108 protein-coding genes, 3 rRNA genes, 8 pseudogenes and 1 riboswitch (2 of these 120 only partly in view) are annotated in these 115343 nt (G+C 39.7%); of the genes and pseudogenes, 77 read left to right on the plus strand and 42 right to left on the minus strand.

All coding sequences use genetic code 11. From position 1 onward, the window contains the following. Positions 1–242: the final stretch of a succinyl-CoA:acetate CoA-transferase ScpC gene (locus tag ABIE66_RS02590; protein WP_370013766.1), read on the plus strand. The gene continues 1285 nt to the left of window position 1, outside the view; the window shows 242 of its 1527 coding nt (coding positions 1286–1527); its start codon lies off the left edge, out of view; it ends in the stop codon at positions 240–242. Positions 243–651: 409 nt separating this feature from the next. After that, a complete protein-coding gene (locus tag ABIE66_RS02595; protein WP_289323569.1) occupies positions 652–1758 on the plus strand; it encodes an AI-2E family transporter in 1107 nt (368 codons plus the stop codon). A gap of 69 nt (positions 1759–1827) precedes the next feature. Here the strand turns inward: ABIE66_RS02595 and ABIE66_RS02600 are convergent, their stop codons facing one another. The 5 genes from ABIE66_RS02600 to ABIE66_RS02620 form a co-directional block, all read right to left on the minus strand. Then, complete coding sequence (locus ABIE66_RS02600) at positions 1828–3246, minus strand: NAD-dependent succinate-semialdehyde dehydrogenase (protein WP_370013767.1); 1419 nt, start codon at positions 3244–3246, stop codon at positions 1828–1830. 203 nt (positions 3247–3449) lie between these two features. After that, on the minus strand, positions 3450–4718 hold the full coding sequence (locus ABIE66_RS02605; protein WP_370013768.1) for a dicarboxylate/amino acid:cation symporter: 1269 nt from the start codon (positions 4716–4718) through the stop codon (positions 3450–3452). 230 nt (positions 4719–4948) lie between these two features. Beyond that, complete coding sequence (locus ABIE66_RS02610) at positions 4949–5869, minus strand: ketopantoate reductase family protein (RefSeq protein ID WP_370013769.1); 921 nt, start codon at positions 5867–5869, stop codon at positions 4949–4951. Between the two features lie 151 nt (positions 5870–6020). Further along, positions 6021–6578, minus strand: a complete 558-nt coding sequence (locus tag ABIE66_RS02615; RefSeq protein ID WP_289323572.1) for a 3D domain-containing protein — start codon at positions 6576–6578, stop codon at positions 6021–6023. A 398-nt stretch (positions 6579–6976) separates the two neighbouring features. Then, positions 6977–8041 (minus strand): M20 family metallopeptidase, encoded by a 1065-nt coding sequence (locus tag ABIE66_RS02620; RefSeq protein WP_370013770.1) that lies wholly within the window; start codon positions 8039–8041, stop codon positions 6977–6979. A 163-nt stretch (positions 8042–8204) separates the two neighbouring features. Here ABIE66_RS02620 and ABIE66_RS02625 point away from each other — a divergent pair, with 163 nt between their 5' ends. Continuing rightward, on the plus strand, positions 8205–8711 hold the full coding sequence (locus ABIE66_RS02625) for a YflT domain-containing protein (protein WP_370013771.1): 507 nt from the start codon (positions 8205–8207) through the stop codon (positions 8709–8711). Between the two features lie 49 nt (positions 8712–8760). Here the strand turns inward: ABIE66_RS02625 and ABIE66_RS02630 are convergent, their stop codons facing one another. The 3 genes from ABIE66_RS02630 to ABIE66_RS02640 form a co-directional block, all read right to left on the minus strand. Beyond that, positions 8761–10752, minus strand: a complete 1992-nt coding sequence (locus tag ABIE66_RS02630) for a methyl-accepting chemotaxis protein (RefSeq protein ID WP_370013772.1) — start codon at positions 10750–10752, stop codon at positions 8761–8763. Between the two features lie 196 nt (positions 10753–10948). After that, on the minus strand, positions 10949–12418 hold the full coding sequence (locus ABIE66_RS02635; protein WP_370013773.1) for a PH domain-containing protein: 1470 nt from the start codon (positions 12416–12418) through the stop codon (positions 10949–10951). Between the two features lie 2 nt (positions 12419–12420). Further along, positions 12421–12915 carry a PH domain-containing protein gene (locus tag ABIE66_RS02640; RefSeq protein ID WP_289318119.1) on the minus strand — a complete coding sequence of 165 codons (495 nt, stop codon included), beginning with the start codon at positions 12913–12915 and terminating at the stop codon, positions 12421–12423. 314 nt (positions 12916–13229) lie between these two features. Here ABIE66_RS02640 and dacB point away from each other — a divergent pair, with 314 nt between their 5' ends. After that, positions 13230–14651, plus strand: a complete 1422-nt coding sequence (gene dacB, locus ABIE66_RS02645; RefSeq protein WP_483313982.1) for a D-alanyl-D-alanine carboxypeptidase/D-alanyl-D-alanine endopeptidase — start codon at positions 13230–13232, stop codon at positions 14649–14651. Here dacB and ABIE66_RS02650 read toward each other — a convergent pair. Next, positions 14631–15344 (minus strand): HAD hydrolase-like protein, encoded by a 714-nt coding sequence (locus ABIE66_RS02650; protein ID WP_370013775.1) that lies wholly within the window; start codon positions 15342–15344, stop codon positions 14631–14633. The two genes, dacB and ABIE66_RS02650, sit on opposite strands and share 21 nt — an antisense overlap. 63 nt (positions 15345–15407) lie before the next feature. On the opposite strand from ABIE66_RS02650, the gene ABIE66_RS02655 reads away from it, so the two are divergent. Both ABIE66_RS02655 and bluB read left to right on the plus strand, forming a co-directional pair. Continuing rightward, positions 15408–15587, plus strand: coding sequence for a hypothetical protein (locus ABIE66_RS02655; protein WP_289323579.1), 180 nt, complete (start codon positions 15408–15410; stop codon positions 15585–15587). Between the two features lie 519 nt (positions 15588–16106). Then, positions 16107–16748, plus strand: a complete 642-nt coding sequence (gene bluB / locus ABIE66_RS02660) for a 5,6-dimethylbenzimidazole synthase (RefSeq protein WP_370013776.1) — start codon at positions 16107–16109, stop codon at positions 16746–16748. 279 nt (positions 16749–17027) lie between these two features. On the opposite strand, the gene rpoN is transcribed toward bluB, so the two are convergent. Next, on the minus strand, positions 17028–18392 hold the full coding sequence (gene rpoN / locus ABIE66_RS02665; RefSeq protein WP_289323581.1) for an RNA polymerase factor sigma-54: 1365 nt from the start codon (positions 18390–18392) through the stop codon (positions 17028–17030). A 387-nt stretch (positions 18393–18779) separates the two neighbouring features. Between rpoN and ABIE66_RS02670 the strand changes: the two genes are divergently transcribed. From ABIE66_RS02670 to ABIE66_RS02680, 3 genes are all read left to right on the plus strand, one after another. Further along, positions 18780–20105 (plus strand): aminotransferase family protein, encoded by a 1326-nt coding sequence (locus tag ABIE66_RS02670; RefSeq protein ID WP_289333573.1) that lies wholly within the window; start codon positions 18780–18782, stop codon positions 20103–20105. A gap of 18 nt (positions 20106–20123) precedes the next feature. Then, positions 20124–21557, plus strand: coding sequence for an aldehyde dehydrogenase family protein (locus ABIE66_RS02675; protein ID WP_370016967.1), 1434 nt, complete (start codon positions 20124–20126; stop codon positions 21555–21557). A 249-nt stretch (positions 21558–21806) separates the two neighbouring features. Further along, positions 21807–23327 (plus strand): aldehyde dehydrogenase family protein, encoded by a 1521-nt coding sequence (locus tag ABIE66_RS02680; RefSeq protein WP_289323584.1) that lies wholly within the window; start codon positions 21807–21809, stop codon positions 23325–23327. Positions 23328–23527: 200 nt separating this feature from the next. Here the strand turns inward: ABIE66_RS02680 and ABIE66_RS02685 are convergent, their stop codons facing one another. Next, positions 23528–25588: a molybdopterin oxidoreductase family protein gene (locus ABIE66_RS02685; protein ID WP_370013777.1), complete on the minus strand. Its 2061-nt coding sequence runs from the start codon at positions 25586–25588 to the stop codon at positions 23528–23530. A gap of 157 nt (positions 25589–25745) precedes the next feature. Between ABIE66_RS02685 and putP the strand changes: the two genes are divergently transcribed. The 3 genes from putP to ABIE66_RS02700 all read left to right on the plus strand — a co-directional run bounded on the left by putP (position 25746) and on the right by ABIE66_RS02700 (position 29823). Further along, entirely contained in the window at positions 25746–27215 is a 1470-nt protein-coding gene (gene putP / locus ABIE66_RS02690) for a sodium/proline symporter PutP (RefSeq protein ID WP_289318109.1), read from the plus strand. Positions 27216–27391: 176 nt separating this feature from the next. Beyond that, on the plus strand, positions 27392–28639 hold the full coding sequence (locus tag ABIE66_RS02695) for an ATP-binding protein (RefSeq protein ID WP_370013779.1): 1248 nt from the start codon (positions 27392–27394) through the stop codon (positions 28637–28639). Positions 28640–28686: 47 nt separating this feature from the next. Continuing rightward, positions 28687–29823, plus strand: a complete 1137-nt coding sequence (locus ABIE66_RS02700) for a DEAD/DEAH box helicase (RefSeq protein ID WP_289323587.1) — start codon at positions 28687–28689, stop codon at positions 29821–29823. A gap of 250 nt (positions 29824–30073) precedes the next feature. Here the strand turns inward: ABIE66_RS02700 and ABIE66_RS02705 are convergent, their stop codons facing one another. Beyond that, positions 30074–30262 (minus strand): hypothetical protein, encoded by a 189-nt coding sequence (locus tag ABIE66_RS02705; protein WP_370013780.1) that lies wholly within the window; start codon positions 30260–30262, stop codon positions 30074–30076. Between the two features lie 304 nt (positions 30263–30566). Between ABIE66_RS02705 and megL the strand changes: the two genes are divergently transcribed. Continuing rightward, on the plus strand, positions 30567–31742 hold the full coding sequence (gene megL, locus ABIE66_RS02710) for a methionine gamma-lyase (RefSeq protein ID WP_370013781.1): 1176 nt from the start codon (positions 30567–30569) through the stop codon (positions 31740–31742). Positions 31743–31759: 17 nt separating this feature from the next. Here megL and ABIE66_RS02715 read toward each other — a convergent pair whose 3' ends face one another. Further along, the gene (locus ABIE66_RS02715) at positions 31760–32488 is read right to left on the minus strand and encodes a TspO/MBR family protein (RefSeq protein ID WP_370013782.1); all 729 of its coding nucleotides are present in this window, start codon (positions 32486–32488) and stop codon (positions 31760–31762) included. An 824-nt stretch (positions 32489–33312) separates the two neighbouring features. Between ABIE66_RS02715 and ABIE66_RS02720 the strand changes: the two genes are divergently transcribed. The 6 genes and pseudogenes from ABIE66_RS02720 (at position 33313) to ABIE66_RS02745 (ending at position 38247) form a co-directional block, all read left to right on the plus strand. Continuing rightward, positions 33313–33477 carry a hypothetical protein gene (locus ABIE66_RS02720; protein ID WP_370013783.1) on the plus strand — a complete coding sequence of 55 codons (165 nt, stop codon included), beginning with the start codon at positions 33313–33315 and terminating at the stop codon, positions 33475–33477. Positions 33478–33704: 227 nt separating this feature from the next. Beyond that, the gene (locus ABIE66_RS02725; protein WP_370013784.1) at positions 33705–33878 is read left to right on the plus strand and encodes a hypothetical protein; all 174 of its coding nucleotides are present in this window, start codon (positions 33705–33707) and stop codon (positions 33876–33878) included. Positions 33879–34414: 536 nt separating this feature from the next. Next, positions 34415–34545: riboswitch (FMN riboswitch) on the plus strand. Positions 34546–34691: 146 nt separating this feature from the next. Next, positions 34692–35330, plus strand: a complete 639-nt coding sequence (gene ribE, locus ABIE66_RS02730; protein ID WP_370013785.1) for a riboflavin synthase — start codon at positions 34692–34694, stop codon at positions 35328–35330. Between the two features lie 18 nt (positions 35331–35348). Continuing rightward, positions 35349–35987: pseudogene (gene ribB / locus ABIE66_RS02735) on the plus strand (3,4-dihydroxy-2-butanone-4-phosphate synthase); the annotation flags it as partial. A 72-nt stretch (positions 35988–36059) separates the two neighbouring features. Continuing rightward, a complete protein-coding gene (gene ribH, locus ABIE66_RS02740) occupies positions 36060–36530 on the plus strand; it encodes a 6,7-dimethyl-8-ribityllumazine synthase (RefSeq protein WP_056522523.1) in 471 nt (156 codons plus the stop codon). 550 nt (positions 36531–37080) lie between these two features. Further along, positions 37081–38247, plus strand: a complete 1167-nt coding sequence (locus ABIE66_RS02745; protein WP_289323593.1) for a DHH family phosphoesterase — start codon at positions 37081–37083, stop codon at positions 38245–38247. A gap of 71 nt (positions 38248–38318) precedes the next feature. Here the strand turns inward: ABIE66_RS02745 and ABIE66_RS02750 are convergent, their stop codons facing one another. The 7 genes from ABIE66_RS02750 to ABIE66_RS02780 all read right to left on the minus strand — a co-directional run bounded on the left by ABIE66_RS02750 (position 38319) and on the right by ABIE66_RS02780 (position 43922). Next, positions 38319–39185, minus strand: a complete 867-nt coding sequence (locus tag ABIE66_RS02750; RefSeq protein WP_289323594.1) for a YihY/virulence factor BrkB family protein — start codon at positions 39183–39185, stop codon at positions 38319–38321. 121 nt (positions 39186–39306) lie between these two features. Further along, positions 39307–39747, minus strand: coding sequence for a hypothetical protein (locus ABIE66_RS02755; RefSeq protein WP_370013786.1), 441 nt, complete (start codon positions 39745–39747; stop codon positions 39307–39309). Between the two features lie 118 nt (positions 39748–39865). After that, the gene (locus ABIE66_RS02760; protein ID WP_289318095.1) at positions 39866–41092 is read right to left on the minus strand and encodes a cation:proton antiporter; all 1227 of its coding nucleotides are present in this window, start codon (positions 41090–41092) and stop codon (positions 39866–39868) included. Between the two features lie 6 nt (positions 41093–41098). Continuing rightward, the gene (locus ABIE66_RS02765; protein WP_101224892.1) at positions 41099–41596 is read right to left on the minus strand and encodes a cation:proton antiporter regulatory subunit; all 498 of its coding nucleotides are present in this window, start codon (positions 41594–41596) and stop codon (positions 41099–41101) included. A gap of 52 nt (positions 41597–41648) precedes the next feature. Next, complete coding sequence (locus tag ABIE66_RS02770) at positions 41649–42212, minus strand: tyrosine-type recombinase/integrase (RefSeq protein WP_289323596.1); 564 nt, start codon at positions 42210–42212, stop codon at positions 41649–41651. Between the two features lie 275 nt (positions 42213–42487). Further along, positions 42488–43495 carry a rod-share determining protein MreBH gene (gene mreBH / locus ABIE66_RS02775; RefSeq protein WP_289323597.1) on the minus strand — a complete coding sequence of 336 codons (1008 nt, stop codon included), beginning with the start codon at positions 43493–43495 and terminating at the stop codon, positions 42488–42490. 127 nt (positions 43496–43622) lie between these two features. After that, entirely contained in the window at positions 43623–43922 is a 300-nt protein-coding gene (locus ABIE66_RS02780) for a hypothetical protein (RefSeq protein WP_370013787.1), read from the minus strand. Positions 43923–44050: 128 nt separating this feature from the next. On the opposite strand from ABIE66_RS02780, the gene ABIE66_RS02785 reads away from it, so the two are divergent. Further along, a complete protein-coding gene (locus ABIE66_RS02785; protein ID WP_289323599.1) occupies positions 44051–45181 on the plus strand; it encodes an AbrB family transcriptional regulator in 1131 nt (376 codons plus the stop codon). On the opposite strand, the gene ABIE66_RS02790 is transcribed toward ABIE66_RS02785, so the two are convergent. The 3 genes from ABIE66_RS02790 to ABIE66_RS02800 are packed head-to-tail and all read right to left on the minus strand — an operon-like array spanning position 45126 to position 46203. Continuing rightward, positions 45126–45374 (minus strand): hypothetical protein, encoded by a 249-nt coding sequence (locus tag ABIE66_RS02790; RefSeq protein ID WP_370013788.1) that lies wholly within the window; start codon positions 45372–45374, stop codon positions 45126–45128. The genes ABIE66_RS02785 and ABIE66_RS02790 overlap by 56 nt on opposite strands. Beyond that, entirely contained in the window at positions 45371–45877 is a 507-nt protein-coding gene (locus ABIE66_RS02795) for a hypothetical protein (protein WP_370013789.1), read from the minus strand. The genes ABIE66_RS02790 and ABIE66_RS02795 overlap by 4 nt, the downstream gene beginning before the upstream one ends. Beyond that, the gene (locus ABIE66_RS02800; protein WP_370013790.1) at positions 45874–46203 is read right to left on the minus strand and encodes a hypothetical protein; all 330 of its coding nucleotides are present in this window, start codon (positions 46201–46203) and stop codon (positions 45874–45876) included. Before ABIE66_RS02800 ends, ABIE66_RS02795 begins: the two co-directional genes overlap by 4 nt. A gap of 204 nt (positions 46204–46407) precedes the next feature. Here ABIE66_RS02800 and motA point away from each other — a divergent pair, with 204 nt between their 5' ends. From motA to map, 5 genes are all read left to right on the plus strand, one after another. After that, positions 46408–47199: a flagellar motor stator protein MotA gene (gene motA / locus ABIE66_RS02805; RefSeq protein WP_289318088.1), complete on the plus strand. Its 792-nt coding sequence runs from the start codon at positions 46408–46410 to the stop codon at positions 47197–47199. Next, a complete protein-coding gene (gene motB, locus ABIE66_RS02810) occupies positions 47192–47947 on the plus strand; it encodes a flagellar motor protein MotB (protein ID WP_289323604.1) in 756 nt (251 codons plus the stop codon). The genes motA and motB overlap by 8 nt, the downstream gene beginning before the upstream one ends. Before the next feature lie 44 nt (positions 47948–47991). After that, positions 47992–48267, plus strand: coding sequence for a late competence development ComFB family protein (locus ABIE66_RS02815; protein WP_370013791.1), 276 nt, complete (start codon positions 47992–47994; stop codon positions 48265–48267). A gap of 201 nt (positions 48268–48468) precedes the next feature. Next, positions 48469–48984 carry a type 1 glutamine amidotransferase domain-containing protein gene (locus ABIE66_RS02820; RefSeq protein WP_370013792.1) on the plus strand — a complete coding sequence of 172 codons (516 nt, stop codon included), beginning with the start codon at positions 48469–48471 and terminating at the stop codon, positions 48982–48984. Between the two features lie 116 nt (positions 48985–49100). Further along, positions 49101–49847, plus strand: a complete 747-nt coding sequence (gene map / locus ABIE66_RS02825; protein WP_370013793.1) for a type I methionyl aminopeptidase — start codon at positions 49101–49103, stop codon at positions 49845–49847. 39 nt (positions 49848–49886) lie between these two features. On the opposite strand, the gene ABIE66_RS02830 is transcribed toward map, so the two are convergent. From ABIE66_RS02830 to ABIE66_RS02845, 4 genes are all read right to left on the minus strand, one after another. Then, positions 49887–50129, minus strand: coding sequence for a DUF2164 domain-containing protein (locus ABIE66_RS02830; RefSeq protein WP_370013794.1), 243 nt, complete (start codon positions 50127–50129; stop codon positions 49887–49889). Positions 50130–50140: 11 nt separating this feature from the next. Next, positions 50141–50656, minus strand: a complete 516-nt coding sequence (gene mobB / locus ABIE66_RS02835; protein WP_289318082.1) for a molybdopterin-guanine dinucleotide biosynthesis protein B — start codon at positions 50654–50656, stop codon at positions 50141–50143. Beyond that, on the minus strand, positions 50644–51909 hold the full coding sequence (locus ABIE66_RS02840; RefSeq protein ID WP_289323609.1) for a molybdopterin molybdotransferase MoeA: 1266 nt from the start codon (positions 51907–51909) through the stop codon (positions 50644–50646). Before ABIE66_RS02840 ends, mobB begins: the two co-directional genes overlap by 13 nt. A gap of 102 nt (positions 51910–52011) precedes the next feature. After that, positions 52012–52236 (minus strand): DUF1128 domain-containing protein, encoded by a 225-nt coding sequence (locus ABIE66_RS02845; protein ID WP_289323610.1) that lies wholly within the window; start codon positions 52234–52236, stop codon positions 52012–52014. A gap of 231 nt (positions 52237–52467) precedes the next feature. Here ABIE66_RS02845 and ABIE66_RS02850 point away from each other — a divergent pair, with 231 nt between their 5' ends. After that, on the plus strand, positions 52468–52866 hold the full coding sequence (locus ABIE66_RS02850) for a YtxH domain-containing protein (protein ID WP_289323611.1): 399 nt from the start codon (positions 52468–52470) through the stop codon (positions 52864–52866). A 16-nt stretch (positions 52867–52882) separates the two neighbouring features. Then, entirely contained in the window at positions 52883–53722 is an 840-nt protein-coding gene (locus ABIE66_RS02855) for a YihY/virulence factor BrkB family protein (RefSeq protein ID WP_289323612.1), read from the plus strand. Between the two features lie 234 nt (positions 53723–53956). Here ABIE66_RS02855 and ABIE66_RS02860 read toward each other — a convergent pair whose 3' ends face one another. Both ABIE66_RS02860 and ABIE66_RS02865 read right to left on the minus strand, forming a co-directional pair. Then, complete coding sequence (locus ABIE66_RS02860; protein ID WP_370013795.1) at positions 53957–55879, minus strand: heavy metal translocating P-type ATPase; 1923 nt, start codon at positions 55877–55879, stop codon at positions 53957–53959. A gap of 323 nt (positions 55880–56202) precedes the next feature. Next, on the minus strand, positions 56203–57369 hold the full coding sequence (locus ABIE66_RS02865) for an MFS transporter (protein WP_370013796.1): 1167 nt from the start codon (positions 57367–57369) through the stop codon (positions 56203–56205). Between the two features lie 188 nt (positions 57370–57557). Between ABIE66_RS02865 and cax the strand changes: the two genes are divergently transcribed. Further along, positions 57558–58616 (plus strand): calcium/proton exchanger, encoded by a 1059-nt coding sequence (cax, locus tag ABIE66_RS02870; RefSeq protein ID WP_289327218.1) that lies wholly within the window; start codon positions 57558–57560, stop codon positions 58614–58616. 464 nt (positions 58617–59080) lie between these two features. Further along, positions 59081–59893, plus strand: a complete 813-nt coding sequence (locus ABIE66_RS02875) for a YfkD famly protein (RefSeq protein WP_370013797.1) — start codon at positions 59081–59083, stop codon at positions 59891–59893. 35 nt (positions 59894–59928) lie between these two features. Here the strand turns inward: ABIE66_RS02875 and yfkAB are convergent, their stop codons facing one another. Continuing rightward, positions 59929–61050: a radical SAM/CxCxxxxC motif protein YfkAB gene (gene yfkAB / locus ABIE66_RS02880; protein WP_370016968.1), complete on the minus strand. Its 1122-nt coding sequence runs from the start codon at positions 61048–61050 to the stop codon at positions 59929–59931. Between the two features lie 156 nt (positions 61051–61206). On the opposite strand from yfkAB, the gene ABIE66_RS02885 reads away from it, so the two are divergent. Together ABIE66_RS02885 and ABIE66_RS02890 are read left to right on the plus strand one after the other, a co-directional pair. Continuing rightward, the gene (locus ABIE66_RS02885; RefSeq protein ID WP_089362622.1) at positions 61207–61392 is read left to right on the plus strand and encodes an SE1561 family protein; all 186 of its coding nucleotides are present in this window, start codon (positions 61207–61209) and stop codon (positions 61390–61392) included. Positions 61393–61710: 318 nt separating this feature from the next. Next, positions 61711–63279, plus strand: coding sequence for a fumarate hydratase (locus tag ABIE66_RS02890; RefSeq protein ID WP_289318073.1), 1569 nt, complete (start codon positions 61711–61713; stop codon positions 63277–63279). 48 nt (positions 63280–63327) lie between these two features. On the opposite strand, the gene ABIE66_RS02895 is transcribed toward ABIE66_RS02890, so the two are convergent. Next, positions 63328–63465: a hypothetical protein gene (locus tag ABIE66_RS02895; protein WP_370013798.1), complete on the minus strand. Its 138-nt coding sequence runs from the start codon at positions 63463–63465 to the stop codon at positions 63328–63330. 111 nt (positions 63466–63576) lie between these two features. On the opposite strand from ABIE66_RS02895, the gene ABIE66_RS02900 reads away from it, so the two are divergent. The 5 genes from ABIE66_RS02900 to ABIE66_RS02920 all read left to right on the plus strand — a co-directional run bounded on the left by ABIE66_RS02900 (position 63577) and on the right by ABIE66_RS02920 (position 67745). After that, complete coding sequence (locus ABIE66_RS02900; protein WP_053533703.1) at positions 63577–63762, plus strand: hypothetical protein; 186 nt, start codon at positions 63577–63579, stop codon at positions 63760–63762. A 169-nt stretch (positions 63763–63931) separates the two neighbouring features. Continuing rightward, positions 63932–64717 (plus strand): delta-lactam-biosynthetic de-N-acetylase, encoded by a 786-nt coding sequence (gene pdaA / locus ABIE66_RS02905; RefSeq protein WP_370013799.1) that lies wholly within the window; start codon positions 63932–63934, stop codon positions 64715–64717. Between the two features lie 122 nt (positions 64718–64839). After that, the gene (locus tag ABIE66_RS02910; protein ID WP_370013800.1) at positions 64840–65724 is read left to right on the plus strand and encodes a DNA-3-methyladenine glycosylase family protein; all 885 of its coding nucleotides are present in this window, start codon (positions 64840–64842) and stop codon (positions 65722–65724) included. After that, positions 65721–67106, plus strand: coding sequence for a 23S rRNA (uracil(1939)-C(5))-methyltransferase RlmD (gene rlmD / locus ABIE66_RS02915; protein ID WP_289323621.1), 1386 nt, complete (start codon positions 65721–65723; stop codon positions 67104–67106). Before ABIE66_RS02910 ends, rlmD begins: the two co-directional genes overlap by 4 nt. 117 nt (positions 67107–67223) lie before the next feature. Beyond that, positions 67224–67745 (plus strand): YehS family protein, encoded by a 522-nt coding sequence (locus ABIE66_RS02920; protein WP_289323622.1) that lies wholly within the window; start codon positions 67224–67226, stop codon positions 67743–67745. A 926-nt stretch (positions 67746–68671) separates the two neighbouring features. On the opposite strand, the gene ABIE66_RS02925 is transcribed toward ABIE66_RS02920, so the two are convergent. Then, positions 68672–68803: a hypothetical protein gene (locus tag ABIE66_RS02925; protein WP_289323623.1), complete on the minus strand. Its 132-nt coding sequence runs from the start codon at positions 68801–68803 to the stop codon at positions 68672–68674. 378 nt (positions 68804–69181) lie between these two features. Between ABIE66_RS02925 and ABIE66_RS02930 the strand changes: the two genes are divergently transcribed. From ABIE66_RS02930 to ABIE66_RS02945, 4 genes are all read left to right on the plus strand, one after another. After that, positions 69182–70372 (plus strand): glycine C-acetyltransferase, encoded by a 1191-nt coding sequence (locus ABIE66_RS02930; protein ID WP_289318066.1) that lies wholly within the window; start codon positions 69182–69184, stop codon positions 70370–70372. 41 nt (positions 70373–70413) lie between these two features. Next, complete coding sequence (locus ABIE66_RS02935) at positions 70414–71373, plus strand: L-threonine 3-dehydrogenase (RefSeq protein ID WP_289333542.1); 960 nt, start codon at positions 70414–70416, stop codon at positions 71371–71373. 388 nt (positions 71374–71761) lie between these two features. After that, entirely contained in the window at positions 71762–73165 is a 1404-nt protein-coding gene (locus tag ABIE66_RS02940) for an amino acid permease (protein ID WP_370013801.1), read from the plus strand. Positions 73166–73505: 340 nt separating this feature from the next. After that, positions 73506–74414, plus strand: coding sequence for a PhzF family isomerase (locus ABIE66_RS02945; RefSeq protein ID WP_370013802.1), 909 nt, complete (start codon positions 73506–73508; stop codon positions 74412–74414). Positions 74415–74491: 77 nt separating this feature from the next. Here ABIE66_RS02945 and ABIE66_RS02950 read toward each other — a convergent pair whose 3' ends face one another. From ABIE66_RS02950 to ABIE66_RS02960, 3 genes are all read right to left on the minus strand, one after another. Continuing rightward, positions 74492–75208: a vanadium-dependent haloperoxidase gene (locus tag ABIE66_RS02950; protein WP_370013803.1), complete on the minus strand. Its 717-nt coding sequence runs from the start codon at positions 75206–75208 to the stop codon at positions 74492–74494. Positions 75209–75575: 367 nt separating this feature from the next. Then, positions 75576–76808: an IS110 family RNA-guided transposase gene (locus tag ABIE66_RS02955; protein ID WP_370013804.1), complete on the minus strand. Its 1233-nt coding sequence runs from the start codon at positions 76806–76808 to the stop codon at positions 75576–75578. A 435-nt stretch (positions 76809–77243) separates the two neighbouring features. Next, positions 77244–78632, minus strand: coding sequence for an aminotransferase-like domain-containing protein (locus ABIE66_RS02960; RefSeq protein WP_289323629.1), 1389 nt, complete (start codon positions 78630–78632; stop codon positions 77244–77246). 263 nt (positions 78633–78895) lie between these two features. On the opposite strand from ABIE66_RS02960, the pseudogene azlC reads away from it, so the two are divergent. The 7 genes and pseudogenes from azlC (at position 78896) to ABIE66_RS02995 (ending at position 83508) form a co-directional block, all read left to right on the plus strand. Then, positions 78896–79610, plus strand: a pseudogene (gene azlC / locus ABIE66_RS02965) (azaleucine resistance protein AzlC). Next, positions 79607–79939, plus strand: coding sequence for a branched-chain amino acid transporter permease (locus ABIE66_RS02970; RefSeq protein ID WP_289323631.1), 333 nt, complete (start codon positions 79607–79609; stop codon positions 79937–79939). Before azlC ends, ABIE66_RS02970 begins: the two are co-directional and overlap by 4 nt. 94 nt (positions 79940–80033) lie before the next feature. Then, complete coding sequence (locus ABIE66_RS02975; RefSeq protein WP_289323632.1) at positions 80034–80489, plus strand: PaaI family thioesterase; 456 nt, start codon at positions 80034–80036, stop codon at positions 80487–80489. Between the two features lie 145 nt (positions 80490–80634). Then, positions 80635–81123 carry a GNAT family N-acetyltransferase gene (locus ABIE66_RS02980; protein ID WP_370013805.1) on the plus strand — a complete coding sequence of 163 codons (489 nt, stop codon included), beginning with the start codon at positions 80635–80637 and terminating at the stop codon, positions 81121–81123. Then, positions 81096–81233, plus strand: coding sequence for a hypothetical protein (locus ABIE66_RS02985; RefSeq protein WP_370013806.1), 138 nt, complete (start codon positions 81096–81098; stop codon positions 81231–81233). Before ABIE66_RS02980 ends, ABIE66_RS02985 begins: the two co-directional genes overlap by 28 nt. Before the next feature lie 88 nt (positions 81234–81321). Continuing rightward, a pseudogene (locus ABIE66_RS02990) lies at positions 81322–82595 on the plus strand (IS110 family RNA-guided transposase). A gap of 505 nt (positions 82596–83100) precedes the next feature. Next, on the plus strand, positions 83101–83508 hold the full coding sequence (locus tag ABIE66_RS02995; RefSeq protein ID WP_289323634.1) for a YbaN family protein: 408 nt from the start codon (positions 83101–83103) through the stop codon (positions 83506–83508). A 97-nt stretch (positions 83509–83605) separates the two neighbouring features. Here the strand turns inward: ABIE66_RS02995 and ABIE66_RS03000 are convergent, their stop codons facing one another. Further along, positions 83606–84250 carry a YczE/YyaS/YitT family protein gene (locus ABIE66_RS03000; RefSeq protein ID WP_370013807.1) on the minus strand — a complete coding sequence of 215 codons (645 nt, stop codon included), beginning with the start codon at positions 84248–84250 and terminating at the stop codon, positions 83606–83608. Between the two features lie 116 nt (positions 84251–84366). On the opposite strand from ABIE66_RS03000, the gene ABIE66_RS03005 reads away from it, so the two are divergent. From ABIE66_RS03005 to ABIE66_RS03060, 12 genes are all read left to right on the plus strand, one after another. Continuing rightward, positions 84367–84819, plus strand: coding sequence for a MarR family winged helix-turn-helix transcriptional regulator (locus tag ABIE66_RS03005; protein ID WP_370013808.1), 453 nt, complete (start codon positions 84367–84369; stop codon positions 84817–84819). A gap of 25 nt (positions 84820–84844) precedes the next feature. After that, on the plus strand, positions 84845–85363 hold the full coding sequence (gene paiA, locus ABIE66_RS03010) for a spermidine/spermine N(1)-acetyltransferase (protein WP_370013809.1): 519 nt from the start codon (positions 84845–84847) through the stop codon (positions 85361–85363). Between the two features lie 23 nt (positions 85364–85386). After that, positions 85387–86010, plus strand: a complete 624-nt coding sequence (locus tag ABIE66_RS03015; RefSeq protein ID WP_370013810.1) for an FMN-binding negative transcriptional regulator — start codon at positions 85387–85389, stop codon at positions 86008–86010. 311 nt (positions 86011–86321) lie between these two features. Next, a complete protein-coding gene (locus ABIE66_RS03020) occupies positions 86322–86765 on the plus strand; it encodes a MarR family winged helix-turn-helix transcriptional regulator (RefSeq protein WP_289323640.1) in 444 nt (147 codons plus the stop codon). A gap of 1 nt (position 86766) precedes the next feature. Next, positions 86767–87843, plus strand: coding sequence for a threonine aldolase family protein (locus ABIE66_RS03025; RefSeq protein ID WP_370013811.1), 1077 nt, complete (start codon positions 86767–86769; stop codon positions 87841–87843). Next, the gene (locus ABIE66_RS03030; RefSeq protein ID WP_370013812.1) at positions 87812–88003 is read left to right on the plus strand and encodes an alanine--tRNA ligase-related protein; all 192 of its coding nucleotides are present in this window, start codon (positions 87812–87814) and stop codon (positions 88001–88003) included. The genes ABIE66_RS03025 and ABIE66_RS03030 overlap by 32 nt, the downstream gene beginning before the upstream one ends. A 92-nt stretch (positions 88004–88095) precedes the next feature. Next, positions 88096–88530 carry an alanyl-tRNA editing protein gene (locus ABIE66_RS03035; RefSeq protein ID WP_370013813.1) on the plus strand — a complete coding sequence of 145 codons (435 nt, stop codon included), beginning with the start codon at positions 88096–88098 and terminating at the stop codon, positions 88528–88530. Between the two features lie 324 nt (positions 88531–88854). Next, positions 88855–89148, plus strand: coding sequence for an RNA polymerase alpha subunit C-terminal domain-containing protein (locus ABIE66_RS03040; RefSeq protein ID WP_289318047.1), 294 nt, complete (start codon positions 88855–88857; stop codon positions 89146–89148). A gap of 163 nt (positions 89149–89311) precedes the next feature. After that, positions 89312–90232 (plus strand): type I pantothenate kinase, encoded by a 921-nt coding sequence (coaA, locus tag ABIE66_RS03045; RefSeq protein ID WP_289333527.1) that lies wholly within the window; start codon positions 89312–89314, stop codon positions 90230–90232. Positions 90233–90562: 330 nt separating this feature from the next. Further along, a complete protein-coding gene (locus ABIE66_RS03050) occupies positions 90563–91360 on the plus strand; it encodes a fumarylacetoacetate hydrolase family protein (RefSeq protein ID WP_289323645.1) in 798 nt (265 codons plus the stop codon). A 581-nt stretch (positions 91361–91941) separates the two neighbouring features. Next, positions 91942–92568, plus strand: coding sequence for a GyrI-like domain-containing protein (locus ABIE66_RS03055; protein ID WP_370013814.1), 627 nt, complete (start codon positions 91942–91944; stop codon positions 92566–92568). Between the two features lie 216 nt (positions 92569–92784). Further along, on the plus strand, positions 92785–93246 hold the full coding sequence (locus tag ABIE66_RS03060) for a GNAT family N-acetyltransferase (RefSeq protein ID WP_289323647.1): 462 nt from the start codon (positions 92785–92787) through the stop codon (positions 93244–93246). Between the two features lie 113 nt (positions 93247–93359). Here the strand turns inward: ABIE66_RS03060 and ABIE66_RS03065 are convergent, their stop codons facing one another. Beyond that, complete coding sequence (locus ABIE66_RS03065) at positions 93360–93611, minus strand: hypothetical protein (RefSeq protein WP_370013815.1); 252 nt, start codon at positions 93609–93611, stop codon at positions 93360–93362. Between ABIE66_RS03065 and ABIE66_RS03070 the strand changes: the two genes are divergently transcribed. The 7 genes and pseudogenes from ABIE66_RS03070 (at position 93612) to ABIE66_RS03100 (ending at position 100450) form a co-directional block, all read left to right on the plus strand. Continuing rightward, positions 93612–94118, plus strand: a complete 507-nt coding sequence (locus tag ABIE66_RS03070) for a hypothetical protein (protein ID WP_370013816.1) — start codon at positions 93612–93614, stop codon at positions 94116–94118. A gap of 400 nt (positions 94119–94518) precedes the next feature. Continuing rightward, the gene (locus ABIE66_RS03075) at positions 94519–94905 is read left to right on the plus strand and encodes a DUF192 domain-containing protein (RefSeq protein WP_289323651.1); all 387 of its coding nucleotides are present in this window, start codon (positions 94519–94521) and stop codon (positions 94903–94905) included. Between the two features lie 343 nt (positions 94906–95248). Next, positions 95249–95752, plus strand: a complete 504-nt coding sequence (locus ABIE66_RS03080) for an RNA polymerase sigma factor (protein ID WP_370013817.1) — start codon at positions 95249–95251, stop codon at positions 95750–95752. Next, positions 95742–96734 carry an anti sigma factor C-terminal domain-containing protein gene (locus ABIE66_RS03085; RefSeq protein ID WP_370013818.1) on the plus strand — a complete coding sequence of 331 codons (993 nt, stop codon included), beginning with the start codon at positions 95742–95744 and terminating at the stop codon, positions 96732–96734. The genes ABIE66_RS03080 and ABIE66_RS03085 overlap by 11 nt, the downstream gene beginning before the upstream one ends. A gap of 278 nt (positions 96735–97012) precedes the next feature. Next, positions 97013–97706: pseudogene (locus tag ABIE66_RS03090) on the plus strand (LbetaH domain-containing protein). Positions 97707–98406: 700 nt separating this feature from the next. Continuing rightward, positions 98407–99912 carry a malate:quinone oxidoreductase gene (locus tag ABIE66_RS03095; protein WP_289323654.1) on the plus strand — a complete coding sequence of 502 codons (1506 nt, stop codon included), beginning with the start codon at positions 98407–98409 and terminating at the stop codon, positions 99910–99912. A gap of 328 nt (positions 99913–100240) precedes the next feature. Continuing rightward, positions 100241–100450: a hypothetical protein gene (locus ABIE66_RS03100; RefSeq protein WP_289323655.1), complete on the plus strand. Its 210-nt coding sequence runs from the start codon at positions 100241–100243 to the stop codon at positions 100448–100450. Positions 100451–100970: 520 nt separating this feature from the next. Here the strand turns inward: ABIE66_RS03100 and ABIE66_RS03105 are convergent. Continuing rightward, positions 100971–101099 (minus strand): hypothetical protein, encoded by a 129-nt coding sequence (locus ABIE66_RS03105; RefSeq protein ID WP_255264169.1) that lies wholly within the window; start codon positions 101097–101099, stop codon positions 100971–100973. Between the two features lie 2274 nt (positions 101100–103373). On the opposite strand from ABIE66_RS03105, the gene ABIE66_RS03110 reads away from it, so the two are divergent. The 4 genes from ABIE66_RS03110 (at position 103374) to ABIE66_RS03125 (ending at position 109225) form a co-directional block, all read left to right on the plus strand. Beyond that, positions 103374–104924, plus strand: a 16S ribosomal RNA gene (locus ABIE66_RS03110). A gap of 175 nt (positions 104925–105099) precedes the next feature. Next, a 23S ribosomal RNA gene (locus ABIE66_RS03115) occupies positions 105100–108032 on the plus strand. A gap of 64 nt (positions 108033–108096) precedes the next feature. After that, positions 108097–108212: ribosomal RNA gene (gene rrf, locus ABIE66_RS03120) — 5S ribosomal RNA — on the plus strand. Together the 16S, 23S and 5S rRNA genes form the textbook arrangement of a ribosomal RNA operon. Before the next feature lie 161 nt (positions 108213–108373). Next, entirely contained in the window at positions 108374–109225 is an 852-nt protein-coding gene (locus ABIE66_RS03125) for a tyrosine-type recombinase/integrase (RefSeq protein ID WP_370013819.1), read from the plus strand. Positions 109226–109376: 151 nt separating this feature from the next. Here ABIE66_RS03125 and ABIE66_RS03130 read toward each other — a convergent pair. Continuing rightward, positions 109377–109795 (minus strand): annotated as a pseudogene (locus tag ABIE66_RS03130) (manganese catalase family protein); the annotation flags it as partial. Positions 109796–109966: 171 nt separating this feature from the next. Next, positions 109967–110170 (minus strand): hypothetical protein, encoded by a 204-nt coding sequence (locus tag ABIE66_RS03135; protein WP_370013820.1) that lies wholly within the window; start codon positions 110168–110170, stop codon positions 109967–109969. A gap of 114 nt (positions 110171–110284) precedes the next feature. On the opposite strand from ABIE66_RS03135, the gene ABIE66_RS03140 reads away from it, so the two are divergent. The 3 genes and pseudogenes from ABIE66_RS03140 (at position 110285) to ABIE66_RS03150 (ending at position 111996) form a co-directional block, all read left to right on the plus strand. After that, a complete protein-coding gene (locus ABIE66_RS03140) occupies positions 110285–110434 on the plus strand; it encodes a hypothetical protein (RefSeq protein ID WP_370013821.1) in 150 nt (49 codons plus the stop codon). A 352-nt stretch (positions 110435–110786) separates the two neighbouring features. Further along, positions 110787–111074, plus strand: a complete 288-nt coding sequence (locus ABIE66_RS03145; RefSeq protein WP_106028281.1) for a hypothetical protein — start codon at positions 110787–110789, stop codon at positions 111072–111074. Between the two features lie 215 nt (positions 111075–111289). Next, positions 111290–111996: pseudogene (locus tag ABIE66_RS03150) on the plus strand (tyrosine-type recombinase/integrase). 124 nt (positions 111997–112120) lie between these two features. On the opposite strand, the pseudogene ABIE66_RS03155 reads toward ABIE66_RS03150, so the two are convergent. Together ABIE66_RS03155 and ABIE66_RS03160 are read right to left on the minus strand one after the other, a co-directional pair. Next, positions 112121–112279: pseudogene (locus tag ABIE66_RS03155) on the minus strand (tyrosine-type recombinase/integrase); the annotation flags it as partial. Further along, positions 112275–112769: pseudogene (locus ABIE66_RS03160) on the minus strand (IS110 family RNA-guided transposase); the annotation flags it as partial. The pseudogenes ABIE66_RS03160 and ABIE66_RS03155, both read right to left, overlap by 5 nt. Positions 112770–113158: 389 nt before the next feature. On the opposite strand from ABIE66_RS03160, the gene ABIE66_RS03165 reads away from it, so the two are divergent. From ABIE66_RS03165 to ABIE66_RS03180, 4 genes are all read left to right on the plus strand, one after another. Continuing rightward, positions 113159–113545 carry a DoxX family membrane protein gene (locus ABIE66_RS03165; RefSeq protein WP_370013822.1) on the plus strand — a complete coding sequence of 129 codons (387 nt, stop codon included), beginning with the start codon at positions 113159–113161 and terminating at the stop codon, positions 113543–113545. Between the two features lie 258 nt (positions 113546–113803). Beyond that, positions 113804–113998 carry a CDGSH iron-sulfur domain-containing protein gene (locus ABIE66_RS03170; protein ID WP_081109037.1) on the plus strand — a complete coding sequence of 65 codons (195 nt, stop codon included), beginning with the start codon at positions 113804–113806 and terminating at the stop codon, positions 113996–113998. Positions 113999–114259: 261 nt separating this feature from the next. Further along, on the plus strand, positions 114260–114802 hold the full coding sequence (locus ABIE66_RS03175) for a ribonuclease FAU-1 family protein (protein ID WP_370013823.1): 543 nt from the start codon (positions 114260–114262) through the stop codon (positions 114800–114802). 202 nt (positions 114803–115004) lie between these two features. After that, on the plus strand, positions 115005–115343 hold the 5' portion of the coding sequence (locus ABIE66_RS03180) for a DUF2199 domain-containing protein (RefSeq protein ID WP_370013824.1). It continues 186 nt past the right edge of the window; the window shows 339 of its 525 coding nt (coding positions 1–339); it begins with the start codon at positions 115005–115007; the stop codon falls past the right edge of the window.

The following is a 115343-nucleotide window of genomic DNA, read 5'->3' on the forward strand; positions in this document are numbered from 1 at the left end:
TAGTGACAGAGCAAGGGATCGCTGATTTACGTGGTTTGGCACCAAAAGAGCGCGTAGAGCTAATCATCGAAAACTGTGCACATCCTGACTACCGTCCACAGCTTCGTGCATATTTCACTGAAGCTGTCGCGCAAACTGGAGGACATCAAACTCCACATATTCTTGAAAAAGCATTCTCATGGCATACAAACCTGGCTAAAAACGGTACGATGCTTGAAACAGTGCTTCAAGATCAAAAATAAGAGCCAAAACCCCGCCCTTCAGCGGGGTTTTTTTATTTGTGTTCGCCTTGCACTATGCCCCTTTTGATGTCTGGGTGGAAACTAATGAAACTTTCGTCACTCGAATGGAATATTGAAAGGGAAGTGGATTATTCTTCTAAGTAATTTGTATGATGTTTCCAATTTGTTCTTTTTCCTTCAACACATAACTGATTTAAAGTGTAAAATGAAGCTTAACCATCAAAAAGATAGGGAACTGTATCATTAGGGTTTTTTCTATTGTTTTTGTATATAATTATTCATTCAAGTTATAGAAATATGGTAAACTGCTAACAATGAAAGATTATTATACATAGGATTTTTCGTATTTAAGATGTTGTTTCCTTAGAAATGGGGAGTTAAATAGAATGGTTATAGTGGAGGAGATAATTTGTTCAAGACAAAACTGCATTTTTGGACGTTAGAGTTATTACTATTGTCTTTACTTTTTTATGTTGGTACAAAGATTTCTTTTCTTTTTGAACCAATAGTTATTTTTACATCTACATTGTTCTTTCCGATCTTGATTTCAGGTTTTCTCTACTTTTTGTTCAACCCCACTGTTGATTTCCTGGTAAAAAGAAAAGTGCCAAGGGGATTGGCGATATTACTGCTTTATGTGTTTTTCCTGGGATTGATTAGTTTGTTGGTCGGTCTGGTAGGCCCGTCACTTTCAAAACAGGTTACGGATTTACTCAATAACCTCCCTGATTATTTCAATCAAGTAAGGAAGTTCATTGAAGATTCAGCTGAGTCAAAATGGTTTTTGTGGACCATGGAACAAGATTATGTTTCCTTGAAAGAAGTGGGAGACTCGCTTCAGAAATATTTGACTGATTTACCTAGTAATATAACGAACAGTTTATCTTCTGTTTTCAGCGTAGTGACGAATATTACATTAGTGGTCGTAACGGTTCCTTTCATCCTATTCTATATGTTGAAGGATGGGGATAAGCTACCGAGCGCCATCATGAAATTCGTACCGGTTCGCTATAGAAAACCAGCTTTGACAGTACTTCAGGAAACTGGTGGGACGCTTACTACATACATACAAGGACAGATGCTTGTTTGTATGTTTGTCGGGATTGGAACGTTCATCGGATATCTAATCATTGGTTTGCCTTACGCGTTCTTATTTGCCCTGATTGGTGCTGTGACCAATATCATTCCATATGTAGGCCCGTTTATCGGAGCGGCTCCTGCGGTCATTGTGGCATTGATTCATTCACCGACCGAAGCTCTATTGGTCATTCTTGTTGTAACGGTCATCCAGCAACTTGATGGTAATTTCATTTCACCGTTAGTCATCGGGAAAAAATTGAACACGCATCCGCTTACCATCATCATCCTATTGCTCGTCGCGGGAAACATTGCCGGTATCATCGGGATGATTTTGGCCGTTCCAACTTATTCCGTTGTTAAAACGATTGTTTTGAATATCGTAAAATTCATCAGGATCCGGAAAGAGGAAAAGCTTGAAGAAGATATATTGGAATGAAAAAACGGGCCCGACTCATTTGAGTCGGGCCCGTTTTCTTAAGTTATGGAACGAAAGCAAATAAATAGATTACAAACCTAAGGAAATATATTTTACTTCCAGGAATTCTTCGATGCCTTGGTGTCCGCCTTCACGGCCAAGCCCGCTTTGCTTGAATCCGCCAAATGGAGCTTGTGGCACGGAAGGAAGCCCGTCGTTCAAGCCTACAATACCGAATTCAAGTGCCTCAGTGAATTTGATGCCTTTGGTGATATTTTCAGTGAAGACGTAAGCTGCCAAACCAAAGATGGAGTCATTTGCCCTTTTGATTGCCTCTTCATCAGTCTTAAATGAGGCAATGGGAGCTAGTGGACCAAATGTTTCTTCCTTCATGCAGAGCATGCTGTCGTCAATGTTGGACAGTACGGTTGGTTCAAGAAAAAGGCCGCCGAGCGATTTTCCGCCAGCTTCGAGCTTAGCTCCGCTGCTAATTGCTTCATCAATTTGTTTTTGAACTTTATCCACTGCATCTTGATCTATAAGCGGACCGATATCGACGCCATCTTCCATTCCGTTTCCTACTTTTAGTTCTTTGACCTTGGCTACGAGCTTTTCGATAAAGGCTTCTTGAATGGCTTCGTGGACATATATGCGATTTGAACAGACGCATGTTTGTCCAGCGTTACGGAATTTTGAACTGATGATGCCATCAACCGCTTTATTAAGGTCGGCATCTTCAAGAACGATTGCGGGTGCGTGACCTCCGAGTTCAAGAGAAATTTTCTTAACCGTGTCAGCTGAGCCCCTCATTAGGGTTTTACCGACTTCTGTAGAACCGGTGAACGTCAATTTACGGACCCTTGTATCCTGAAGCCAAGTTTCACCGATTTCTGATGACTTTCCTGTCACAACATTGATGACTCCTTTCGGAATGCCAGCTTCTTCCGCTAATTCAGCCATTTTTAACGCTGTTATGGGAGTCAGGTTTGCAGGTTTAATGACGACTGTACAGCCGACGGCAAGGGCTGGTGCCACTTTTCTAGTAATCATGGCTGCTGGAAAGTTCCAAGGCGTAATGACAGCTACAACTCCGACAGGCTGTTTAGTCACGAAAAGCCGCTTATTGGACACGGAAGCGGGAATCGTTTCTCCGTACACCCGTTTTCCTTCTTCGGCAAACCAAGATAAAAAGCCATTTGCATATGTCATTTCACCAAGAGCCTCTTTAAAGGGCTTGCCTTGTTCTTCAGTCATGATTTTGGCTAGTTCTTCTTTATTATCATCAATCAATCGATGCCATTTCCAAATTAGTTCAGCACGTTCGTAGACTGAGAGTGCTGCCCAATCCGTGAAGGCCTCATAAGCAGCATCTGCTGCCTTTGCTGCTTCAGTTGCACCGCCTTTAGGAACGGTTGCAACTATTTCATCCGTTGCCGGGTTTTTCACTTCAATTTTATCCAATCCATAATCCGACCACTCACCGTTAATAAATAATCCGTAATCTTTCATGATAAAACCTCCTAATTTGGTTAAATCCATCAAACTACTAAACTTTATACTTTTACCTGTTACATAAAAGTATAAACACTTTTCGGTGATTCTGAAATTTATTTGACTGGCTATTTTTTGAAACCCGGAGATTCATTGAAAGATGAGGAGGGAAAAAATAAAAAAAGAGGTGCAAGTTGCACACCTCTTCATTTAAGGTTCGATTATTTTTCCGATGAGACGGCCACTTCACCCATATCACCCGAGATGGCTTGATTTGGATTGAATTCACCTTCGGATTTAGAAATGACCACTGTAGCAACACTGTTACCAATTAGATTAGTGATTGCACGTGCTTCAGACATGAAGCGGTCTACTCCCAGCAGTAGTGCCATTCCTTCAACTGGAATCATTGGGAAGGCAGCTAATGTGGCAGCAAGTGTAATGAAACCGGACCCCGTCACACCGGCAGCGCCTTTGGATGTTAACATCAAGATCCCCAGAAGGGTCAATTCCTGCCAGATGCTTAGATCGACACCATAGGCTTGGGCAATGAAAATCGCTGCCATGGATAAGTAGATGGATGTGCCATCAAGGTTGAAAGAATAACCAGTTGGGACAACCAAACCGACTACCGATTTTGAGCAACCGTATTTTTCTAGTTTTTTCATTACGCTTGGTAGAGCGGATTCCGATGAAGATGTACCTAATACTAATAGGATTTCCTCTTTTATATAAGCGATGAATTTAAAAATATTAAAGCCGTAGATTTTTGCGATCGTACCAAGGACAAGGAAGATGAATAGAGCCATTGTGATATATACGCTACCCATCAATTGTCCTAACGAACTTAAAGAGCCAAGACCAAACTTACCGATTGTATAAGCCATTGCCCCAAATGCCGCCAATGGAGATACTTTCATGATCATGCCGACGATGCCGAAGAAAATATCGGCAATATGCTGAAAGAAAGAAACGACTGGCTGCACTTTCGGTCCTATTGCTGCCATTGATAATCCGAATAATACGGCAAAGAATAAAATGGGGAGTAAGTCTCCGCCAGCCAGTGCGGCAAGGGCATTATCAGGAATGATATTCGAAATGAAGGCAACTGCGCCATGTTCCGTTTCGGAAGCGGCTGTTGTATATTGTGATACATCTCCGCCTTCGACTGAATCGATGTTAAAACCTTTACCAGGTCCCAACAGATTGACTACGATGATTCCGATTGCAAGTGCGAAAGTGGTAACGATTTCAAAATAGAGCAGGGCCTTTCCGCCGATGCGGCCAACCTTTTTCATATCGCCCATACCGCCAATTCCGATTACGACGGTTAAGAAGATAATTGGTGCAATGACCATTTTAATCATTTTAATAAATAAATCTGCCAATATCTTCAGTTGTTCACCGAAAGCAGGGAAGAAGAAACCGACTGTTATACCCAGAATGATACCGATGATGACCTGAACTGTTAGATTTTTTAATATTTTCAAGGGGCATTCTCCTTTGTTATATGATAGCGCTTTCTTAACTTGATAATAGTGTAACAGAAGAAAGAATCAGAATATTCTTTTGGTGATATTGTTTTCTTTTTGTTCTTTTTGGTCTTTGAGAATTTCTAATAACTGAAGGGTGGAAGAGGAATCAAAAGTTACTACTATGAAATAGATAGACTGCTAAACTGCAATAAAAAATACCGGCGGAGAGCCGGTATTGGGGAAAATCAATTTTCAAATGGTTTTATGAGTGCATATAGGGTTCCAATCACAGGAAGTTTCAAACCAACCCTGTCGGCAAGGCGCAGCGCACCGCCCTGTAAATGCTCCACTTCGAGGGTTAGTCCCTTCCGGCGGTCTTGGTGCATGGAAGAGGTGGATTCATCAGGTAAACCTGCCATGTTTTCCAACGCCTGTGCAATATTCTCCACAGTAATTCCGACGTCATAAGCATTTGCAAGCTCCTTCATTTCAACAAGGACCTTTTCTAGCAATCCATTGGTTTCCGGGAATTTCCGTATCGTGCCGATAGGGAGGTTGGAGGCTGTTGTCACACCGGAAAAAGCGGTGATGAACATATATTTGATCCACATCCTGATCAATATGTTCTCCGTTCTGCTTACCTTCATGATAGCTAATCCGGCCGCCTGTTCGAAATCATCACAAATCTTTTTTTGTGAAGGATGGAGCGGGCCATAAATTAAATCGTGATTATCATTGGAGTGAATGACATGACCTTTTTCATCAAGGGTGGCAATGATGAAGGCGCTTCCTCCCAATACGGCTTCATCGCCCAGTTCGTCCTGTAATATGGATACATGTTCCAATCCATTCAAAAGCGGGAGGACCTTTGCGCCCTTTTCAACAAGGACCTTTAAATCTGTAAGGGTGCCTTGCAGATGCTGTCCTTTTACGGCGAGAATCACGAGGTCGACCTTTTCTATATCATTTACATTCTCTGTGATATGAAGTTCGTTAAATTGGTAGTTTCCATGTGGGCTGGTTATGCTGATCCCGTTTTCTTTCAATTTTTTGGCACGGTTTTTTCGGACAAGGTATTGAACATCCTGCCCGGCCTGTTGCAACCTGCCTCCAAAGTAGGAGCCGAGTGCCCCGGCCCCTATAATGACAATATTCAAAGTGCACACCTCTCTTTTGATTAAGATATACTAATCATAACATTGGCGGAATTTTCAGTAAACGGTTATCGTTTTAAGTAAACTTGATGTTTAGGAGTGTGTAAGAATGGGGGAAACAAAAGACCAGCCTGAAAGGTTTCAGGCTGGTGCTTATTATTCATTATTTATAGATTTTAACTTTAACAGTCTTTCTGCCCCAATTGGTAGCTTTTGAGTGTGAAGAGTAAAAGACGTCAATTTTATTCCCTTTGATTGCGCCGCCTTTATCTGCCGCAATGGCATCCCCGTATCCTTCTACATGAACTTTCGTTCCAAGTGGAATGACCTTAGGGTCGACTGAGATGGCTTTTACGTTAGGGTTTTTCTTTAAGTTAAGACCCGATGCTGTAATACCGCTGCAACCTTTGCAGTTCGCTGTGTAAGCTGTTGCCTTCACCGTGATCGTTTTATATTTTGATGATGATGATGATGTTTTAGCTTTAGGTTTAGCGGAGGTCGATGTTTTCTTGACCTTTAAAACTTGTTTTGGATGGATGTTATCTTTTTTCAGGTTGTTCCAACTTTTGAGTTGATTGACTGTTATATTATGTTTATTGGCGATACCCCATAGTGTGTCGCCGCTTTTAACTTTGTATGTAGTAGTAGCAGCCGATGAAACTCCGGAAAAACTAAATACCAAAAAGAAAGCAGTGAATAGTGGAAGTAGTATTTTTTTCAAAATGAATAGTCTCCTTTGTTTTAAATCGTAGACTTAGAATAACAGGTCTATGTGACAATAATGTTTCGGTGGAATAGTAATTGTGTTACAAAATGGTTTCCTTTGAAAAATAAATGTAATATAAACTAGGACAAAAGTACTTATCTGTTAAATGTAAATATATTATTTATTATGTCAGTATAAGCGTTTTATTGTTAAAAAGTGTTGATACAATGGCATATTATGTTTATTGAGAAAGAATGTGGATATGTAATGCTTAGTTTCATAGTCCTGTATATTTTGTAAAAAAACAAACGCAATAATAGACAATTAAGCGCTGTATATTTTAGTAGGAGAGGATATTTAGAACATGAAAAAAGCCGGCATTTATGTAATGTCGGCTTTTTTCATGAAATGGATTACGATAAAACAAATTCAGAAGCGAAATCGACTAGCATTTTTTGATATACTGCTACAGATTCAAGATTAACGCATTCCCTATCTCCATGCCAGTTCTCGCCTTTTGGTCCGAATTCAATGGCTGGGATATCATATGCAGCAAAAAAGACGGTATCTGCGGAGCCGTGTTGTCCAAAAATGACTGCATCCCGATTGGTGTTCTTTTCGATAATCGGACGAAGCAATGTTATGAATGGGTCTGACTCTTCTGTTTTTACAGGTTTACTGTACATATTAAGGTGGATATTATTTCCTGTCACACTTTCGATCTGTGCAATGATATCTTCCATTGTTTGTGTAGGGAGATAGCGGATATCAAGACTGAGCAAACAGGCATCCGGTACCTTATTATAGACATCCCCGCCTTTTATTTTTGCTAGGTTAAGTGAAGGGGAAGAGTAAAGGGGAGTATGATCCCGGGTGAAAGGAAGTTCCTTTATTTTTCGATAGAGATCATATGCCTTTTCGATTGCATTCACCCCTTCCCATGGTCGGCTTCCGTGTGCGGATTTGCCGGATACTTCAATATCGAGGCGAAGGGCACCCTTTGCCTGAAGTCCGATTCCCAATTGCGTCGGTTCAGCACAGATTACAAAATCCCCTCTATAACCATGTTTCGCTAAATATCCAGAACAGTTCAACCCACCAGTTTCTTCATCTGATACAATCTGCAGCTGGATTTTCAAACCTAAGTCCTTATCCTTCAGTTCGTTAAATGCACACATCATCCCTGCAACCCCAGCTTTCATGTCGGCTGTCCCGCGTCCATATAAATTTCCTTCATGAACCTCAGGGAAAAATTGATCCGGCGTCCCGCTGACAACATCGACATGGCCATTCCAAATAACGGTCTTTTCTCCGCTGCCAATTTCGCTAACAAGCATTTTATAACCGTTATTAATGATCACATTCACGGTAAGTCCCTGATTTTTTAGCCAGTTCGCACAGTATTCAACTGCTTGGTTAGCTCCTTCTTTCGATGAACTTTCGATAGATACTAAATCTTTAAGTAACTCGATAAGCAAAAAGAAAACCTCCTAAAAATATGCATACTATTATTATATATACCCTTTCTTAGAAAGGGTTAACTCAAAAATATTTTCCTGTTAAATAACGTTTAGCCCTTTCATTCCCAGGGGTATGTAAAGGGGGAGCGACAATTTACATTCTTTAAGGAGGATGATAGATATGGATAAGCGTATAATTGGTGTATATGAAACTGGAGAAGAAGCAATTAAGGCTGTTGAGTCATTACAGGCTCAAGGATATAATCGTGAAGATATTTCAGTGGTAGCTAAAGATAAAGAAGAATTAAAGTCAGTGAATGAAGAAACGGGTACAAAAGTTGAAGAGGGGCTTGCAGCTGGTGCAGCGACCGGAGGTATTTTGGGAGGTGCTGCCGGATTATTAGCAGGTGTAGGTGCGTTGGCGATTCCGGGAATCGGACCAGTACTGGCAGCTGGACCGCTTGCTGCAACATTAGCCGGGGCGGCTGTAGGTGCTGGTACAGGCGGATTGGCCGGTACCTTAATCGGTATGGGCATACCTGAAGAAGAGGCGAATCGTTATGAAGCGGATGTAAAGAGTGGCAAGCTGCTAGTGTTAGTCGATTCGAATGCGAGTAAATCCAATTCTTCTTACTCAGGAATTACTGAAACAGACGAAACGCTAACGAACAGTAGACGACCTCTATAAATCGTAAGTTTAAAAAGGACGGATCCCTTAGGATCCGTCCTTTTTTTGATTAGAATGTGAATTTCCGTATTTCTTTATGCATTTCCTGGGATAAGGCATCCAATTCACTAGCTAAGGCATTCAATTGTTCCATGGAAGCATTCGTTTGTTCTACGGATGCAGATACTTCTTCTGTTCCTGCCGCAGTTTCCTGACTGATCGAGTTTAATTGTTCTGCGTTACTCGCCATCCGTGTGACCTCCGATACCATATCGTTCATCATCTTTTTTATTTCATCAAAATTGCTGAATGTGTTCGCGATAATCGACGCAATGTGACTGAAGGCATTTTCCGTATCCGTTACAGAAGTATCCTGATGGTGGATTTTTTGATTGACTTGGTCAATCAAATGAACGGTATTGGTTGTGTCGCTTTGCATGGCTTGAATGATTTCAGAGATTTCTTTCAGGGAGTTTTCCGTCTGCGCGGCCAATTTCTTCACTTCATCGGCAACAACTGCAAACCCTTTTCCGTGCTCGCCAGCCCTGGCCGCTTCGATGGCAGCATTCAGGGCGAGTAAATTAGTCTGTCCGGCAATTCCGCTTATGGTCTTTACGATTGCACTAATATCTTTGGACCGTGCATCCAAAGATTTGACTGCCGTACTCATCTTACTGGATATCAGGGACGTTTCATTGAATTGCTGTTTTAGGCCTTGCATTTGAGTTATTCCGTTTTCGGAAGCCTTGAACATATTTTCGGATTCCGTGGCCATTTTGCTCGTTTGCGCTTCAAGATCATTGATTTTGTCAGCCAATAGCTTTACAGCGATTTCGTTATTCTGCCCGACTTCGATTTGGTCGATGGCACCGGCCGCTATTTGTTCCATCGTCATGGCCACCTCGTTAGCTGCAGCTGAATTCTCATCTGCACTAGCCACTAACGTCATGGAGGAATCTGATACTTTATCGGAAAGGTTGTTGACCTGCCCTAGCATATGGCTCATATTTCTGGTCATTAAGTTAGTGTCTTCTGCAAGCTGCCCAATCTCATCTTTCCTGGAAATGAAATTCTTGGATGTGAAATCGCCGTCAGCCATTTTCCGTATGGATTCCTGCAGCTTTTTAATGGGAGTCGTTAAAGAACGGGTGATGAAGATGGCAGATAGTGCAGTCACAGTAAAGACAATCAACAGTGTGATGATATTATCGAATATCATCGGGCTTGCACGAACGAGCACTTCATGTTCATCCATTAGCCCTGCTATTCTCCATCCCGTGTTTGGATTGGTAGCGTATCCGATGAGTCGGCTTTGCCCGTCATATTCCTCGATCATTGATCCAGATTCACTTTTCATTTTTTTGAAAATATTTTCCTTTGATATATCCTGTTGAATTTTTTTCTTGTCTGGATGCGTAACGAATGACCCGTTCTTATCCAGCAAAACCGTATAGCCCGTTTCGCCGAATTTCGTTTGATTAACCATCTTGACCAAAGTATCGATCGAGATGTCGACACCAAGCACGCCTATTAATTCATTACCATCATATAAGGCTTTTGCTGCCGTAATGACAAGTTCATTCGTAGCCTGATCGGTATAAGGTTCCGTCCAAATGGTCTTGTTTTTTTGTTTCAATGCGGATTGATACCAATCCCTTTGTCTTGGATCGTAGTCAGCCGGCAATTCAGTTTTTGGGAATATAAATGCTTTTCCATCCTTCTCAGTGCCGAGATATATACCATTTATTTCAGAGTTGCTGGATTGCGTATAAGAAAATTCATCCATTATGGATTCGAGGTTCTTATCATAAGTACTCATGATAGGATATTTGCCGATCCTATCCAATTGATTTTCCGTTTTTTGAAAGAAGATTTCGAAAGAATCGTTCATTGACTTGACTTGTTCTTCAGTCGTTCCGGTAAGTTCCTGGGTCGTCAAATGGATGCTATTTTTATAGCTCATGTAGGAGATGGCCATTCCGCTTATCATGATCAAAGCTAAAAAGGGAATCAATATTTGTTTTTTTAGCGAATTAAAATACCAGTCTGTCAGTCTTCTCATATGGACAATCCCCCTTCTTATATACCTCTAATTAATTTTGGCTTCTATTTGATATTTCGGTCTTCTTTCGCTTTTTTGAAGTGACAAGTTAGAAAATTCCAATATTAATTTTGTCGTGAAGTGCGAAGGTGGGAAGGGAGTGGAAAAGGATGAAAAAAAAGCTGACTGCAATAGTCAACTCTCCAAACATTTAATCTTATTCGACTTGGATATTTTTTGTCCTGCCCGTATACCATGTGTAAAATTCGTCAGCATATTCAACGGATACATCTTGGAGCTTTGTATGGTGTACAGGCTTGGAGCGGTTTATCGTTTCAATTGAGGCAAGCCCGAAAAACCTTTGCAGCTTCGAACGTTCCACCTCAATTTGAATGACCTTGCTTCTTTTGGTAATGAATAGTGATGTTTCCAAACTTCCGGATTTAAACTGAATGAACTCATCATTTAACAAGTAACGGCTATTATTGTAATCCATTATTCTCAATGTATAAATGAGAACGAGTAGGATAAGTGATATATACCATAGGGAGGGTTTGAAATAATAGATTGCCACTGTTGTGAGAATCCAGAAAAAGCTTGGCCGCAGCATTCGGATTTTCAAGGCCTGCTTCGATAACGACTCCATTGACCGTTCCACTTTGTAAGCGGGTAAAATCTCTTCTACCATCCCATATGCCCGTTCAACGGATAAAAAAGGATAGAGAGTATTCGTTTCCAGTTCTTCATCACCTGTACTTCCTGCGCTAATCAGTTTCACTTCTGCCAATCCTAGCAATCTTTTAATGATTGATTGGGTGATTTCGACAGCTTGTACTTTTTCTTTCTGAATGGAAAAAGCAGATTCGTCCAGTACACCTTTCTTGATATATATACGCTCGTGATCGGATGAAATTTCATATTTTCCATATTTAACGAATGTGGAAACGATTCCGAAGGCAACGGCTACACATATGAGACAGACGAGAACGATGGTCATGATCCACCATGTATCAAATAACTTGGCAAAAAAACCTTCTGCATTCTCCAAATTGAAAAAATCATCGAGTGTATTATATAACGTAGCCACAACCGGGATAAGAGCCAAAAAGCTGAGTGATGTAAAGGAAGCCTTTAGAACGTCTTGTTTGGTGGGTGTGAAATGAATCGTCTTTTCATTGAATGGTTCCATATTCTCCGCAATTCGTTCTTCGTGAATATCCACTTCGATAACCGAAAGTTCTTGTTTTGAAGAATATTCCCCCTCAAGCCGTTCTGCTTCTTTTCGGGAAATCACCTCGAAAGACACGGTACCCTGATCACCAGTCATCCCCGTTTCGAATGTTAATGAGGTTAAGCGGAAAATCTTATGGAATAATGTCGTACGTTGTTGAACATTCTGTACTTTATGAAGCGGGACCGTTCGATACGATTTCGAGACAAGCCCTAAAGTAATATAGATGGTTCCTTCTTTTATTTGATATTTATAAGTAAACCATTTAAGGATGACAGAAATGACTTTCCAAATCAGATAAACTAGAAAACCGATTTGGAGTACCTTCATATACATCTTTTCAGAACCGAAGTTCAGGACATAAAGCATAATTATGAAAAATACATTCCCTTTCAGCAATTTCCATAATTCGAAGGGGATTTTGAAAGGGTGTAATCGTTTTGCATGTTCTTCCATCGTTAATCCACTTCCTTTATTTTTGCGAAATGGGCAATTTTATCTCTTAATTCATACGCCTCTTTCTTCGGGATGGCGGGAATGTCATGAGAGTTTCCCATTGTTCCGATACTTAGTGAATAAAGGTTATATTTTCTTAAAAACGGGCCTTGGTTCAATTTGACGGACTGAACCTTCGTCATCGGAATGAGTTCATGCGTTTCACTCCAGGCTCCACGTTTTGTTTGAATGAATTCTTCGTTCACGTCGTAACGCCAATACTTTTGCAACAAGATCGGTTCAATGAAGATGGACCAGATTGCATGGAAAAAAGATAATGTGATAAGTCCGTATAAAATCCATCCAATCCATTCTGTCCAAGCGAAATGATCATCAACATATAATAGGATGCCAAGGACGGTTAGGATAATGAGATTGGTAATGGCTTCAGTCATCCGCCAAACTTTCACGGATTCTTTGGAAATTTTCTTCGTTGGTGGCTGTATCTTTGAATACATATATTCACTCCTTACTATGTCTTCATACTTATACGGATTATCAATCAAAAAAGTTCCCTGTAATCGTACATGTAAATGAATCATGAAGTTGGGATTGCCTAATGGATCCCATTGAATGGGGCCGAATAATCCTGCAGTTTCATGAGTATGTATAAATAGGGAGGTTCTAGTGGATCTTTTCTTTTTATATGACCGTAAAATGGACAAGATAGAAGTGGTGAGTTATGAGAGTGGGAGTGATAGGTTTGACATATAAAAGGAAGTTGAGTTTTATATTCTTCCTGTTTTTGATTTGTTTTTTTAATGGAGAATCGATGCAGGCAGCGAATGATGATGGAAACCTAGGACAGAAGATCCAACAAATATTGGACGATTCACCAGGATTGGCAGGGGCGTTAATGGGAATTTCCATCCGTTCAGCTAAAACAGGAGAAATGATTTATGAACGAGGGGCGCAAACAAGATTGCGGCCTGCTTCGAACCTTAAGCTTTTGACCGCAGCAGCAGCTTTAGAAACATTAGGGGAAGATCATGTTTTTCAAACCGAACTATACATAAATGGAGTGCAGGTTGGCCATGTTCTGCAGGGAGATGTGTACCTGAAGGGAAAAGGAGATCCCACATTATTGGAAAAGGATTTTGATGAGCTGGCAGCCTCAATGAAGCAAAGGCGAGTTAAGCTCGTTCATGGAGATCTTATAGGTGATGATTCTTGGTATGATGATGTTCGTTATTCCCAAGACTTAGTTTGGAGCGATGAACAGGAATATTACGGAGCAGCTGTTTCAGCTTTAACCGCTTCCCCTAATGAGGACTACGATACCGGCACTATCATCGTGGAGGTAACACCCGGGGAAAATCCTGGAAAAATGGCAACGGTGAAGCTGAAGCCGGAAACGGATTATGTGAAGGTCATCAACAAAACGAAAACGGAATCTGTAGACGGCAATAAGGAAATTGAAGTTGAACGGTCCCATGGCACAGATGTCATTACTGTGACGGGGACCATTCCCGAGCATGCCGGGGTGACCAAAGAGTGGATCTCGGTGAAAGATCCTACAGAATATGCCCTGAGCTTATTTAAAAAATCAATGAGGAAACATGGAATTAAAGTGTCGGGAGAAAGGAAAAAAGGGAAAACGCCAGTAGGGGCGGACTTGATCGCCACTCATCAGTCCATGCCGCTTTCACAACTGCTTATACCTTTCATGAAATTGAGCAATAACGGTCATGCCGAGGTTTTGGTGAAAGAAATGGGCAAAGAAGCAGAAGGGGAGGGAAGCTGGAAAGATGGTTTGAAGGTTGCTCGAAATCTGATGAATGGTATGGGTCTCGATATGCAAACGATCATAATGCGTGATGGATCCGGCATTTCCCAAGTCAATATGGTTCCAGCGAATGAAATAACGAAGCTGCTATATGCCGTACAGGAAAAAACGTGGTTTCCTGCTTACTTGAATGCATTGCCAATTGCGGGAGATGAAAATCGGATGGTGGGCGGTACGCTAAGAAAAAGAATGAAAGGGACAAATGCAGCTGGAAATGTCCGTGCGAAAACAGGGACCATTTCAGGAACGAGCTCCTTATCAGGTTATGTGACGACCAAAAGAGGGGAAAAAATCATATTTTCGATCATTGTGAATAATTTTGTTGAAGAAAAAGGCATCACGGCAATCCAGGATAGGATAGCCGTAATGCTTGCAGAACAGGAAAACCTATTGGGGAGTGGCCTTTAGTATCCATTTGGAAAGGTATATTTGAAGTTCAGGAAAATCTGCGATGAACAGATCTGCATCAGCCAATTCATTTTCTTCGGCAAATCCGAATTGGCAGCCTACAGCCGTTAAGCCATTTTCCTTTGCTGCCTCGATGTCGGACTTTCGATCCCCAATCAGAATGGCGCTTTCAATTCGATAGTCTCTCAATAACATTTGCACCAAGTCGGTCTTCGATCCTTTCGAAGACCTTTCCACGCTATATATGTCGGTAATAAATTCATGTAACCCAAAATAAGAACAAATTTCTTCCAAGTACTTTTCTAGACCATTGCTAGCAATGAAAATGGAAATTCCAAGCTGTTTGATCGTTGACAAAGTCTCCATGACGAGAGGGAAAAGCGAACCTTTTCCTTCTTTGATTTCTTGTATCAAACACTCTAAAAAAAGTTGATCAGCTTGCCGGCGAATATGCGCGGGTTGCTTTGGTAACAGAGTTTCCCAAACGACTGTTAGTGGGACGCCCATAATCCTTTGGTACGTGGCAAGCGGGGTATTTCCTATCCAGCTCCCTTCTGATCGAAGGATCTCAAATGTTTTTTCAAGTGAAGAACCTAATATCTTGTTAGTTTGAAACAAGGTACCGTCCATATCGAAAATGGCGGCAAATTGGATGTTATTCAATACTTGCACCTTCTTCATAGTTTTTTTCATTTTATCCTCTCAAGGAAGGGATATAAGGGAGGACGATGAATAAGTAGTATAGGAGGAATGCTAATGACCTTTCCAACACTTAATGGACAGTATACGATTAAAAGTCTTATAACTGATGTTCTCGAAATTTCAAAAAAAACGATCTCCATATATAATGGCCATAGATGGTCGGGTGGGTCTGGAAAAGTACACTCGCCTCCCGTTTCCAAGCAGAATGTCGAGGTAGTGCGGTCATTCATATAGACGATTTTCATTTGCCATCATCGAAAAGGATCCAACTGCCCCCAGCCCAAAAACAGATTGGTGCGGTCTGTGATTGAGGACCGCTTTTTAACCAAATCATGAAACCGCTTACTGAGGGGAAAGAAGCAAGGTATCAAAGGTATGAGTGAGAAACGGACACTACGGCCAAATGGCATATGGTTCCTGCTTGGTCAATATTGAAGGAACGTATTCTATGCGTAAAGAAATGGAAGGGTCCCATGATTTCACAATTTGGGTGGAATGTCCCCGTGATACGTGGCCTTGAGAGGGATGGTGAAGATGCGCGTCAAATGTGGAAGGATAATATAACTGGATGGTTCATGAAGATTGCTATGTTGACGCACAAAGGCCTCAGGAAAGAGCGAATCTTGTGGTTGACGGAACAAGCTGAATCAAGGGATATCTGGAAAGTCACTGTTAATTGTAAGGGTTTACCTGTAAAATTCATATTGAATTTTTAGATAAAGTTCTGGGGAACCGGAATCATGGGGGGAAACTATGTTTACTAATGAAGAACAAGCCGCAGTATATAAAGCCATTTATAACCGAAGGGATATCAGGAGTTTTTTGCCTAAGCCCATTTCAAAGGATGTACTCCGCAGAATTTTGGATGCTGCACATCATGCGCCGTCTGTAGGATTCATGCAACCTTGGAGTTTTATTGTAATTTCATCTCAGGAAACCAAGAACAGTTTGGCATGGGCAGCGGATAAAGAAAGACGGGCACTCGCTATTCATTATGAAGGCGGTAAAGAAAATAAGTTTCTTAGTTTGAAAGTGGAAGGGTTAAAAGAAGCACCATACACAATTTGTGTAACATGTGACCCGACACGGGGAGGCTCCCATGTTTTGGGGAGGAACTCCATTCCGGAAACGGATATCCTATCCACAGCCTGTGCGATTCAAAATATGTGGCTGGCTGCCTGTGCGGAAGGATTGGCAATGGGATGGGTAAGCTTTTATAAGAAAAATGATATTCGTGATATTTTGGAAATTCCGCCGCATGTGGAACCCATTGCACTCATGTCGATTGGCTATACCGATCAATATCCGGATAAACCCATTCTTGAACTTGCCAATTGGGAAAAAAGAAGACCAATGGATGAACTTATTTTCGAGGATAAATGGGGTAATAAATAAAACTCGAATAATAAAGAATGACATTAGGATACTAAGTCCTCTTTCAGTGAATTGGGGGAGGACTTAAGACAACCGTTACACAGGTATTTGGAAAGTTTGAATTAATAAGTGTATGGAGCCCCTGGTTCAGGGGTTTTTTGTTTATGTGGCATTCACTAGACCTTTAACAGAATCAACGGAAGTATGGAAGATTCTTTTAAAATTCCCCATCTATCCATTTTAAAAGAATCTTCCAAATAAATGTATCTTTTGAAAGAGTCATAGCTAGTTTTTTTGATTTTAATATCTGCGGCGTTTGGAAGATCCCGGTATACCTAGGACTTCACGGTATTTAGCAATGGTGCGGCGAGAAATTTTCGTCCCTTCATTTTCGAATATCTGACAAATTTTCTGATCTGAAAAAGGCTTTATCTTATCCTCATCGGCAATCAAGACCTTTATTTTTTCTTTGATGGTCGCCGTGGATTCGGTCGCTTGGCTATTCACTCGGTTTAAGCCTCTAGTAAAGAAGTTCTTTAATTTAAATAGGCCATGCGGTGTCTGAATATATTTATTGCTTGTCGCCCTGCTGATTGTTGATTCATGAAGTTGGAGTTTTTCCGAAATGTCTTTCAGTGTCATAGGTTTTAAACCAGCGATTCCCTTCATGAAAAATTCTTGTTGCTCCTCCACTATTGTAGCTGTCACTTTGTAAAGTGTCATTTGTCTTTGTTCAAGCCCTTTTAATAGTAATTGGGCATCATTTATGTGACCTTTGACATAATCTTTTACCTTATTACCAGGATTCATAGCGAGGTGGTTCTTATAGTAAGGATTGATGGAAAGTTTAGGTGTGTAGCTGTCATTGACCGTTATCAGGAACCCTTCTTTTTCTTTTTCCACATATACGTCCGGAACGATGTAATGAGTCATATCTTTGGAAAAGTGACTGACGGGACGAGGGTTTAACGTCCGGATGAAATCAGAGGCCTCTTGTACTTCCTGAACGGTCACGTTGTAAAGGCCCGCAATTTTTCTGTAGCGTTTTTCTGCTAAATCCGTTATGTGCTTTTTAACGATCTTATACGCCAATTCATTGTAATCGTCATGCTCACGCAGCTGAATGAGTAAACAATCGGTCAGATCTTTAGCCCCGACTCCAATGGGGTCAAGGGATTGCAATACTTGAATCATATCTTCTATTTCTTCCACGGACACGGAAAAATGCGAGGCTGTCCAATTTCCATCCAATTCAAGGTATCCATATTCATTTAAATTCCCAATTAAAAATTGGAGAATCTTCCTTTCGATGGATCTCAATGACCTTAACATACTCATTTGTTCCAATAAGTGGTTTTCCAGTGTTTCTGTGTTGACGGAATAATTATTGATCGGGTTGTAATCATTTTCTCCGTTGAAACTTTTAGAGGAAGATCCCCGTAACTGAGAATTAATTTTATGTGTACGAATGAAAGATTCAGAGGATCCGGGGGGCTCTTTAAATGTTTCGCTTATTTCGAGTACGGGATTTTCGTTTGCCTGTCGATGTAGGAAATCTATTAGTTCATAGGTGGAATATTGAAGGATATTGATCGATTGCTGTAATTCAGGGGTTAATGATAATTTCATGGTTTGTTTTTGGAGCAGTTCAAAACCTGCCTGCATATATATCAACTTCTTTCGTTTAGATTAACCTAGCGGCAAAAAAAGAATGAAAAGTATTAACACGATAATAATACAAATCTTCCGAAAATTCAATATATTATGTAAGGTTATGTAACATCTGTTGGAGAATGACGGTGGAATTCAACATACTGCCTGTAAATTAGTACTCTTTCTAAATGAATGGGGGTCTAGTGATTTGAATATGAATCGAGTGATTTATATATGAATCAATATTCACTCGTATTGATTTGATTATGAATCATTTTAACTTGAATACCTTTAATATAAGGCTCATATAATTTGGCATGCATCTTGCTATATCTATAAATATATATAAATAAAATAGTTTAGCAAAAAAATACATTACATGAGAAGGGTGTTTTTTACATGATTAAAGAGAAGACGGGTATTCAGGAATTAATCGATTTGGATAAAAAGCATTTTATTCATCCTACTACTGCAATCGAACAACAGCAGACAGATGGTCCAAGTTTCATTTTTACTGAAGGTAAGGGAATATATCTTACGGATGTCAAGGGCAGGACTGTCATTGATGGCATGGCTTCACTTTGGAATGTGAATATTGGACATGGACAAGAAGAGTTGGCTGATGTGGCGAAGGAACAAATGGCGAAGTTAGCTTTCACCTCTAGTTTCGCCACTTTCAGCAATGAGCCGGCAATCCGGTTAGCGGCCAAAATCGCTTCCATCGCTCCTGGGGATTTGAATGCAGTTTTCTTCACTTCAGGTGGATCGGAGTCGAATGATACGGCCATCAAACTAGCTCGTCATTACTGGATTTTGAAAGGGCAGCCTAATCGACAAAAAATCATTTCTCGCTCGAAATCCTATCATGGAGTGGCAATGGGAGCTACAAGTGCGACTGGTCTGAAACCGTTCCGGGACTTCACGAATTCAACCGCACCGGATTTTTACCATGTGGAAGGTTCCTCCATTGAGGAGTTGCGTAAGGTCATTGTACAGGAAGGACCTGAAACGATTGCAGCATTTATGGCTGAACCGATTCAAGGAGCAGGTGGCGTGAACCTTCCTCCTGAAGGCTATTTTAAGGAAGTAAGGGAGATTTGTAACGAATACGGCATTTTAATGGTGACGGATGAAGTCATTACAGGTTTCGGTAGAACAGGGACTTATTTTGGAATTGAGCACTTTGGCGTTGTACCGGATATGATGTGCTTTGCAAAAGGTGTTACGAGTGGATATGCACAGTTAGGCGGGGTCGTCCTGAATGATAAGATGCATCAAGATTTCATAGCCCTTTCAAAAGGCACGCTTTTACATGGCTACACATACAGTGGTCACCCTATGGCTTGTGCGGTTGCTTTGAAAAATATTGAAATAATTGAACGTGAAAACCTGATAGAAAACTCGAAACAGCGTGGTGAAGAGTTGCTTGCTGGCTTTAAGAAGCTTCAAAGCAAACACCCGATTGTTGGTGATGTTAGGGCACTTGGACTAATTGGGGGCATCTCCATCGTAAAGGACAAACAAACGGGGGAAGGCTTTGAGACACAGCTTGCTCCAAGATTGGTTGCTGAAGCCGCAAAGAATGGTTTGATTTGTCGGTCTGTTACGTTTGACCAAGATACACTGGTATTCGCACCGCCTTTAATCATTACTAAATCGGAAGTAGAAAGAATAATTGAAATCCTTGATAAGACATTTACTGCTGTAGAAAAAGAAATTTTATAAGAGGTGAAAAGGATGGTCATGACGGAAACGCTGAAGAAGAAATTATTCATTAATGGTAAATGGCAAGAAGCAGAAAAGTTCACGACACTAAAGTCTCCCTATAGCGGGGAAGTACTTGCGGAGATTCCTTCAGCAAGCCTGGAAGATGTCGAATCGGCGATAGAATCAGCCTATCAAGCTAGAAAAACAATGGCCGCTTTACCTAGCCATAAACGGGCTGCCATACTTGAAAAACTTGCGAGTCTTTTGGAAAGCCGAAAAGATGAAGCAGCTGAAATCATTGCTAAAGAGGCAGCGAAACCGATTAAAACGGCTATGGGGGAAGTAACCCGGACGATCGCCACTTATAAATTTGCAGCAGAGGAAGCAAAAAGGATTCATGGCGAAACATTGACGATGGATGCTACAGCTGACGGGGAAGGAAGGATTGGCTACACCGTCCGTGAGCCGATTGGAGTTGTGGGTGCGATTACGCCTTTTAATTTTCCGATGAACCTTGTTGCTCATAAAGTAGGGCCGGCCATTGCTGCAGGAAATACGCTTGTCTTGAAACCTGCGAGCCAAACACCGCTATCTTCGCTATTTCTTGCTGAGCTGTTAGCAGAAACGGATTTGCCGGCAGGTGCGTTTAATTTAGTTACCGGAAGCGGTTCGGTAATTGGTGATAAATTAGTCACTGATTCAAGGGTGAAGAGCATTTCATTCACTGGAAGTCCTGCTGTAGGAATCGGGATTCGTAATAAGGCAGGGTTAAAGAAAGTGAGTCTTGAACTTGGTTCAAATGCAGCTGTCATAGTGGATAAAGGAATAAATATCGATAAAATCATCAAGCGCTGTGTATCGGCGGCATTCGCTTTCCAAGGGCAGGTCTGTATTTCCTTACAGCGCGCATATGTTCATGAAGAGATATATGATGAGTTCGTCAAAAAATTCACTGAAGCAACGAAGGACTTGAAGCTTGGTGATTCCATGGATCCCGCAGTGGATATCTCGGCATTAATCAGCCCTGGCGATGTACAGCGAAGCCTGGACTGGATTGGTGAAGCTAAACAACACGGTGCGGTTGTTGCAGCAGGAGGTAAATCTGAAGGGAATATCCTGCATCCCACCGTGTTGCTGGAAGTGGATGCAAGGCTTAAGGTATCTTGTCAGGAAGTCTTTGCTCCCATTGTTTTGATCAATAAAGTTTCGTCCGTTGAGGAAGCGATTGATATGGTCAATGATTCCGAATTCGGATTGCAGGCCGGGATTTACACAGAAAATATCAATTTGGCACTTTCTGCCGCAGAAAAATTGGAAGTCGGCGGTGTTATCATTAATGATATCCCAACTTACCGTGTCGACAACATGCCATATGGCGGAATCAAAAAAAGCGGGACGGGCCGCGAAGGGTTAAAATATGCCATTGAAGAGATGACGGAAATGAAATTGGTCATTTTTAACCGGAATTAATGTATTAAGAGATGAGCAGCTGCTCATCTCTTTTTTTGAGCTGCTGATTTACTATTTTTCTATGAATTTATAAAAGAGCTGTGGCGAAAGTTGTAAATGTTTTATGCAGAATTGAATAGGGAATTCATGATTGAATTTAAATGGTACAGGAAAGGGCAAGAAAATGTGATTTCCCTAATATTTCAAACTGGCATGAATCTTGCTCATATCTTATATAGGTAGATAACTTAAAACCGAGGAGGAATTTATATGCAGGAAACTTTACAAAATAACACGAAAAAAGAAGGAACGGGAGCACTGGACTTAAAGATGTACATCAATGGGGAATGGGTGAATTCGACTTCAGGTGAGAAGAGGGATGTATTGAATCCGGCCACGGGAGAAGTTATTGCTACAGCTGCAGAAGGCACACAGGAAGACGTGGATGCAGCTGTCGAGGCAGCGAAATATGCTTTCTATGAAGGTGGATGGTGGGGAACTCCGGCAGTGGAGCGAGCTCGCATTTTATTCAAAATTGCCGATAAAATAGAAGAAAAAGCTGAAGAACTTGCTGCGTTGGAAACATTGGATAATGGGAAGCCATTGCGTGAGGCTCGTTATGACATAGATGATTCAGCAGCCTGTTTTAGATATTATGCAGGATTGGCTACAAAACCGACAGGTCAGACTTATGAAGTTCCTGATGGTCAGCAAGCGATGGTCGTAAGGGAACCGATTGGTGTATGCGGGCAGATCGTTCCTTGGAATTTCCCTCTAATGATGTCAGCCTGGAAACTAGCCCCGGCACTGGCTGCAGGAAATTCCGTTGTGTTCAAACCATCGGAGGTTACTCCCGTGACAGCTGTCAAACTATTTGAAATCATGGATGAGGTCGGATTGCCTAAAGGTGTCGCAAACCTAGTGTTAGGAGCGGGGCCAATTGTCGGACAGGCGATTGCCGAACATGAAGAAATAGATAAAGTAGCCTTTACGGGAGGAACGGCTACAGGACGTAAGATCATGGAGGCTTCACTAGGTAACCTAAAGAAAGTGACATTGGAGCTCGGTGGGAAATCGCCTAATATCGTATTTGCGGACTCTGACTTCGAGACTGCAGTTGATTATGCTCTCTACGGGATTTTCTGTAATCAAGGACAAGTTTGTTCAGCGGGCTCCCGGTTACTTTTGGAGGAGTCCATTTACGATCAGTTCATTGCAAGCCTTACTGCTAAGGCGAAAAAGATCAAAGTAGGCTCAGGTTCCGATGAAAAAAGCCAAATGGGTCCTATCGTTTCAGAGGCCCATATGAACAAGATATTATCGTATATCCAAATTGGAAAAGAAGAAGGAGCCAAATTAATCGTCGGTGGAAACCGAATTAAAGAAGAAGGCTTGGATAAAGGTTACTTTGTCGAACCTACTATTTTTGTTGATACGACACCGGACATGCGGATTGTGCAGGAAGAAATTTTTGGACCGGTGCTTGTCGTTCAAAAGTTCAAGGATGAAGCGGAAGCTCTTCGACTTGCCAATGATACGAAATATGGTTTAGCGGGAGCGGTGTTCACCAATGATATCGCAAAAGCGTACCGTGTCATTAAAAAAGTACGTGCCGGCATCACGTGGATAAACTCATATCACCCGACTTATAATGAAGCTCCTTGGGGAGGATTCAAGCAAAGTGGAAATGGACGCGAACTGGGCACTTTCGGTTATGAGGCATATACGGAAGTAAAGCAAATCAATAACAACTTGGATATTCAGCCAACTGGTTGGTTTGATGAAGAGTAAATAGCTAGACGAAAAGGCTGTTCCTTGTGGAACAGCCTTTTTTATGTTGATATGCAAAAAAACGGAAATCGCCGATAAAATCTGGAAATCGCAGAAATAATTCCAGAATCGCCGATAAAATCTGGAAATCGCAGAAATAATTCCAGAATCGCCGATATAATCCGAGAATCGGCGAAATAACTCCAGAATCGCCGATATATTTATAGATTCGTGGACTTATGTTGGACTTTTTCAAGATCCACCCGTCCTGAAAAGAAAACGGCGCCATTGCCCATGTCTGAGAGGCGATCTGGAGTAAGGGCATTGATGAGTTGTTTCGTTTCAGGTGCATTCTGCCACAAGCCTTGGCTGACAAGTACGCCGGGTAACACATTTTCACCGGGAGCGGCGGTAAGCAAGCATTCACCGCGGCCGTTCCAGATTTTAACCATATCTCCGGAAGCTATCCCTAACGTTTTGGCATCAGCTGCATTGATGTGCAGCTTAGGTTCCTTTTCCAAGGAGATATGTTTGGCATTATTTGAAAAGGTTGAATTCAAGAAGTTATGATTAGGTGCCGGTATGAATAAAAATGGCAGTTCGCTGTCTTTTATGATTGGTGTATATGTTGGTAGAGGCTGATATCCATCGCGCTTCATCCGTTCTGAATAAAGTTCGATTTTACCGCTTGGTGTCGGTAGCTTGCCTGGGAACATCCGGTGCATCTTGGCTTTGACAAATTGATTCCTTGAAAGGGAGTCATAGGTGATGCCTTCCAAATGCGGATTATCGGGAAAATCAAGCGCCTGCCGTATCATATCTTCTTCTGAATCTTTAAAAGCTTGTTCCTCAAAGCCCATTCCATCAGCTAAAAGTTTGAACAATTCAACATTCGATTTCGACTCGCCATATTTATCGACTACAGGTTTCTGTATTTGGACGTAATTATGCCAGTATGAATTATAAAAATCCTCCGTTTCATAAGATGATGTGGCAGGGAGGACGAGGTCAGCAAACATGGCCGTTTCGGTCAAGAATAGATCATGCACCACTGTGAATAGATCTTCCCGCATTAGACCTTCCTGCACCTTATTTGCATTCGGAGCGACAAGTGCTGGGTTGGAGCCGTATACAAACATGGAGCGAATCGGGTTTTCTTTTTCCAATAGAGCTTGACCGATTTGGTTCATATTAATGGTCCGAGTAGATTTATTGTGCAATAAATCAGGGCGTCTTAAGGCATTTGTATTAAAAGCCAGATATCCTGAATTCCCTTTGATGGCCCCGCCGCCTTCCGTCATCCATTGGCCGGTAAGTGCAGGCAGGCAGGCAATGGTGCGTACTGCCATGCCGCCATTATCATGGTGCTGCAGCCCATTGCCTATTCGGACGAATGATGGAGTGGTAGTGCCATACATCCTGGCTAATTCATATAAGTCATCCATTGGAACGCTGGTGATCGCGGAGACGGTTGCAGGGTCATATTGGCGGACGTGTTCGCGCAATTCAGCAGCACCCACTGTGTATTCATCAAGAAAAGGCTGATCGACTAGATTCTCGGCAAATAGAATATGCATTAAACCGAGGGCAAGGGCACTATCGGTACCAGGCAGAATCGGTATGAACCAATCTGCCCACTTACCGGTTTGGTTTTTATGTACGTCAATGACAACTACTTTGGCCCCGTTTTTTCGGGCTTGCTGTGCAAGCGTAACTTGGTGCATATTTGTGCTCACCGCATTAATGCCCCACATGATGAAAAGCTTTGTATGAATCGTTTCTTCAGGGTCGATGCCGAAAGAACCACCCATTGTATAGTTGTATCCGACTGAGCCGGCCGCGTTACAAATGGAACGCTCAAGCATGCTTGCACCGAGTTTGTGAAAAAAACGGCGATCCATGCCCTCTGCGCTTAGGTTACCCATGTTTCCATAAAAGCTGTAGGGAAGTATGCTTTCAGGGCCATGCATTTCGAGCAGATCATTCCATTTGAAAGTAATTGTGTCAATGGCCTCTTCCCAACTGATTGGAGCGAATTTCCCTTCTCCTTTCGGGCCGATGCGCTTTAATGGCTGCTTTATGCGATTGGGGTCATATAGGCGGGCAGTCATGTTCCGGACCTTGTTGCAAATATTCCCTTTGGTGACTGGATGATCAGGGTCCCCCTGAACTTTAATGATTTTCCCGTCCTTTTTGTGCAGCAGTAGACCGCATTGATCAGGACAGTCAAGAGAGCAAACAGAGGGAAAGACTCCATCTGGCTGATTGATATAGGATTGCATGGGCGTATTCCTCCTAATAATTTAATCTAATAAAATGAATTTTCTTAATTATATTGAAAGTGAAATCGTTGATAGGTGCAAGAACTTCTTAACATATGTTTTTTTTTCTGATAAGCTTACAAGATGAAAATTAACCTATAAATAGGAGGATTCATTTTTGGAATATGGAATTATAATATCAATTGGAATATACATGGCAGGCATGCTGTTAATTGGTTATTTGGCCTATCGGAGAACGGCCAACTTAACGGATTACATGCTTGGCGGCCGGAACTTGGGCCCAGCTGTAACTGCATTGAGTGCAGGTGCTTCCGATATGAGCGGCTGGCTGTTGATGGGTCTTCCCGGTGCAATGTACATAAGCGGGTTAAGTGCTGGCTGGATTGTCATCGGCCTGTGTGCAGGATCTTATTTAAACTGGTTATTCGTGGCACCAAGACTTCGGACATATACGGAAGTGGCCGGCAATTCGATTACGATTCCCGACTTTTTGGGAAATCGGTTTAAAGATGGATCACGGATTTTGAAAGTTGTATCAGCATCGGTCATTTTAATCTTCTTCACCTTTTACACCTCTTCAGGTATGGTAGCAGGCGGTGAGCTTTTCCGCTCCGCTTTCAATTTGGATTACCGGTGGGGCATCTGGCTGACGGCGAGCGTTGTTATTCTTTACACATTATTTGGCGGATTCCTGGCTGTTAGCTGGACGGACTTCGTACAAGGTACGATTATGTTCATTGCCTTAATTCTAGTACCAGTTGTCACGATTGTAAATATTGGTGGCTGGGATCCTACCTTCAATGAAATAAAATCGATTAACCCGAATTTATTGCATGCTTTCGAAGGAACATCAACCATTGGCATCATATCTCTTCTGGCATGGGGACTTGGTTATTTCGGGCAGCCTCATATAATCGTTCGATTCATGGCGGTTTCATCTGTTAAGGAATTGAAAAGTGCACGGAGAATCGGTATGGGCTGGATGATTTTTGCTATCGTGGGAGCGATGTTCACCGGATTGGTAGGGATTGCTTATTTTAATCTGACAAGCAGTCCTTTAGGGGAGAAAAGTGCAGAGTCTGTCTTCATCATTTTAGCTAAAGAACTGTTTCCTTCTTTAATTACAGGCTTCTTGTTGGCGGCGATTTTGGCAGCGGTCATGAGTACGATTGCGTCTCAGCTGTTAGTTTCTGCAAGTGCCCTGACGGATGATTTCTATAAGCAGTTCATTCGGCCGAATGCATCGGATAAGGAATTAGTGCTAGTGGGCCGGTTTGGCGTTTTAGCAATTTCTGCCATCGCTCTCATTTTAGCTTTTAATCCAAGTGGTACGATCCTTAAATTGGTGGGTTATGCATGGGCCGGTTTTGGAGCGGCCTTCGGTCCGGTCATTTTGTTAAGCCTGTACTGGAAGCGAATGACGAAATGGGGAGCCCTGGCGGGAATGATTGTCGGTACCTCAACAGTAATCGTTTGGGAAATGATCGAAGAGTTAGCTGAAGTATACGAAATCATTCCTGGTTTCATCGCTGGAACAATAGCGGTCGTTGTTTTCAGCTTACTATCGGCCAAGCCTTCAAAAGTTATAGAAGAGGAATTCAATCAAGCCATCAAAAACCTCTCTTGATCATTTAACCCAGTTGTTTTTTAGATACAAACAATGAACGCCATAGATATGGTACAATATCCAAAGAGTCCTTATGTGGAAAACATGAGGGCTTTTTTTGAGTGATTTGGGAATAATAAACCAAAAAACATTACAAAGGATAAAACATGAACCAATCTCATAAAATTGCATGTAAAGTGGCTATTATATATATAATCATTGGGGTCTTATGGATTATCGTTACGGATTACATCTCTATGACACAGGCAAAGGCGGATGTTCAGATATATGCAATGTTTCAACATTCCAAAGGATGGATGTTCATTTTCATAACCGGGCTTTTCTTATACTTCATAATCAGGTATTGGACGGGGAAAATGTTGAGGTCCCAACAGGAATTCAATCTAAAGGATGAACAGTATCAGTCGCTGTTCAAGCATAACCCCGATTGTGTCCTTGAACTGAATCTTGAAGGAAATGTCGTTTCAATTAACCCGGAAGCTGAAAAGCTGTTAGGTCATCACAGTGACAATTTGAAAGGCAAGAATGCGAATCATCTCATCAACTGGAATGAAAAGGAAAAAGTATCTGTTTTCTTTATACAGTCCCTTCAAGGCGAAGCCGTAAAATTCGAAACGACCATCCAGAATAAGAGTGATGAAAAGCGGATAATCCGTGTAACCTTTCTACCGATCATCGTTCAAGCGGAAATGCTTGGAGTATATGCAATCGTAAGGGATATTACTGAATTGCGGCGCGAAGAGGAATTGATGATCATGTCGGAAAAGCTATCTGTAATCGGACATCTGGCTGCTGCCGTCGCACATGAGATAAGAAATCCGCTGACATCTTTAAAAGGATTCGTACAATTAATGGACATGACACAGGAGGTCAACCCGCTGCATTCTGATATCATGTTGAAGGAAATTGACCGAATTAATATTATCTCAAGTGAACTGTTGGTTCTCGGAAAGAAACAGGATGTCGCATTCCGAAGGATAGATCTTGCCGACAGTTTACAACAGGTATTCACGTTGATGCAAGCAGAGACGAATTTGAATAATATCGAAATGGGGTTTAGGGTTAAAACCGCTGAACCGATTTATATTATGGCTGATTCAATTGAACTTAAACAGTTGATAATCAATGTTGTCAAGAATAGCATTGAAGCGATAGAGGATAATGGGAAAATTGATCTGTCGCTGCAAATCCTCGATGATCAAGCTGTAGTCAGCGTGAGTGATAATGGCATAGGAATGATGCCCGAGCGCCTTGAAAGGATTGGTGAGCCTTTTTATTCGACGAAGGAAAAGGGTACAGGGATCGGACTTGCAATTTGCCGGAAGGTCGTTCATCGCCTTGACGGGGAAATGCATTTTGAAAGTGAGATAAACAAAGGGACGACGGTTACAATTCGTATTCCGTTGGCTACTGGACAAGAATAAGTGGTACTATGAATGATAGGAAAAGTTTTATATTAAAGGAGAACGATATGAGCGAATTACCTGCATTAGTGAACGATAGAAAACCATATATACAAGAGGTCTGGAAAAAGTCCGGATTCGGACAACTTACCCCGATTCAAACTAAAGCGATTCCCGTGATTGTTGAGGGAAAAGACATCATGGCTGAATCACCGACTGGAACCGGAAAAACTTTAGCTTATTTACTGCCAGTGTTAGAAAAGGTAGATCCTGAAAAAAAATCGCCGCAAGCTTTGATTTTGGCATCATCCCGAGAACTGGTCATGCAAATCAATGAAGAAATTCGCATTTGGTCAGAGGGAAGCGGCATAACGGGTGCAGCATTCATCGGCGGTGCTAATGTGAAAAGGCAGTTGGACAAACTGAAGAAGCATCCACAGGTAATTGCCGGAACACCGGGTAGGATTTATGAATTGATTGCCCAAAAGAAATTGAAGATGCATGAAGTTAAGACGATTGTACTTGATGAAGGTGACCAATTGATCACTCCAGAGCATATGGGTACGATCAATAATATTATCAAAACAACCCTCAAAGACAGGCAAATAATGGTATTTTCGGCAACTCTGCCAGAGGAAACGGAAAAAGCGGCCCGAGGATTCATGAATGAACCCGAAATGATAAAGGTCGATAAGCATGAAAAAATGGAATCGAAAGTGGATCATCTGTACTTTGTTGTAGAGAGACGGGAAAAATCCAAGATTCTTGAGAAAATCACAAGACTTAAAGATGTGAAGGCCCTTGCCTTCCTGAATGATATAGCAGAACTGAGCGTCTTACATGAAAAGCTGAGCTATAAAGGTGTTGAAATGGGCGTGCTTCACGGGGAATCCAATAAAGTCGACCGGGAGAAAGCGCTGCGCAAGCTTCGTTCCGGAAAATCCCCGATGTTGATAGCAACGGATGTAGCGGCTAGGGGGCTTGATATTAAAGGTCTTACTGCGGTCGTTCATATTGATATGGCTGATAACATCGATCAATATATCCATAGATCAGGGAGAACTGGGCGTGCAGGTGCAGACGGCACTGTTATTTCAATCGTAACGGAAAGAGAAGAGCGAGAGTTGAAAAAAATGGCTCGTGAACTGGAGATTCCATTAACGAGAGTAACCTTCTATGGTGGAAACATCGTAGTCGATGAATGATTTGGAAAAGGGATGGCCGTGGCGGCTGTCTCTTTTTTTTTACAAACACGATTAGGATTTAAGCAGGGAACATATACCATCCGACCAATTCTTAAAACTCCTCCTTTTCTTTAAAAATTAAGTGGATGCTCAATTTGAATTCACTCTACATGACCTTTTCACTGTCTTAAAATGGTGGGATTCCCAGTTAACCAAAAATATGCGGATGAAAATGAGTGAACCTCCAACTGCAACGTACCAGTGAACAGGGTCATCCAGCAAGAGGAATAACGGGTTCATGAATGTCAAGATCGACAATTCCCCGGCTGAATTGGTCCTTAAACCTATAAAGAAGCATCCCCTGACACCAGCTGTCTGGAAAAAAAGATGATACTCCATTTGGACCAATTCTTGATCTTTTTGAGTGCGGGCGTTTGATGAGCTTAACGACTATGGCCATGCTGAAATCTGCTAGGATGAACCGAAACACTGCCAGTAACTTAGGGTGAAGTACGCAAAGCCAATTTGTCCTATAGCGAATGTAGAACCCATTAAAGCAGTCGTTAATATAACCAGAAAACCAAAAATGAATTTGTTCATCTTGCGCCCTGCCAAAATCTTTATCTATAAATTCTAATTGTGAAATTAAATTATATATACTGAATTCTGGAGTTTATTGATGGGGATATTCATGCATGAAAACGCTTCCTTTATATGGATTTTTGACATATGATAGCAATAGATATAGGTTAGGAGGAGACGATATGACAGGGAAGTATAAAAAGTTTGAAACGGCAGTCATACATGAAGGATATGACTCGAAGAAGCATTTAGGAAGCTTGGCAACACCCTTATTCCAAACCTCAACATTCACTTTCGAAACGGCCGAGCAAGGGGAACGGCGTTTTGCCGGTATAGAAGATGGATATATTTATTCTCGCCTTGGAAATCCCACGGTACAAGTGCTTGAAGAAAAGATTGCCGCTTTGGAAGGGGGGGAAGCTGGCCTTGCTTTCGGATCGGGTATGGCAGCGGTTTCAGCAGTGCTTTTTGCGTTAACTAAAACGGATGACCACATCCTGTGTTCACAGGGGTTATATGGATGTACATTCGGGCTTCTGCAGTTAATGAAAAATAAATACCGAATCACTCATGATTTTTGTGAAATGGATACAGAAGAACAAGTAAGGAAAATGATTCGGCCGGAAACGACCTGCATATATGTAGAAACCCCAATCAATCCGACGATGAAAATGATTGATTTAGAGATGGTAGTGAGAGTTGCGAAGGAATATAATGTAACGGTCGTAGTCGATAATACGTTTTCGACTCCCTACTTACAGAGACCGCTTGAATATGGATGTGATATCGTCCTTCATAGTGCGACGAAATATCTTTGCGGGCATGGGGATGTCGTTGCGGGCCTTGTTGTCGGCAAGAAGGAGTTTATGAAAAAGGTAGCTGGAACTACACAGAAGGATATCGGTGGAATCATTTCACCATTCGATGCCTGGTTACTATTGCGGGGGGTAAAGACCTTGCCTGTCAGGATGGACCGTCACTCGGCCAATGCAATGGAGATCTTTCGTGAACTTAAGAAACATCCAAAGGTGAAAAAGGTATATTATCCAGGTGATGAAGCCTCACCGGATCATTATATAATGCAAAAACAGATGAAACATGGCGGCGGCATTATCTCTTTCGAATTGCATGGCACAAAAAAGGATGCGCAGGAATTCCTCAATAAATTGGAACTTATCAAAATTGCCGTCAGTCTAGGGGATGCCGAAACATTGATCCAGCATCCCGCCACCATGACGCACTCTGCCATTCCTGAAGATTCGCGGGAACAAATGGGCATCAGTGACCAACTAGTCCGTCTCTCAGTTGGCCTTGAAGCTTGGCAGGACGTATGGCATGATCTTCGGCAGGCATTTTAGGCAGCCATATTTCCTTTTCAGCTCCTTCTATTTTTGATGAAGATTGTGATGGACACGATAAAGATGAGAGCAGCCAGAATATAAGAAATGTCTGAGGTTACCGGGTAGGCGGCACCATTTCGGATCCCGATGCCTATGAACGCCCAAACGAATACGAGAGGATAGCACCAATCCCGGTTTTTACCTGCAAAGACAAAGGCCAGGATTGTTGCTGCAATCAGCAAAATGATTGTCCAAGCTACACTGGAAATCCCATAACCTTCCCATTTAATATAGGTAAGGTAATAAGAAATGTCAGCGATGGCAGCAACACTCACCCAGCCTGTATAAACGGAAAACGGAAATAGATCGAAAGCAGTATGCTCCACTTTTTTTATGCTTATATAAATGACCATTAATGTGGCCAAAAGAGCGATGATAATGAATACGGATAACAAAAAGTGTTCGTAATGCCAAGCCAAAAGCCAGGAACCATTCAGTACACAGCTTAAAGCGAACCAAGGGGAGGATGCCTTATAAACAGGGCTGTTAAGGTGGTTACCTAAAAACTGTCTGATTACCCAAATGGCCAGCAGAAAGTAGATAAAGCCCCATATGGAAAATACATAACCGGCAGGAGTGAAAAGGACATCCAATTTATCAGAGACCTCTCCTGATGTTTGGCCGTTCAATGGCAGGAAATTGGCTAGAAAATTCATTGTTACGACGAATAGAAAGAAAATCAAATTGGTGATGGCAATAAGCATGAGCTTCCTCCTTGTATGAATTGTGACTCCTATAACTTATTCCACCATTTAAGCATGTTTAATCTTTTTGGAGCACATCGGAGGTACTCGGAAATGAATTTCATTTTTCCATATAGAAAGGGATTTCCTGTAACTAATGAACCATTTAAGTTTAGAAATTTCATATCTTTTTTCACTTTATGGCGTTAAAATATTCAAAAATTCATATTATTTTAGTCCTTCGGGTCGTAAGATCAAAAATAAACCGCCTAAACCTTTGTATTAAAGGGTTTGAGGCGGTTTTTATTTGTTCCATTTTAGTGTTTGGTAGGAAAGGTTGGCACAATTGAAGGGTGCATTGAATCGTATACTCCACACGAAATGCTAGCTTAAATGATAAAGCCTTAATGAGGACTTTGTAAATCGTCAAGAAGTTCCACCTGAAGAAGTAGGGAAGTTAACTTTTTTTGTCTGAAAGTATAACTGATAAAGGCTGTTATTTTTGGTTTGAATACAGAATTAGAAGACGAAAATACAAGATTGGTCTATGAGGATAAATCACAGATGTTAGATATAACCAGGCTTATTGGAGATTCATTTTATAGAACGTGGATAGATAATTTGAAATCATTAAGCATCCATAATTATGGGGGGTCCTTAATTGCCTAAACTTACAAACATCTGATCTGCAATCGGATTCGAATACTCAAAATTTTTTTCAACATTATAGCAAAATTCCCAAAGAAAATCTTTATAGAAAATATATAAAGAAAACCCTCTGAATTCGATTGTATAGTTATATTATCATCTATTCAATTGGGTGCTTTTTATCTTGGAGAAAGAAGATGTCAATATATTCATTAATGGGGACAAGCACAAGCGTAAATTTAGTAAATCCATATTATATAACAATACATGATATGGGGATGATTATATGGGGAAACATAGTTGTAAGAAAAAAAAGGATAAAAAGTGGTGCAAAAAAGAGAAACACAGTTGTAAGAAGGTAAAAGATTGTTGCAAGAAAAAAGAGAAAAAGTGTTGTAAAAAAGAGAGTAAAAAGCATTATTTTGAATGGAATAGTAAAATCAAAATCAGGTGGTAAGTACATTCCTATACAATATAGTAGTTTAGTTAATGGTAAGTTGCAAAGCACTAATTGAATTTAAATAGTTTAAATATTGCACTCATTCTTTGGGTGCATTTTTATTTTGGAGAAAGAAGGTGAGGAAATAGTATGGGTAAGCAGGCTTATTACAATAAATACAAACGTGATAAAGAAGCTAAGAAGTTCTATAACTCATCTGGTTGGAAGAAGTGCCGTGCTGTTGTATTGGCAGGAGACAATCATTTATGCCAGGAATGGTGGAAGAAACGGATCACACCTGTAGACATGGTCCATCACATATAACTTGCAGCTAACTTGATTTTTAGTATGGCCGAGCTTATGGGCCAAGTCTTTATAGTATCCATTGTGTGGTTCAAACTCTTTTCATTCATTTACATAAACTAGTCATTAACATATTCGAGACTTTGGAGGTGAGATTAATTGGGTTTAAACAAAAAATGTAAAAATTGAACAAAAGGTAGAGTAAAACGTCGAAGTGGATGTAAACGTGCCTGCTAAGGATAAAAAAGGGAATAGGGATCTTCCCTTACACGTGGTTAAAATCGGAAGGATATACAAAGTATCCAAAATTACTTTTTTAAAATGGCTTGATGGAGAAGGGCAAGGAGATTCATTCCTTGTTCTTTTTATTTTGTCGTGGTAATATGTCATTAATTAAAAGTCAATTCAGTGGTAGTTTTTTGGTAGGATACTTGGAAGGAATGAACAATATTCAACAGAACTATAAAACATTTCAATCAATATCATAACCGTAAAAATCCTATTACATAGGCTTTTAAATAACAACATAATACTAGAAAGCGCAGCAATGTGTTGATAGTGTCCTTCGGGGTCGGGTGAAAATCCCAACCGGCGGTGATGAAGAAATTCTAAGCCCGCGAGCCTGATAAAGGCAGGATTTGGTGAGATTCCAAAGCCGACAGTACAGTCTGGATGGGAGAAGGACGTGTGGAACCCAAGTGTATACGTACGCCTAATTTTTCAAAAAAGAAAATATTAGGCTTTTTAGGTATACAGTTTTTTTCACTCATTTCTCCTGCTAACTCCTTAGGTCTTCCTAAGGGGTTTTTTATATTTTATAAAAGGGGGAAAAACATGTTTACGGGAATCATTGAGGATATCGGTACCGTCCATTCCTTGAAAAAAGGAAACAGCAGTATGGAGCTGTCGATTCGTTCTGAAAAAATCCTTGAAGATGTTCATCTGGGGGATAGTATTTCAGTCAACGGGGTCTGCTTAACGGTAACGTCCTTCACGAAAAGTTTGTTTACGGTCGATGTGATGCCGGAAACGGTCAAAGCTTCCTCGATCCGGACGTTAAAGTTGGGATCACCTGTGAATCTCGAACGAGCCATGAGTGCACAGGGAAGGTTTGGCGGTCATTTTGTTTCAGGTCATATCGACGGAACCGGAACAATCATAAAAAAAGAACGAAAAGAAAATGCCGTATATTATGTAATCCAATTGGAAGAAGGGCTCAGTACCTTTTGCATTCCAAAAGGATCTGTAGCCATTGATGGAACGAGCTTGACGATATTTGGAATCGAACGAAACCTTTTGACTGTATCACTGATTCCATTGACTCATCAGGACACCGTATTGGGGCAAAAAGCGGCTGGCGATATAGTTAACATCGAAAATGACATGATAGGGAAATATATTATACATCAAATGAAAAATGGTGATTCAAAACCAGGGTTGAATTTAGAGTTTTTGGCAGAGCACGGATTCTAATAAAAGGGCGGTGTAATGATGTTCCATACAATTGAAGAAGCGATCGAAGATTTGAAAGCTGGCAAGATAGTAATCGTATCTGATGATGAAGACCGTGAAAATGAAGGGGATTTTGTCTTGTTGGCCGAAAAGGCGACGCCGGAAGCGATTAATTTCATGGCGACTCATGGACGAGGTTTGATTTGTACAACCATTACTGAAGAATTGGCAGGAAAATTGAACCTGCATCCTATGGTAGGAGAAAATACCGATCATCATGGTACTGCTTTTACTGTTAGTGTCGATCATAAAAGCACTTCCACAGGAATCAGTGCTTTTGAACGGTCATTGACGATACTTGAGCTTCTTAAAGAGGATTCGGTCGCTGAAGATTTTCAAAGGCCTGGTCACACTTTTCCGATAGTCGCTAAAGAAGGCGGCGTACTGAGGAGGGCAGGACATACGGAAGCTTCGGTGGATTTGGCAAAGTTATGCGGTGCCGCTCCAGCTGGTGTCATTTGCGAGATCATGAATGAAGATGGATCGATGGCACGCGTATCCGATTTGGAAGTCATCGCTGAGAAATTCAACCTGAAATTCATCACGATAGCCGATTTGATTCGGTTTCTTCAACAAAGTGATACAATCGGGAAACAAGAATTTGAACTGAACATCCCGAATGCTTAAGGAGTTTAGCGCATTTAAATGAACAAAAAATGATATCTGTATAATAATTAGGAGGAATTGGACATGGGGAAAATTATTGAAGCACAATTAATCGGATCAGGATTGAAAGTAGGAATCGTTGTAGGAAGATTTAATGAGTTTATCACAAGCAAGCTTTTAGGAGGGGCATTGGATGGCCTTAAGCGTCATGGTGTTGATGAGAATGATGTTGACATCGCATGGGTCCCGGGTGCTTTTGAACTTCCGTTAATTGCGAAGAAACTTGTAAATACAGGTAAATATGATGCGGTAATCGGTCTTGGGACGGTAATCAGGGGTGCCACTTCACATTATGATTATGTGTGCAATGAAGCAGCTAAAGGCATGGCAGCCGTTTCCTTGGACACAGGTGTACCGGTTATCTTCGGATTGTTGACAACTGAGAATATTGAACAAGCCATTGAACGTGCCGGAACTAAATCAGGTAACAAAGGCTATGAAGCTGCCGTTAGTGCCATTGAAATGGCCAACCTTGGAAAATTGATAGAACAGTGATTTCACATAAGGAGGCCGCAGGGATTAACATTTCCTGCGGCTTTTTTTTGATGTACTGGATTTTAGGTTATGTTACTCAGGTTCTGTTGAATGTGATTTGTGGCATGACGGCTATTTTAGTTTTTTTTTTATATCTATTAAGGCAATAACGATTTCCTCAGATTTCCCCCTGTTATTTGGACAATTCTGAAATGGCCATAAGGGCCACTTGTTGGCGGGGTGCCTAGAAATATGGATAGAATGAGGCATAAAGTGATCATTGAATACATGATCATGATATCTTGAAGCATTAATGGTTTGTTGTTTTCCCCTGTCTGTTTTAAGGGAGTACATGGAAATACCACGATTTCAAAGTAATGTGTTTTCATTATATATTTCTGGAAAATAAAGAATCATAAGTGGGTTTTTCAAAAAAAAAAAGAACAAAAGCATCGCGTAATGGTAGCATGGTAAATTATGCGGATATGATTATGCTACAATTGTAAAGATTGCAATTGAAATTCATGTCTTTAGGGAAAAGTAAATTTATTAGTTATTAGGAGGGGTTTGTGTGTACCATCTCTTTACACATAATGATTTAGATGGAGTCGGTTGCGGCATTGTAGCTAAGCTGGCATTCGGAGAAGAAGTAGTTGTTAGTTATAATTCAATCGGTCGCCTTAATCAGAATGTAGGAGCATTTCTTGAGCAGGCTAAGATTGAAGATACATTGATTGTTACTGATTTATCGGTTGATGAAGATAACGAAAAAATGATTACTCAGTTTGTTGAAGATGGAGGTAAAGCGCTGCTGATCGATCATCATAAGTCAGCATTGCATTTGAATGAACATGATTGGGCATCTGTAACTGTCGAACAGGAAGACGGTAAACAGACGGCAGCAACTTCATTATTCTATCAGTATGCTGTTGAAAATAAATTTCTGGAACCTTCAAGCATTATCGCTGAATTCGTTGAATTGGTCCGTCAATACGATACGTGGGAATGGGAAGTCAATAAAAATTCAACGGCAAAACGGCTGAATGACCTGTTTTTCATGATTCCGATTGAGGAATTCGAAATGAAAATCGCAAAAAAGTTGTCGACGGCTGAAAGTTTTACTTTTGACGAAGTGGAGCAAACGCTTCTGAATGTTGAGGAGAGTCGGGTTGATCGGTACATAAACAGGAAAAAAAGAGAAGTTTATCAGGCTACGGTCGGTCCCCATACAGCTGGGGTGGTCCATGCAGAGTCATACCACTCAGAATTGGGAAATGAACTGTCGAAAGAGTTCTCGCATCTGGATTATATCGCCATCCTGATGGTAGGGAGTAAAAGAATCAGCTTCCGGACAATCCACGATGACATAGATGTTTCTGAGGTTGCTGGAAAGTACGATGGTGGCGGCCATCAAAAAGCCGCCGGTTGTACCATGTCCGAAAAGGCTTATAGTCAATATGTCGAAAAGACATTCTTTGCCGAGCCCCTTAAACGCGATGCACATAAAAATCAATTGAATGTAAAGGAATCCCCAGAGGGTTGCCTATATTCAACGAGAGATAAAAAGGACATATTCATCTATGAAGATGAAGAAGAAGAATGGATTGTTGAAATCAACGGAAAACAACAGAAAAAAACATTCGATACATTTGGGGAAGCTGAAAAATACATGAAGCGGAAATACTCGGCATGGCTGGCCCATGATGAAAGATATGAAGAGTTTGTCAATAAAGGGTGAATAGGAAAGCGGCTGTCCGAATGGGACAGCCGCTTTTGAATTAATTCCATCTAGTTCCGTAATTCATGATTTTACCTTTTAAGCGGGACAGGATGTACGATAGTGCGTGACTGTTTTTTTGGAATGGTATTTTGGCGATGAAGAATTGCATTGATTTCTCCGCCGATCACAAAGATCAGACCACTCAAATATAGCCAGATCATCAAGATGATGACGCCTCCTAAACTGCCATAAGTGGAAGAATAGTTGGCAAAGTTACTGATATAGAATGAAAATCCAAGTGATATTCCCAGCCAAAGTACAGTTGCGGTCACTGCCCCAGGGATGACGTGTTTAATGGGGAAACTTTTGTTCGGTGCAAAACGATATAGAAAGGCCAGGACGAGTGAGATGACCACAACCGCGATAACCCACCGTAACAAGCTGAATAAAATTTGCATTTCTTCAGGGATCGGGATGACTTGCTGTAGTAAATCGATGATGACTTTTCCGAAGACAGGGAGACCTAACATGACGATGAATGCAACAACCAAGCCTAATGTCAATACAATGGAGATGAAGCGGGCTTTAATGAAATTCCTTGTTTCTTCAACATCATAAGCGATATTCATGGAATGAATGAACGCATTCATTCCGTTTGAAGCGGACCATATGGTGCCAAGGAAACCAAAAGTCAGTAAGCCGCCGTTCCGCTCAGATAATATGTTGATGATATTTTTCTCAATGACTTCCATCGTCTCCGCAGGCATGAAGGTTTTTATCGTGTCCAGTGCTGTCTGAATGTCAATATTCAGATAAGGTAATATGGACAGAAGTAAAATGAGCAAAGGGAATAGGGCGAGTAAATAGTAATAAGCTTGTTCAGCTGCCAGACCCGTCACGCGATCCTCCTTTATTTCTTTAATCAGTTTCTTTGAAAATTTTATCGACTTATTCATCCGGGCATCACTCCTGAATAGTTACTTAGGTTATCTGCTTCTTTTCCCTCTGTTCATACAAGCTAATCCTCAAATGAAAAGAAATTGAAAGGGGCTTCCTAAAAAAGAAGTCCCTTTCATGTTAATCCTTGCGCTTGTATAAGCTTGTGACAATGATATAACCTGCAATTACTCCAATGATCGCATTTAATGTGGTTGATTCATTTTCTCCGAAGTAACCAAAAACAAATTTGGAGAGAGGCAAATCTTTAAATAATCCAGTAAAGTACAAAATCGGAATGATGGAGAGGTAAAGGAATGGCAAGCCAATAATGATTAGCCTTAACCAACTCACTTTCCAATGCCCCTTTTTAGAAACCCTTTGCAGAATTCGGGGAATGGCGAGTACCGTGCCCAGGAAAATCGGGAATGAAGATCCGAACAGCAAGTATCCCTTAATCTCGTAAGTTTCGCGACTAACTGTAAATAGGTGCTGTTGGTACTTCAAGCCTATGAATAATACGCCCAATACTACCACTAGGCAGATTAAATATCTAATGGCTCTTTTTAAAGAAAGACTCATTATTCCACGCCCCTTTTATAACAATTATATTAATGTTAGGGTAATTATGGAAGTTATTCCGGATGGGCTATTGAAGGTTAACAGAAAAAAGGCCAGATAACATGTCTGGCCTTTTTGTCTATTGTACTTCTTTTCCTTGTTCCTTTTGAACCTTCGGGGGGGTCCATTTGAAGACTTTATTTAGGATATTATAGATGTGTTTGGATTCTTTTGTAAGGATCGGCCCAAGAATGGCTAAGGTCAAAACATAAAGTGCCGCAAACGGGGTTAGTATAGGCATTAAACCGCCAGCAATGCCTAGGTTGGCTAAAATGATGGAGAATTCGCCACGTGAAACAATCGTTAAACCGATGTTTGCGGAAGCTCTGTGAGATAAACCGGATTTGCGTCCGGCAATCATACCAGCGACAAAGTTACCGATTATAGTGATGATGACGGCTCCAAGAACCATCCAGACAGCTCCGCCAAGGGTCGTCGGATCGATGCTCAAGCCAAAGCTGAAGAAGAATATGGCCCCGAAGAAGTCCCTAAAGGGAATGACAAGTTTCTCAATCCTGTCGCTATGTTCCGTCTCAGAAAAGACTAGGCCGAGCAGTAATGCACCAATGGCTTCCGCAACATGAATCGTTTCCGAGAAACCTGCAATAAAGAACAGTAATGCAAACACGACGATGATAAAAATCTCATCTGATGTAATATTGAATAATTTGTTAAGGATCCCAGATGCTTTCCGGGCGATAACAAAAAATACAAGCATATACCCAATTGCGATTAAAGTAGAAAGTAACGTTCCCCAAATGGAACCAGAGGAGCTTAATACCAATCCGGATACGACTGAAAGATAAACAGCGAGGAAGATATCTTCAAACATGATGATACCAAGGATTAGCTCCGTTTCATTGTTCCCGGTCCTTTTAAGGTCAACAAGTACCTTTGCTACAATGGCACTTGAAGAAAAACTGATGATCCCGGTTAATATCAGAACCTCTTTTAATGGAAGTCCGAGCAGGAAACCATATACAAAGGCCATTCCGGCGTTGATCACAATGTAATACGTTCCGCCTGTCACGATATTTTTCCCGGACTTCATAAGTTTTTTTACGGAAAATTCCAGACCTAAGTAAAACAGGAGGAATAAGATACCGACACGTCCGAGGAACGCTATGATTTCATCACTTTCAATGAAACGCAGGTCAATTAATCCGAATTGTGGGGCATGGGGACCAACGAGCATCCCGATGATAATTAATAGTGGAACATTTGAGATTTTGAATTTACCTGCAACGAGAGCAGCTAATGCTACTAGAAGTAGGGCAGTTCCCACTTCAAAGACTAAATGGTCCATATGAGCTTAGTCACTCCTTTCGTCGGTCAATAATTCTCTTGTCAGGTTACGGATATCTTTTCTTTCACCAGATATCACAAGGGTATCGCCTGTTTCGATGATAGAGTCAGGACCAGGATTATTCAGTTGTTTTTTTCCTTTTTTCGAATGGGCGATGACGGTTACATTATAATTGCTCCTTATATCAATCGCACCGATCGTTTGATTGATGGCCTTAGAACCTGGTTCCACTTTGAACCATTCAATCACTAAGTCACCCAATGACATTTCAATCGTTTCAAGTGCTTGTGGTTTATAAACCATGCCGCCTATGATGGAAGCCATTTGCCGGGATTCCTGATCGTTAAGGGTGATGCTCGAAATGACGTCTTCATGTTCATTATCAAAATGGTACAATTCCCGACGGCCGTCATCGTGAATGACAATTACTAACTTTTCATCATTTCTCGTTATGATTTCGAACTTTTGGCCAATACCAGGAAGTTCACTTTCTCTAATTCTCACTGGAATTCCTCCTTAAAATGTTGGTTAGAGTTAATAGAAGATAGCAGAATGTTTATAAGTTAACGTCAATATTCGTCTTGAATTTCTTCTCCTTGGATATGCCGATGTATTTTAATGTCTCCGATGGACTGGAATGATGGTAATGCTTCTGTATCAAGGCCAGTGACACTCCTTGTTTATAGGCATGGTAGCCAAAAGTTTTACGCATCGAACTTGCTCCGAATTTGCCTGTCAGACCTGCACCTTCCACAGCATCATGGATGATTCGGTGTGCCTGTTGACGTGTAATCGGCTTTTTTGTCTTAGGGGAAAGAAATAAAAATTGACCTTCGATAACCTTCGAGCCTTTAAGGTGTTCTTGTAAGGCGGTACGGACTTTCAGGTTCAAATAAATTTGGTTGACCTCATCATTTTCCATCCGTTGCTCATAAAATTCCTTGATTTTTCCAGTTTCATCAAGAACGTTGGCGACGGTTATTTCGAGCATTTCATTTATCTTCATACCTGTATTGATGCCGAGTACAAACAATAAATAATCCCGACTGGAGTGAGCTCGTAAATAGGTTTTTATTTTGCTGATTTGATTGATATCCTTAAAGGCTTCTACATATTCCATAAATCTTCTCCTCTTACCAATGTAACATAATTATACTATATCACAACTTATGTAACATTGCATGCGTTTAGTCCTGCAGGAATGATCCTTCTTCAAAAAAGCAACGCATACTGTCGAACGTAAAAACCCTTTTCCTTATTCTCTACTCAAACGAGGTAAAATATATCAGTGAAGTTATTTAACTTTAAAACGTGGAGATTGCTGCTTGCACCCTGGGAACATAAGGCTGGATAGATAAAAAAAAAGAAACCCCAAGTTGGGATTCCTTCATCTTTTTAGTATACGGCTTTTTGTAATTTGTGAATGACCTCAAGTGAAAGCCCGGTTCCGATGGCGACTGATTCAAGCGGATTATCTGCAAGTTTGACTGGGACGACAATTTCATTCGTCAGCCATTCTTGTATCCCGTTGAGAAGTGCACCCCCGCCGGATAAGATGACACCTTGATCGACGATATCCCCGCTCAATTCAGGTGGACAGTCTTCCAAAGTGGCCCTGATTGCTTCCAATATATGAAGAAGCGATTCCTGGATGGCTTCCTGGACATCAGTGGATGATATTGTAATCGGCTTTGGAAGACCCGTTACAAGATCGCGGCCCCTGACTTCCATGGTGATCACGGGATGTTCAACTAGTGCGTAGCCGATTTCTTTTTTTATTTCCTCGGCTGTTCTTTCCCCGATCAGCACATTATGTTTTTTTCTAACATATTGGCTGATATCTTCATCCAATTGATCTCCGCCAATTCTTATTGAATTGCAAGAAACTACGCCGCCGTAAGATATGATCGCGACCTCAGTCGTGCCCCCGCCGATATCAACGATGACATTTGCAACCGGCTCTTCGACAGGCAGGCCTGCACCTATTGCTGCTGCTACTGGTTCCTCGATAAGGTGGACCTGTTTGGCTCCGCAGCTTTTGACTGCATCCTGAATGGCCCTTCTCTCAACTGATGTGGAACCTGATGGTGTACAGACCACCACACTAGGTTTTCGAATCGAAAAGCCTAGGGCCTTACTTGCTTTTTTCATGATTTCCCGAAGCATTTGCGCCGTTACTTCAAAATCCGCAATGACACCGTCCTTAAGCGGACGGATTGCCACGATATTTCCAGGTGTTTTCCCGATCATGTTTTTTGCATCCACACCAACTGCCAATACTTTATTAGTCTCTATATCAATGGCCACCACTGATGGCTCATTAAATACGATTCCTTTATTTTTACTGTAAACTAGCGTATTTGCAGTTCCTAAGTCAATGCCTATTTCTGTATTTGATAACATTTAGTCACCCCTCCATAAGAGTTTGACCCCTATATACTCATTCTACCTTTTGTAGCGAGTTTGTGGGGGTGGGAAATCTAGTAAATAGTGGAAGTGCATTGCTGTTTCTTTTAATGGAGCGAATATATCATGAAATATAAAAATGTACTGACGATGGCGAGCACGCCAAGAACGTGAAGTGTTGTGACCAATTCATCCTGACATCAATGGCTACTGGCACCAACATTCTGCCTATTGTAAACAGTAAGCTTGATGCCGCGAAATATTGTCCCAGCATAAGCTTGGATGCGAATCCTTGCTGAATGCCTGCTTTAAAAGCTCCGCCATTGAAACAGTGCAATGGCAATGAATAATCTTTAAACCCATTGTGACGATCCAAATAAAATGAAGGAAAGGCAGTAGGTAATCGAGGAGTCGATGAATACACTTCGTTCTTTATAGGCGGACGATCATTTTGTTACTGAAATGGTAAAGAGTATGACGAATACTCCTCGCTTCAACGAAAACAAGTATATAAGGAAACTTTGAATCAGCTTATTTTATGTTAAGATATAGATGAAAATTCGCTTAGGTAAAGAAGGTAATTTTGTGAGTGCAAATTTAATCGAGAGTAAGAGTTTTAGAGTCATTTTTACATCTTTTTTGGCTTTCCTGGGTGGATATGCGTTTGATTGCCTTGGAATATACTTACCATGGATGCTGGGACCATTATTCGTGGTGATGATTGCGAAAGTGAAGTTAGGGAAGTACATGTTATGGTCTAAAACCTTTAGAAGCACAGGATTGGTCATTCTTGGTTTACAACTGGGCAGTTCATTCACTAAACAATCGTTAAATGAGATGATTGAATATTTGCCGGTTATGCTTTTTACGACAATCGCAATCATTTTATTTACAGTTTTGACTGGCTGGTTTGTCGGAAAACGGATGGACCTATCTCTGAGCACATCCATGCTTGGCAGTTTTCCGGGAGGCCTTTCCCAGATGGTGGTCTTAAGTGAGGAGATGAAGGATAGTGATGAAACCGTTGTAGGTTTCATGCAAACACTTCGTGTCATCCTGGTGATCTCCATTGTTCCTTGGCTTGTGACCCATGTAATGTCAGTTGAACCAGGTGCTGTGATGGCTATATCGGAGCGGCCGTTTTTCTTATTTGAATATGATGGGGTATTAGCCATCATGATGTTGGCAACCTTGCTAATACTCATCATAATCACAAAGAAAGCGAATTTCCCGCTGCCTTTTTTACTAGGACCTCTCATGGCCGCAGCCTTATTTAATCTAGTAGGCCCAGGTGCCCCGCAAATTCCTGACTTTTGGTTGAACTTGTCACAATTGTTGATTGGCGCCCATTTAGGGTACACACTGAAGGTTGATAACCCCCGACTCTTCAGAAAGATGTTCGGGGCAGTATTCGTAAGTAACATCCTGTTAATTGGATTTTGCTATTTTCTTTCCATTCAGTTTGCTCCTGTCCTATCCTTGCAGGCAAACGAATTATTTTTGAGCATGGCGCCAGGCGGCGTCGCCGAAATGGCAGTCACAGCCATGTCTGTGCATGTGGATTTATCCGTTGTCACAAGCTTTCATTTATTCAGGATCTTATTCATCTTATTTTTTTTATCGCCCATCATAAAATGGCTCGGTGGAAGAAGCCGATGGAAACAGGAACAAGGACAAAGCTGACAGGCTTTGTCCTTTTTTTGATAAATGTCCAAATTTCGAAACTTACGAGTAAAAGCGTGAAACTTACGAGTAAAAGCGTGAAACTCACGAGTAAAAGCGTGAAACTCACGAGTAAAGCACCAAAACTCACGAGTAAAGCATCGAAACTTACGAGTAAAGCACCAAAACTCACGAGTAAAAGCGTGGAACTCACGAGTAAAAGCGTGAAACTCGCGAGTAAAGCGTGGAACTCACGAGTAAAGCACCGAAACTCACGAGTAAAAGCGTGAAACTCACGAGTAAAGCACCAAAACTCACGAGTAAAGCACCAAAACTCACGAGTAAAAGCGTGGAACTCACGAGTAAAGCACCAAAACTCACGAGTAAAGCATCGAAACTCACGAGTAAAGCACCAAAACTCACGAGTAAAGCACCAAAACTCACGAGTAAAGCACCAAAATTCACGAGTAAAGCACCGAAACTCACGAGTAAAACCGTGAAACTCACGAGTAAAGCACCGAAACTCACGAGTAAAAGCGTGAAACTCACGAGTAAAGCACCGAAACTCACGAGTAAAGCACCGAAACTTACGAGTAAAAGCGTGAAACTCACGAGTAAAAGCGTGAAACTCACGAGTAAAGCACCAAAACTCACGAGTAAAGCATCGAAACTTACGAGTAAAGCACCAAAACTCACGAGTAAAAGCGTGGAACTCACGAGTAAAAGCGTGAAACTCGCGAGTAAAGCGTGGAACTCACGAGTAAAGCACCGAAACTCACGAGTAAAAGCGTGAAACTCACGAGTAAAGCACCAAAACTCACGAGTAAAGCACCAAAACTCACGAGTAAAAGCGTGGAACTCACGAGTAAAGCACCAAAACTTACGAGTAAAAGCGTGAAACTCACGAGTAAAGCACCAAAACTCACGAGTAAAGCACCAAAACTCACGAGTAAAAGCGTGAAACTCACGAGTAAAGCACCGAAACTCACGAGTAAAAGCGTGAAACTCACGAGTAAAGCACCGAAACTCACGAGTAAAAGCACCAAACTCCAAGTGAAATTATATTCCCGGCGGAAATTTTACCCGACCTGTTGATATATGCTTTTAATTCCGCCCTTGGCAAGGAGTGAGTGGATTTTGTGATGATTTAATGAAAATTAAAATGGAATAGAAAAATAATCCTCACTTTTTTTAAACTTCATCCGATATAAGGAGGAGACGAGAATTTAAATGATTGGGTGAGTATTATGGATATAACATCAGTTTTGGGCGTAGTTCTTGGTATTGTGGCCATCTTAGTCGGGATGGTGTTGAAAGGCGTTAGTGTAACAGCATTGATTAACCCGGCGGCTATTCTGATCATTATTGTAGGGACGATAGCTGCTGTCGTAACGGCTTTCCCTTTGTCGGAATTAAAACGACTACCTAAAATTTTCAAAATTTTATTCTTGGAACAAAAATTGACAAAGCCTGAAGAATTAATAAAAACATTTTCGGAATGGGCGGTCATTGCAAGGAAAGAAGGCTTACTGGCATTGGAAAGCATTTCGGACCAAGTGGATAATGCTTTTTTGAAAAATGGCTTGAATCTTGCAGTAGAAGGTCAGAGTGCCGATTATATTCGTGATATTTTAGCAGAGGAAATAGACGCGATGGAAGAGCGTCACCTAAGCGCGGCAGCGATTTTCAGTCAAGCCGGAACATACGCACCGACACTTGGCGTATTGGGTGCTGTAATCGGGCTGATAGCTGCATTGGGCAATATGGCTGACACGGAGGCATTGGGGCATGCCATATCTGCCGCCTTTGTCGCAACCTTGATGGGAATTTACACAGGGTATGTGTTATGGCATCCATTTGCCAATAAGCTCAAACGGAAATCGCAGCAGGAAGTCCGGATCAAAGAAATGATGATAGAAGGGATTTTATCGATCATCGAAGGGGAAGCGCCAAGAACGATTGAACAGAAATTAACATCATATTTGCCTGCTGGAGATCGTAAAAAGTGGTTAGAAGGCGATGTGAGAGAAGATGGCTAGGCGCAAAAGGAAACAAAGGCATGAAGAGCATATCGATGAATCATGGTTGGTTCCCTATGCCGATATCTTAACATTGCTTCTTGCGCTTTTTATCGTCTTATTCGCTTCAAGTTCGGTTGATGCAGTAAGGTTCCAGCAGTTGTCCAATGTATTTAACCAGGTATTTACGAGCGGAACGGGTTTTATGGATTTCCCAAGTGATTCCCCCAGCAATGAGCCGACATCACCAGAACAAAGATCAGGGGCTGATGACCTTAAGAAGTTAGGGGAAAACGAGCAAGAAGAACTTACGGAAGTTCAGGAGCGTGTAAATGCCTATATCCAAAAGAATGGTTTAACGGATAGATTGCAAACGAACCTTACGGATGAAGGCATGTTGATTTCAATTAGGGAGAACGTGTTGTTTGAATCGGGAGTGGCTGAGGTGAGAAGTGAAAATCAAAAAATCGCAAAGGAAATCTCAAATTTACTGGTCATGGACTTACCCAGAAACATTATCGTAAGCGGCCATACCGATAATATTCCAATTAAAAATTATCAGTATGAATCCAACTGGGATCTGAGTGTGATGCGATCCGTGAATTTCATGAAACTTCTTCTCGAAAATAAAGAGTTGGATCCCGAAATGTTCAGTGCTAAAGGGCATGGTGAATTCAAGCCGGTTGCTTCTAATGAAACGAAAAAAGGAAGAGCTGAAAACCGGAGAGTTGAAATCCTGATTGTCCCACGGACGGCAATAAATGAGTGAAAACCTGTCTGGAATGACGGGTTTTTCTTTTTGAAGGAGAATTTATGGATAGAAAATATACAAATGTGATGGAAGAGATCGTTGTGACATGGGTGCAGGTTTTAATGTCCGGTATGGAATACCAAACATTTTGCTCTTGCAGCAAATGTAAAAATGACATCATCACATTATCACTGAATAACCTGCCTAATTACTATGTAACCAATGAAGAAGGGCGGAAAAGGATGTTTGAAAATTTGAATATAGAAGAAAACAGGAAATGGATCAACAAAAGAATCATCAATGCCATACACGTTGTTGGCCAGTATCCTAAACATTGATCAGCTTTTGGAAAAGATAAAAGGTCAGGGACCCCTTTTCTTTTGATATTAAAACTTGGGCAGCATCCGCCAAAGGGATTTCGCTCATAAACGAAAGGTAATAGTTTTAGGAACATTGTGTTTTATTTATAGTGCAGTAGGGAACATAAATAAAGTACAAAGATAGGTTCATTCGATCAAAAATTGAGGAGATGAATTTTTATGGGTAAAAATATCGCATGTGTTGTAACGAATATGTTTGAGGACTCGGAGTACAGTGAACCGGCAAAAGCATTTGAAGAAGCTGGTCATACGGTAACGTCGATTGAAATGGAAAAAGGGAAAACCGTAAAAGGAAAACAAGGGGAAGTAGGAGTCAAGGTTGATGAAAGCATCGATTCAGTGAAACCGGAGGATTTCGATGCTTTGTTCATCCCCGGAGGGTTCTCACCTGATCAACTACGTGCTGACGAACGCTTCGTATCGTTTGCCAAATCGTTCATGGATGATAAAAAACCTGTATTTGCGATCTGTCATGGACCGCAGTTGCTGATTACAGCCAAAACACTTGAAGGACGCCACGCAACAGGATATACATCCATTAAAGTCGATATGGAGTATGCAGGTGCCACATATTTGGACAAAGAGGTTGTAGTTTGCGGCGACCAGCTTGTAACCAGCAGGACACCAGAAGATCTTCCGGCATTTAACCGGGAATCGCTTAATCTATTGAAATAATAAAAAATCCCGGCAGCTGCCGGGATTTTTTATTTAATGAGATTTAAAGGATTCATATACTTCCATCTTTGCAGTAAAATAAAAGGAGAGACGAATTAAAAAAGGAAGTGTCACGATTGATCGTATTAAAATCTGCACGTGAAATTCAAGCGATGCATGAATCGGGTAAAATTTTGGCAGCTTGTCATAGGGAGATTGCAAAGTTGATTGTTCCTGGTGTGACAACATGGGAAATAGAAGAATTTGTCGAAGGATTCTTAAAAAAGCATGGAGCGAAGCCGGAACAAAAAGGTTACAAGGGATATGAGTATGCGACATGTGCCAGCATAAATGAAGAAATCTGTCACGGTTTCCCTCGAAAGACCCCTTTGAAAAATGGAGATATCGTAACGATTGACATGGTCGTCAATTATAACGGAGCCCTTGCCGACTCTGCTTGGACGTATACGGTAGGTAAGGTTTCAAAGGAAACGGAACATTTAGTGCATGTGACGAAGGAATCTTTATATAAGGCGATTGAAGTGTGTGTGGAAGGAAACCGGATTGGTGATATTGGTCATGCCATTCAAACATATGTCGAGGCTGAAGGCTTCTCGGTCGTTCGTGATTTCATCGGACACGGGATAGGAAATGTCATTCATGAAGAGCCGCAGGTTCCGCATTATGGGCTGCCGAATAAAGGTCCGCGTCTTAAGGAAGGCATGGTATTCACTATCGAGCCAATGGTCAACGTAGGTACATACAAAGCCAGCCGGGATGCGAATGGATGGACGGCTTCCACCGCAGATGGGAAATACTCGGCTCAATATGAGCATACGATTGCCATCACGAAGAACGGTCCGCTAATTCTGACCGAACAATGAACGAAAAAACAGCATCAATTATGATGCTGTTTTTTCATCTTAATCAATCGGTCGTTCCAATGAATACAAATCTTCTTCGATATTTCCTAATTTGTCCTCAATCACTTTTTTAGCATCTTTAATGCCTTCATTATAAATAAAGGGAGCAATGTTTTCGAAAATGAATTGCAAGTGATTTTCAGCAGCGATTTCACCGATTTCCTTGCCATGTTCCTGATACACATATTCTTGGATACGTTCGATCATCTTACGGCGTTTCTCTAAGGGAAATTGAATGAACATTGTGCCCTCCTTCATATTTGTTTTAAGAACCATGGAATGAAATCATCCGAATTCAAAGGGAAGACGGGTACTGAAGCATGATTCCTGGTGCGTTCCAGACATTCGGGCCAAGCCACCGCTGCTTTGACATTAGTAAGCCGTTCCAATAACAGGAGGTCGCTTTCTTCTTTGATTAAAATGACCTTAGGATAGTCCTCTTGCTTATAACCTTCAATTAAAATCACATCGGGGAGGAATAGACCCAATAATTGAATCAGCTCAGTGATAGGGGCTCCCCCCTTGAAATTGCCGAGCAATTCTATTGTCCCGTCTCCTTCAACAAGTGAAGCGGCTGCTCCAGCCTGAAAGTGTTTATTGGAATCCTTCATGCCTGTGACATCTGGTTTTCCGCCATGTCCATGGTGTTTTAAAACGGCTGTCTCTAATTTTGCTGCGCGAAGCTTTTCGATAATATTCGTTATGAAAGTCGTTTTTCCTCTATTTTGGTAGCCAACCACCTGAAAAATAAAAGGCTTCACCAAGGCCATTTGCATCCTTCTTGATCATCGAGAAGCAGGATGTCCACAAAATCTCCCGTTTGAAAACCACGGGTCCCCCCAGGTAAGACGGTCAGTGAATTGGCACCTGCCAAGCTTGTCGTAATATTGGATTTATCAACTCCGCTGGGAATTACTTTCAACTGGCCGGATTCGTAAAATAATCGGGTTCGAAGCAGACGTGAGAATGGATTGGGCTTTAAGAAATCTTCTGCCAATTGAGCCGTCTCTTTTCGTAAATGCGGATATTCCGAAAACAGCATGGTGCGGATGATCGGTCTTGCAAATAGTTCAAAGCCGACATAACTGGCGGATGGATTGCCGGATAAACCGAATAAAAATTTGTTATTAAATACGGCTACCGTCGTCACGCTGCCCGGGCGCATGGCCACTTTGTTGAATAAGACATCAGCTCCAATTTGTTGATAAATATCTGGGAGAAGATCAAAATCACCAACGGAAACGCCTCCCGTTGTGATTAGCAGATCGACTTCCTCCAAGGCCGTAGAAATGGCCTCGTAGCTTAATTCGAGTTCATCTTTAAGTTTTCCATAAAAACGGACTTCTCCTCCAGCCCTCCGAATTTGGGCGGAGATGGCATGAGAATTACTGTTGCGAATCTTACCAGGCTGCAAGGGTTCATTAACATCAAGAAGTTCCGAACCTGTAGCGAATAATCCGACGACAGGCTTCTTGGCAACAGGGACTTCAGCATAACCGAATGTTGCCAATAAGCCGATGATCCCTGGGTTGATCGCTGTTCCTTTTTTTACAAGAACTTCTCCTTTCTTTGCGTCCTCACCTTGAAAAGAAACGTTTTCCCCTTCCTTTAGTGAGCGTTTAAATGATATGTACTTCTTTCCGTCCTTTTCGAAATCCTTCGTGAGCTCGAGCATGATTACGGCATCACACTCAGCAGGCATCTGAGCTCCAGTCATGATTCTTGCCACTTGGTTTTTTTGTACAGGAATAGTCGATACCATACCAGCAGCCAATTCTTCAACCACTTCGAACTCGAGAGGGTTATTTATGGAACCGTCAACGGTATCCTTGGACCTGAGGGCGAATCCATCATATGGCGAGCGGTTAAAATGCGGAACATCATTTGTAGCTGTAATATCTTGAGCCAAAAAACGGTCTTGGCTTTCCTCGAGGGGAATCAGTTCCATATGTCCGTTTAATTTATGCTTCATCACTTTTTCCACTGCTTCTGCAATACTGATGGGCGTTCTTCTTTCTACCATGCTTACAACCCCTGTCTGTTTTTAACTATAATCTCTATAACAAATGTAGCAGGATTTTTAAAAAAATGAAAAAAATCCTCACCGTATGGGAGGATCTAAATGTTACTTATTACGCAGTCTTCCAAGTTCTTCGGCGATTGCTTCCATTTCACGGACACTGAAATTCGTTTTTTTCATCACCATTATATAGATATCGTGCAGTTCTTCGTACATTTCGATATCAAAATGGGTTGATTTGATTGCACCGAAGTTCATCACTTTTAATTTATCCTTAATTGCTTCGACCATAAACTCTACACTTTCGGCTGTGTTTTGTGTTAAATCCATATTCCTCATCCTTTCTTACGTTCCTAAATTATTTTCATCTTTGCATGATTACCCCTAGAAGTCAATGGATATTCGGGTGGAAAACGAAGCTTGATCCCCAATTCACTTTGTCATCTCCACGTTTTAAAGTGAGAGAGTTTGGGAAAAGATAGGAAAAAACTTTTTTAAACATTGTATAATGGAGATAGCTACCATTATTCATGAACCAATATATGACGAGGAGGAGAATATATGAGCAACATTCGAGAAGAATATAAGTGTGCCAAGAAAAGTAAATTTATGCAAGCGGTCTTTATTGGGGCGTTAGCAGGGGCTGCAGTAAGCCTTTTTGATAAGAATACACGTTATTCTGTATTGGAAAACAGCAAAAGTTGCATGAGTAATATGAAAGAATTCGTGAAGAATCCCAATGGGGTGCTTACACAAGTACGTGAAACATCATCTAAGGTACGTTCCACTGTTGAAAAAATCTCCGATGATGTATCCTTCATTTCCCAAAAGGTGGAGGAAATGAAAGATATTCCTTCGCAAGTTGCCCAAGTGGTGATGGAGACGAAGGAAGTCTTTGCTGCAGAGCAGGAAGAGTCATCTTCAATTCAGGATCCACAAGAACGGGTCTCCTTAAATTAGAAAATGAGGTGGAGGTATGGCCAATAAAAAAGAATGGCTGAAAGGCTCATTCTTCAAGACTTTCATAAAACGGTTACATATGGATGATGTGTCGGGACTTGCCGCACAGCTGTCTTATTTCTTCTTACTTTCCCTGTTTCCGTTACTTATTTTTTTGTTCACTTTATTGGCCTATCTGCCATTTTCCCAGGAAGATATTTTAAATACCATCCGTACATATGCACCTGAAGATTCGATGAATATCATTGAGGCTAACCTATCGGAAGTGATGGAAGCGAATGGTACTTTATTGTCGTTTGGTGTCATCGGGACGATATGGTCGGCATCAAATGGGATGAATGCAATCATTAAAGCATTTAACCATGCATATGGTGTAAAAGAAAGTCGAACTTTCTTTATTTCCCGGGGAATGTCGATTCTTCTCACTTTAGCGATGATATTTGTTTTTATTGTCGTTTTATTGCTTCCGATATTCGGAAAACAAATCGGAGTATTCCTATTTGCCGAGATTGGGCAATCCGATGAGTTTCTAACGATTTGGAACCAACTGCGCTGGGTGATCAGTACGCTGGTATTTTTGATTGTGTTCACGATCCTTTATTGGATTGCGCCCAACAAAAGACTGAAATGCATAACAGTATTGCCCGGTTCTATCTTTGCAACGGTAGGATGGAGTATCGTTTCCTTTTTGTTTTCTTTTTATGTGGAGAACTTCGCTAATTATTCCGCGACTTATGGAAGCCTTGGAGGAATAATCGTATTAATGGTTTGGTTTTATTTATCGGGGCTAATCATCATACTGGGCGGAGAAATAAATGCCCTAATAAGTGTAAAGGAAAATCCAGAATGTGAATGAGCTTCCTGGAGTTACCTTAGTAGCGGACTTTACTTCAGCAGATACTATTCAAGAAATGACAACTTTTGTAGAGGAGGAGTTCTTTCATGAGTAAAAAGGATGGCAGCACAAAGCAAAAAGGAAAAAATAAAGGTTCGAACCATAAAACATCAGGTTCTGCAAACGGTAAGAACGGATATCACTAACTGAAACGAACATAAAAAAAGGGAGCCTTTAGGGGCTCCTTATTCATGTTTAGTTTCTCAAAAGTCTTAAGCTATTCAGTATAACGAGAATTGTGCTTCCTTCATGGCCAATGACGCCATATGGAAGGTCGAGAAATTGAAGGAAATTAGATGCTATCAGGATCATGATGACCGAAATCGAGAAAATGACGTTTTGTTTGATGATTCGATTCATTTTCTTGGATAATTTGACGGCTTCGGCGATACGTGGCAGGTCATTCTTCATCAGAACAACATCCGCTGTCTCCAAGGCAACATCCGTGCCTTCACCCATTGCGATCCCAACAGAAGCTGTTGCTAGTGCAGGTGCATCATTTATGCCATCCCCAACCATTGCTACAGTGCCAAAATGTTCTTTCAGCTTTTTCACTTCATTCACTTTGGTTTCAGGGAGGCATTCGGCAATATATGCATCAATGTGACTCTCCGACGCAATTGCTTTAGCGGTTTTTTCACCATCGCCTGTCAGCATGACAGTATGGATACCCTCATTTTTCAAAGCTTCGATGGCAGCAATCGTTTCTTCGCGTACGACATCTTTCAAAGTGAGTATACCGGCAATCCCTTGATCATCTTTTGCAAAAACAATTGTCTTACCTTGTTCAGCCAATGTCAGCGCAATGCCATTTTGGAATCGTTCAGCTTCACTGCGACCGACGAAATCAGCTTTTCCAACTTGCCAAAGCACGCCATTGAAATAAGCTTGAACCCCATTACCTGAAATATCTTCCATGTTATCCGGTTTAATGATGTCCTTCTTTTGCAATTTCGTTTTAGCATAACGTACGATCGATGTTGCCAAAGGGTGGTTTGAATAATTTTCAACAGATGCAATATGAAATAAGAAATCTTCTTCGTTTAAATCTTCGCGGATAATGACATCCGTGACCTCTGGTTTTCCTTTTGTTAATGTTCCGGTTTTATCTAAGGCAATCGCCTGCAGGTTTCCTAGATTCTCAAGATGTATGCCACCTTTAAATAAAATGCCATGACGTGCACCATTTGATATGGCAGAAAGTGTAGCTGGCATAATGGAGGCTACAAGGGCACAAGGAGAAGCGACAACGAGCAGGATCATTGCTCTGTAGAACGTTTCGGTCCAATTCCAGCCCAATAAGAAATGGGGCACGAACATCATTAAGCCGACAACTGACAATACCACTTTTACATAAGTCCCCTCAAACTGTTCAATGAACAGCTGGGAGGGTGACTTTTCGCTTTGTGCAGATTGAACGAGAGTGATTATCTTTTGAAATAATGTTTCATTTGCTGGTTTGGTAATTTCCACGGTAATCGTTCCACGGAGATTAACCGTTCCCGCAAATACTTCATCATCCAAGGATTTACTGACTGGCATGGATTCGCCAGTGATTGCCGCTTCATCGATATTGGTACGGCCATCCGTGATTTTTCCATCTGAAGGAACTCGCTCACCTGGTTTCACTAATATGAGATCCCCGATACGCAGCTGGGAAACGGATACGGTTTCTTCATATCCGTTAGTGATGCGCAACGCTTCTTCAGGCTGTAAGTCCATAAGTGCCGAAATTTCTTTATGGCTTTTATTCATCGTGTATGTCTCAAGCGCACCGCTTAAAGCAAAGATGAAAATCAATATGGCGCCTTCAGTCCAGTATCCGATGATCGCTGAACCGATTGCGGCAAAAATCATCAGCATCTCAACATTCAATTCCCGGTCGGCGATTGTATCTTCTATGCCTTTTTTTGCCTTGGCATATCCGCCAATCAGGAAAGAGGCTAAGTATATGACTATGGAAGTGGACTCCATTCCGTTCTTTGAAAAAGCCCAGCCCAAAACTATTAATAATCCGCTGAATAAGGCAGCAATAAGTTCTAAATGAGGTTTTGCTTTTTCCAACCAAGAGGTTTTGCATGTAGCCGGTTGGGTTAAATGTTTAGTATCTGTAGTCATAAGATTCCCTCCCACATTCTTCTCTATTTTTGTGTAAATGATATAGATTATCATTTGTTTAATACCTAATTGAGAAAGATAATCAACGTCATTTCTCTGGATAAAATATGAAAGCTGCCATCGTAATTGCGATGACAGCAATGTTTTCAAAGGTTTATTAACGTGATGTCCCTTTTGTTAATATTATATTACCACATATCCTATTCAGAAATAAAGAAGAATGATTCTAATCTAGTAAAAAATATAAAGTGCATTTACAGGCACTATTGCTAAATACCATGCAATTTGAATAATAAATGGAGTTGTCCAGATAATAAAATATACTACATAACTGAAGCAGGCATTTTCTCCTTAAACAAGGCCAATGAAATGAAGACAAGCAAAAGCATGATACTGATCATATAGAAAAAATTCCCACCCTGAACGTGTTCAATGACCAGGCCGCCAAAGAATGGACCGCCGATGCTGCCGAGACTAAAGAAAATGCTGCATAATAAATTTCCTGCGGGTAAAAGGTTTCGAGGCAAAAGATCTGCCATATAACTGATACCCAGCGAGAAAGTCGAACCGACCATCATTCCGCCAATCATAAAGCAGATGAATAGGCCAAGAACTGAATAGGAATAAATCCCTGCCAGAGTGAATGCGGCAAAGCCTGAAAAAAGAATCGTCAACAAGGTCTTTCGCCGGCCAAAGCGGTCACTGATCATCCCCAGGGGAATCTGTGTAAGCAGGGTCCCGGCGGAAAATGCCGGAATGATGATGGATACTGCGGTTAAATCGATTCCGGAGCGCAAGGCTAATACTGGAAAGTTGCTATTCAATGATGCTTCGAGCACGCCAAAGGTGAACGGAAGTAAAAAAGCGACCCAAGCTATGCGGCTCACCTTTGAAAACCTTTTGAGTGTTCCAAGGAATGATGTGTTTTCAGAGTCATCCTGTTCAGGAAGCTCATTTCTAATAAGGAAAACAGTTAACCAAGTAAGAAGGCTAAGTATGGATGTCATGATGAAAGGCAAAGACTGATTAATCTCGAGAAGCTTCGTCATTAGCGGGCCGACCATGAAGCCAAGACTGAAGAAAAGTCCATAAATGGCAAGATTCCTTCCTCGTTTTGCTATTGGTGAAATAGCAGTGATCCATGTCTGGGTAGCAAAGTGGAGTGTATGATCGCCGATTCCAATGAAGAAACGGAGTACGAACCAAAACCAGAATGATTTCCAAACCGGGAATAAGGCAAGCGATAGAATGACGGTTATCCCGCCAAATAATATCAATGGCTTATACCCGTATTTACGGAGTGGCGCTTCCATAAAAGGAGAAATCAACAGAATCCCAATATAAAGGGAGGCTGAATGGAACCCGTTTAAGGATGAACTGATTCCGTCATTTTCAAAAATGATGGCGATGATCGGCAGAAGCATCCCTTGAGAAAACCCTGATATGCCGACAATAATGATTAGAACACTTAAAAGCAGTTTATTATTCATAAGGTCATGTCTCCTAAGAAATGTATACCTTTTTGATGTTACATCTTAGTAAGAGGATTAAGCAATAGAAATTTGGGTAAATATTGACAAGAAGCGAAGGGATGATAAAATTTTCCTTTGTCATCGCCCGGAAATTATGTATGATAGTTTTTGTTACATAAAAGAACTATAGGATTGTGAGGAGAAGTATCGTGAATAAAATATTTTTGGGGCTTGTCCTGTTAGGTGTCCCCTTATCTGTCATTGGGTCTTTATTGCATTGGCCGAGCGTAATCATGTTCATAGTATATTGCTTAACAATCGTCGCGCTTGCAGGCTTCATGGGCCGGGCGACTGAAAGCTTAGCGATAGTTATGGGACCAAGGATTGGCGGACTATTGAATGCAACCTTTGGTAATGCAGTAGAATTGATCATATCCATCTTTTCATTAAAAGCGGGACTAGTGGGTGTCGTATTGGCGTCTTTGACTGGTTCCGTTTTAGGAAACTTATTGTTGGTGGCAGGACTATCATTCTTTATCGGAGGGACCAAATATAAACGGCAGAAATTTAGTGTATTCGATGCGAGGCATAATGCCGGCCTGTTAATTTTTGCTGTTATTGTAGCCTTCGTCATACCGGAAGTATTCACACAAAACATGAGTGAATCAAGCACGATGTCGTTAAGTGTCGGAATTTCCATCATTTTGATCTTATTATACCTTGCTGCATTATTCTTTAAATTGGTTACTCACCGAGGGGTATATCAGCATACGGAGCAAACCGAGGAACATGAAGAGGAAGAACCGGAGTGGAGCAAGAAAAAGGCAATTATAATACTTGCTGCCGCTACATTGGCTGTTGCATTCGTATCGGAGAAACTTGTCCATACGTTCAGCGAAGTGGGGGAAACCTTCGGATGGACGGAGTTATTCATCGGAGTCATTATCGTTGCGATCGTGGGTAACGCGGCAGAACATGCTTCCGCCGTCATAATGGCCTATAAAAATAAAATGGATGTCGCTGTGGAGATTGCCGTTGGTTCCACACTTCAAGTTGCGATGTTCGTAGCACCTGTACTCGTACTGATTTCGTTAATGTATCCAACACATATGCCGCTTGTTTTTACATGGCCAGAACTGATATCAATGGTTACAGCAGTCTTTCTGATGATCATGATTTCGAATGACGGGGAAACGAACTGGTTTGAAGGCCTTACCCTATTGGCTGCATACTTCATTATGGGGATTGGATTTTACTTATTATAAGAATGCAGGCCTTCCGATGCGGAAGGTCCTTTTTTATAAAAAAAAATAAAAATGACTCTGCTCAGGTTAGATTTAGCAGAGTCATTTCTATATTAGTAAATTACCATCCATAAGTTAATCCAAAATTTTTCATCATGCTTTTGTAAAAGTTGAGAAAATATTCTAGAGTGTCACACCATCCTTTTACATCAGATTTAAGTATAGGCGAATTCGTTTTCTGTCATCCTTTAAAAGGGTGTCGTGGATTGTTCGATAAGCATACCTCCTGAAAGAGTTATAGGTATGAACGATTTCGCCTCCTTTTTATAATGTAAATTAAGTATAACCGATTTGAATAGAAAAGTAAATATTCTGAACTTTACAAATATATTACAAAATCGACATCAGATTGAAATGTATAGAATGTCGGCTAAAAACAAAATCTATAAACAAATGATTGAACCCCTCAAAAGGAGTGCGACAGCATGAGAAGAATTATTCTTATTACGATGTTTGCCCTATTTGCCTTCATTCAGGCTAATGTAGGTTTTGCAGCAGATATACCAGGAGATATAGCAACTCCGAATAAGGTGAAAATCCCACCTTCCGTATTGAATATTGCAAAGGAGAATACGTATCCGAACTCGACTCAAGATCTGCCAATGCTACAGCCGAGTAAGTTTGCCGAACAATTGATTGATTCGTCGGATATAAAGATTGAAAATCCAGAACTCATTCATATGTTGAATGAATCAGCAATTGCAAAGGCTCCGCTTGCTTTTGGATACAGGGCGACCATTTACCTTGGCCATTGGGCATTGAATTATGAGTCTTCGGAAACTGCCCCAAACTGGGAATACCAAAAGATCAATATGAATTACTATGATAATCGCGGCGGTGAAGTTCCATACAGGATCCGTTACGTCCAGGAAAGTCAGAAGGCAGTAAGTGGCGGTCTGACCGCCAAAATCCCTAAGGCTGAGGATGTTCAAAAGATGATGCTTTTAAAAGCCACGGAAAAAACCAATTTGCCATTGGCTTTCGAAACGATCATCGGAGCTGGTACGAAAAAAGATCAAGTATACAATGTTGCTTCAAATAGGATTGGTTATTTATCCAGTTATGCTTCCGCCGTCAATGAAAAAGGAAAGGTCACATATGGGGAAGTATATTTGAATCTAAAAGGAAATAAAAGAACCATAACGATCAAGAACATCACTTCACAAGGAATCGGGGCATGGATACCGGTTCAGGACCATGTTTCCTTCAGCTTTACAGTCTCGCAGCAACCCAGGTAAAATGAAAAAACTCGCCGGATTGGCGAGTTTTTTCTTCATATGGTTGACTTCCTCATCCTGAAGTCTTCCTTTGGGTAGTAGGCATTTTTGACGAGAACATTCGGGCCGAGACATTTGACTGCCGGGCAGTGGCAGTTCAACTCATTGGCCAGTTTTGAATTCATCCATGTGTCATACGATTCGGTCAATGGCCGATCAATGATATTTCCCAATGTAGGTGCATCACCGAAGTCGGTCACTATAACTTCCCCGGTGAAAATATTGACGTTCAACCGGGAACGTCCATCAGGGTCATTTCGAACAGTCACTTTATGTGAATCATAAAGGCGTTGAAGCAGCTCAATATCCTCTTTACCGTTATTGCAAGGATAGAATGGCAGGGTACCGAAAAGCATCCATACATTTTCATCACGGATATCAAGCAAATGATGAATCGCTTCACGCATATTCTCCAATGATAACGTTTCAAGTGCTGAAGCGAAGTCGCTTGGATACATCGGATGAATTTCATGCCTTTGACATCCCATTTCATCGACGATCTGTCTGTGAATATGTTCAAGATGGGGCAATGTGCGTTTATTAAGCATCGTTTCTGCTGAAACCAGCACACCAGCCTTTGTCAGGGCACGGGAATTTTCGATCATTTTATCAAATAATTTCTTTCGCTGTTCCCGCGATGGTTTTCGGTCCATCATGGCGAAGCCGATATCAATGAATTCATCTATCGTTCCCCAGTTATGGGAAATGTGCAGGACATCCAAATAGGGAATGATTTCCTCATACCGTTCCAAGTCAAGGGTCAAATTGGAATTGATTTGTGTCCGTACCCCGCGGCTACGGGCATATTTCAATAGAGGCAAAACATAATTCTTCACTTGTTTTCTTGATAGCATCGGTTCTCCGCCAGTGATGCTGAGCGAGCGAAGCAAAGGAATCTCATCAAGGCGCTGAATCAGTAATTCCAGTGGCAGAGCATCGGGATCCTTGGGCTGAAGTGTGTAACCGACAGCACAATGCTCACAACGCATATTGCAAAGTGTGGTGGTTGTGAACTCCACGTTGGTCAGGCTGAGCTTTCCATATTGTTCAACGTCCATATATGCTTCCCAAGGATCATACTTGGGTGTAATTGGTGTTAAAAGGTCTTGCTTGATTATTGACATGTTTAAAACTCCTTACGTAATAATGCACTAACCCATTATGAACAATGGGGACAAAAATTGTCAAATGGCGGAGAGCTGCATTTATAGCTTGCCATTGCACTTTCAAGCAGATTTCGTTACGATGAAAGAAGAATGGAAGGAGAGTGCCACATGGGAAAATCCATTACAGGTAAAAACGAACAATTAACATACTTAAAAGAACGCCTAACGATGTTCATGGAGGTTCTTGATCATATCGAACCTGAAAATACTGAACTGGAAGATATAGACCGCTTAATCGGCATGATAGATGATTTGGAAGGCAAAGTTGAACAGTTTAAAACCAGGGAAGAATAATATCTGTTTCGATAGTATGATTTTTTCAATGTTAATATTCATGAAGGGATGACGTGCAACCTGCGTCATCTCTTTTTTATATATAATGATGAATGGCGTTCAAAACAAATAGGAAATGTTTGGTGATGAAAATTGAATCATGGGCTATTCTTGGGCTTTGAAGATTCCTCACCAATTTGCTTTTCATTAAGAAAAATAATTACTTGTTTTCGAAAGATTATGTTAGATGTATAATAAAACGGGTGTTGTATCATTCGCTATTTATAGAGAAGCAGGGAAATGATTAAATCTAGGGGAAATAAGAGGGGGAAGAGAAATTTGGATATTCAAAAATTCCAAGAAAGTATGTACAGTCTTATCGTTGAAACTTCAACGAATCTTCCAAAGGATGTTCGTCGTGCGGTCAAAAGTGCAAAACAACGTGAAAATGCAGGTACTCGTTCTGCATTGAGCTTGGCCACCATCACGAATAATATTACAATGGCTGACGACAATGTATCACCGATTTGTCAGGATACGGGTCTGCCGACTTTCAAAATAAAAACTCCAGTTGGCGTGAACCAACTTGAAATAAAAGAAGCAATCCGAAATGCAATCATTTTAGCAACAAAGGGCGGAAAACTTCGTCCAAACGCCGTTGACTCTTTATCGGGTGAAAATAGCGGGGATAACCTTGGGGAAGGTCTTCCTGTCATGAAGTTCGATCAATGGGAAAAAGACTACATTGATGTTCGTCTCATCTTAAAAGGTGGCGGCTGTGAAAACAAAAACATCCAATACAGTCTTCCTATGGAGCTTGAAGGATTGGGGAAAGCGGGCCGTGATTTGGACGGAATCCGTAAATGTGTCCTTCACTCTGTTTACCAAGCACAAGGACAAGGCTGCAGTGCCGGCTTCATCGGCGTTGGTATCGGCGGGGACCGTTCATCCGGATATGATCTGGCTAAGGCTCAACTTTTCCGCAGTAATGAAGATGTGAATCCGAATGAAGATCTTCGTAAACTTGAAGATTACATCATGAAGACAGCTAATGAATTGGGAATCGGCACGATGGGCTTTGGCGGCGAAACTACACTGCTTGGATGTAAAATCGGTGTCATGCACCGTATTCCTGCAAGCTTTTTCGTATCCGTGGCTTATAACTGCTGGGCTTTCCGCCGTTTAGGAGTGAAAGTGAATCCGGAAACAGGCGAAATCAATGAGTGGTTATATCAAGAAGGAGAGAAAATCGACTTCGCTCTAGAAGCAGAAAAAGAAGCGAAGGAAGAAGTGGCAGCCGCTGTAGAATCCGACGTTGAAGCTTCCCGTGAAATCACCCTGCAAGCACCTATCACGGAAGAGCAAATCCGTGAATTGAAAGTTGGTGACGTAGTTCATATTAACGGCAGAATGTATACGGGCCGTGACGCTATCCACAAACATTTATCTGAAAATCCTGCTCCAATCGACCTGGATGGACAAATCATCTATCACTGTGGACCAGTAATGCTGAAGGACGAAGAAGGTAAATGGCATGTGAAGGCTGCGGGACCAACAACAAGTATTCGTGAAGAACCATACCAAGGTGATATCATGAAACGATTTGGCATCCGTGCAGTTATCGGTAAAGGCGGAATGGGACCAAAAACACTTGAGGCACTAAGTGAACACGGCGGCGTTTATCTAAACGCAATCGGCGGAGCTGCTCAATATTATGCAGACTGCATCAAATCCGTAGAAGGCGTGAACTTCACTGAATTTGGTATTCCTGAAGCAATGTGGCATCTGAATGTTGAAGGATTTACAGCCGTTGTTACCATGGATTCACATGGTAACAGCTTGCATAAAGATGTTCAGCAATCTTCATTGGAAAAATTGGCACAATTCAAAGAACCAGTTTTTAAATAAATGTATGGCAAAAGACGCTCACCAATCGGTTGAGCGTCTTTTGCTATCTTACTCTTCTAATTCCGGCAGTGGATCGACCCTCGAAGAATCCTCTAAATTCAATCCACTTTTCACAAAATGAATAAACACTCCACCACCTAAACCAAGACAACCAACAAAGCCTAGCGTGATAACCCATTCAAGCATTTCATTCCCCCCTTGCTAAATGTATATGAAAAAAAAGGCGATAATTACCTCAGAAAAGTACAATCTTTTAGAACGGTCGCACATACATTAGAAGAGAAAGGGGGGATTTTCATGCAGAATAGCTACATCTTATTCTTTATCGCCATGTTAACCGGTTTTGCTTTCATCCAACTTCCAGTGGCAAACACGATCTTCTCCGGTCTTGAAACATTCCTGGACGTAGTCGGAATTGTAACAGTTCTCATTTTTGCTATCGCCATTATTTGGAAGGCGGCACAAGCGTTATTTAAAGGATAAACCAATATGGAGGGGCCAATCCTTTTCGGAGGAAAGGCCTTTTTTGCGTGGGATTAAGATTTTGTTGAGAGGATTCGTCCCACAATTCGATAATTCGGCCTTCACAATATCATGCATATAAATCTCTATGTTCCAAACACTAAGAAAAAAGAACATGGGGGATATTCCAATGAAAAAAATGGTGATTTTGTCCGCTTTTATATGCTTGATATGCTCTTTGGCAAGTCCAGCTTTTGCGGAATCCTATAACTGGGGTTTCAATAAAGGAAGAAATGGGACACCTGCCGATGCCGGTAAAAAATTCAATGAAATGCTGCCTAAATATGAAGCGATTTATAAAGGGGATACAAAGAAAAAAGACGTTTATTTAACATTTGATAACGGTTATGAAAATGGTTATACGGCACAGATTTTAGATGTTCTGAAGAAACATAAGGCTCCTGGAGCTTTTTTTGTCACGGGTCATTATTTAAAAACGGCGCCTGAGCTTGTTATCCGTATGGCTAATGAAGGGCATATCGTAGGGAACCATTCATGGAACCATCCGGATATGACCAGCGTGACGGACGATGTCATTCGCACTGAGCTCGAGCGGGTAAAAAAAGCGACGGAAAAATTAACCGGGCAACAGGGAATGAATTACTTAAGGCCGCCTCGTGGGGTATTTAATGAAAGAACAATGAAAATCGCAAAAAGAGAAGGGTATTACCACATCTTTTGGTCACTGGCATATAGAGACTGGATTGTCGATCAACAAAAGGGTGCCGCGTTCGCACACGATGAGGTGCTTAAGCAGATACATCCCGGCGCGATATTATTACTGCATACAGTATCGAGGGATAATGCGGAAGCACTCGACTCGATACTGACGGATCTTGAAAAACAGGGATACACATTCAGCAGCCTTGATGATTTAATGATTGAGAAACAATTGCCAAACCGAATGCTTTATTAAAATTAAAAGCGGGTCCTGTAGTGATGATTCAGGTCCCGCTTTTATCCATTCTCCTCTATTTCAAGTAATATTTCTGGAAACATGCTATAATACGTGGAAAACTGCTAAAGGATGGATCGATTGTGTGGACAGAAAAATTACAGGTTCAAGGACCCTATAATTTCGATCTAGTTCTCGAACGATTATCGTTAGACCCACTTCAGGTAGTTGATTTTACTAACAGGACGGTAAAAGTTCCGCTATATATAGAAAAAGAACCAATCGTTTTGCAGGTTCAGGCAATAGGAAATATCGAAGAACCATCTTTTATCATCAAAGGTCATTCAGAAGAGGACAAGTCTAAAGCAATCGAACGGTTAAAAAAGGTTTTTCATTGGCATCAGCCATTAGAAGGCGTTTCTCGGCATTTTCGGGAATCCGATTTGCGGGAAATCTTCGAGGAGCACCGCGGTACAGCCATAGTCTTGGACTTCGATTACTACAGTTGCCTCGTCAAATGCATCATACATCAGCAATTAAACCTATCTTTTGCTCATACGCTCACGGAACGATTCGTTAAAACATTCGGCTACCAGATAGAAGGTGCCTGGTTTTATCCGACACCGGAAACAACCGCCCAACTTCAAGTTGAGCAATTAAGGGCCATTCAATTCAGTGGCCGGAAAGCGGAATACGTCATCGGGCTTTCCGAGCAAATCATTCAGGGCCATCTCAATCTTGGTATAATGGATAAGCTTTCCGATCAAGAGGTTATGGATACACTAATAAAAATACGCGGTATCGGTAGATGGACGGCTGAAAACTTCCTGCTTTTTGGACTCGGCCGGCAGAACCTATTTCCCAAAGCCGATATTGGCATTCAAAATGCCTTGAAAATATTATATGGCTTACCGCAAAAGCCAACCCAAGAAGAAATGGAATCCTATAGTGTGAACTGGGCTCCATATCTAAGCTACGCTTCCCTCTATTTGTGGAGAAGCATCGAAAAACGGAGTGAAAAGAAATGACAAACATTCAAGATACAAAACTGGAAGTGAATCAAACCCTTCCCCTTACCATTAAACGGCTTGGCATTAACGGAGAGGGAGTCGGTTATTTTAAAAAGAAAGTCGTCTTCGTCCCTGGAGCATTGCCAGGTGAAGAAATTGTAGCTTTGGTCACAAAAGTACAGCCAAACTTTACCGAAGCGAAAATTAAAACCATCCGGAAAGAATCGCCACATCGGATTGCAGCACCATGTCCGGTTTACGCAGAGTGCGGCGGATGTCAGTTACAGCATTTAAGCTATGACCAGCAGCTTGTAGAAAAACGCGATATCGTCATTCAAGCGATGGAACGTCATTCGGAATTCCCAGTTTCTTCATTAAATATAAAAGAAACGATCGGCATGGAAGATCCATGGAATTATCGCAATAAAAGTCAGTACCAAGTAGGCCAAAAAGATGGCAAATTGATTGCTGGTCTTTACGGTTTGAATTCCCATACACTGATCGATATCCCGAATTGCCTTGTACAGCATAAGGCAACCAATAAAGTAACACGTACGGTGAAAAAGATACTAAAGAACCTGAATATCTCGATTTATAACGAAAGAAAAAGAAAAGGTGTAATCCGTACGGTCATTACTCGGGTAGGCTTTGAAACAGGTGAAGTGCAGGTTGTCCTTGTCACAGGAGCGGAAGAAATTCCACAAAAGGATCAGCTGCTTAAACAAATTCGTGACCAACTGCCAGAAGTGAAATCGGTCGTTCAAAACATCAACAACCAAAACACCTCACTTATCTTTGGGGAAAAAACGATTCATTTGGCAGGCGAAAAAGTCATCAACGAAACATTGGGTGACATATCATACGAACTATCAGCGCGTACATTCTTCCAGCTTAACCCGGTCCAAACTGTTCGCTTATATGATGAAGTGAAAAAAGCAGCAGCTTTAACCGGCACGGAAAAAGTCGTTGACGCTTATTGCGGCGTAGGGACCATTGGACTATGGCTGTCTGAAAATGCCAAAGAAGTCCGAGGAATGGACGTCATTAAAGAATCCATTGAGGACGCCAAGAAAAATGCAAAAAAACATAATCGCAACAATGTATACTATGAAACAGGCAAAGCCGAGAATATCCTGCCACGCTGGACCAAAGAAGGCTGGAAACCGGATGTACTCGTCGTCGATCCGCCAAGATCAGGCTGTGATCAATCCCTACTGCAAACAATCTTGAAAGTTAAACCGAAAACCATTGTGTACGTATCATGTAACCCATCCACATTGGCGAAGGACTTACAAGAACTAAGCAGTTCATATAGCGTTGAAACCATGCAGCCGGTGGACATGTTCCCGCAGACGAGTCATGTTGAAGTAGTTACCTCGTTGAAGCTGATTAAAGAATAAGCAGAAGGATCCGGGAATCTGTAAAAGGTTCTCGGATTTTCATCTGCGTTTATTTCCATCCATTTGTGAAATAATGAAGGTACTGTGAAAATTGAGAAATACATAGGAGGTTATTAGATGCATAATCATGATATATTAATTCGATTAAGATACGCGCTGGATATAAAAAATAACGATATGGTAGAGATATTTAAACTTGGGGACATTGAAGTGACAAGAGAAGAAGTCATGCAGATGCTCACAAAACCAAAAGATGATTACTATGATGAATACGACGATGATATAGATGAAGATGAAGAAGGGATAAACTGCAATAACATGATGTTAGAGTCCTTTTTAAATGGCTTGATCATTTTTAAAAGAGGGAGACAAGAGCCAAAACCTGGTCAGCCTCAAAGCCAGGCACCGGCTGTAAAGAATAAGGAAAGTGTGAATAATATCCTTCTGAAGAAACTGAAAATAGCATTGACATTAACCAGTGAGGATATGATTGATATCTTGGAGGAAGCAGGAGTCATGATAACCAAAGGAGAATTAAGCGCTATTTTAAGAAAAGTTGGCCATAGGAATTATAAAGAGTGCGGAGATCGATACGCCAGGAATTTCTTAAAAGGATTAGCTTTGAAATATAGGGGATAAGGGTTCAGGAAATAGCAACTATTTTAATCAAGTACATCATATTAGGCCCTGGTTTCGGGAAAAACATTTCCGATTTCAGGGTCTATTTCTTTTCGTTTGATTTTATTGAAGACACTAGAAAGTGTGAAATGGCAAAAAAAGCAGAAGGTGTCCCTAAGGCACCTTCTGCTCATTTATACAAGTTCATTAACCTTTTAAAAAGTCTGGTTTTGTGAAATTTGGATGGGGATATTCATAGTCATTCTCCTTTTTCCCTTTGGATATCTCTTCTTGTTAATTATTTCACTTATGCTGACAATAGATGTAGGAATAAACTCAAGCCTAACTTGAAGGAGAAGATCTAGTTGGTATCCTTATTGTTTATCAAGAAAAGGAGCGGTATATGTACAATCTTCAAAGAATGCCGATATCTTTTCCACCAATGAACATACTTTCAAGTGACATGCGGTATATATGTTTATATATCGGTGTTGTAATTGGATCAAATCCCAAACGGAGTTTACTTTGTGAATGAGTTATTGTTAAAAAAACCAATAATCATTATGGTTAATTTGACCTATTAGATGACGAATTTTGTAATAGGGGAAAACAAAAATTCAGAGGGTCCTTTACTTAAAAAGATGAACCCGTAATGTAAATTCGAAGTCGGCATCAAAGAAAGGAACTGGCTTCAATTTTAGCTGTGCATAAGGTGTGGATAATGGAAGGGGGAAATGGGAAAAATCCTAATTCGTCCTGATCATGTGCATAACATTTTTTAATTTTCTTGTACGTGAAATTTACCTCAACTTTCAGGAGCTGGTCATCAGCTTTTTTTATGGAACTAAATGGAAGTTTGGATGGGCCCTTTGTTGTGTATTTGACTCAAACTGTCCATTTGAACCATGGAAAACGATAAAAAAAGAGGATAATTAAATCCTCTTAGATTACTTGTCTTCCTTTATTTGGTCATCGGATTTTTGAACGATTTCTTTTAATTCTCCTATGTCACCTTTTGCATTGATAATTTCAAAAATCTCATTTAAGCCTTCTGAGGTTTTTTCATCTTCTGTTTTCACTTTATACCCCTCCTTATTTGTGATCATTTGTTAAGGTCTCCAAAAAACCAGAAGATAAAACATAGGTTAACTTGGAAAATTGATGATGATATTCTCTTTGAATTTACCCCGATTTAAACATATTTTTGGGCGATCTTTATTACAAAACTACAAAAATTCCGATTTTTTTGTCCACACAATATGGACAACCTTAAAATTTTCTATTATTATGATTGATATAACTATTAGTATAAAGGGATTTAGGTTACTTCCCTATGTGTTTATGGAGAGGACACATGTATTTTTAGAAAAAAGAGTAAATTTCAGTATTCTTGAAATTGGGGTAAAACATATAATAATCCTGCACTTATTCCAACCATCAATGAGGGGGTATATTAAATGTCTAGTGAAATATTAAATAAATTTTTGAAAGAAAATTTGGAAGATTTAAAAGAAAAAGGCCTTTACAACGTTATTGATCCTGTAGAAGGTCCAAACGGTCCGGTAATCACCATTGCAGGCAGAGAGTTAATTAATTTATCATCAAATAACTATTTAGGTTTAGCGACAGATCGACGATTGATAGAGGCTTGCATAGAAGCAACGAAAACATATGGTGTCGGAGCTGGTGCCGTTCGTACGATCAACGGAACATTGGATATTCATGTCAAATTAGAAGAAAAGCTTGCTGAATTTAAACATACAGAAGCGGCGATTGCTTATCAATCGGGCTTCAATTGTAATATGGCAGCGATTTCAGGAGTGATGGATAAACATGATGCCATTCTTTCGGATGAATTGAATCATGCTTCTATCATTGATGGATGTCGATTATCCAAAGCAAAGATTATTCCCTTCATTCATTCGGACATGGACGATTTACGAGCGAAAGCACGTCAAGCAAAAGAGTCCGGATTGTATAACAAGGTCATGATCATTACTGATGGCGTTTTCTCGATGGATGGGGATATTGCCAAGCTCCCTGAAATTGTTGAGATTGCAGAAGAGTTTGATTTAATTACTTATGTTGATGATGCACATGGCTCAGGGGTATTGGGTAATGGTGCTGGAACGGTAAAACACTTCGGGTTATCGGATAGAGTGGATTTCCAAATTGGAACTTTATCCAAAGCGATAGGTGTTGTAGGTGGCTATGTAGCAGGAAAGAAAGATTTAATTGATTGGTTAAAAGTGAGAAGCCGTCCATTTTTATTTTCAACTGCTGTCACACCGGGAGCAGTTGCAGCTAGTATAGAAGCCATTGATATTTTGATGAATAGCTCAGATCTTCAAAATAAGCTATGGGAAAATAGCGAGTACTTGAAAAAGGGCCTAAAAGAATTAGGGTTTGATATCGGGGAGAGCGAAACACCGATTACGCCTTGCATTATAGGAGATGAAGCAAAAACGCAGCAATTCAGTAAGAGACTGAATGAAGAAGGCGTGTATGCTAAATCCATCGTATTTCCTACCGTTCCAAAGGGAACAGGAAGAGTGAGGAATATGCCTACAGCTGCTCATACAAAAGAGATGCTGGATAGGGCACTAGCCATTTATGAAAAAGTAGGAAAAGAGATGTCGATCATTTAAGGGAATTGCTTGCTGCAGAGAGAAAAAGGGGAGGGATTTTGATGAAAAAGGTCTTGGTAACGGGGGCTTTAGGTCAAATAGGTTCAGAACTTACGCTGAAAATGAGAGAGATTTATGGATCTGACAATATCATTGCAACAGATATTCGGAAAACGGACAGCGATGTTGTCCAATCAGGTCCATTCGAGACTTTAGATGTTACAGATGAAAAAGCGATGTTTAATATGGCAAAAAAACATGAAGTGGATACGATCATACATTTAGCTGCTTTATTGTCAGCAACAGCTGAAAAGAAGCCTCTTTTAGCTTGGCATTTAAACATGGGCGGATTGGTCAATGCTTTGGAATCGGCACGGGAACTTGATTGCCAATTATTTACACCGAGTTCAATTGGTGCGTTTGGTCCAAGCACACCAAAGGATTGGACACCGCAAGACATCATTCAACGACCGAATACGATGTACGGAGTTAATAAGGTATCAGGGGAGTTATTATGTGATTATTACCATCATAAATTTGGGGTTGATACGAGGGGGCTTCGATTCCCGGGATTGATTTCATATGTTACACCTCCTGGCGGGGGAACAACCGATTATGCAGTTGAAATTTACTACGAAGCGATTAAAAACAAGCGATATACTTCTTACATTGATAAGGGAACGTATATGGATATGATGTATATGCCTGACGCATTAGCTGCCATCATTAACCTAATGGAGGCCGATGCCTCAAAATTAAAACATCGGAATTCTTTCAATGTGTCTGCAATGAGCTTTGATCCGGAGCAAATTGCAGCCGAGATAAAAAGGCATATTCCGGAATTTGTCATGAATTATGACGTAGATCCAGTAAGACAATCCATTGCCGATAGTTGGCCAAATACAATAGATTCAACCTGTGCAAAAGAAGAGTGGGGATTTAAGGCGGAATATGATTTGGAAAAAATGACGAATGATATGTTGGTGAAGCTGAAATTAAGGTCACTTTTAGTAACAGCATAAATATATCTGCTAGTAGCCGAATAAAAGAGTTGTAATACTCTTTTATTCGAGTTACTATATTCAGATAACGTTTAAGGGTTTCACTTTTAAAACCAATAAAAAGTAAGCGCTTTCCATGCGAGTGGGTGATTAGGTTAAATGCTTGGTTCAAAGTTCTTATGATACTTGATACAGCATTAACTTGAAATCCACGATCTGGAATTACGTTATAATTTTTAAGAATCTTATTAACTGTCAGGATTGCTTAAATTAGAAGTGAAGAATGATTTTATGGGGCAGCTTTATGATAGTGAAAAGTGGAGCCTGCTATATCATTTCTGTACTAAATAGGGAGAGCAATAAACATCTTGCATCAGAATCGACTATTAGTAGTGTAGGGGGAAATGGAATGGCAAACAAAGATTTGAATAGGGAGTTAAAAGGCCGTCATATTCAGATGATCGCTTTGGGCGGTACAATTGGTGTTGGTTTATTCATGGGTTCAGCCAGCACGATTCAATGGACAGGTCCTTCTGTAATGTTAGCTTATGCAATCTCAGGGTTATTTATATTTTTAATTATGCGTGCAATGGGGGAAATGTTGTATTTAGAACCAAGTACAGGCTCGTTTGCAACTTTTGGCTATAAGTACATTCATCCATTGGCAGGGTATATGACTGCATGGAGTAACTGGTTCCAGTGGGTTATTGTCGGGATGGCTGAAATAATTGCAGTTGGGACATACATGCAGTATTGGTTCCCTGATCTTCCTGCGTGGATACCAGGTTTAATCGCAATGGTGATTCTAGGAGCAGCGAACTTAATTTCTGTTAAATCCTTTGGTGAAATTGAATTTTGGTTTGCACTGATTAAAATCATAACGATTATATTAATGATCGTTGCAGGATTTGGACTTATTTTCTTTGGCATCGGTAACGGAGGAGAAGCATTAGGGTTATCGAATCTTTGGGAACATGGTGGATGGTTTACGGGCGGTTGGAAAGGGTTCTTCTTTGCTCTTTCATTAGTCGTTGCAGCTTATCAAGGTGTAGAACTAATTGGGATTACAGCGGGTGAAGCAAAAAATCCGCAAGAAACGATAACCAAAGCGATTCAAAGTACCATTTGGCGTATCTTAATCTTCTATATCGGTGCGATTTTCATTATTGTAACCGTTTACCCTTGGGATCAATTAAGCGCGATCGGCAGCCCATTTGTTGCTACTTTTGCGAAAGTTGGTATTACAGCAGCAGCTGGAATCATTAATTTTGTCGTAATCACGGCTGCTATGTCTGGCTGCAATAGTGGTATTTACAGTGCAGGCCGTATGCTTTATACATTAGGTATGAATGGACAAGCGCCAAAATTCTTTGCGAAAGTATCAAATAGCGGTGTCCCATTATTCGGTACGTTCGGAGTGATAGTCGGGTTAGCGATTGGCGTTGTTTTGAGTTATATTGCACCAGAAAATTTATTTGTGCATGTATACAGTGCGAGTGTACTTCCTGGTATGATTCCGTGGTTTGTCATTCTGATCAGCCAGATTAAATTCAGAAAAGTAAAAAAAACCGAGATGGACAATCATCCATTCAAAATGCCATTTGCACCTGTTACAAACTACCTGACCATAGCTTTCTTGATTATGGTGTTAATCGGCATGTGGTTTAATGATGACACACGGATGTCGCTTATGGTAGGAATAGGTTTTCTAGGTATTGTTGTGATTAGTTATTTCGCTTTTGGAATAGGTAAACGTGGACAAGCTGATGCTCAGACAGATGCTCAGACGGAAGATAAAGTGATTAACCTATAATTCACTTTTGATTTTTCTAAGCGAAGTTTGTTTTGCTGCATTGATAAGAAAATCAAAGTAAAAAATGAGGGTTGCTGCGGCAGCCCTTTTCTAATGGATTAATTAGTCCTTAACCCAATTTGATTTTTCAGGTTATTTATCAAATAAACAGATTCGTAGCTTTATTTAGTTCTATTTTGATATTTGTTTTATGGCAAAAGGGTACATCCCGATGTAATTGTTGCTGCATGTTTGAACTCCATCAAGCACTTTATTGAAGCAACAGGGGAACTTTTACTATAATAAGAATTAAAGATAGTGAAAGGACAAGAAATTGAAGATATTAAAGGTGGGATATGATATGGCAAGAAAATACCGATTATATCAAATTGATTCATTTACGAAAGAAAAATTATCAGGTAATCCAGCAGGTGTAATAACTAATGCAGATGGCTTATCTTTGGGTGAGATGCAGAGGATTGCAAGAGAGCTTAACAATTCGGAAACGGCATTTATCTTTAAATCAGACAATAGTGAATCTGATGTACAGATTCGTTTTTTTACGCCTACACATGAGGTTCCCATCTGTGGACATGCGACGATTGCGGCCCACTATGCTCGTGCAGTTGAAAATAGTTTAAATACAGTTAAAGTTTATCATAAAACCGGTGCCGGCATTTTACCAGTCGATGTGATTAATGAAGATAATGATTACAAAATTATAATGACGCAGGGTAGTATTAGTTTTGAAACGGTGATTGATGGTATAGCTTTGGAAAACATATTAACGGCTCTCAATATTAGTGAAAATGATTTATTAGAAGATTGTCCAGTACAAATCGTTTCTACCGGGCATTCCAAGGTGATGATTGGAATTAAGAGTTCGGAACTTCTTCACCAATTAGACCCTAATATGGATCTACTTACAAAAGTCAGTGGATTAATTAATTGCAATGGTTTCTATGTTTTTACGATGAATGCTCCCGACTCGGATATTTTAATTCATGGAAGAATGTTTGCTCCTGCAATTGGTATTAACGAAGACCCTGTTACGGGTAATGCGAACGGTCCTTTAGGCGCATACTTAATACACCATGGACTTGTCAAACATGATAATTCTTTATTCAGTTTTAAAGCAGTGCAGGGCGAAGCTATAAAACGGGCGGGTATCATTGATGTTCAAGTGAAAATTTGTAATCAGGAGCCAGAGGAAGTAAGGATTGCGGGAAATGCTGTAATCGTGTTTAAGTCCGAGTTATTACTTGATTAGCCATTCAAGGTGCGGTAGCTTAAGTTCGAAGTTGTCGTTAAATGGTTCAGGTTAGCTTTACCTGAACCATTTAAATATTATTGAAGCGTGTTTAGATTTTGTGTCCTTAATAGACTTACAACTACCTCTCCAATTTGTCTGCCTAAACTTAAGCCTTCATTGTTATCTACGTTAAAATGTACGCCAGCGTACAAACGGGATTGAGCACTTTCTTCCATTACTTTTTTTATTTCGGATGACTCTCGAGGGAAAATATAACTTAATATTACCTCTGCAGATCCCGCCACAGTAGCATGTGCAGAAGGATAAGCTGGAAAACGAGGGGTAATCAACACAGTAGTAAGATTTCTGTCATATTGATTTGGACGCGCAACATCCCAATGATATTTAAAAAACCAGGTTATAACAAATGTATCATTTAAAGCAGCGTTTAAATATCCTAGCACCCTGGCAACATTCGGTGATCCCAGCTTATACTTTCCAGCTAAACTGAAAAGTATGGTGTTGATTTTCTCGGTTAATTCACCTGTTCCCCAATATTGGGCGATTTGTATTTTCTGAGGAGTCAATGAATTTAATGTCTGCTCTACAATCAATAACTCAGTTTCCCAATCAATACCTTCAGGATTTTTAATTCTCCAATTAAAACGTTGATGAAAAGGGTCTAGGAAAACATTATCTCTTCCCCTTGAAATAAAAAACATCGGCCAAAATCCTGCCTCTGGAGAACCTTTAGGTGGGATACTCTCCCCTGCATAAGGATACTCTGTCCATCTTCTGTAATTTGTCCGCATAAAGACCACCCCTTAATAAAAGTTCTCCTTGTTCCTTATGATTAAGAGTAATTAAATATGACCATTTATTGCCCTCATATCTATTAGGGGAAAATTTCAAAACATATATTTATTAAGACAACAAGTTATAGGTCCGTTATTTGAAGATTCTTATGGGATTTTAATTGATACTAAGACAAAAAAGGTTAATGAATAATACGTTGTTACAATTAATTTTCTTCCTTCATTAAGCTTTAAAAAGGAAGGTTGCTGAGACAGCTTTTTTGTATGAAAATACATTAGTAAAAAAGCCATGCTAAAATAAACCCTCCATATTCTCATTATTTTTTTGATGGGGGTAAATGTACTATTGCGTTATTTTAACTGGTTATGCAGTTTGTTGTTCAGATGGAGCAATTGTATAGCCTTTCTTTTTTAGGTATTCGATCATTTTTAATTCTTTGTTGTTTTGTTTTTCTTCAAGGTAATTTGAGCCTAGTTCATGATAAGGTTCTCCTGTTTTTAAGATGTTGTAAGCAATCGTTACTAGTAAATGGGCAGAAGCGATTCGTCCCTTCATTTTTCCCTGTCGTTTGGTAATCCTTTTTCGATGTGAAGCAATTCGATTATTTTGCCTTGATGTCGCTAATACACATTCTACGGCCATCGTTTTTAAAGCTTTATTTCCTTGTGTGGTTTTACTCGTTTTTTTTTTACCAGCACTTTCGTAATTTCCAGGACTCACACCAGCCCAAGAGGCAAGATGTTTAGCTGACTTAAATACGGACATATCAACACCCATCTCCGCAATAAAAGTAGCTGCCGCAGCTTTGTTCACACCAGGTATACCATCCAATAATTCTACTTCCTTACGATAAGGGGACAGGAGTTGATCAATTTGTTTTTCTAATTCTTCTATGGTTTCTTCTAAATAACCCATATGCTCCCAATGGTAACGCAACATATCACGATGATGACGGCGAATACGGCCATTAATTGCATGGGCAATGTCAGTAATACTTGCTTTTGTTCGCCAATCCACCATTTTTCGAAGACCATCGGTCTCTATTTTTTCACCGTTTAGAATGGCTTCAAGTATACGGCGTCCCGATACACCAAAAATGTCTGATAGAACGGATGTTAGCTTGATATTAGCATCTTGAAGAATTTTGTGAATGCGATTCTGCTCTGATGTGCGATGATGAATCAATTTTTTTCGATAACGAGTAAGATCTCGTAAATCACGAATATCCTCTGGTGGGACAAAATTGCTTTCAATAAGTCCGCATCTTAGAAGCTTGGCAAGCCATTCGGCATCTTTTACATCAGTTTTACGCCCTGGAACATTTTTGACATGCCTGGCATTGGCCAGAACAAGGTGAAAAGATCCTTCGAGTATATTCCATATTGGTTTCCAGTAGACTCCGGTACTTTCCATCACAACATCGGATACCTGAAGGGTAGTTAACCAATCACTTAAAGCCAAGAGTCCTGTTGTTGTAGTCGAAAACGTTTCAATAGAGATTTTTGGCTTTTTATCTAATGGACCAAATAATACACAGGCTACTACTGTTTCTTGGTGTACATCTAGGCCAGCACACCGTTCAATCATTGCTTCCATAGGAGAATCACCTCAAAAAAAGATTAACAATACATATGACAGGAGATTTGTTACAAAAAATTTTGTATACGTACTAGCAGTACACTAAATGGTTCTTCCATACTGTCACAACCAGTTTCTTATACAGGGTATCTTCCTTAAGATCCACCAAAAAAAGCTCAGCCTGGTTGTATTGTTATCATCCATTATCGTCAAGGGGTTAATGGGTTAGACTCTATTTTTGAGTGTAGATTTTCGTAGTAGATGGTGGCGGCGAGGAGCGCCGCCATTGGAGTTTCTTATGGAGCTAACGGGGCAGAATGGTTCATAAAATCATCTTAAAAAGGATTATTAAGTTCAGGACAATTTTTTATAATTGAAGAGCCGACACCTTCAGGATATTGGTGTCGGCTATAAACTGATGCACTGGTTTACAAGATTTATTGAATTTTTGAATCAGTCGAGATACTGTTTTAATATTTCTAATCCTATTTTTAACTCATCAAATGAGTTTGTAGAAGAAAGTGCAATACGCAAGTACTGATCGGGCGTGGTCTGCCCGCTTAGAAAACGATCAGAATGAAAAACCCGAATGCCGTGCCTTTTCAAATCCGTTTCCAGCTGTAACGCATCGTTAGGCCCTTGAATAGGAAGCCAACGATAAAAACTATGAGGATGTCCAACATTCTTTCTTATAGGAAAATACTCTGAAAAAATATCATTTGCAGTTTGTGCAAGCTGTTTCTTTTGAGAAACAATTTCATGAGCCTTTCCTGATAGGATAAGCTCTGTGATAACCTCAGCATCAAAAGAAGAGGTTTTTACATTGATGTTAAAAATGGCCTGCAAAATTTTCTCGCGTAAGGCATCCCCATAGACCATATAGGCAACTCTTAATCCAGAACATATTGACTTAGAGGTGCCACAAATATAAACGCTTTGTTCCGGAAGCAAATGGAACATCGGCTGCTGGTAATCGGAGATAATACCAGCCGACAAAAATGCGTGAATATCATCCTCAATCAAAATTAAACGATGCTTACGGATGACCGCAGCTAATTCTTGCTTTCTAAAATCTGAAATCATGACTGTGGTTGGATTGTTACAAGAGGGCATCAGAAAAACGCCGTGAATATTTGTTTGGCAACACTGCTTTTCAAGTTCGTCTGCCAGCATCCCAAACTGGTCTCCGGGAATGGGTACTAACTGAATATGTAACATCTTTGCCAACTCGATAAAGTTTGAATAAGTGTATAAGTCGGTTGCAATGCGATTACCAGGCTCAAACAACGCAGTCAAAGCAATTGCCAACGCATTTTGTGCGCCGGAAACAATCGCTATATGTTCTTGGTCTACTTGAATACCGAAAGATTTCATCCAGTTTAGCCCTGCAGTCTTTTGATGTGGAATACCGGTCGGATCATTGTAATTCAGTAGCTGCTCCAAATATTTTTTATCCACAACCTTTTGGATAACCTCTGTTACAATACCATTCGTTTGCTCAAAAGAGGCTACTAAACCAAAATCAATAATGTTTGTGATTTTATCATTGGAAATGGTAATTGAACGAGCAGCGTTAGGAGCGACAAAGGTTCCACTTCCGGTGACTGCATAAATCAGCCCTTTTACCTCGCAGACTTTATAGGCACGGGTAATAGTGGTAAAGTTTAAGTCAAGAAAATCTGCCAATTCTCGTTGCGGAGGTAACTTTGTTCCAGGTGCTAAAAAACCATTTGTTATATCTTGTTCAAGTAATGATGCAAGAGATTTATAAAAAGGACGCTTTAATGCTTTCTTATCAGGTTTCCAAGACATTGGATAATTGTCAAATGAATTTACTGGCATACTGCACCTCTACTATCGTATTCCATACAATAATATCATTATTGTACGGAATTATAATGATAAAATGTATGGTTTGAAATATGTGAATCTAGAAGAGTCCATATTGCATAAAGAAGAAGTAGAACAAATAAAGCCTCCATTTCATCAAAATAGGGGCTTTTATTAATTTGAAGATAATTGTAATCCATACAATTATCTTATTTTTTGTATGGATTTTGTATGTTAAATTTAGTATCAAATCAGTAGTTCAGGATGTGGATCATATGAAAAAAAGAAAACAAATATGGATGGCATTTCGTTCGGCTTTTCCATATACAGTCCCCCATTTTTGCAGGGTTTCTATTTTTGGGAATAGCTTATGGAATCTATATGAATTCATTAGGTTTCAGTGCGATTTACCCAATCTTGATGAGTCTAACAATATTTGCAGGATCAATGGAGTTTATTGCAGCCAATTTATTGCTTGTCGCATTCAATCCGATTAACGCCCTTTTTCTAACTTTAATGGTGAATGCACGACATTTGTTTTATGGCATTTCCATGCTTGATAAGTATAGAGGGACCGGGAAGAAAAAGCTGTATCTGATTTATGGGCTTTGCGATGAGTCTTTTTCCATCAATTGTACGGTTGATATTCCGCAGAATGTAGACAAGGGCTGGTTTATGACATTTGTAACACTGCTTAATCATGTCTATTGGGTCATAGGAGCAGCGATAGGTGGCATCTTTGGATCACTTGTTAAGTTCAACACAGAAGGACTCGATTTTGTTATGACGGCTCTCTTTGTTGTCATTTTCATTGAACAATGGATGAAAGAGAAAAACCATCATAGTGCTCTCGCAGGGCTTGGGCTGTCAGCTGTCTGCCTTATTATTTTTGGTGGAAACAATTTCATCATCCCTGCTATGTTTGCAATTTTAGGGGTACTCACCTTACTTAGAAAGCCATTAGAGAAAGTTGAGGTCAAGGCCATATGACAATGGATTTAACACAGCAAATCATTACAATTGCGATGGTTGTTTTAGGCACAATGCTTACAAGGTTTCTTCCATTCATCGTTTTCCCATCCGGTAAACCCACACCGAAGTATGTTCAGTATCTCGGTAAAATACTGCCATCCGCGGTAATTGGGCTTTTGGTCATTTATTGTTTAAAGGATGTGAGCATACAATCCGGAAGTCACGGCATCCCTGAATTTATTGCGGTGGCTATAGTTGCCCTGCTTCACTTTTGGAAGAAAATGATGCTCCTTTCCATAGCAGGGGGAACGATTGTCTACATGATGTTGGTTCAATTGGTTTTTTGAAAATTATATTGGTACTGACTTGTTCCATCTCGTATTTCCATTTCTTATTTCAATGGTGGGGGAGTAAAATATTCAATCAAAGGGGCAGGTAATAGTGAAAAAGAAAATTGATGAGTATCAAATTTATGAAAAACACTATGAACAAATTCATGAGCAAGTAAAAAACGATCCGTATGCTCAGTCTTTAGGCATTCAGTTAACAAAATTCGAGGCAGGTTCTGCAGAAGCAACATTAGAAGTGCAAAGCCATATGGTAAATGCATATGGAACTGTACACGGGGCAGTTATTTATGCTTTAGCAGATCATGCTTTTTCGGTAGCCTGTAATGCATATGGAAAAACATCCTTAGGACTCTCGACAACAATCCAGTTTATTGAATCAGCTAAACCCGGAGATAAGATAGTAGCCCGTGCAACGGAAGTTAAACGAAACTATCGGACAGGATTTTATCGAATAGACGTTTTGCATGAGCAAAACCTGATAGCAACCATGGAGGCAGTGTCATATCGTAAGGATCATTATTTTATTGAACTTGATGAACAAGATTAAGTAGTCTAATAGTTATTGATCAGAGCTGTCTTTAAGGCAGCTTTTTCTTTATGCAACTATCGGGGAGTTAGTTAAGAAGGACAAATGAAATTCATGTAGAAATAAATTAAGTGAGAATTCAATTAATTGTAAAAGAGGTATAACAATGACTGTTTCATTAAACCCCATTTCCAATGATGAAAAGCATATTCTTCAGAATTTATATTCCCTTTATTTACATGACCTTTCAGAGTATACCGATGGTTTAGACATATCAACAGATGGTTCATTTGAATTTGATTCATTTGAATTAATTTGGAAGGAAGAAGGGTTAACACCATATTATTTAAAAAAAGATAAGACAATTGTAGGGTTTTTATTACTTTTAGAAAGGCCATTTTTAAAAAAGGACTGTGATTACAGTATTAATGATATTTTTATGTTGAAAAAATATAGAAGAAAAGGTATTGCAATTTCATTATTAAAGGAATTGTTTAAACAAAAAAAGGGTAGTTACTATATTGTTGAATTAGCTAAGAATATTCCTGCTGTTATATTTTGGAGAAGGGTTTTTAGTGCGCTGAATATAGAGTTTGAAGAAAAAAAGAAAATTGTCGATGATGAAGAATGTTTGGTTCAATCCTTCCGAATTTAAATGAGATTATTAAACTATCGGGTGCGTTAGCTGAAGATCGGAGCTGTTTTAAAGTCAGCTCTTTCTTTATGGCACTAACGGGGCAGGTTAGCATTCCTGTAGATCGTTAAATATCAGGTTTGAAAAAAATAGAGCCCCTCAGTAAGATATGAGTATAGAGTCCAATCTAACTCAGAATCTTAAGGAGGAAGCCCTACTATGAATTTTAAAATGCAAGACAAACAAAATCAACTAATAGAAAGAATTTCCGATACACACCTTATTGTTGGTGTGGATATCGCTCAACAACTACACGTTGCAAGAGCAGTTAACTTCCGTGGAATTGTAGTTGGAGACCCTCTTACATTTGAAAATAATGAAGAGGGGTTCCTTAAACTATTAAAATGGATTCATGATTTAAAAAGATTAAAAAACTTAGATGCAGCAATAGTAGGTATGGAGCCAACAGGCCATTACTGGATTAACCTTTCAAAATGGTTATATAACCAAAACATTGAGGTTGTAACAGTCAATCCCCACTTAGTAAAAAGGAATAAAGAGAATCGTGATAATACCCAATCTAAGAGTGATAAAAAAGATGCGCTCGTTATCGCGGATATGGTCAAAAACGGCTACTATTCCTTTATTCGCCCATCATCAGAATCATTTGAGAAGCTTAGAGTTCTAATGTCTAATCGTGATGTGATTGTTAAACGTCTCGTGATGTCTATTAATCAAGTAAATCGATGGGTGGATGTGGTCTTTCCTGAACTCAGACAAGTGTTTAAAGATGTAACGTGCAAAGGGGCGATCGCAACCCTTCGTTTATTTCCTACACCGGATGAAATATCTTCACTAGAAACACTAGATGTCATGAGGGGTTGGAAGTCTTTAATGAAAAGACAACCAGGACCCAAGAAGGCTCAATTACTAATCAATCTAGCAAAATCCTCTATTGGGACCGGACAAGCTCTTGATGCTTATAAATTCCATTTAGAACAATTATTAGAGGAATATGACCTCGCTGTCAAACAACTCGAAAGAGTTGAACAACAAGTTAAAGAAGTTCTCTACAAAATCCCATTTGCAAAAAAACTACTTATGATTAAAGGAATAAGTGAAATTTCATTAGCCGGGATACTGGGTGAATCAGGAGATCTAAGTGGTTTCTCTCCGGCAACTCTCTATTACGGCATGCGGGATTACATCTAGCTGAAGCAAGTTCAGGCAAATGGAAAGGTCAGATTGTCATTTCAAAGCGTGGAAGGTCAAGACTACGACGATTCCTCTACTTAGCAACTATGAGCCTTGTGATGAATAACCCTGAGTTTAAGGCCGTCCATTCCCATAATGTGAAGGTAAAGAAGATAAAGAAAATGAAATCAATCATGAAACTCATAGGTAAACTAGCAAGGATTTTTGTAGGAATAGCACGACGAAACGAGTCTTATTGTCCAAATAAAGTCCAAGTATTGATCCCATTAGCAGCATAGAAATAAAACATTAGTTATATAGAATGTATCATTCAAAATAGTTAACTTTAATTTTGAATGTTGTCTTATTCGTAGGATTTCAAATATGTACGAGTACCAGGTTTCTTAAACAAAAGGGCACTGTGACCCATCAGGTTAGCATAACTGGCCTCCACCCCTTGGATAGGCATGACGAAGGAATGAGAGGGCAATTGACCCGTTGAGACATGGGAGGGAAAGCCTCCAGGGGCGGCGTGGAGATGTACATTATATGGTAAAATGTGGAGTGGTAGCTGACTCCTTTATTTAACTATGCCTTCACGAAGCCTAACTTATCTGAACTCAATTCATTTACCCGTAAGTCTAATTACAGGGGGTATGAAATCCTGCGAATAAGTGAGCATTCGAGAGATATTCGCATCAAACTGAGGGAGTTCAAGAAGAAAAAGGGAAGTTACTAATCAATGATGTTGAATCAATTAGACTTCCTCTTTACGTTATAAGGGAATAGAATATAAATAAAAAGGTGATTACAATTAAAAAGGTAAAAAGTATCCTATTTTTTCTTCTTGGATCCATATCTCTTGTGATTGGTATTGCAGGGACTGTGTTACCAGTTCTGCCGGGCGGTCCGTTTTACTTATTTGCTGCTTTTTGTTTTGCTAAAAGTTCCAAGTCGATTGAAAACTGGTTCAAAAGCACCTCATTATATGAAAAATACGTTGAAGCATTCCTGCAAAAAAAAGGTATGACTCGAAAAGAGAAAATCAGAATCAATTTAATTGCCGACTTCTTCATCGTAATTTCTGTATTTTATGTGGACATCCTATTAGTGAAAATCTTATTGGTAGTGCTCGCCCTCTACAAACATTATTATTTCATTAAAAAAATTAAGACAATTGACCGAAAAAGTAAGAAACAAAGCGCTTTTTAAGTAACGGGTCCTTACATCAAGAGAGTTGCTGCGGCAGCTCTTTTTCTATGGTGCTAAAATGGGGCAGGATAGTTGAACAATAAAAATAAAAAGCATTCTATATTGAATGCTTTTTATTTTTATCATAATTTGGTGATGTACTAGAGTGTGTTAATATCCGGTCTAATACTTTTTCAGTAAATGACATAAAGTAATTAAGTATAAGCCCCCCTAAACAAACGGTTAATAAAGTTCCAATGCCAATTGGTCCATTTAAAATCATGGCCATTATCAAGAATATGAGGTAAATGAATGTTCTCGAAAAAAATATATTTGTTCTAGTTAATTCTTGGATGATTAATGTTAACCGGTCAACTGGAATCGGTGCAAAATTTGTGTGTAAATATGTTGCAGTTCCTAATCCTACAAGAACTAAGCCGATTCCAAAACAAACAACTTTGCTGTACCATAGTTCAGGTGTTATCAAATTGTGCAATAAAAAAAGCCACGTATCAATACCAATACCTGTTATAAATGCTGTTAACAACCCCAAAACTTCTGGTCTTTGTCTTTTTAAAAATGAATTACTACATATCAATATTAATGCTATTATTATTTCCCAACTACCCACAGTAAGCCCCACATTTATGGACAGTCCTACTAAAAGTGCATCAAAAGGGGAAGTTCCAAGGTCTGATTGTATAGTGAAAGAGATACCAAGCGTTAATATTAAAATTCCTAATACATAAAAAACATACTTCACTTTACTCGACCCCTTTATCATTATTTTTTTGTTGCAAACGCAACAAAGTTAAGTTAAATTTAATATATGCCTATTTTATTGCATTTGCAACAAAAATATGTACTAAGGAGTTAATTATGAAGGAAATTCTTCGAGAAATAGGAATGATTGCAAGGGCATTGGATTCTTTAAGTAATATAGAATTTAAAGAGCATGACCTTACAAAAGGGCAGTATTTGTACGTTGTGCGAATATGTGAAAACCCGGGAATCATTCAAGAAAAGTTAGCTGAGATGATAAAAGTAGATCGAACAACAGCAGCTCGTGCAATAAAAAAACTTGAAATTAATGGCTTTATTGAAAAGAAAGAAGATAAACATAACAAAAAAATTAAAAAACTCTCTCCAACAGAGAAAGGGAAAAATGTTTATCCTTTTATAAAAAGAGAAAATGATTATTCCAATATCGTTGCATTAGAGGGACTTTCCGAAAGAGAAATCGAAACCATTTTCAATCTTCTTCAAAGAGTAAGAAAAAATATAGAAAAAGACTGGGAATTTGTAAAAAAGGGAAACAAGAGAAATTATTGATTATATAAAGGAGTGACATATTTAAATGACTTTAAATATAAAAAAATGTACCCTTGAAGATTCACGCAAACTTCAAGTAATTAGTTATGAAACATTTAATGAGACATTTAAGCATCAGAATTCACCCGAAAATATGAATGCCTATTTGGAAAGGGCATTTAACTTAAAACAATTAGAAAATGAATTATCCAATATTTCTTCGCAATTCTATTTTGTTTATTTTAATAATGAAGTCGCTGGATATTTAAAGGTCAATACCGATGATGCTCAGTCTGAAGAAATGGGTGCTGAATCACTTGAAATCGAGAGGGTTTATATAAAGGAAAAATTTCAAAAACATGGGCTTGGTAAATATCTGCTAAATAAAGCTATTGAAATCGCGATGGACCGTAATAAAAAGAAAATCTGGTTAGGTGTATGGGAAAAAAACGAAAATGCTATTGCTTTTTATAAGAAACTGGGGTTTGTTCAAACTGGAGCCCACTCCTTTTATATGGGTGATGAAGAACAAATGGACCTTATAATGACCAAAACACTCACATAACTTTTTTTGAAAGGTGGATGATTATGTATATTCCAAAATATTATAAGGTCAAAAATGTTGATGAAATTTGGGATTTTGTTCAAAAAAACTCTTTTGGCACGATTGTCACAACAGAACAAGGGAAACCGATTGCCACTCATTTGCCTTTGGGGTTAAATAAAAAAGGTGATGATTACTATATTACTGGGCATTTGGCTTATGGAAATCCTCAGTGGAGAACATTTGAAACCTGTGAAGATGTGCTTGTAATGTTTCAGGGATCGAACGCTTACATTTCTTCTTCTTGGTATGGGCATGAAGAAGTTCCAACATGGAATTATCAAGCCGTCCATGTATATGGTAAAGCAAGCATTTTAGGGAAAGATGAATTAATAGAAGAATTAACAATAATGCTGGAAAAATATGAAGAAAATCGTGAAAATCCTGTTTTATGGGATAAACTTTCTCCTCATCTCTTAGAAAGTGAACTGAAAGGCATAGTTGGATTTAAGATTAAGGTGGGAGACATTCAGGCTGCATATAAATTAAGTCAGAACCGAACTGAAACGGATTATATTAACATCATTGATAAGCTACAAAATGAGGAAAATCCAAATTCGAAACAAATGGCAGAACTGATGGAAAAGAGATTGAAAAATCACATATAAGCCCAATTTTTATTTAACCCTCAGATGCAAGAATTAAAGAACGGAACGGAGCTGTCATATTGGCAACTTCTCTTCATTTATGAAAGATTGTACTTAAAGTAAGAGTGCGTTAGTTCAATTCGTTTGGGGCTGCTTATCGGCAGCTCCTTTTTTGATTGCAGCAGGTGTTGCAAGCTCTAAAGTGAATTTTTTAAATTGGCCAAACTAGTGGTATCGATTGATCCTTCAAAGTTTATTTAAAAAAAGTTGACAAAGTCCACTAATCACACTAAAGTATTAGTGGATAAAGTCCACTAAAAAGGAAGTCTACAATGAATATAAATAAAAATACCATTGCTGATATACGGCAATTCAATAGATTTTATACGAATATACTTGGTGTATTGGATAAGCATATTTTGGATACCGGATATTCTTTCACTGAGGCACGGGTAATTTTAGAAATCGGTTTGATGGAGCAGTGTATAGCAAATAATTTAGTTGATAAACTGGAAATTGATCGCAGCTATATGAGCAGAATAATTAACAAGTTAAGTAAAGATGGACTTGTTATGAAGGAAAACTCGACCTTGGATAACAGAACTAGCCTGATTCAGTTGACTCCTGAAGGGATGACACTTTTTAACCAGCTTAATGAAAAATCCGATGAACAAATAGTGAGGTTATTCCAAGGATTATCACAAAATGATATAAAAGAAATCCATGCTTCTATGATGTTCATTCAGAAGAAATTGGATAGTTTGGGGAGGATATAGGATGATACGTTTTGAAAATGATTATACAGAAGGTGCTCATAAGCGAATTCTTAAACGATTAATAGAAACCAATGAAGAACAAACACCCGGGTATGGAGTGGATGAACACTGTGAAAAAGCGAGAGCTTACATTCGAAAAGAGTGTGATGCTGCGAATGCCGATATACACTTTTTAGTAGGAGGAACACAAACGAATACAACTATCATCGCTTCAATTTTGCGGCCGCATCAAGGGGCAGTGGCTGCAATTACCGGTCATATCGCAGTACATGAAACAGGAGCTATTGAAGCCACTGGTCATAAAATACTTACTTTACCGAGTGATGATGGGAAAATTGAAGCTGAACAGGTGAAAGAATTATATGATGCTCACTGGAATGATGTTACTCATGAGCATATGGTACAGCCAGGCTTGGTTTATATTTCTAACCCTACAGAAAATGGAACGACTTATAGTAAAGCCGAATTGGAAGCATTAAGTAAAGTTTGCCGCGAATGTGGTTTGCCATTGGTATTGGAAGGCGCTAGATTAGGGTATGGTTTGGCTTCAATAGACAGCGATTTAACCTTGGCGGATATTGCAAGGCTTTGTGATGTGTTCTATATAGGAGGGACGAAAATTGGTGCAATGTTTGGTGAAGCGGTAGTCATCATGAATGATGCCCTGAAAAAGGATTTCCGATATTTCATCAAGCAAAAGGGAGGATTACTGGCTAAAGGAAGACTTTTGGGAATCCAGTTTGAAACCTTATTTGAAGATGGCTTATACTATGAAATTTCTAATCATGCCGTGGAAATGTCAATCATGATTCGAGAAGCGTTTGTTGAAAATGGATTTTCATTACGATATGATTCTACATCGAATCAGCAGTTTCCCATTTTACCGGAAGATGTAATTTTGGAATTAGGCAAAAAGTATTCATTCTCCTTCTGGGAAAAAGTCGATGCTACACACAGTGCTGTGAGATTTTGTACTAGTTGGGCTACGAAAAAAGAACATGTTGAAATGCTGGTAGAGGATATCAAAGCAACTAAAGGAGAAAAAAATGGCCTCGTTAGAGTTATATTTAGAGAATAGTTATCTAAAAGAATGTTCGGCAAATATTGTTTCCATACAAGATCGATTTGTTGTGTTTAATCAAACGATTTTTTATCCAGGTGGCGGTGGGCAGCCTTGTGACCGAGGGTTTATTAAACAAGGTGATGAAACCTATAAAATAGTAACAGTAAAAAAATAGATGGTGAAATAATTCATGAACTAGAACGTCCATTACAGGAAATTAATCAAACAGTAGAGATGCAAATTGACTGGTCCTGGCGGTTTCAGAATATGAAGTACCACACATTATTGCATGTCATTTCAGGTTATTTATTTCAACATTACAATGCTTTAGCTACAAGCAGTCAAATTGAAAAAGATCATGCGAGATTAGAGCTGTCTTTTTCTCCTGAAATAATGGGTGAAATACCATTTGATTCATTAGAACAATCGATAAAGAAGATACTGGCACACCCCCATAATGTTTACGCGAAAACAATTAGCAGGACTGAAGCAGAGCAAAAAGATGGGTTCATTAAAACGGTCATTAATTTACTTCCAGCCTCTCTTAACCAAATTCGAATCGTTCAAATAAATGATATTGATGAGCAAGCATGTGGCGGAACCCATGTTAACAACACAAATGAAATTAAAGACTTTTCCATTATGAAGATTCAACAAAAAGGTCCCACGAAAAAAAGGATTAAAATTAAACTATTGGATTAAGTTCCACTATCCCTTCTTTTTATCGAAAATTTACTAATATAAACATCTTTAAGCATCGGACAGGGTATTTTCATTAACTGGTGCTCAATCTAATAATGAAGGTTATGCAAAAGTCGTGGCAGAGGTTAGCTGTTTAATTAAAATGAATTGTTTGTTAATATATAAGCTAAATGAAAAAGAGTATACAATTCGTGACGAATGAATTGTGCAATAGAATTATTCTTAATAGAATTTGGTCTTAAACCGACGAGGGTAAAAGGAAATTGGAGCAGGTTGACGAAAGTATGGCTGGGAAATTTCTTGAGAGAAAAGGAGACATTAATAATGACAATTTCAAAAAAAACTTTAAGGACTTGCGACGAAGGACACAAATACTATAAATCCAGCGACTGTCCGACCTGCCCGGTTTGTGAGCAAGAACGCAAACCTGAAGACGGATTTCTTTCATTACTCTCGGCACCAGCCAGACGAGCATTGGAACACAATGGGGTAACCTCTTTACAACAGCTAACAAAATATAGTGAAAAAGAGATATTGAAATTTCATGGTATGGGACCAGCTTCTTTACCAAAACTAAGGGCTGCTTTGGAGACAAATGGGTTATCATTCAAAAATTAAACACAAGAATGAGTAAACTTACAGGAATGCATTTGAGCATATTTCAAGTTCTTCCTCAAGTCACAAGGGCATTACGTCAATAAGGGATTAGGAACATCGATCATTCCTGAATTTTATGGACACCCTCCTTGTTAAAACTCTAAAAAGTGAGGTAATGAAAATCATGAGTTCCTATACTCCCTATTTTGAATTCAATCGAAAAAAGTGGGCATCTTTACGAAACCATACTCCTCTTCCTTTAACTGAAGAAGAATTGGATAACTTAAAAGGAATAAATGAAGAAATATCCATTCAGGAAGTGGAAGAGGTTTATTTGCCCTTGACCCGTTTAATTAATTTATATGTCGAAGCTTCTCAGCAGCTTAACACGGCTACATCTTCCTTTCTGAAAACTAATGCAAAAAAAGTACCGTATATAATTGGAATTGCAGGGAGTGTTGCTGTAGGAAAGAGTACGACAGCAAGGTTACTTCAGACATTATTATCTAGATGGGATAATCATAGAAACGTAGGTCTTGTCACTACAGATGGTTTTTTGTACTCAAATGATTTCTTAGAAGAAAAAGGACTGATGAAACGAAAAGGGTTTCCTGAAAGTTATGATACTCAAAAACTAATTAATGTTATCGGAGATGTAAAAGCAGGTAAAAATAAAGTGGAAGTTCCAATCTACTCACATTTGACGTACGATATTTTGCCAAATGAAATCCAGACCATCTGTAATCCAGATATTTTAATAGTGGAAGGTGTTAATGTTCTTCAAGTTGACAAAGAAAATCAAGTATTCGTCAGTGACCTTTTTGATTTTTCACTCTATGTTGATGCAGACGTACCCGACATTGAACGGTGGTATGTTGAAAGGTTTCTTCTACTTCAAAAGACAGCGTTCCAAAGGCCCGAATCGTACTTTCATCGTTACACTAATTTGTCTAAAGAAGATACCATTAAATTAGCGACTCAAATTTGGGAAGAAATTAATTTGAAAAATTTACATGAAAATATACTTCCGACAAAAGGACGGGCCAATCTAGTTTTAAAAAAAGGATCAGATCATAAGGTTGAAAATATACATTTGCGAAAATGATAATTTTAGTTAATAATCAAGTCGATGCTATATCAATGAATAAGGAAACAGGTATTTGTACCGTAATTATAAATTAAAGAACAAATACGAAATAACTGTGAAGAGTTACTGGAACAAGCTTCTTCTTGACATACTCTATAGTGTTAATTAAATATAGATATAGATTGTGAAGAAATGTACTTAAAGTAAAGAGTGCTTAAGTTGAAGACGGAGTTGCGACGCAGCTCTTTTTTCACGTAAAAGAACAGACATGTTACTATAGTAGAGGAGAACCTGATTTTATATTATCTGAGGTAAGCATATCTTATTCATCAAAGGAGTTTATTCATCATGCATGTACTACAAAAAACACAAAAAATAGTTCGCTATCAAAATCAACAGGGCAATATACATTACGGTATTGTTGAGGATGAGATAATATTACAACTGTCTAGCAGTTTTGCTGAACTTGTCAACAAGGAAATAAAGTATGACGGGGTAGAGCTGAAATATAGTGACGTGAAAATTTTGGAACCTGTAAAACCTTCTAAAGTGGTTAATTTCGGCTGGACATATGCAGGTCATGCGAAGGAAACAGGGGGAGAGGCAAACCTTGTAGAACCATTTCTATTTTTAAAGCCATTATCTTCGCTTATTTCAGACAAGGAGAATATTATACTTCCTCCAAACGAGCTAACCAACCAAGTGGAGCTTGAAGGGGAAGTGGCCCTGGTCATTGGAAAGCGCGGAAAGAACATTAAAGAAGAAGATGCGCTTGATTATGTGTTTGGTTGCACGATATTTAATGACGTCACAGCAAGAGATCTTACAAAAAAAGATCCACAGTTTACTCGGGGCAAAGGATTTGATACGTTCGGACCTTTAGGGCCGTGCATCGTTACCGGGGTAGATCCTACCAATTTGCGGATTGTGACCACTTTAAACGGCCGCGTTGTCCAAGACGGGAATACCAATGAAATGTCTCTAAGCATTCCGTATTTAATCAGCTGGCTTTCGCAGGTAATGACTCTGGAGCCAGGTGACATTTTGGCCACGGGTTCACCATCTGGCAGCTGCCCGATCAAGTCGGGGGATGAGGTCGTTGTTGAAGTCGAGAATATCGGTCGGTTGTGTAATGGTGTCCAGTAGGGCGTGCCTGCATTCTTAATAACCAAAAAAGAAAATAGTCATAAATAGATGAGCCGACTTATGTAAATTATACAGGGCATCATCTCGCTTTGTTTGTTATTAAGATGACTCTCATGTGCAAAGTCTTATTAAACAATCAGGTGCATTAGCGAAGATCAAAGCTGTCTCTAAGGCAGCTTTTTCTTTATGCAACTATCGGGGCAGTTTTTTGGAACAAGGAATTTCAATAAAAATTAAAAATCAAAACATCTTAAATATTTTTCACAACAGGTCTAATCTTCATCATCATAGGATATCTTATTTTGAATGATTTAGTAGATAAATATCTTCCTAGTGAAGAATATGGGATATGGCCATTTGGATGTTTGTTATTGTTATATTTGATTCATATAACAATTAAATGATTAAAAAAAGATCAATAACTCTCTTCGATAATTATTTTTAGGATGCGATTCTTTAATTAGGAATCGCCTTTTTTATTGAACTAACAAGGGCAGGTTTGTTGAAGAAGAAGGTTTATTTAGAAGGACGTTGAAGTAGTAATCAAACATAATAAAATATATAGAAGGGAACAAAAACTAATGAAATACGAATGGAGAAAACAAGAGAAGAATTTATATATCCCAAAACAAAAATCTGAACTTGTAAAAATTCCAGAACAGAAATTTTTTATGATAAAGGGAAAAGGAAATCCAAATGAACACGAATTCGCTGAAAAGATAGGTGTTCTTTATTCATTGGCTTATGCTGTCAGAATGATGCCGAAGCAAGGATACACTCCAGATGGATATTTTGAATATACTGTATTTCCATTAGAAGGAATATGGGATTTAACAGAAGAGGGAAAGAAATTAGATACATTAAATAAAGATGAATTATTATATACTATCATGATTAGACAACCAGATTTTGTAACAAAAGAAATAGTAGAGAGAGCATTTGAAAATGTAGAAAAAAAGAAACCACATCCATTTCTAAATGATGTAAAATTCGGTACATTACAAGATGGTTTATCTGTCCAGATACTTCATGTAGGCCCCTATGATGATGAACCTCAAAGTTTTAAATTAATGAATGAATTCATAAAAAATAATAATCTTGAAAGAACTTCATTACAACATAGAGAAATATATCTTTCGGATTTTAGAAAAGTTGAACCTGCAAATTTAAAAACTGTTTTGAGATATAAGGTTAAGCCAATAGAATAGCATATTCTCTTAACTCCTAACGTGCATATTAATGTAGCAAAGATTGTGAAGGAGTGTACTTAAAGTAAAGGGTGGGCTTTGCTTCATTATCAGGAGCTGATCAGTAGCTCCTTTTCTTTTGCAACTAAAGGGGCAGGTTAGTGCAACAAGGAATTTCATTGTCAGTAGTGAATTTAATAAAGAGGTAATGTCAGATTATGATTAGAGGTGAAATTTATGAAAGTACATTTGAAATGTGTTACGAGAGAAAATTGGGAAAAGGCACTAGCACTAAAAGTTAAGAAACAGCAAAGTAACTTTGTACCACCAGTAGCCGTTTCACTTGCCAAAGTTTATATTAAACCAGACGGGGATAACATTGTTTATTTGCCCTTTGCCATATATGACAAAGAGATAATGGTCGGTTTTATCATGCATGCTTACGATGAAAATACGACGAATATGTATTGGATTAACGGATTCATAATTGATGAGAGTTATCAGGGTAAAGGATATGGTAGGGCGGCACTGTCTGAGATGGTTCATTGGATAGCAAATAGGTTTACCATTTGTAAAGAAATTCGTCTAACCGTATTTAAAGATAACGAAAATGCTCGTGAATTATATAAACGTTTTGGCTTTCTTCCCACAGGAGATGTCTATGGAGAAGAAGATGTGTGGTTTCTTCCTATAAAATAACTATGTTTCTTAAGGAACTTCCAGGTGCATTGAAGATCATAGCTGTCTTTAAGGCTCAATTCTATGCGATGTAGAATGCTAATACGAAGTCTAAATTACCTTTTATACACTCGTTAAATCCCCTTCACTAAAGTTAGTTTTTTTCTTTTTGCGTTATTTTTCATTATAAATTTTTCAATATAATAGATGATAATAATAAATACAGACATAATGCCAAAATACGTAACGATAACGCCTAAAGCGTTCGAACTCTCGACATGACCTTTTTCCCCTTTGGACCCACTTTCCGAACGATTTGGTCTTTCGCCCCTTTCGAAGTCCCCATCTTGAAAGTTCAGTTTTTCTCCCCCTTTGAGGCCATTCATTTGTATAGAAGAAAGATTGATTTTTTTGAACCAACTATACAATTTGATGTGGCGGTATTATCCCATTGTTCATGGTATTTCAAGCAACCAGAAGATTTATTGAATTACTTTAAAAAAATTCGTGGATTGGCAAAACATATATGTTTTGCAGAATGGGACCTCGATTTTACCTGCATTACGCAACGTTCCCATTTTTGTGCGGTTTCCATTCTAGCCTTGTATTCAAACTTCGTAAAGAATGAAGGGAATATCCAAAACTTGTTTCATAAAACTCAAATTCACCAGCTACTCCAGCAAGCAAATTTTGAAGTGGTAAAACAACTTACAGTCGATGCAACCTTATTACAAGACGGTCAATGGGAAAAAAGTTATGCGAATAGTATCCGTGCAGAATTTATTAAAGTTCCTTCCATGATACAACCGTTGATAACTAGTTATTATGAATTGATGAACACTTCAAATGGAAATGGGCATTCATTAAATAGTTTCATTGTTTGTGCAAAGTGAAAAGTTCCTCATTTGAAGGAATGATTTTTGGTTTTGTATGATTGTGAAGGAATGTACTTCAACTAAGGAGTTCAAGATCCAGGGCTGCCGAATTGGTTGCTTTTTTGCTAACTGAACTATCGGGGCAGGATAAATGAACAAATCTTTTTATATATTATTGCTTTGATTATTGAAAACAAAGTATTAAATTTAGAACCATAGAATAAGTATTAGAAGTGAAAAGGAGCTTGCCTAGTTATTTTTTTCTTCTTGTTTTCGTTTTTATCTCCAACTTTCTTCCTTTTTATTATTAGGGGAAAAGACGTTTTTTCGAAAAAAGGAAATTACAATCTCATGAACTTCTTTTAAAAAGACATCAATTTTCTTTCCTGCTTATAATAATAATCGAAGGTGAGTGAACATGAAAAATAGAATAAAAACAAAAATGATAAAAATACTCAGTGGTAACAGGGAAACTAGATTAACCGTTCAAGTTGCAGATACTCATAGAAAAAGAGAAAAGGGCTTAATGTTTGTTAGAAAATTACCCGAAAATGAGGGTATGTTATTTGTTTATTCGGAAAAAATATTTGGTGGCTTTTGGATGAAAAACACATTCATTCCTTTATCTATTGCTTTTCTTGATTCAGATGGGGAAATTCTAAAAATACTTGATATGGAGCCTTGTAAAGTGGATATATGTCCTACCTATGATCCGGAACTTTCTTATCGTTATGCAATTGAAGTGAATCTTGGATGGTTTGAAAAGAATCAAATCAAAGAAGGGGATTATGTAAAGTTTGATTAAATTCAAATCACCTCACCTCTAGTTCTTAGAGGTGAGGTGATTTTTTAATGGATATTTATGTTAATATTTCTAGGGAGATTGTGAGATTAACCTTCTTATAAAAGAATCATTCAATTGAATAGTGAAGAGTATGTTTAGAATTATCTTTTAGTCAGGACATGCTCTTTCTATTTATTCATTTATCAAGGTATTTTTGTATTAATTTTATCAAACGTTGTTTTCAAAGATACATAACGATTCCTTCTTACTAAAAATTCGAAACTATTTACTAAAAAACTATTTTGCGTGATTAAAATTGTAAACTTTTCTTTACCTTATACGTCTAGTTGGCAGGAGGACGATGATGAATGACATAAATAAGAATAACGAGCTGAATTCAGAGCTTAATATCGTATATAGATATTTGCGAAAATTGGGTATTTCACAAGCTGATGCAGAGGATGTTGTTCAGGAAACGGCTTATAAGTATCTGCTTTATTACGATACGATTCAGACTTCTAAGATAAGGAGTTGGCTGATACGTGTATCATTAAATTTTCATTATGATCAGTGCCGGAAGAAACGGCGGTATGACCTCAATTTAAATGAAGGACTTTTAGAGACGGATATGAATGAGCTTCCAGAGGTGATTTTTCTTGAAAAAGAGAGGATTAGAGAGGTTGGGTATGCACTATCAAAGTTAAAGCCGCACTTTCAAGAACTTTTGTTATTGAAGTATCAATCAGGATTATCGTACGAAGAGATATCCAAGTTATTAGAGAAACCTATCAGTTCTATTAAGACGAATTTATTCAGGGCCAGGAAACAGTTAGCGAAGATTTATAAGGAGGCAAACCATGAGCGGTAATCACGAATCTAAAAAAGAGGAAGAAATCGATTTTATCAGCAAACCTTCCTTGCAAAAGGCCCTCCAAAAAACGAAAAGGTGGCAAACATTCAAGTATGTAATCATTGCTGTACTTACAACTACCATCCTGTTGACCACTCTTTTCACAGGCAGTCAATACATTCTCAATAAACGGCTAGAGCATCAGGATAGTATATATGAGATGGTCCATGGGGCAAATATATCTTTTGGGGATAGCAGCTATGATTACAATTTATTTAGTGTAACAAGAGAAACTACATATCGTAAAAGCATTGGTGACCGTTCAATAGTATGGGATAAAAAGATCGAGAAAATCCCATTGTTCGGAAGGATAGACACCATTGAACGTGGAAGTGGAATGGTTGAAGTCAATGTTTTTAACGAAAAGGAGCAACGGACAGTCCGTTATAATGATTTCAATAATGAAAGAAAAATCGATTTTTATTATCCAGGTTTGTCCTATGACTATTTACCGGATGAACTTGATACTGCCGTTGGTTTGGACAAAAATACGTTAATCGAGGTTGCCCTTTCCTTTAAGGAGCCAATGACTTTAGCAGAGATGGGTAAGCAGCTTGGCTATGAAAATGTAAATTGGCTATGGGTCGATACAACAACTGTCGCTCAAATGGACAGAATGACAAAGGAGCTGGATTCTGATAGCTTAAAAACTAAGGGCGGTGGAGGTGCCTTTGGATTTGATGTCAGCCAAGAAGTTCCTTATTCTGGGGAAAGTGGGCAGGGGTTCATTCACACGTTGGAGCAACTGAGTAAAACAGACAGTCATAAAAGCTCTATTAAAGAAGCTCTGAAGGGAATCAAGGAAAATACCCAATCTTCAAAAGGGGAAGTCCGTTTTAACGGGGCCGTCGTGACAGGTACGGCAGAGGAGCTTAGACGTTTCCAAAAACTAGATTTCATTCGCGCCTCCGTCATTGGCGCTACGATTGATAAGTATTAAAAGCAGGTAAATACTAAATGAACTTATCGATTTAAAAACCAGGAAAAATATAATGATTGAAGATCAGGTTGCCATTTGGCAGTTTTTTTCTTATGTAACGAACAGGTGCTTTACTTTATTGTCAGGAGCTGAACAGCAGCTCTTTTTCTTATGCAATAAACAGTGAATGAACAATTCCAGTTCTGCTGCAGGGAAAGGGATTGATACCTGATATTATTACTGTTTTAATAATAGCCCATTCCTCACTTGATTTTCTCACATAAAATAATCATACGCCTATGGATAGTAAAGGAGGTGATTACTTGGAAGAAAAAACATCTTCTAATAACCATTCTAAATATTTTGAACCATTCATAAGTCCCAACCCAATTACTTCATTTAATCCCGTTCAGCGCTTTCCTAAAATTGATAAAACAGCATTTGTAAGTCAGTTTTCCAGTGTCATAGGTGATGTTACCATTAGGAACAATGTTTATGTAGCTCCTAATGTAAGTATACGTGCGGATGAAGGAACCCCATTTTATATAGGTTTTAATACAAATATCCAGGACGGAGTAATTTTACATGGTTTTAAATAAAAGGATTTCAGTTGGAACAAAAAAGTATTCAATATTCATTGGAAATGAAGTGACCATTACTCATGGTGCCCTTGTTCATGGTCCTTGTTATATCGCAGACAAGGTATTTGTTGGTTTTAATTCCATTGTTTATACGGCAATTGTAGGGAAAGGCGCATTTATTTCTTATAATGCAGTAGTAACAAATGGCGTTCGAATTCCACCTGATAGGTTCGTACCACCTGGAGCTAATATTGATTCTCAAGAAAAAGCGGATGCACTTTCGCCAGTACCAAAGGATGGTAATGAATTTGCAAATGCAGTTCAACGAGTCAATCAGGAATTTCCCGCATCTTATCACCTGCTATTTGGGATAAACCGTTGCTCCTGCGGATTTGCCTATGACCAACTTTAAACGTGAAATGGATGCTGGATCAGATCCTTTTCGCAAAGGACTCTTTATAGAAACCCGAAGCTGTCATCTTGGCAGTTTTTTTTATTGTAATTGGTGCAGTCCGGTTCACTGAATTGTGAGTTTGTGATGATTTGTACTTAAAGTAATGGACGCTTTACTTTAATAAGGAAGGTTGCTGTCTCAGCCTTTTTCTTATAGAATTAACGGGGCAGATAGTTTAATGATTGTACAACTGGTAAACTCCCAGTAATTCCCATACAGGAGAATTAGAAAATAGGCTAAAATAGATTTAGACAAGCCTTAAGAACTGAAATGGAGGTTTTGGTGTTGAAACCACATATTTAGGGAAATGGTTACTTTACCTTTGATTTTGTCGATCTATGTTTATTTCATTACTGATTCCGGATATATTAATATATTTTCACTAACAGTTTCTTACTTCAATAAGGATGGTTGCTGGAGCAACTTATTTGTTATACTACGATTGGGGAAATTAGTTTAAGTTCATTTTTTCACAGAAACTATATTTTAACAAAAAGTAATAGTAGAATACTTTAATCTATAAATAATTATAATAGACTATGATATAGTTATAATGAGACAGAAAAGGTGTGTTCCTAGGTCGCGCCTGGCTTTTTGTGAGACCTAAGCAGGAGCGCCTACATCTTTTTTGCAAATATAGCGGATAAGGAAGGTTATAATGAGCAACATACAGAATAAAACAGACGTTATCTTAATTGGTGGCGGAGTCATGAGCGCGACTTTGGGATCATTACTGAAAGAAATAGCACCGGAATGGGAAATCAAAGTGTTCGAGAAGCTCGCAAACGCAGGAGAAGAAAGCTCTAACGAATGGAATAATGCGGGTACGGGACATTCTGCACTGTGTGAGCTTAACTATACATCCGAAAAATCTGACGGATCTATAGATATTAGCAAAGCTATCAATATTAATGAACAGTTCCAAGTTTCAATGCAGTTTTGGTCTTATCTTGTAAACAGTAAGCTGATTAATAATCCGCAAGACTTTATCATGCCATTGCCTCATATGAGTATGGTACAAGGGGATAAAAATGTAGAGTTTTTAAAGAACCGCTTTAAAGCGCTATCAAACAATCCTCTATTCAAAGGTATGGAGTATTCCGATGACCCAGCCAAACTGATGGAATGGATACCGCTTATCATGCAAGACCGCCTATCGAATGAACCTATTGCGGCCACGAAAATAGACTCTGGTACAGATGTTAACTTTGGTGCTTTAACACGCATGATGTTTGATCACTTAAAGACTAAAAACGTCGATATCAAATACAAACATAGTGTTGATAATCTTAAACGTACTAGTGATGGCTCATGGGAATTAAAAGTGCGTAATGTCGATAACGGTAGCGTAGAACACCATACTGCTAAATTCGTCTTTATTGGAGGCGGGGGCGGAAGCCTGCACTTACTGCAAAAATCCGGTATTCCTGAAGGGAAACACATTGGCGGATTCCCAGTAAGCGGGTTTTTCATGGTGTGTAATAATCCGGACGTCGTTGCACAACATCATGCAAAAGTATACGGAAAAGCTAAAGTTGGTGCTCCACCAATGTCTGTTCCGCATCTTGATACACGATATATCAATAATGAAAAATCATTGCTATTTGGACCATTTGCCGGATTCTCACCGAAGTTCTTAAAAACAGGTTCAATGTTAGATTTAATAACTTCCGTAAAACCGAATAATGTCTTGACTATGTTGGCGGCAGGCGCAAAAGAGATGTCATTGACAAAATACCTGATCCAGCAAGTCATGTTATCGAAAGAACAGCGCATGGAAGAGCTACGTGAGTTTATCCCGAACGCTAAGACCGAGGAATGGGATTTAGTAGTAGCTGGCCAACGTGTACAAGTAATCAAAGATACTGCTGAAGGCGGCAAAGGTACGCTTCAATTTGGAACGGAAGTTGTAAGTGCCTCTGATGGCTCGATTGCAGCATTACTAGGTGCTTCTCCAGGTGCTTCTACTGCTGTTCACGTTATGCTTGAGGTAATTAATAAATGCTTCCCGCAACGTATGAAAGAGTGGGAACCAAAAATTAAAGAAATGATTCCTTCCTATGGCGAGTCATTAATGGAAAATCCAGAGCTTCTGAAAGAAATTCACTCTTCAACAGCAGAGACGCTTGGTCTAAGTAAAAAAAAAGAGCTAGTTTATAGTTGATTTTGATTTTTACACAGGAACCTTTGATCTATCTATGGATTGAAGGTTCTTTTTTTTGTCATAAAGAGTAATTTCCTAATTCAATTAACCGATGCATTACTTCGATAAGGAAGGTTGCTGTTTGGATCTAGTATGAACGAAATGTAAAAAAATGTAAGTGTCTATCGCCTACGAAGTAGTTTGGTTTAATAAGATGCATTCCATCTGTTTAATTGAGTGCCAGCTCATGTTATAATGGATAACCTAAGATAAATACTACTTTTACTTATAATTGAACGGATGCCAAGAAAAGCCTCCGCATAGCGATAAAATATGGAGGTGTAAGAGAATGAATAAACAATGGACAATTGGCAAAATTAAAGAATTTGTTGAGAACAATTCGGAAAGTAAGTTGCTAACGACTGAATATCACGGTTTTTCTCAAAAGTTACTATTTAAATGTGCATGTGGTAGCAACTTTGAAAAAACATTTACGAAATTTAAAAATAAAAACCAACGTAAATGTGACGTGTGCCAACCGCCTAAAGCGTCACGATAACGTATAGCGAATAAACGAAGTGCCCATTTCTATTAAAGAGAAGTTGGCACTATTTTTATTAGTTCATTAAGGAAGTATGAAGCACGGTCAAACTATATTTCTAAGTTACATGCTCAAAGGCACGAAGCAGGGTTAACCCTGAAAAAACTAAAATATTTCTAGTACATAGGTTCGAAATACCTCTGCAGATGGCCGATCACTTCGTTTATCACGTATCGAAAACTCAATTTTATTAGAAAGGTAAGGATAAATCATTCAACTGATCTATCCTTCTTTTTTTTATCAAAATTCTAGTACTACTTTCTTACCTTTAAGAATTATGATTGTACGATAACAAAAAACCGGATACACATAGTATCCAGTCGACCTACATACATGTAATGTTAAAGAAAAGTGAAAGTTATAGTTTAACTTTGCGTGCCGTTACAGAGCTCATGGTGTAAAAATCGAGTGCTATTATAAGACCTAACGAGGACAATTAAAAAAAAGCAAAAATAAAAGCCTAACCAAGATTAGGCTTTTATTTTTTGGCTTTTATTTGATTCATTTCTGCCAGAATTTCTTTAGCACGCTGCTCAGCACGTTCATAATTTCTTTCCTCAACTTCGATGAGCTTTCCATCAATTATAAAATTATAATGGTATTTCATTGAACAATTCCTCCTTCTTTGTTGTTCCATAATATAACATATTTTTATATGTTTTTTCCTTTGAAAATGTAAAGATTAGATTTTTAAAGTTCACGGTCAAACCGCGTTTTGGGTCCTGTAGTGTGAACGACACTTCACACGTTATTATAGGTAAAAAAGTGATTTTTTATGAAAGTGGTAGGGCGTACCTTTAAGTCTTTCCTCGAACTCATTTGGATCCCTGCGGATTTGTAACTGAATCTTCTATCAATGGAGGGTAAACATTGTTTACCTTGACCTGCTTGATATGCTTCTCTTCTTGTGCTCTCTATGTTGTATCCATCATCGATTGAACTACCTATCATCATAACGTCATGCTCCTTGCTTACTCATAGCATGATACATCAACCATCATAAGTATAACGAAATAACGCATTAGCCATATCATCTATCATTGGTAGGGATACACAACAGACTGCACCTCACAGTCACTGCTGGTTCACTCATTGAAAAGCATACTGATAGAACATATGATTCACCATCACTGTACCTCTAAGCACCACCCAGGACCGCTATACATATCAATAGCTTATCTGTATCAGCTGTATCAGTTAGATATAAGTAGCAACCTACCTTCATTACCTTATATAGGGGGAGCATCAGGATAATGCTTATTTACAACGATAAGCATTCTGATACAAGTCATATGGACATTATGAACTCTATTTTGTAGGTGATTGGATTGTGTCTAAAAAGGCTCTACACTATTGAGATTGTGTTTAGTTTATTGAGGGAGGTTAGTTCATTAAGCGTAGTGTGTTCGAACTGTGACGTAATAAATTAATAAGTAATTTTTATAAATATAGAGTTTAGAAGCACTGTATTATGAGATTCACTAATCTTTCATTTATTGGTAAAGTAAGAAAGAGGTGATTTACTTTTGAAAAGGCTTCCCAGGTATACACAAAGTTTTATTTTCACTCTATTTTTTCTTATTTTGGCTTTAGTTTCTTTTAGAGTTTTTCAAAATTCTAAAGCTTTCCCAATCCTTTTTGGTACTTATTCCCTTTTCAACTTAGCTCGTGGTTTATATTATTTAAGGCAAAGACAGAGCGTTAGCTGAAGATCAGAGCTGTCATTATGGCAGCTTTTTCTTTATGCAACTAAAGGGGCAGGTTAGTGGAATAAGCAGGAAATAAATAATAATATATTCTTATGCTCTTAATAACTACCTATTTTAAGATAAATAAATCCGAAAAGAGGTATTGTTGAATGGAGTGTTGTTGCAGTTGCAGGTGGTTTCATTGTTGGTTTTTCGGTTGGTTTTATTTATCTTCGTCTTGAGAAACTAATAAAGTTAAGAAGAACCACAAATGAGGATTTTTAAAATCAAATGAGCATAAATACAGTCATTTTTAATTAAAGGTCTGAATAAGGGTGATTACAATGGTAAAGGGAACTTTATACTTTTTGGGGTATTTTCTATTATTTCCAATAATTTTTATGATTAGCTTTTTTTTATGGAGATTTGTTATTAAAGGTAATGATCTATGGATGGTTTTAACAGATTCTTTATCGATTTTAGGGTTATATTATTTATTTACGAGCATTTTATTTAGCTTTTTTGTTAAACGATTTAAAGAAAAGAATGAAGCCTTTTACAAATGACCGAATTTCTATTCATGTAAGGAATTCAAATTCAAATTCCTTCAGAGGGTTTCTGTTTATAAATGACTGACAACGAAAACCTATTCTTAATGAACTAACGGGTGCGTTAGTTCACTAAAAGAAAAAAGGAGAGTATATTATACATGGCTAAAATGTACTCTCGTTTATTTATTAAGTTTTTTTAAAATTAGGTCTAGATAACTTAAGTCACTAATTTGTCCATCCGTGAGGTAGATAATGTATATTGAAGAATACTTTAAAAATGATAAAATCTTCAGTTTAGTGCATCCCAGTTAATTATTATAGAAGAAACACGTACAGTGGTTTTTTGTATTCATTAACAAGATGGTTCAAGAGGGAAGTGTTAGTACAGATTATCATTTTACGAATTAAATATTGACACTAAAGAAAAATAGAAGTATGATAATGTAGTCGCCTAATTAACGAGCGATATTAACAAAATATTTTCTTCGTAGAAGTTGACAACTATTCAACGTTATGTTAAGATGAATAAGTTGAAACAAACCAGTAACAATTGCTCTTTGAAAACTGAACAAAACAAAGCGCCAACGTTAAATTTTAAGTGAGCACACACTATCAAAAAAGCAAATGAGCAAGTCAAACATTTCTTCGGAGAGTTTGATCCTGGCTCAGGACGAACGCTGGCGGCGTGCCTAATACATGCAAGTCGAGCGAATCGATGGGAGCTTGCTCCCTGAGATTAGCGGCGGACGGGTGAGTAACACGTGGGCAACCTGCCTATAAGACTGGGATAACTTCGGGAAACCGGAGCTAATACCGGATACGTTCTTTTCTCGCATGAGAGAAGATGGAAAGACGGTTTACGCTGTCACTTATAGATGGGCCCGCGGCGCATTAGCTAGTTGGTGAGGTAATGGCTCACCAAGGCGACGATGCGTAGCCGACCTGAGAGGGTGATCGGCCACACTGGGACTGAGACACGGCCCAGACTCCTACGGGAGGCAGCAGTAGGGAATCTTCCGCAATGGACGAAAGTCTGACGGAGCAACGCCGCGTGAACGAAGAAGGCCTTCGGGTCGTAAAGTTCTGTTGTTAGGGAAGAACAAGTACCAGAGTAACTGCTGGTACCTTGACGGTACCTAACCAGAAAGCCACGGCTAACTACGTGCCAGCAGCCGCGGTAATACGTAGGTGGCAAGCGTTGTCCGGAATTATTGGGCGTAAAGCGCGCGCAGGTGGTTCTTTAAGTCTGATGTGAAAGCCCACGGCTCAACCGTGGAGGGTCATTGGAAACTGGGGAACTTGAGTGCAGAAGAGGAAAGTGGAATTCCAAGTGTAGCGGTGAAATGCGTAGAGATTTGGAGGAACACCAGTGGCGAAGGCGACTTTCTGGTCTGTAACTGACACTGAGGCGCGAAAGCGTGGGGAGCAAACAGGATTAGATACCCTGGTAGTCCACGCCGTAAACGATGAGTGCTAAGTGTTAGAGGGTTTCCGCCCTTTAGTGCTGCAGCTAACGCATTAAGCACTCCGCCTGGGGAGTACGGCCGCAAGGCTGAAACTCAAAGGAATTGACGGGGGCCCGCACAAGCGGTGGAGCATGTGGTTTAATTCGAAGCAACGCGAAGAACCTTACCAGGTCTTGACATCCTCTGACAACCCTAGAGATAGGGCTTTCCCCTTCGGGGGACAGAGTGACAGGTGGTGCATGGTTGTCGTCAGCTCGTGTCGTGAGATGTTGGGTTAAGTCCCGCAACGAGCGCAACCCTTGATCTTAGTTGCCAGCATTCAGTTGGGCACTCTAAGGTGACTGCCGGTGACAAACCGGAGGAAGGTGGGGATGACGTCAAATCATCATGCCCCTTATGACCTGGGCTACACACGTGCTACAATGGATGGTACAAAGGGCTGCAAACCTGCGAAGGTAAGCGAATCCCATAAAGCCATTCTCAGTTCGGATTGTAGGCTGCAACTCGCCTACATGAAGCCGGAATCGCTAGTAATCGCGGATCAGCATGCCGCGGTGAATACGTTCCCGGGCCTTGTACACACCGCCCGTCACACCACGAGAGTTTGTAACACCCGAAGTCGGTGAGGTAACCTTTATGGAGCCAGCCGCCTAAGGTGGGACAGATGATTGGGGTGAAGTCGTAACAAGGTAGCCGTATCGGAAGGTGCGGCTGGATCACCTCCTTTCTAAGGATAATTACGAGAGCGCTTTTGTTTTGTTCAGTTTTGAATGAGTAATTCATTCAGATAGGGAAGAAAAACATCACGATGTGATGGATTCTTTCTGCTTTGTTCCTTGAAAACTAGATAATAGATAGAAGGCAATTAATTTTTTTCAAAGCATCTGTAAGATCTTTTTAACGGTTAAGTTAGAAAGGGCGCACGGTGGATGCCTTGGCACTAGGAGCCGATGAAGGACGGGACTAACACCGATATGCTTCGGGGAGCTGTAAGTAAGCTTTGATCCGGAGATTTCCGAATGGGGAAACCCACTGTTCGTAATGGAACAGTATCTTTACCTGAATACATAGGGTACTGAAGGCAGACCCGGGGAACTGAAACATCTAAGTACCCGGAGGAAGAGAAAGCAAATGCGATTTCCTGAGTAGCGGCGAGCGAAACGGAATTAGCCCAAACCAAGAGGCTTGCCTCTTGGGGTTGTAGGACACTCAACATGGAGTTACAAAGGAACGGGGTAAATGAAGTGACCTGGAAAGGTCCGTCAAAGAAGGTAAAAACCCTGTAGTTGAAACTTCGTTCCCTCCTGAGTGGATCCTGAGTACGGCGGGACACGAGAAATCCCGTCGGAAGCAGGGAGGACCATCTCCCAAGGCTAAATACTCCCTAGTGACCGATAGTGAACCAGTACCGTGAGGGAAAGGTGAAAAGCACCCCGGAAGGGGAGTGAAATAGATCCTGAAACCGTGTGCCTACAAGTAGTCAAAGCCCGTTAATGGGTAATGGCGTGCCTTTTGTAGAATGAACCGGCGAGTTACGATTTCATGCGAGGTTAAGTTGATAAGACGGAGCCGCAGCGAAAGCGAGTCTGAATAGGGCGAATGAGTATGAGGTCGTAGACCCGAAACCAGGTGATCTACCCATGTCCAGGGTGAAGTTCAGGTAACACTGAATGGAGGCCCGAACCCACGCACGTTGAAAAGTGCGGGGATGAGGTGTGGGTAGCGGAGAAATTCCAATCGAACCTGGAGATAGCTGGTTCTCTCCGAAATAGCTTTAGGGCTAGCCTCAAGATGAGAGTATTGGAGGTAGAGCACTGATTGGACTAGGGGCCCCCAACGGGTTACCGAATTCAGTCAAACTCCGAATGCCAAATACTTATTCTTGGGAGTCAGACTGCGAGTGATAAGATCCGTAGTCGAAAGGGAAACAGCCCAGACCACCAGCTAAGGTCCCAAAGTATACGTTAAGTGGAAAAGGATGTGGAGTTGCTTAGACAACCAGGATGTTGGCTCAGAAGCAGCCACCATTTAAAGAGTGCGTAATAGCTCACTGGTCGAGTGACTCCGCGCCGAAAATGTACCGGGGCTAAACGTATCACCGAAGCTGTGGATTGACACCATTAGGTGTCGATGGTAGGAGAGCGTTCTAAGGGCGTTGAAGTCAGACCGGAAGGACTGGTGGAGCGCTTAGAAGTGAGAATGCCGGTATGAGTAGCGAAAGAAGGGTGAGAATCCCTTCCACCGAATGCCTAAGGTTTCCTGAGGAAGGCTCGTCCGCTCAGGGTTAGTCGGGACCTAAGCCGAGGCCGAAAGGCGTAGGCGATGGACAACAGGTTGATATTCCTGTACCACCTATACATCGTTTGAACGATGGGGGGACGCAGAAGGATAGGGTAAGCGCGCTGTTGGATATGCGCGTCCAAGCAGTTAGGCCGGAAACGAGGCAAATCCCGTTTCCATTAAGGCGGAGCTGTGATGGCGAGGGAAATATAGTACCGAAGTTCCTGATTCCACGCTGCCAAGAAAAGCCTCTAGTGAGATGTAAGGTGCCCGTACCGCAAACCGACACAGGTAGGCGAGGAGAGAATCCTAAGGTGTGCGAGAGAACTCTCGTTAAGGAACTCGGCAAAATGACCCCGTAACTTCGGGAGAAGGGGTGCTTTTTAGGGTGAATAGCCCGGAAAAGCCGCAGTGAATAGGCCCAGGCGACTGTTTAGCAAAAACACAGGTCTCTGCGAAGCCGCAAGGCGAAGTATAGGGGCTGACACCTGCCCGGTGCTGGAAGGTTAAGGGGAGAGGTTAGCGCAAGCGAAGCTTTGAACCGAAGCCCCAGTAAACGGCGGCCGTAACTATAACGGTCCTAAGGTAGCGAAATTCCTTGTCGGGTAAGTTCCGACCCGCACGAAAGGTGTAACGATCTGGGCACTGTCTCAACGAGAGACTCGGTGAAATTATAGTACCTGTGAAGATGCAGGTTACCCGCGACAGGACGGAAAGACCCCGTGGAGCTTTACTGCAGCCTGATATTGAATTTTGGTACAGCTTGTACAGGATAGGTAGGAGCCTGAGAAGCCGGAGCGCTAGCTTCGGTGGAGGCGTTGGTGGGATACTACCCTGGCTGTATTGAAATTCTAACCCGCGCCCCTTATCGGGGTGGGAGACAGTGTCAGGTGGGCAGTTTGACTGGGGCGGTCGCCTCCTAAAGAGTAACGGAGGCGCCCAAAGGTTCCCTCAGAATGGTTGGAAATCATTCGTAGAGTGTAAAGGCACAAGGGAGCTTGACTGCGAGACCTACAAGTCGAGCAGGGACGAAAGTCGGGCTTAGTGATCCGGTGGTTCCGCATGGAAGGGCCATCGCTCAACGGATAAAAGCTACCCCGGGGATAACAGGCTTATCTCCCCCAAGAGTCCACATCGACGGGGAGGTTTGGCACCTCGATGTCGGCTCATCGCATCCTGGGGCTGTAGTCGGTCCCAAGGGTTGGGCTGTTCGCCCATTAAAGCGGTACGCGAGCTGGGTTCAGAACGTCGTGAGACAGTTCGGTCCCTATCCGTCGCGGGCGCAGGAAATTTGAGAGGAGCTGTCCTTAGTACGAGAGGACCGGGATGGACGCACCGCTGGTGTACCAGTTGTCTTGCCAAAGGCATAGCTGGGTAGCTACGTGCGGACGGGATAAGTGCTGAAAGCATCTAAGCATGAAGCCCCCCTCAAGATGAGATTTCCCATGGCGCAAGCTAGTAAGATCCCTGAAAGATGATCAGGTTGATAGGTCAGAGGTGGAAGCGTGGCGACATGTGGAGCTGACTGATACTAATAGATCGAGGACTTAACCAACGCTTTTAAAAAAATGAAATACCTTCTTATTATCTAGTTTTGAAGGAACAACGTTCCTGATATGTTTGGTGGCGATAGCGAAGAGGTCACACCCGTTCCCATTCCGAACACGGCAGTTAAGCTCTTCAGCGCCGATGGTAGTTGGGGGTTTCCCCCTGTGAGAGTAGGACGCCGCCAAGCAAAGTTTATCACATCAAATAGGATTCATAAACCCGTATAAACAGGTTCAAATCCTATCTTAGCATTCTAAACCTTAGGATTCTCCTAAGGTTTTTTTGTATAAATTCAACTTTTCGTTGGAAAGGCTTATTAATAGCATGATTTTGGTAGGGGGCCTCTCGATGACCAGTAAAGAAGAAAACCTGGACAATAAACAAATTCTTCATTCTTTTGCCGAATGGTTAATGGGTCAAAATAAATCCGATGGTACGATTAAAACCTATGTGGGAGTCATCTCCCAGTTTCTTCAATGGTTTAAAGAAGAAGCGGAAGAGATTGAAAAATCCCACGTGCAAACCTATTTAGACGATATGGAACAGTCAAACAAGAGTGGAGGAACGATTGAAAAGCATTATTCAGCCATTACCATGTTTTCCAGGTTCCTTGATAAACCCGAGATCGTCCTCAACATTGATCGTAAAGCAAAGGAAAGGAAAGAAGATCCGCCAAAAGCCCTGAACATGCTTGAGCAAGCTGCTCTCCTAAAAGAAATCGAGGCCTCTGGTCATTTCAGGAATATTGCTATAGTCTACACAATGATACATACGGGTATCCGGGTGTCCGAACTTTGTGATTTGAACCATAGCGACATTCAAAAAGAGGGAGAAAGGCAATATATCCTCATCCGGGATTCAAAAGGTGATATAGACAGGAAGATTCCACTGTCCATAACTGCTAGTGAAAAGATCAAGGCATACAAGGAATTTTTAAATATGGAAACGGAAGCCATCTTCATATCCAGTGTGAATCAGCGCATCACGCCAAGGTCCGTGCAATATATGCTGACTAAATATAATGCGACTCCCCATAAGCTGCGGAGTACGTTTTGCCAAAAACTAATCGATAAGGGGATAGACCTTCAAACCGTTTCAAAATTGATGGGGCATAAAGATTTGAACATGACCAAACGTTATATAGGAGAAGGAAAAGAAGAATTGGAATTAGCCATTGAAAATACTTTTGATAATTTATAAGGGCCCTTTGGTAAAATCCTTTTCTTATGGTATTTCCTCCTTAGAGGATAATAAAAAAGACACTGCTCCCAATAAAGATTAAGGGAAACAGTGTCTTTTTTATTGTGTCCAAATAGAAGAAAGAAACAATTTAAGATGTGCCCGCCTTTTTTTAATTGTTCAAATCACTCAAGCCGGGGCTATGTTCATTTGGCATATCCGGTATTTCGGGGACCGGGAATCCTTTTGGCGGCTCGGTAACAGTAAGGTTTCCACCATTTCGGCTCGGTGTCTCCCCTTGGGAAATTTCGCTGATTTGAGTTTGATCCAATCTGAAGTTGAATTGGGCATTATGGTAGCCTAAATCCACATATTTGCGGCATTCGGGATATTTGTTCAAATCACAATTGGGTACAGGGAAGATTTTTCCCCAGTCGACACCAAGCGTTTCCAATGCCTTGGCAAATGCATTTTGGTGCGCATTGTCGCGAACCATTAAAAATGCCAGTGTTTCACGCATTGTTTTATTGGAACTCATAACTTTTGCAGGACACCAGTAGATTCAAGCATGACATTGTTCAAAAGGTTAGCTTAGCGTATGGATAGTGCTATCCGTCCTCTTTATTTATTTAGCAATAAAAAAAGAGAACGGGAATCCATCATAGTTCAAGCTCATTACCTATGCAAATTGTATTGTGAATAATTTTGCCTGAGATTAATGGACTTTTCCCTTCAAATGTGTTCCTTAGCCTTACGTATATTCTATTCGATTTCATCATCAAGCAGGCGCAGGATATCTTCTACGACACCCGCATGATCACCTTTTCGAAATTTATCAATAAAGTCTATATAAAGAAGCTCAAACACCTTTTCTAGTGTGTAGCCATGTTCAGGTTGAACTTCCTCCATATCGGCAAGCAACACCTCTCCACGTAAGGCGTATTTCCTTCTCATGCGTAAATTCAAAGTTTTTAATTCTTGGTTCTATTCTTTATGAATTAATTTAAAAGCAGATTCACCATACTTTTCAAGTCTTGAATCTTTACCAGCATACTGATCCAATGAGGTAAGCAATTTAATATGATAGCAAGTAATTTTGGACCACAGTTACTCGTTGAAGGGTTTGGCCTATCATTAACACAAGCTTCAAGATATGGGAAGTTAGAGGATTATCTTTTAGAAGAACAAATAAGATCAGAACGTGATTTTATTATAGAAAATGGGACTTAACTGTTTTTAATTAAGAGGTGATCTAGTTAATGGGGAAATAACCCTGAGTAGGTCGTTTATATTCTATTTTTTTATAATGTAGGATTTTTTCTTATTTAGCAATCGAGCCTTTTAATGGAATAAGGCTCTAAATAAAAAATGAATATTTATGTTAATCACGTTATAAGATTGTGAAGAAATGTACTTAAACTAATGGGGCAGTTTAGTTGAAGAGTGCTGTTGATCTTTATTCAACAATTGGGCCAGTTTGTTAAAGATACTTCTTAAAGGCAATTGGAAACTTATGTTAAAATAAGGGAGGTATACATTAATCTAAATCAGCTGTGAAATTTAGGAAGGGGAGTAACAAAAGATGGCATTTGCCGTAGGGTATGGAATTGCATTTATAGGAGTACTTGTAGCTTATCAACTTAGCAAAGGCAAGTCGAAAAAAAGAAAATGTATTGTTTGGGGCATCGCTCTTATGTTGGCAATTTCACCATTCTTATCTTTTGCTATTGGTTTATCATACGCATTTATTGTTGAGGATCCTTGGGCAACTTTGGTTATGTGGTACTTGTTCCCAATCGGTTTCATCATAGGACTTATTATGCTACTGGTAGGCATATTTAAGAAAAAAGAAATAGAGAATGTCATGTAACTTCTTCAACTAAAGGGCGCGATTCTTAAAGAAATTTCGCTTTTCTTAATGAACTAACGGGTGCGTTAGCTGAAGATCGGAGCTGTCTTTAAGGCAGTTTTTTCTTCTTTAACAAACAGTGTTATTGTTCAATGAAAACTCTACTAATCTAGTATAATAGTTCTTCTTTTGACTATACTGTCTATTAATATGGTATAGATTGGAGAGAAACAGGTATGATCTTAACTGATGTATGGGGTTTATATAAGGCAGATAAGCAAATCCAAGGTTATTCTCAACAAACATTAAAGGCCTATTACGTCCAATTTAACTTGTTGGTGAATAGTTTTGGAAATATATCCATTCAAGAACTTTCAACTAATTCTCTTAAAGTTTATCTGGGAAAAGCAGCTGAAAAGCTTAAGCCATCCAGTCTGGGTCACAGAATTCGATTTATTAAATCTTTATTTAGATGGGCTCAGGATGAAAATTTAATTAATGGAAATCCTGCTTCCAAAATCAAGGAACCAAAATTAGAATTAAGGGTACCAAAATACTTGTCTGAAGAGGAAATTGAACATTTGCGGGAAGCTTGTCATACAACATTCGAAAATGCTTTATTTGAGTTTATGTATTCAACAGGATGCAGAATTGGTGAAGCAATAAATCTAGATAAGGCCTCAATCAATTTCTCTAATCAATCAGCAATCGTTTTAGGTAAAGGCGTAAAGAACGAGAAGTATATTTCAATACTCGTTGTGAAATATGGTTGAAGCGATTTTTAAGTGAGCGAAAAGATCATGAGGAAGCACTATTTGTGACAACACGCGCACCCCATCGAATGAGTATTTCTCAAGCGAGGAACATTTTAAAACTGGTAGCAAAGAGAACGGACATTAAAAAGAGCATTCATCCCCACCAGCTTTTGAATCTTATAAAATAAAGCATTTGTTTCCACTTTATCACCCACCTTAAAAGTTCTTTTCCTCCAGCCAGCCTATAATCCTTGTTCAACTAACCTGCCCCGATAGTTTATTAAGAACAAAATAAAAAGGACCCTTGGTCCCTTAAAAATACTTTCTATACAAGTCTCTCCGCATTGCACCACTTAGATATGCATAAATTTTTGTGGTTTCACTTTTTTCATGACCCATTAAATTTTGTATCACTTCTAGAGGAGCTCCATTATTCAATAAATTTGTGGCATAACTATGTCTAAACTGATAGAACGGATGTTAGCTTGATATTAGCATCTTGAAGAATTTTGTGAATGCGATTCTGCTCTGATGTGCGATGATGAATCAATTTTTTTCGATAACGAGTAAGATCTCGTAAATCACGAATATCCTCTGGTGGGACAAAATTGCTTTCAATAAGTCCGCATCTTAGAAGCTTGGCAAGCCATTCGGCATCTTTCACATCAGTTTTACGCCCTGGAACATTTTTGACATGCCTGGCATTGGCAAGAACAAGGTGAAAAGATCCTTCGAGTATATTCCATATTGGTTTCCAGTAGACTCCGGTACTTTCCATCACAACATCGGATACCTGAAGGGTAGCTAGCCAATCACTTAAAGCCAACAGTCCCGTTGTTGTAGTTGAAAAAGTTTCAATAGAGGTTTTTGGTTTTTTTTCTAATGGACCAAATAATACGCAGGCTACTACTGTTTCTTGGTGTACATCTAGGCCAGCACACCGTTCAATCATTGCTTCCATAGGAGAATCACCTCAAAAAAAGATTAACAATACATATGACAGGAGATTTGTTACAAAAAATTTTGTATACGTACTAGCAGTACACTAAATGGTTCTTCCATACTGTCACAACCAGTTTCTTATACAGGGTATCTTCCTTAAGATCCACCAAAAAAAGCTCAGCCTGGTTGTATTGTTATCATCCATTATCGTCAAGGGGTTAATGGGTTAGACTCTATTTTTGAGTGTAGATTTTTCGTAGTAGATGGTGGCGGCGAGGAGCGCCGCCATAGGAGTTTCTTATGGAAAAAGGGGCAGATAGTTCGAGAAGCGTAGTTTATTCGTACTGCGCAGTAACCAATTATAATAGAATTAGAATTATAACTAAAATCAAATTGGTGGTGTGTAGGTTGAATAAAGTCTTTTTACATCTCTCCAGAATATTTTTAGGTTTTATCTTCCTTATTGCAGGTCTAAACGGTTATTTTGTCATTTTTGACTTTGAACCATTTATTGCTACTAGCCCTGAAGCGATGGCATTATTCAAATTTGAATATCTGTTAATATTTGAAAAATTTTTAGAAATCGTTTGTGGAGTTTTACTTTTAAGTAATCGATTTGTCCCATTAGCACTTGCAATATTGTCTCCAATTGTAGCCAACATTTTCTTACTTCATTTGATCCATGATCATTCGTTACTTGTTTTAGCAGTAATACTTGTAATCATGTATAGTTATTTGTTGTTTTGTTACAGAAAAAGCTTTAAAAGTATTTTGGAGAAAAAGCCTTCTCATTAATACTTCCTTGAGCAAGGATTGCTTTTTCTTATGCAGTTAAAGGATCAGGTTAGTAGAATAAGGTTTTTGGAACTTTTTAAAGTAATATCCTCTAAAAATAAGGGGGAGGGCGATAAAATGTGATGTGTTTTTATTGGTATAACACTTCTTCTTTTGGTAATTGCAGGATGTCAATCAAATAATATTGAGGAAGTAGGACTTATTTATCGTTTAAAGTTATTCCCCAATGGCAAAAATGTTTTAAAAAAGAGGTGATTTATTATAGCTACTATTAAAGTTAATGATAATGGTTCACTACGTGTATCAGGGAATGTAGAGCTGGTCGATGGTGAAGGGAATAAAATTGAAACAAAAGAAGCCTTTTCCCTATGCAGATGTGGACTTTCCGATAATAAACCTTTTTGTGACGGATCCCACAAAAGTAATTTCGAAAGCGTAGTTAGGGCTGAATAAAGCTAGTGGGACAGAAGCTTAGGGCACCCTTTTGGGAAATCGAACCCCAAAAAGCCGCCCGATTCATTTTTCTTTTACGAAAGAGTATGTTGTTGAACTATCGGGTGCGTTAGTTGAGAACCGGGGCTGCCATTTGGTGGCCTTTTTGCTTAATGAACTAACGGGGCAGTTTAGTTGAAGAAGAAAACACCTATTTTATGGAAATTTATTTAAATTCAAATGTTATAATTAGGTAAATACTTTTCGGTTTGGGGGATGAAAATGCTAAAGAGAAAATATGGAAACCGATTAGAATGGAAACGTGTCTTGGGCAGAAAATATGCACAAGCGTTTCTTGATACTAAAGAGTTTAAGGGCTATATAACTTTATTACATATAATTAAAGTTGCTGAACCATTATCCGTTCGGTATGAGGAAAAGAATATATGTATTGTTGATGATGGTTACACGTGGCTTCAACAATTTCCCTTAGAAAAAAAGCATTCAGTAACAACAATGTTTGATAATAATGGAAATATAGTGCAATGGTATATTGATGTTTGCCTTGAAAATGGATTAGATAATGATATTCCTTATTTGGATGATTTATATTTAGATATTATCTTGTTACCTTCTGGAGAAGTAATTCAAAAAGATGCTGATGAGCTTGAAGAGGCTTTGTTAAATGGAATTATTGATAAATCTCTTTATGATTCAGCTTGGGATGAAGTAAACATCCTTACTAAGTTAATAAATAATAGAAGCTTTGAATTCCTTGATTTATCCCATTATCATAAGGAATTCTTAGTCAATGAATTAAAATAATTTTATTAAGCTAACAGGTACTTTATTATCAGGAGCTGATCAGCAGCTCTTTTTCTTATGGCACTAACGGGGCAGGTTAGTTCCATAAGAATTGTATGTTATTCGACTAACGTGTCAGGCTAAATTATCAAACTTAGTATTGTCTTTTTGGGCTAATATAGAGAGAAGTTAAGGCTATTGTTATATATATGGGGGATGTAAAATGAGCACTTATAAAGTTGGTTATCAATGTAAATGTTGTGGGAATTATCACGATGAACTTCCCTTGAGTTATGGAAGTCCTGTTCCTGATTACTATGAAGAAATACCATTCGAAGAACAAGAAAGACGAATAGAGATGAATGAAGATGTGTGTATTATTGACGATGAATATTTCTTTATTCGTGGATATATTGAACTTCCAGTAATAGATGGGGAAGGTCCTTTTATTTGGGATGTTTGGGTTTCATTAAGTGAAACGAATTTTGATAAAATGATGGAGTTTTGGGAAGTTGAAGGCAGAGAAAAGGATTTGAAACCAATGTTTGGTTGGCTGCAAACT

The sequence above is a fragment of the Peribacillus sp. B2I2 genome (assembly GCF_041261685.1).
Classification (GTDB): domain Bacteria; phylum Bacillota; class Bacilli; order Bacillales; family DSM-1321; genus Peribacillus.

Excerpts from the sequence above, each read along its gene's own strand:
- ABIE66_RS02600 (WP_370013767.1), bottom strand. The coding sequence starts at position 3,246 with ATGAAAGATTACGGATTATTTATTAACGGTGAGTGGTCGGATTATGGA.
- ABIE66_RS02625 (WP_370013771.1), top strand. The coding sequence starts at position 8,205 with ATGGATAAGCGTATAATTGGTGTATATGAAACTGGAGAAGAAGCAATT.
- ABIE66_RS02630 (WP_370013772.1), bottom strand. The coding sequence starts at position 10,752 with ATGAGAAGACTGACAGACTGGTATTTTAATTCGCTAAAAAAACAAATA.
- ABIE66_RS02635 (WP_370013773.1), bottom strand. The coding sequence starts at position 12,418 with ATGGAAGAACATGCAAAACGATTACACCCTTTCAAAATCCCCTTCGAA.
- ABIE66_RS02640 (WP_289318119.1), bottom strand. The coding sequence starts at position 12,915 with ATGTATTCAAAGATACAGCCACCAACGAAGAAAATTTCCAAAGAATCC.
- dacB (WP_483313982.1), top strand. The coding sequence starts at position 13,230 with ATGCAGGCAGCGAATGATGATGGAAACCTAGGACAGAAGATCCAACAA.
- ABIE66_RS02650 (WP_370013775.1), bottom strand. The coding sequence starts at position 15,344 with ATGAAAAAAACTATGAAGAAGGTGCAAGTATTGAATAACATCCAATTT.
- ABIE66_RS02655 (WP_289323579.1), top strand. The coding sequence starts at position 15,408 with ATGACCTTTCCAACACTTAATGGACAGTATACGATTAAAAGTCTTATA.
- bluB (WP_370013776.1), top strand. The coding sequence starts at position 16,107 with ATGTTTACTAATGAAGAACAAGCCGCAGTATATAAAGCCATTTATAAC.
- rpoN (WP_289323581.1), bottom strand. The coding sequence starts at position 18,392 with ATGCAGGCAGGTTTTGAACTGCTCCAAAAACAAACCATGAAATTATCA.
- ABIE66_RS02670 (WP_289333573.1), top strand. The coding sequence starts at position 18,780 with ATGATTAAAGAGAAGACGGGTATTCAGGAATTAATCGATTTGGATAAA.
- ABIE66_RS02675 (WP_370016967.1), top strand. The coding sequence starts at position 20,124 with ATGACGGAAACGCTGAAGAAGAAATTATTCATTAATGGTAAATGGCAA.
- ABIE66_RS02680 (WP_289323584.1), top strand. The coding sequence starts at position 21,807 with ATGCAGGAAACTTTACAAAATAACACGAAAAAAGAAGGAACGGGAGCA.
- ABIE66_RS02685 (WP_370013777.1), bottom strand. The coding sequence starts at position 25,588 with ATGCAATCCTATATCAATCAGCCAGATGGAGTCTTTCCCTCTGTTTGC.
- ABIE66_RS02700 (WP_289323587.1), top strand. The coding sequence starts at position 28,687 with ATGAGCGAATTACCTGCATTAGTGAACGATAGAAAACCATATATACAA.
- ABIE66_RS02705 (WP_370013780.1), bottom strand. The coding sequence starts at position 30,262 with ATGGCCATAGTCGTTAAGCTCATCAAACGCCCGCACTCAAAAAGATCA.
- megL (WP_370013781.1), top strand. The coding sequence starts at position 30,567 with ATGACAGGGAAGTATAAAAAGTTTGAAACGGCAGTCATACATGAAGGA.
- ABIE66_RS02715 (WP_370013782.1), bottom strand. The coding sequence starts at position 32,488 with ATGCTTATTGCCATCACCAATTTGATTTTCTTTCTATTCGTCGTAACA.
- ABIE66_RS02720 (WP_370013783.1), top strand. The coding sequence starts at position 33,313 with ATGTCAATATATTCATTAATGGGGACAAGCACAAGCGTAAATTTAGTA.
- ABIE66_RS02725 (WP_370013784.1), top strand. The coding sequence starts at position 33,705 with ATGGGTAAGCAGGCTTATTACAATAAATACAAACGTGATAAAGAAGCT.
- ribE (WP_370013785.1), top strand. The coding sequence starts at position 34,692 with ATGTTTACGGGAATCATTGAGGATATCGGTACCGTCCATTCCTTGAAA.
- ribH (WP_056522523.1), top strand. The coding sequence starts at position 36,060 with ATGGGGAAAATTATTGAAGCACAATTAATCGGATCAGGATTGAAAGTA.
- ABIE66_RS02750 (WP_289323594.1), bottom strand. The coding sequence starts at position 39,185 with ATGAATAAGTCGATAAAATTTTCAAAGAAACTGATTAAAGAAATAAAG.
- ABIE66_RS02755 (WP_370013786.1), bottom strand. The coding sequence starts at position 39,747 with ATGAGTCTTTCTTTAAAAAGAGCCATTAGATATTTAATCTGCCTAGTG.
- ABIE66_RS02760 (WP_289318095.1), bottom strand. The coding sequence starts at position 41,092 with ATGGACCATTTAGTCTTTGAAGTGGGAACTGCCCTACTTCTAGTAGCA.
- ABIE66_RS02770 (WP_289323596.1), bottom strand. The coding sequence starts at position 42,212 with ATGGAATATGTAGAAGCCTTTAAGGATATCAATCAAATCAGCAAAATA.
- mreBH (WP_289323597.1), bottom strand. The coding sequence starts at position 43,495 with ATGTTATCAAATACAGAAATAGGCATTGACTTAGGAACTGCAAATACG.
- ABIE66_RS02785 (WP_289323599.1), top strand. The coding sequence starts at position 44,051 with ATGAAAATTCGCTTAGGTAAAGAAGGTAATTTTGTGAGTGCAAATTTA.
- motA (WP_289318088.1), top strand. The coding sequence starts at position 46,408 with ATGGATATAACATCAGTTTTGGGCGTAGTTCTTGGTATTGTGGCCATC.
- motB (WP_289323604.1), top strand. The coding sequence starts at position 47,192 with ATGGCTAGGCGCAAAAGGAAACAAAGGCATGAAGAGCATATCGATGAA.
- ABIE66_RS02815 (WP_370013791.1), top strand. The coding sequence starts at position 47,992 with ATGGATAGAAAATATACAAATGTGATGGAAGAGATCGTTGTGACATGG.
- ABIE66_RS02820 (WP_370013792.1), top strand. The coding sequence starts at position 48,469 with ATGGGTAAAAATATCGCATGTGTTGTAACGAATATGTTTGAGGACTCG.
- ABIE66_RS02830 (WP_370013794.1), bottom strand. The coding sequence starts at position 50,129 with ATGTTCATTCAATTTCCCTTAGAGAAACGCCGTAAGATGATCGAACGT.
- mobB (WP_289318082.1), bottom strand. The coding sequence starts at position 50,656 with ATGGCCTTGGTGAAGCCTTTTATTTTTCAGGTGGTTGGCTACCAAAAT.
- ABIE66_RS02840 (WP_289323609.1), bottom strand. The coding sequence starts at position 51,909 with ATGGTAGAAAGAAGAACGCCCATCAGTATTGCAGAAGCAGTGGAAAAA.
- ABIE66_RS02845 (WP_289323610.1), bottom strand. The coding sequence starts at position 52,236 with ATGGATTTAACACAAAACACAGCCGAAAGTGTAGAGTTTATGGTCGAA.
- ABIE66_RS02850 (WP_289323611.1), top strand. The coding sequence starts at position 52,468 with ATGAGCAACATTCGAGAAGAATATAAGTGTGCCAAGAAAAGTAAATTT.
- ABIE66_RS02855 (WP_289323612.1), top strand. The coding sequence starts at position 52,883 with ATGGCCAATAAAAAAGAATGGCTGAAAGGCTCATTCTTCAAGACTTTC.
- ABIE66_RS02860 (WP_370013795.1), bottom strand. The coding sequence starts at position 55,879 with ATGACTACAGATACTAAACATTTAACCCAACCGGCTACATGCAAAACC.
- ABIE66_RS02865 (WP_370013796.1), bottom strand. The coding sequence starts at position 57,369 with ATGAATAATAAACTGCTTTTAAGTGTTCTAATCATTATTGTCGGCATA.
- ABIE66_RS02875 (WP_370013797.1), top strand. The coding sequence starts at position 59,081 with ATGAGAAGAATTATTCTTATTACGATGTTTGCCCTATTTGCCTTCATT.
- ABIE66_RS02885 (WP_089362622.1), top strand. The coding sequence starts at position 61,207 with ATGGGAAAATCCATTACAGGTAAAAACGAACAATTAACATACTTAAAA.
- ABIE66_RS02895 (WP_370013798.1), bottom strand. The coding sequence starts at position 63,465 with ATGCTTGAATGGGTTATCACGCTAGGCTTTGTTGGTTGTCTTGGTTTA.
- ABIE66_RS02900 (WP_053533703.1), top strand. The coding sequence starts at position 63,577 with ATGCAGAATAGCTACATCTTATTCTTTATCGCCATGTTAACCGGTTTT.
- pdaA (WP_370013799.1), top strand. The coding sequence starts at position 63,932 with ATGAAAAAAATGGTGATTTTGTCCGCTTTTATATGCTTGATATGCTCT.
- rlmD (WP_289323621.1), top strand. The coding sequence starts at position 65,721 with ATGACAAACATTCAAGATACAAAACTGGAAGTGAATCAAACCCTTCCC.
- ABIE66_RS02920 (WP_289323622.1), top strand. The coding sequence starts at position 67,224 with ATGCATAATCATGATATATTAATTCGATTAAGATACGCGCTGGATATA.
- ABIE66_RS02930 (WP_289318066.1), top strand. The coding sequence starts at position 69,182 with ATGTCTAGTGAAATATTAAATAAATTTTTGAAAGAAAATTTGGAAGAT.
- ABIE66_RS02935 (WP_289333542.1), top strand. The coding sequence starts at position 70,414 with ATGAAAAAGGTCTTGGTAACGGGGGCTTTAGGTCAAATAGGTTCAGAA.
- ABIE66_RS02940 (WP_370013801.1), top strand. The coding sequence starts at position 71,762 with ATGGCAAACAAAGATTTGAATAGGGAGTTAAAAGGCCGTCATATTCAG.
- ABIE66_RS02945 (WP_370013802.1), top strand. The coding sequence starts at position 73,506 with ATGGCAAGAAAATACCGATTATATCAAATTGATTCATTTACGAAAGAA.
- ABIE66_RS02950 (WP_370013803.1), bottom strand. The coding sequence starts at position 75,208 with ATGCGGACAAATTACAGAAGATGGACAGAGTATCCTTATGCAGGGGAG.
- ABIE66_RS02955 (WP_370013804.1), bottom strand. The coding sequence starts at position 76,808 with ATGGAAGCAATGATTGAACGGTGTGCTGGCCTAGATGTACACCAAGAA.
- ABIE66_RS02960 (WP_289323629.1), bottom strand. The coding sequence starts at position 78,632 with ATGCCAGTAAATTCATTTGACAATTATCCAATGTCTTGGAAACCTGAT.
- ABIE66_RS02970 (WP_289323631.1), top strand. The coding sequence starts at position 79,607 with ATGACAATGGATTTAACACAGCAAATCATTACAATTGCGATGGTTGTT.
- ABIE66_RS02980 (WP_370013805.1), top strand. The coding sequence starts at position 80,635 with ATGACTGTTTCATTAAACCCCATTTCCAATGATGAAAAGCATATTCTT.
- ABIE66_RS02985 (WP_370013806.1), top strand. The coding sequence starts at position 81,096 with ATGTTTGGTTCAATCCTTCCGAATTTAAATGAGATTATTAAACTATCG.
- ABIE66_RS03005 (WP_370013808.1), top strand. The coding sequence starts at position 84,367 with ATGAAGGAAATTCTTCGAGAAATAGGAATGATTGCAAGGGCATTGGAT.
- paiA (WP_370013809.1), top strand. The coding sequence starts at position 84,845 with ATGACTTTAAATATAAAAAAATGTACCCTTGAAGATTCACGCAAACTT.
- ABIE66_RS03015 (WP_370013810.1), top strand. The coding sequence starts at position 85,387 with ATGTATATTCCAAAATATTATAAGGTCAAAAATGTTGATGAAATTTGG.
- ABIE66_RS03020 (WP_289323640.1), top strand. The coding sequence starts at position 86,322 with ATGAATATAAATAAAAATACCATTGCTGATATACGGCAATTCAATAGA.
- ABIE66_RS03025 (WP_370013811.1), top strand. The coding sequence starts at position 86,767 with ATGATACGTTTTGAAAATGATTATACAGAAGGTGCTCATAAGCGAATT.
- ABIE66_RS03030 (WP_370013812.1), top strand. The coding sequence starts at position 87,812 with ATGGCCTCGTTAGAGTTATATTTAGAGAATAGTTATCTAAAAGAATGT.
- ABIE66_RS03035 (WP_370013813.1), top strand. The coding sequence starts at position 88,096 with ATGAAGTACCACACATTATTGCATGTCATTTCAGGTTATTTATTTCAA.
- ABIE66_RS03040 (WP_289318047.1), top strand. The coding sequence starts at position 88,855 with ATGACAATTTCAAAAAAAACTTTAAGGACTTGCGACGAAGGACACAAA.
- coaA (WP_289333527.1), top strand. The coding sequence starts at position 89,312 with ATGAGTTCCTATACTCCCTATTTTGAATTCAATCGAAAAAAGTGGGCA.
- ABIE66_RS03050 (WP_289323645.1), top strand. The coding sequence starts at position 90,563 with ATGCATGTACTACAAAAAACACAAAAAATAGTTCGCTATCAAAATCAA.
- ABIE66_RS03055 (WP_370013814.1), top strand. The coding sequence starts at position 91,942 with ATGAAATACGAATGGAGAAAACAAGAGAAGAATTTATATATCCCAAAA.
- ABIE66_RS03060 (WP_289323647.1), top strand. The coding sequence starts at position 92,785 with ATGAAAGTACATTTGAAATGTGTTACGAGAGAAAATTGGGAAAAGGCA.
- ABIE66_RS03065 (WP_370013815.1), bottom strand. The coding sequence starts at position 93,611 with ATGAATGGCCTCAAAGGGGGAGAAAAACTGAACTTTCAAGATGGGGAC.
- ABIE66_RS03075 (WP_289323651.1), top strand. The coding sequence starts at position 94,519 with ATGAAAAATAGAATAAAAACAAAAATGATAAAAATACTCAGTGGTAAC.
- ABIE66_RS03080 (WP_370013817.1), top strand. The coding sequence starts at position 95,249 with ATGAATGACATAAATAAGAATAACGAGCTGAATTCAGAGCTTAATATC.
- ABIE66_RS03085 (WP_370013818.1), top strand. The coding sequence starts at position 95,742 with ATGAGCGGTAATCACGAATCTAAAAAAGAGGAAGAAATCGATTTTATC.
- ABIE66_RS03095 (WP_289323654.1), top strand. The coding sequence starts at position 98,407 with ATGAGCAACATACAGAATAAAACAGACGTTATCTTAATTGGTGGCGGA.
- ABIE66_RS03100 (WP_289323655.1), top strand. The coding sequence starts at position 100,241 with ATGAATAAACAATGGACAATTGGCAAAATTAAAGAATTTGTTGAGAAC.
- ABIE66_RS03105 (WP_255264169.1), bottom strand. The coding sequence starts at position 101,099 with ATGAAATACCATTATAATTTTATAATTGATGGAAAGCTCATCGAAGTT.
- ABIE66_RS03125 (WP_370013819.1), top strand. The coding sequence starts at position 108,374 with ATGACCAGTAAAGAAGAAAACCTGGACAATAAACAAATTCTTCATTCT.
- ABIE66_RS03140 (WP_370013821.1), top strand. The coding sequence starts at position 110,285 with ATGATAGCAAGTAATTTTGGACCACAGTTACTCGTTGAAGGGTTTGGC.
- ABIE66_RS03145 (WP_106028281.1), top strand. The coding sequence starts at position 110,787 with ATGGCATTTGCCGTAGGGTATGGAATTGCATTTATAGGAGTACTTGTA.
- ABIE66_RS03175 (WP_370013823.1), top strand. The coding sequence starts at position 114,260 with ATGCTAAAGAGAAAATATGGAAACCGATTAGAATGGAAACGTGTCTTG.